Below are 115343 nucleotides of genomic sequence, written 5' to 3'. Positions count from 1 at the left end.
GAACTCGCCCAGATGAACTACCTCGTTGAGGAATGGGGTGGAAAATACCAGTCACAGGACGTTTCCGCAAAAAAAGGTCTCGGTGTAAACGAACTCATGGAGAAAGTGCTCCTTGAGGCCGAAATGCTCGACCTTAAGGCCAACCCCTCTCGTCCGGCCACAGGCTCCATCATCGAGTCATCGCTTGACAAAGGCCGTGGATACGTCGCAACCGTACTTGTTCAGAACGGAACACTCCGTGTAGGCGACATTGTACTCGCCGGCTCCAACTATGGCAAGGTAAAGGCAATGTTCAACGAGCGCAACCAGCGTGTGAAAGAAGCCGGTCCCGCCACACCGGTGCTCATCCTCGGACTGAACGGCGCACCTCAGGCAGGCGACACATTCAATGTCATGCCCACCGAACAGGAAGCACGCGAGATTGCCAACAAGCGCGAACAGCTACAGCGTGAACTCGGACTGCGCACCAACAAGCGTATCGGACTCGAAGAAATCGGACGCCGTCGCGCTATCGGCAACTTCCACGAACTCAACATCATCGTCAAAGGCGACGTCGACGGCTCAATCGAGGCGCTATCCGACTCCCTCATCAAACTGTCGACCGAGGAGGTCAAAGTCAACGTGCTCCACAAGGCCGTAGGCGCAATATCCGAAAGCGACGTAGCACTGGCTGCCGCATCCGACGCCCTAATCATCGGATTCCAGGTACGTCCGAGCCAGGCAGCACGCCGTGCCGCCGAGCGCGACGGAGTGGAAATACGCCTCTACTCGGTAATCTATCAGGCTATCGAAGAGGTGAAGGATGCCATGGAAGGCATGCTCGCCCCCGAAATCAAGGAAGAGGTTATCGGCACGGCAGAAGTGCTTCAGGTATACAAGATTTCCAAAGTCGGCACTATAGCCGGCGCTATTGTACGCGAAGGAAAAATCAAACGCTCCTGCAAAGTGCGCCTGATTCGCGACGGTATCGTGCGATACACCGGAGAACTCGGCTCGCTCAAGCGCTTCAAAGACGATGTCAAGGAGGTGCTCAGCGGCTACGACTGCGGCCTCTCAATTGCCGGATACAACGACATCCAGGAAGGCGACTTCATTGAGGCATTCGAGGAAGTCGAAGTCAAGAAAACCCTCTGACAAAAGTAACTAAAGGAAAATATTTCCAATAATGCCCACAGCCTACATCAACATAGGCAGCAATCAGGGCGACCGACGGGCCAATATCGCTCGTGCGGTCGCCCTGATTGCTGATACACTCAACGTCAAGCCTCAGCTCAGCTCTGCCATAGAGTCAGAGCCATGGGGATACAACTCCGACTCACCCTACCTCAATATCGGTCTTGTGTTCGACACGCGCCTCTCTCCGGAAGCTCTCCTCGACGTTCTGCTCTCAATCGAGCGCTATATATCTCCTGCATCTCACCGAAAGCCCGACGGAAGCTATGCCGACAGACTCATCGACATAGACCTCATAGCCTATGGCGATACAGCAATCGATATGACCCTTACACCCGCCGGCAATAGCCTGACACTCCCCCACCCGCGCATGCACCTGCGCGAATTCGTACTGCTCCCGATGCTACGGCTCGCACCGGAATGGACCCACCCTGTCACCGGTCTGACCCCGGCCGACATGTTACATCAACTATAGATTGTCTAAACAAATCCTATAATATACTGTCACCATCCACCGTTATAAAATCATGGCCAATATCTACGACATGCGCCGCTACGGCACTGTGGTATTCCTGCTCATCGCAGTGGGGCTCGCCGTACTATTTCTGTGCATATCCGACAATATTGTCAAGAAACTCGCCGAACAGGAGCGCCAGCGGATGGAGATATGGGCCGATGCTACCCGAGAGATTGCAAACCCAGATGCGGCATCCGACAACATCGACTTTCTTCTGAGCATAATCCAGAGCAACCGCAATATACCCGTGCTGCTCACCGACGACGAAGGCAACATACTCGACCAGCGCAACTTTGACCTGCCTGAGCCCCCCGACACACTCGACCCGCTATACATATCCCCGGTCAACCAGGCATTCCTCAACAATCGCCTCAACGCCCTGCGCAACACATCCAAAAAGATTGTGATCGACATACCCGGCGGAGAGTCGCAGTATCTCTACTACGAGGACAGCCGGCTGCTCCGCATGCTCGGCTACTACCCTTACATCCAGGTAGTGGTGATGCTTGTGTTTGTAGTGCTCGTATATTTTGCCGTAATCTCTACCAAAAAGGCTGAGCAAAACAAGGTGTGGGTAGGCCTGACCAAAGAGACAGCCCATCAGCTCGGCACACCCATCTCGTCGCTCATGGCATGGATGGAACTCCTCGAATCGCTTGGAGTAGACGCCGACATGGTAAAGGAGATGAACAAGGACGTGACACGCCTCTCCACCATAGCCTCACGATTCGGGAAGGTCGGTTCAAAGCCCACACTCGAGCCTGCCAACCTCAACACTGTAGTGAGCGATGCCGCATCATATATGTCGACACGCATCTCGTCGCGCATACACCTCACTGTTGACTGCTGCCACGGCCCGCTAATGGTCGATCTATCCGACTCACTCTTCCAGTGGGTAATGGAAAATCTCATTAAAAACGCCGTCGACGCCATGGAGGCCGAAGGCTCCATCACCGTCACTACCGGACGCTCCGACCGCAACGCATGGATTGAAGTCGCCGACACCGGAAAGGGTCTCCCGCGCAATCGGTTCAAGACCATATTCAACCCCGGCTACACAACAAAGAAACGCGGCTGGGGCCTCGGTCTCGCCCTCGCCCGCCGCATCATAGAGCAATACCACCACGGCCGCATCTACGTCGCCGCCTCCGAGCTCGGTCGCGGCACCACTTTCCGCATCGAACTACCCCTTATGTCACTTCCCATAAAAGTATGACTTGACTGCGTACAATGATTCGGTAAAAATTACCGAAGTAGTTGAAACTTAAGTTAATATAACGAATTATCAAATACAAATGAATCGCCAAATCGTTCATTATAAAAAACTTAGCGTATGAACGTATTGGCGATTCTCAAAGACTTCACCTTTCGGTGTAAGTCGGTATTTGAAAATACTACAACCAAGATGAGCAAAAGGTTCCTCAACTGGCTGATTTTAACAATACGCACTGTAGCGTTGATTCCGGGCAAAGTCAATTTTACCCGGCTGTCGCGCTATGGCGGTCGTACAGCCAAGACCTTTGCCTCCAATTTCAAGACATCCGTAGACTGGATGAAAGTCAACATAGGTATGGCGCAGGATTGTTTTGGACCGACCGATGACATGGCAGTGGCAATCGATCCGTCGTTCATTTCAAAAGCAGGCAGACTGACGTATGGCATAGGCCGTTTCTGGTCAGGGGTGGCACAACGTGTGAAACGCGGTCTGGAGATAATGGCAATTGGAGCAATAAGTCTGAGTAAACATACATGCGTGATGCTCGGTGCTGTCCAGTCACCGGACTTCAGGACTCTTGAATCCGAGAAACAAATGTCAATGCTTGACTGGTATGTGGCACTTGTCAGGTCAAAGGCTACTGAGCTGCTTTCACTGACGGATATTCTGGTCGCAGATGCATTTTTCTCCAAATATGAGTTTGTAAATGAAGTGATTGGCATGGGATTCCGATTTGTCGGGAGATTACGTGCCAATTCATATCTGAGGTATCTGGCCATACCGGATTCCTCCGCCCCGCGAAGACGCGGCAGAAAGAAAAAGTATGGAGAGAAAGTGGATTTCTCCAACCTTGATATGTCCGTGTTCACTTCATTCATATATGAGGATTCCAAAGGAAACAAAACCCGATGTCACACGGCGGTCGTACATTCGAGGGCATTGAAACGCGACATCCGTATCGTGGTCTGTCCGGTTGAAAACGGAGAGTCTCTTCTTTACTTCTCTACCGACACCGACATGAGGCCTGAAAAGATCATCGGTTTCTACCGCACCCGCTTTCAGATTGAGTTCGGCATACGCGATGCCAAGCAGTTCACCGGACTTCAGTCACAGCAGACCCGCGACAAAGCCCGGCTTGACTTTGCGTTCAATCTTTCCTTCACAGCCCTCAATGTCTGCAAAGAGGTCATAAGGAAGGATTATCCGGATCTTTCGGTAGCGCAGTTCAAGCGGCTTATGTTTGAATCTTATCTCGCCTCAACAATTATTTCGACTTGCGGAAAATCTCCGCATCTCAAAATAATTCAGAAAATAAATCATCGATTGGCTCAGTTAGCGGCTTAGCCAAGGCTGAACAACCTCAAATTTTACCGAATCATTGTGCGTAGAGGTATTGACAATAATCCTCCATTTGCCATATACTGTCCGCATATTTTCCCGAACAGGACAATGGACAGCCGCCAGAATGCAGCCTCATCATGACCGTCACTTATCACTAATGCGTCGCCGACGCACCATGGCATCTACCGCTAACACCACCGACAGCATGGCAAAACCGATTATCCTCGGAACCTCGCCAAATCTGACAGCCATCCACGCAAGATACCCCATATACACGGCAGCTACACTCTCCACGATAACCGCACGCATAGAATAAGGCACCCGGAACACACGTATATCAAATACACTCGGCTTGCCGTTTCCAACAGAAAAAACTTCTCCAAGCCCCGCTATCACGCATATCAGCAGAAAGCCGGCTGAACGCAGCACCTCCTCCTCAAGCGAGTCCCCTATGTAAGCCACATACTTCAACATGTCATAGCCAATAAGGGTAGCCCCACACAACATCATCCAATTTCTGATTAATTCAAACATTTTATAACGGTAATTATATTTCTATAATGTTATCTGTCGTATTAGTAACTACTCAGGTATTCAAATCGTATGAATATTAGATTATTGAGAATGGCAATGTTTGTAAAAGTACCCCGACAATTTGTAAATTCTATGAACTTACAAATTGTCGCACCTGATAATCATACACTTATACATGATCAGATACCTGAGTAGTTACCATTGAAAATTATACATTATTCTATAACCTCTATCCAATAGTCTGCACTGTTCATTCCAAACATAACATCAAACAAAACATCATCCTTTAATTCAACAGGAAGAGTACTATTTTGAACAAGTTCAACGATATCTGTCGCATAAGATGACTTCATTGCCTCAGGCAACATACCATATTGAGCATGAACCTGAGAATTAAAATCTTTAATAATTTTAATTCTTTCTGAACTAACATTACATTCTTTTTGAAGCATAGAGCAAGTACTATCAACAAACTGAGTATATGACATTTCGCCAGAAAGAGCAGTCATCGACATATGAGCCAATTTAGTTGCATAGGAAATACCAGTATTTTGTAATTCAGATGATATACTAATTTTTAAGGAATCAGGAGCAGATGTATTATACTTATCAACACACATCTGAAGAATAATTATTAAGTCATCTACAGTCGGATCTTCCTTTACCTCTATTTCACTTCGAATTTCATTCAAAACCTTATTATGATCAAACTGTACTGCATTATAATATTCTTTAAATCTATCTCCACAACAATCACTTCCTAAAACAGGAAGATTCAACTTCGGGAAATAAATATAACCCGGATTTGTTACCATTGCTAATCCAGAGCAATCATATAGATATTGAGCAATCGAAGATGTAACTGTTCCAAAAACACACCCATATGCAGTTCCGAGTAACCAAGAAAGAAGTGTTCCTGTTGCTGGGCCTCCTACCACAGTACCAAGAATCTCCCCAGTAATACCGCCACCTAAAGAGGCCCAACATGTTCCGGCTTCATCAACCCATGATGGAATTAAATGTAATGAATCGAGAGGAGGTTGCTCTTGCTGTTGTAGGTTATCACCGCTTCTTGATATAGTACAAGCGTACATTTGATAATGACTGTTAAGACTATCTAACGAATTAATCAAATTATCAATGGCCACTGATTCATTATCAACACATGTTACATTTGCGTCCATCGCAAATGGTTCGTGACTATCCTGGCAAGCACACATGGCAAACAGGATTCCAAAGAACATTAAAATGAAAATTACTTTTTTCATTGCTAAAGATTTAATATGGTTAAGATTAAATGCGATGGCCATCGACGGTAGCAAAGATATGACATCAAAATGATGAAACCCAAATTTGTAACGTTACATTTTTCTTTATCACACAAAATCATATTGATAATCAATATAATAATTCACAAACGACTTTGAATATTCAACCAATATGTAACGCAATAATTCATCAATAAAATCTCCACGTACCATAAAATTTCGTATATTCGCATTGGAATTACCCTTGATGCCTACAATACATGAATGCCATACTATCGCTTGCGGCTATTGAATGCGCCAGCATGTTCAATCTGATTTTTGAGCAAAGCGGCCCTACAGGAGACATCCTTAGAGGAGTATCGATGCTAACGATATTCCTGATTGTCGTAATAGCCATTCTGATGTTTCTACTTATTATCCATTCACATCGGGAACTGGAGCTAAAGCGCAAGAACCGGGAGCTTGCACATATGCGTTCGCCGGTCTACACCGATATCATCCGACAGGGCAATGACCGGATAGATACCCTTTGCAACGATATTACCAACAAAGAAGAAACTATCGAGCAACTTAAAAGCACGATTGACCGACTCACATCAGCACTATATCATGACTGCAAGGCGTGGCCTAAGATAAACGCGCTGCAATGCATGCAAACCCCTAAGAGCGCCATCGGAGCAGACAATAAAAACTCATGTAAAACAACCGAAAAAGTACATCCCCTCAATCAGGATGAACGCGATAGCCTGCTACACTTCATACTACTGTGTCGTAATGACATCACTGTCTACCGCACAATGCTCACAGATGATGATATGATTCTTTACCATCTGCTTACATCAGGCCTTACAAATGCGGCAATAGCAACGCTTATCGGTATAACACCCGGGACACTGCGTCAACGCAAGCTCCGTCTCATGCGCAAGCTCAGAGATTGCACCTATGACGACTACACGCCTGACGAAGCCACCGCATCCGACAACATATAGCGCCACGTAAACCTATGCTGCTCAACAGGTGATGATGTTGCCCGAAAGAGGATACCACAGGTAGCCGCGCACGGTCGTGCCTTTGTAGGCGCGGCGCAAAAGATTCATGTAGCCGCGCACCTGTCGCACATAACGCGACGACTCCTCGTCACCAAACTTGTAGTCAACCACCTCGATCGCACCGTCGGCAGTCCATACCACACGGTCGGGACGGTAATGGCGGATTACTTCCTCGCCGGTCTTTTCACCGGTAGTGCGGTCGCGCTCCTCATACCGAATGGCGAGCGTACGCTCACGCAACAGTTTGCGATAGCCTTCAAACCATCGCCTCACCCTACTGTCGGCCAATGCCTCACGCAGTATAGCGGCAATCTCATCCATCTCTACATGAGGAAGAATGCCACGCATATTGGCACGCAACACTGCCCGGTCAATATCGGAGGCATGGCGCACATATCCCATTACCGAATGGAGCACTATGCCGCGCTGACGCGGACGCTCCATGTCGGCCATATCCTCGATGCGGTTCATCGACCATATCTCCTCATTGTCAAGACTATAATATGACGGCATTTCCAACATTTCACCGCGGTTGTCATTCCTGTCTCCCGAAAACACCTGTGAGCCTATCTTCAGCACCTCGCGTTCCTCTTCCACACCATCGTGCTCCTCAACAACTCGCACAGTCTTATCGCTAAGAGGCACAAGCGTACCATCCGGCAACGACCGCTGCTCCGCGACCGACGCACACATCTCAGTAGTCATTTCAGCGAATGCGGCCTCCAGCCTGTCGGAAATCTCCGACGCCCCCTCCTGATATCCTACAATCAGCTCGCGGGATGCGCGTGTAAAGGCCACATACACCTGATTGAGACGGTCGATAACCTCGTCATACACCGCCTCATCATACTGGCTGGAGAAGAGGGATATCTTTCCTACGGTGTTAGCCTTCAACGGAATCATAGGAGGCACATCGTCCTTATCAAATTCCGGGCCACAGAACAAAGGCAACAACTTTTCAGAGTCGGGACAGTGTGTCGACACCCACATCATATTGTCAGGCGAACTCAACGAACCGGATAGCAACGGCACATGCACACAGGCAAACTCCAAGCCTTTGGACTTGTGTATGGTCATTACCCTTATACCGTCGACACCCTCAGGTACGGCAAGACTGCGGGCGCACCCTTTTTCGTCCCACCATTTCATGAACGAATGCAGGTCGGCATCTCCATGCGAACAGAAGTCGATGACCATATCCTGAAATGCCGTGATATAAAGATTCTCGTCTCGGCATGTCTCCGGACTAAGGCATCGCGCCACCACACGCTCTACAATCGACGGCACATTGGTACACTCCATTTCCGCAGCCTCAAGCGCAGCACGGTCGGCCTCGGCGCCTTCATCGGAGAAAGCCATGCGCATCGCCTCGGTTCCGGAATGCCCCATAGCCCTGAAGAACTCAAAGCGATTGATAATCTCGGCGGCGGTAGTGTCAGCGCCCTTCTTATGCGACAGCACGACATGGGCATCGACGTAGCGCAACACTCCTACAATCTGTCTTATAGAAGGTGCATTGCCTACAACCAGAGCTTCGTCGGTTATAATCTGCAGGTCGGCGAGCGGCCCATCGCCATTCTCCGCCTTGGCACGAAGCAAGCGCGCCACCACCTCGGCACATTCACTGCGCCTGGCACATAGCACCGCGATGTCTCTCTGCCTATATCCATCCTCAAGCTGTCGGAGTATATGCTCTATCATCCGGTCGAGACTCTCGTCGGCGTCGCTGTATGAGGCGAATTCGACATAACCCGCCACATCGGTATGCTGCACATTCTGTACGACATTGGCATATATGGCGCCCAACCCGAGCTGGCGTGCAAGAGATATGAATACCGTGTTGTTGAACTGCACTATCTCGCGGGCACTACGCCAGTTGGTATTCTCGGATATCACATGGCCATGCATCTCACATTGCTGTGCAAACTCCTCCGGCACATCCTTGATTATGAGCGAGGGGTCGGAGTTGCGGAAACGGTAGATGGCCTGCTTTTCGTCGCCTATTATCAGATTGTCGTTGCCCGTGGCAAGCGACTCCCTTACAAGCGGACTGAGATTAAGCCATTGTATCCTCGACGTATCCTGGAACTCGTCGATAAGGAAATTGCGCAGCCTTATGCCGAGACGCTCATATATAAAAGGTGCTTCTTCCTGGTTTATTATAGTATTCAGTATGGTGCCAGTGTCTCCCAGCAGAATGGCATTATTCTCACGCTGCACCTCTGCAGTGTGTCGCTCCACCTCACCGATAATCCCCATATGGAATATGTTGGATCTCAGAACCTGGAACGCTCGCATTTCATCCCACACCTCTACCGCATAGGAAGCAAGTTGTCCCACAGCGCCTACAAGGTCGGAAGGGGTATTTTTATAGTCTTTAGTGAAATATGCCAACGGATCGACAGCAGCCTTTTTAACAGTGGCCGTAAGGTCTTTCCTGACATCGATCTCACCCTTGGCCCAATTGGAGAATGGTGTGCTTACATTCTTATGCACGCCTTTCAGCACATCGTTGTCACTAAGCAGCCTGACAGTTGCATCGGCCTCATCCGCCAACCGCTTGCGCCGACGCTCGTACGCACGGTTTATAGCCGCGCTGAACCGCATGATTCGTTCCGGCTCTTCCAGATATCCGACTATTGTCGCCCGGTTGAGCTTATATGTCTCATTCAGCGACTTTTTGATGTATTCTACAAGGTCGCCGGTTATCTTGCTGTTGCGTACGAATATATTGAACGAATTGCCCTCATCAAGTTTCTGCAGCATATACTGCCTGAGCCATACCATGAGCTGACGGCGACGGGAAGCCTCAATCTTACTGCCGTCGGAGGAATTGAGCGATGATAACATCGCGTTAACGCCCATATACACCGCCTGAGTCTCGTCGAGCTCTACCTCATAGTTGCCTGATAAGTTAGCTTCACGTGCAAATGTGCGCAACACCATCTGGAAAAAAGCGTCGATGGTGCTTATATTGAAGTTGCCGAAGTCGATAAGTAAAGCGTTTAGCGCCTTACACGCATGCTCGCTAAGGTCGGAAGGGGAACACTTAAGCTCCGCACACAAATCACTGCGATAGGGACTCTTTCCATTGGGGTTGGCCAACAGAGCGAGTTGCCCGACGATACGGGCCTTCATCTCCTCGGTAGCCTTATTGGTAAATGTAATGGCAAGAATCGAACGATGACGGTTAATCCCGTCCGACAGTCGGTATGAACCGTCTTGACGCTTTTCGCCAAGAAGCAGCTTGATATAGCTTTTTGTCAGTGTAAATGTCTTTCCGGAGCCGGCCGAGGCTTTATGTATCTTCAGCATACTCTCACTTTCCAGCCTAATTCTTCAAGAGCCTTTTTCAGGTCAGCACGGAGATCACCCTGTATAAGTATCTCGCCACCTCTGGCCGAGCCTCCTGCTCCGAGTTTCTGCTTGAGGCCGGAAGCAAGCGCAGCGATATCGTCATCATCCATCCCGTCGGGGAAACCGGCTATAATTGTAGCTTTCTTTCCACCACGCCCTTTCTTCTCAAAAAAGATATCCAGACGAGCCTTCGACATATATTCTTTCCCGGAAGCCTGTGAAACAGCATCGGGTTCGCACCCGACAGCCTCCTCAACAGGCATGCCGCCATTATCAAGCAACGCGCGCAAAGTATCGCGGAAATCTACTTCCATCGGTCTATATTGTGTTTATTCCTTTATTTAATGGCTACAGAGTCGGACTCTTCCATATCCGGAATTCTTATTGTATTACGCACAATTCCGGCAAGAAGCATCCCTTGTGGCATCTCGTCTATGCTCAACGAGCTGTAATATTCATTCGCTGCAATGCTGTCGGCAGAGTAGGCTTCAAGAAAACACTGGTAGGCATACTCGATATTTTCCTCATGTCCGCCGGCATCCGACAGTTTCACATAAAGTATCGACAACCGCCCGAGCACCTTGGCATCGCGTGCGTCGCCTTTGGTCTGGTATTGCCTTATCTCGTCGCATATACTCTGTGCGCTACGGTAATCCAAGCGCTCAATAAGGGCCTGAGCCTGTTCAAGATCATCTTTCTGCTCTGAGACAGAAGGCGACGAACATGATGCGGCTGTCATTCCGGCAGCGACCGCGCATGCAAGCACACAAGCCCTGACACGGATAATGGAAATGTGTTTATTCAGGTGTATTCTCATAACTCATATCAATTACTCGCCGGCAACGGCATTTCTCTTTATGAACTCATATTCAATGCCATCGCGGTCAAGTGTCATAGTGTAGTCGGTATGGTCAGTCACAATTGCCTTAAAAACGGGAGCGACAGTACCGATAATAGCTGTATCGCCCTCGGCAGTGACGGTAGCGAGGTTATGTTGTATGACCAATGTGTCGCCGACGATATGCCATGTGCCTTTCACCGACAGAGTCAGCACATCGGGACGTATGGCTCTCATTACACTGGACCCGTCGCTGTTTAGCTCAAATACCGGTTCCCGGTCAGATACAGCCGGATTATAATACAGTCCGACTATCTGTTTTTCTTTGCTTGACAGACCTCCGCAAGCCGACAACAGCATCGCTGCAATAAGCATAGTCAGAATTCGCTTCATCTTATTGTTGTTTGGATAACTACAAAGTTACTGTTTTTCGCCTAATTTGCAAGAGTGGTAAATTAGCCAAGCAGTTCTGTTAGATTAGAAGTTATCGAAAATAACCATATAAGAGACAGAGAATGTTTCGCCCGGTGCAATTTTGTTGACATAATCGCGCTCAGAAAAATCACCGGAGAAGCCCACACGGTCACATCTGCCCCACCATGGCTCAATACACGCGAAAGGAGCCTGCGCGGATGGAGACCAAAGCCCGACAAGGGGAGCCTGGAAAAGTACCGACAGATATGGCGCGCGGTTCTTGTCAAGCATCGACACTCTATGCACCTGATGGTCGGCCAGCACTATGGCGTCGTTGCGGAATGTATCGCTCATGACCGGGAGCATTCCGTCCTCGTCAAGCGCTACAGGCTCGGTAGCATTTCCGATGCACCCTTTCTCTTCAATCACCTGCTTCTCAAGACTACGGCTGTCAAAGCAAAAATATCCGTGCACATCGTCCGCGACATTGAAGCCGGGATAGTTGAAGGCCGGATGTGCGCCTATTTGGAAACTCATCTCCCTGTCATCAAGATTTATGACACGCCACATCACTGTCAGCCTTGCTTCCTGCAGTCGGTAGCCAATCTCCAGACGAAAACGACGGGGATACAACGCCAGGGTGCTGTCATCGGATTCGAGTGAAAACCAAGCCTCATCGTCGGGAGTATCGGTTATGATTTCGAACTCTCTGTCGCGCGCGAAGCCATGCTGCCCAAGCCTGAATTCTTTGCCGTCCATGCGATAGCATCCGTCCCATACCGACCCTACTATCGGGAAAAGCACGGGTGAGCGCCGGCCCCAGAATGTCTTGTCGCCGTGCCAAAGATACTGCCAGCCGGTACGTTTGTTGACTATTTCCTGTAACTCGGCGCCAAATGCATCGATTGTCACTGTAAGCAAGTCGTTGGATAAAGTCTGTTTCATTTATGTATTGAATATTACATTTCCGCAAATATACGAAAAAACTACACTTCCTGCCAACGGTAAAGCCTGTCGGAAGGACGCACCTTTGACGGAACCGGAATTGAGAAGCTATCACCTTTGACGGCCTTCTCCACCGGCTTGAGATTGACTCGTATCTCCTCTACCTTGATAATCATGGCCCCGGTAGTAGGACCGGTAATCACAATCTCGTCGCCGACATGCAGCTCGCCCGCCTCCATCAGGAACTCTGCCACCCCAAGTTTAGAGAAATAACGTATGCCCTTTGCCGCATATACCTTTGTGCGTGTAGCCGACGAACCATACTTCGATGACCACTCGCCGAGACGTTGTCCCAGATAATATCCGTTCCAGAATCCACGGTTGAAGATACGGCTAAGACGCTCGTCCCATCCGGCGACAAGCTCGTCGGAGTATGTGCCGTCGGCAATAGCTTTCAATGCCTCATCGTAGCATTCGACCGCAATCTTCACATACTCAGGACCACGTGCGCGTCCCTCTATCTTGAACACACTCACTCCGGCATCAATCATCTTGTTGAGAAAGTGGATTGTCTTCAAATCCTTGGGCGACATGATATACTTATTGTCTACCTCAAGTTCATCGCCGGTCTCCCGGTCGCGCACCGTATAGCCACGACGGCATATCTGGGTGCATGCGCCGCGGTTTGCACTTGAGTTCATCTCATGAAGGCTCAGATAGCACTTGCCACTGACGGCCATGCAAAGAGCACCATGACAGAACATCTCGATTTTAACCAATTCGCCCTTTGGACCACGTATGTCATCTGAAACAATAGCCTTGTGGATGGCAGCCACCTGCTCCATATTGAGCTCTCGAGCGAGCACCACCACATCGGCCCACTGCGAATAGAAGCGCACAGCCTCAATGTTTGAGATATTGCACTGTGTGGATATATGCACCTCGACTCCGACTGAGCGCGCATAGACTATCGCCGCAATATCACTTGCGATAATCGCTGTAATACCGGCTTCGCGCGCGGCATCAATTACTTCATGACATCTATCGATATCAGAGTCATATATAATTGTATTGACTGTAAGATAGGTCTTTACGCCATGTTCGGCACAGAGCGCGGCAATAGAGCGCAGGTCGTCAAGAGTAAAGTTGATTGAAGAGCGCGAGCGCATATTGAGCCCGGCTATGCCGAAATACACGGCATCAGCACCGGCGTCAATGGCGGCATGCAGCGACTCGTAGCTCCCTACAGGAGCCATTATTTCAAAATCCTTGCGGTTCATCTTAATGATTATTTCTTCATTGATACCAGTTGTTTGACTACCATATTGTAGCCTTCTGAAAAATATGGCCGCTGAAACTCCGTCTCACGACATACCTCACCCCTCCATACCACAATATCAAGGTCGACGGGTACTATTCCGGTTGTCTTATCGGAAGGAACACGCCCGCAACGGCGCTCATAAAGTTTCAGCGAGGCGTTGACTTCATCAAATCCGACATAAGGAGCGACACCTACGGCGGCTACAGCATTGAGATACTCCGGAAACCTTCCGCTCCACTCAGGGGTGGAGTAAACAGGCGAGAAGAGAGCAGGATAAAACGTGCGGCCAAGCCAGCCGATTGCCTCGGCTACCCTTACAGCACGGTCGGGACTGTTGGATCCAACGCCCACTATACACATCGTATCGGGGAGGTCAACTCTCATGCCTGCGGCAGTTGCGAAACATCCTTCATCGTAAGGGCAATGCGTCCGCGCATATAATCGACATCCATGACGCGCACCCTTACTTTCTGATTCATCTGCACTACTTCAAGAGGCGACGACACAAACCTGTCGGCAAGCTGTGAAATATGGATTAGTCCATTCTCATGAATACCTAAATTGACAAAACAGCCGAAAGCGGTTATGTTGTTGACCACACCCTGCAGCTCCATACCTGCATGAAGGTCGCGGATATCATGTATACCGGTATCAAACTCTACCGGCTCCTCATCTACAGCACGAGGGTCACGGCCAGGCTTCTCCAGTTCGAGCACGATGTCGGTAAGAGTCGGAAGTCCGACTTCCTTGGTAACATATGGCGACAAGTCGAGGTTCTGGAGGGTCTTGGGGTCCTTTACAAGAGCATCAACCGTAGTGCCACGGTCGGAAGCTATTGCCTCGACCAGGTCGTAACGCTCAGGATGCACTCCGGTATTGTCAAGAATATTGTGAGCGCCAGGAATACGGAGAAATCCGGCACACTGCTGAAATGCCTTCTCTCCCATACGCGACACATTGAGCAACTCGCGGCGTGATGTAAAATCGCCATTCTCGGCGCGATAGCTTACAATATTGGCGGCCAGAGTCGGACCGATGCCGCTGACATAGCTCAGTAGCTCGCGGGATGCCGTGTTGACATTAACCCCGACGGCATTTACACAACTTCCTACAGTAAAGTCGAGCGCATCGCGCAATTTAGTCTGGTCTACATCATGCTGGTACTGCCCGACCCCAATATGCTTCGGCTCAATCTTCACGAGTTCGGCCATAGGGTCAATCAGGCGACGTCCAAGGGATATGGCGCCACGGTCGAGGTCCTTAAGATCGGGGAATTCGCGCACACCGACCTCCGACGTAGAGTAAATCGACGCACCACTCTCGTTTACGATATATATACGTACCGGCCGCGGATAACGCAACTGGTTAAGGAAATTTTCAGTCTCTCGTGAGGCAGTGCCGTTTCCAAGAGCTATGGCATCGATTTCAAAGCGGTCGACAATAGAGCAAACCTTGAATGCAGCTCCATGAAAATCGTTGACCGGAGCATTGGGGAATATCTGGTCGGTACACAGAACATTACCCTGAGAATCGAGAGCGGCAATCTTGCACCCATTCTTAAAGCCGGGATCCACGGCAAGCACTCGTTTTCCGACAAGCGGAGAGCCCATCAGCACCTGACGAACATTGTCGGCGAATATCGCAATCGCGCTATCGTCGGCCTTGCCCTTGGCGGCATTCATAATCTCAGTCTCAATCGAAGGCTTTATCAGCCTGCGGTATGAGTCACGGACAGTAGAACGAATCACAGCAGCCACTTCGTCAGAGGCTGTCGAACGAAGAAACATACGAGTAAGACGCTCAATCATCTCATCGTCGTCAATCGACACATTCACCTTCAATATCCCCTCTTTCTGTCCACGAAGCACTGCAAGCAGACGATGTGAGGTGCACAAACGCAGTGGAGAGGTGTAGTCGAAGTAATTCTCATATGTGCGGCCTTCCTCTTCCTTACCGGACATCACCTTTGAGGTAATCACGGCATTGCGCATATAGCGGGCACGTACTATCGAACGCGCTTTCTCGCTGTCGCTTATCCACTCGGCTATAATATCAGAAGCACCGCCGACAGCCGCCTCGGCATCGGCCACGTCGCCTTTGATGAATTTTTTGACAGCCTTGTCGAGCGAATCGAGATTCTGCGACATAATCATACGGGCCAACGGCTCCAGACCTTTCTCAGCTGCAATCATAGCCCTCGTGCGGCGTTTGGGACGGAAAGGCATGTATATATCCTCGAGAGTAGAGGCCTCACGGGTGTCCTCGATGCGTCTGCGTAAATCGTCAGTAAGTTTTCCCTGCTCCTCCATTGAGGCCAATATTGCTTCCTTACGTTTTTCAAGAGCTTCGAGAGAGCGGTAACGGCGCTCGATATTATGTATGGCATTTTCGTCAAGCGCGCCGGTAGCTTCTTTGCGGTAACGGCTGATAAATGGTATGGTGGCTCCGTCTTCGAGCAATTTTACGGTGGCATTTACCGATTTGCGCGGGATGCTCAGTTCCTCGGCAATGATAGATACAAACTCGCTGTTCATCGATTATGTAAGAGTCTGAGAATAAGATGCTATATGATTATTTTATAATTGTCTGCGATGAGGTGGCCGACTCTGCCTGGCAGCGCCGCAAAGTTATGAGGGTGATTTCAGGAGTGGCTCCGATACGCATCGGAAGAGCCACAGCGCCTACGCCGATGTTGACATAGAGCATATGGCTTCCGTCGGAATCGGAATACAAACCACCCCATGTCGGATAGCGATATTTGGCGGGCGACCATCCGCCAACCTCAATCTGCATGGCATGGGTATGACCGGATAACGACAAGGGAATCTCAACAGAATCGCATGAGGCGACTTCCTCGACCCAATGTGCCGGATTGTGTGTAAGCAATATCTTGAATACCGAATCGCCGAGAGCCGGATATGCTTTTCCTAGATCGCCGTATACACTGAATGGTGGGTCTCCCCAGTTTTCAACGCCTACTACAGCTATAGAGTCGCCGCCACGCTTGAGTATTTCAGAAGAGTTAAGCAACAGACTCCAGCCCATGTCGGCCTGCAAGGCATGCATACGGGTGAGATTATCGGCTTTGGCTTGCGCCGACGGCCATTCGCTATAATCGCCGTAATCATGATTGCCAAGTATAGATATAACTCCGTCGGGAGCTGAAAGCCGGCTCAATGTAGCGGTAAAAGGCGGAAGTTCATCGGTACGGCGGTTTACGATATCGCCTGTAAAGAATATCACATCCGGGTTCAGGCCGTTGATGGTATTGACTACTTCAGACACAAAGGTAGTGTCGGAGCCATAGGTGCCGACATGGAAATCAGAAAACTGTACCATACGGTATCCATCGAACGCCTCTGGAAGTCGGTCAAAACATAGAGTAATCTCTTTTACCTGGCACCTTGTACGATTGACCAGTGCCCCCCACCACATTACAACAAATGTTAGAACTGCCACAACAGTACCTGTCAGTAACAACGGTCGGGAGATATGCCTCTTCCACAGCATTGGCAGCATGGCCGACAGGCTGAAAAGCGCAAATACCAGTTTTGGCACGTAGATGGTAAAATAGCTGTAGAGCATCCACATGTCGGCCAACAGCAGAGAATCTCCTCCGCGCCTCCGCGGAAGAGCCACAATCACCACTGCATAAAGTATAAGCAACAGCGATGAGACCGCATATGCCTTTGAGACACGACGGTTGCATACCACTCGACGCAACACACTCCATATATATCCGTCGACCAGAAGGTTGAAAGCGATAAGGATTATCATCGGTAATATAGGGAGTCGCATCGGGAGATAACAATATTATAGTTAAACGGAGAGGATATTTTCAGTATAGCCGAATATAGGAGCCTTTATATATTATCGGATTCGGAATCAAGACATACATCGTTGGCGATAATACTGTTCTTCAACGGGTTGGCATACATAGTAAGCATCATCTCATAGAGGAACTGGGTATCAGCCTCTGACAGCTCGGGGATATCCACCTTTAATATCTGCGCATGCAGATAATTGTTGAAATCCACAACTTCCTGGCGGGTATATCGATCGGCCCATTTGTCGGTGTTGTAAAGCTGGTCGAACGCGATATAGTTAATCGGGAAGATTTTGTAGCCTGAATGAATGTCACAGTCTATTATACGGCATACATCCCGGGCCACGGCAGTCTTGTCGAGTGCGCGATCCATGTGCGACAATTCGTCATTCACAGGATTGCCTACTTCGAAATGTACTCGACCCTTAGGCTGGAGCAGGCCGGTCTCCATGGCGAAAAGGTCGTCGCGCTGAGTCTTCTTGAAGTCCGGATCATTGCGGCGAAGCAGAAACTCGCGCGCCTTCAGATAGTCGTTGGGATCATATTCATAAGAGATACTTACAGGCAAAAGGTTTACCTCCTCAAGATTGCCTATAAAATCCTTGTCGCCAGCCAGACCGAGCATCTTTATGAGACTGTCCTGAGCCATATCACTCGAATCCTTGCTGCGTCCCTGACGCTCTGCAATCCATACCGACTGGTTTTTGCCGGTAATCGCATAGTGTATATATGCCGACAGTTGCTGCGCGGCCTCGAGGGCTTTCACGCGCGGAAGATCACGCTTAACGATAAAACTCTTGTTAAGGCGTACAAGGTCGTTGATCCATGCATATATAAGCAGATTGTCGCCTATAGCCACCTCGGTAGTAGGATAGCCTGCACGCAGGAAACAGAGATTAAGGAAGGACGTATCCAGTACAATATCCCTGTGATTTGTTATAAAGGTATATGCTTTTGTCTTATCGATTTTGTCGAGACCGGATATTGTGATTCCGGATGTTGTCTTGGATGCAAGCATCTCAAGAAAGGGCCACATAATCTTGCGCTGGAAGGTGGTCTTGTCTTTGACTTCAAGCAATCCATTGCAGAAATCATTGAAATCAATCTCCGGGAGCACCCACTTCACAGCATGCTCAAATCCGGGTTCCTTTATCAACCCGGCCATTTTTTCATGGAATATATCATCGGAGTACGGTGCAATTTCGTCAAACTGCCTGGTATCCATTGTCAATTCATCTGCCATAATCTTAGTCTACTGAAAAGTTACGATTCTCAAAGATAGCAAATATCACTTATTGTTCTGATATAAGTTCTTATCTATTAACTACATTTAGCAATTTACACACTTAATCCGCCGGCATAATCGGCCCAGCGCTTTATCAACGCTTCCATGTCGGAAGGCAAAGGTGCGGAAAAAAACATCTCTTGGCCGGTGCGCGGATGCACAAATCCGAGAGTACGCGCATGGAGAGCCTGTCGGGGACATAACTCGCGGCAGTGTGCCACAAACTGACGGTAGCTGCCGCTTCCCACACCCCTAAGCACTGCATCGCCTCCATATCGGGCATCATTAAACAGAGGATGTCCGATATGCTTCATATGCACACGTATCTGATGAGTCCGGCCTGTCTCAAGGACGCATTTCACCACACTCACATAGGCCAGAGTCTGTTGGGTGTAATAATGCGTCACGGCATGCTTTCCCTGGTCGCCGTCGGGAAAAACAGCCATCTGCAGACGGTCTTTCGGATTACGCCCTATATTTCCTTCTATACGTCCGTCGGCCGGATCGGGAGCGCCCCATACCACTGCCATGTACTCGCGTTTGGTAGTTTTCTCGAAAAACTGGCGTCCGAGCGCTGTCTTTGCATCGGGAGTCTTGGCCACGACAAGCAGGCCGGATGTGTCCTTATCGATACGGTGCACAAGCCCCATACGAGGATCGTCGACATCATAATCCGGAGTATTACGGAAATGCCATGCCAGCGCATTGACAAGAGTGCCGTGGTAATTCCCATGCCCGGGATGCACGACAAGTCCTGCCGGTTTGTTAACCACCAGCAAATCGTCATCCTCATATACAATATCAAGCGGAATGTCCTCGGCGATAATCTCAAACTCGTAGCGTGGACGGTCCATTACCACCTGCACCACATCCAACGGTTTTACCCTGTAGTTGCTCTTTACAGCCTTGCCATTGACAAGAATGCAACCCGCCTCTGCAGCCTGCTGCACGCGGTTGCGGGAAGATTTCTGCAGACGGGCTACCAAAAATTTGTCGACACGTAATAATTCCTGTCCCTTGTCGGCTACAAATCGGAAATGCTCGTAAAGTTCGCCACCGTCGTCATCCCCGTCTACAGCAGAATCTGCCCCGACCAACTCGTCAGGGACATAGTCGACAACGTTCTTCTCTATATCGTCAGTAGAAATCATAGGGATAATTTACAGATACACTTACAGATGGCAGGCAATATCATAACACATCTTCGGGGAACACCTATTCGAGATTCAGCACAGACGCTTCACGGTCACTCTCTATAGCCTCAAGTGTGTCAACACTGTCTACATCAAGACTGAGTCCCTCTCCGACTTCGATAGTAATTGTGGCAGAGGTCGGGACTCTCGCGCCAGGCTGTACAGACACACCGTTGAATTTCACGCCAAGCACCAGATCCTTGTACTCGCTCGGCACCAATACCTCGCGTATATTGCGGATTCCGGCACCCTCAAGAGTGGAACGCGCCTGACGTAGCGACATATCTGTCACAGCCGGCAATGATATCATCTTGGGCGAGAAAGCGGTAACGGTGAGATAAACCGTGCGATGAGGCTTCACTTTCGTACGCGCTCTTGGCGACTGCTCAAGCACAGTGCCCGGTGCGGTAGTCATATCATATATCGAGTCGGAAAGTTCAGGCTTAAGCCCGACACTCTCAAGAGCCTTTACGGCCTGGTCGTACGACAGGCCCTTCATATCCGGCACTACCTCATACGAGCCATGATCGGTCCATATATCAAGACTAATCAGCGCCATCCATATGACACCGAAGCCGACAAGCATTATCAGCAGGAAATTAAACAATATCGGGTGGCGCTTCATGAAGCTCATGCTCCGGCGCAGGGTATTTGGTTTCTGTGTTTCTTCCACTTGGAGGGGATTTTCGTCCTGGAGAGTATGTGCGCAGAGAAATTTCCTGCGCAGGGATGAGAATTTGGATGCAAATTTACGCAAAAACTCCCTTTAATCCTTATTTTAAAGTTAAAATTCCGTAATTCACGCCTTCAAAGGCGATTCCCGATAGCCGGATTCAGCAAAAAGGCGCTTATCGTCTTCCACAGTGTTGCCTACCGTAGTGAGCATGTCGCCCATCAGCACTCCGTTTACACCACCAAGCAGCATACGCCGCATAGTGTCATGGCTGAGGCGCATTCGCCCACCGGCAAAACGCAGTATGCACCGCGGAGCAATCATGCGGAACAACGCAGCCGTGCGCACTATCTCTTCTTCGGAAATCAGAGGTGTCGACTCCAGCGGAGTGCCGGGAATCGGATTCAATATATTAATAGGTATAGATACGGCTCCGGCATCACGGGCCTCGGCGGCAAGTTCGAGACGCTGACGCATGGTCTCTCCCATGCCTATTATCCCGCCACAGCACACCTCCATACCCACACTGCGGGCCAATGCGATTGTGCGCAGTTTGTCAGCATGTGTGTGGGTGGTGCATAGCGAGGGGAAATATGACGCTGATGTCTCAAGATTACAGTGGTAGCGCTTTACACCCGCCTCTTTCAGGCGGCGAAGCTCGTAAAGCCCCAGCAATCCCATCGAGGCGCAAAGATACAGCGGTGTCTCCTTTCCTATTTTACGATATATATGGCAGAAGCTGTCAATATCCGCCGGCGCCACCTTCCTGCCTGATGTCACAAGCGAAAATCGCCGTATGCCATGGCGCGTATTCATCCGCGCGGCTTCAAGAGCCTGCTCCTCCCGGATAATATCATACTCAGACACTCCCGTGTGATGATGGCGCGACTGGGCACACCATTTACAATCTTCGGAACAACGTCCGGAGCGGGCATTGACTATAGAGCATGTATCTATTTCATCATTATGCCAGCGGCGGCGCACCTTGTCGGCGGCATCCGCCAGTTCATCGACTGAGTATCTGTCGTTTAGTTCAACAGCCTCATCTACAGTAATTCCATTGCCGTTGTCAAGCACTTCCGATAGTCGGGCAGCTAAAAAATCTGACATATTATGCTGTATAATAATTTCATTAGGCAAATTTACAAATTTCCGATAAAACATGTTGCATAACACATTTAGAATACAGTAAATCCAACATTCAACCGGTGTAATAATTTAAGCACAATGCACCTGCTGCCTGCTTTATCACATAATCACGAAATAAAATCACTATAAAATCATATTCCAACCATGAAGTGCAACATTCTATTCGCCATGATGCTCATATCGGGCGGCTTATACGCATGCTCGTCCGACGACATACGGGATGCAAATGCCATCGGTGAAATCACAGCCGATATTACCGACATATCAGTACCGTCCGACGGTGGCACATACATAATAAATTTAGGAGTAAAAGGCAAAGGAAACACCTGGAAATCCATAGTACCATCCGACCCGTGGATGACTATGACGCCAACCGGCGGATACCACAAGAGCGGACATTACCGCCTGTCGGTGGAGGTCTCACCCAATTCCGGCAAAGACAATCGACAAGGTGAGATATGCATATATACCACATCCTCCCATCTTAAGATAAACGTACAACAGTCGGCAACTACGCGCGACGGATGCTGCGGGCTATCGGATAAAGAAGTCTTCTTCTCCGCTACTGAATGTCGCTACCATGACATAACCGTATCACCTTATGAAGATATCGACATGACAACCTCAGACGCCGAATGGCTACAGATAGCCGGAGTGCCTGAGGGAGGCATGACGGCCAGCAAGGAATTCACAATATCGATAACTCCCGACGGACCATACCCAACCGGCCGCTCGGCATTAATCTCGTTTGTCGGCAAAGAGTCGGGACAGACATCCATAATCGAAGTAAAACACGCCGGTCATGACTGTCAACCGGCATTCCCTTCGCGATGGTATTACACCAACAGTGAAGCCGCATCCTGCGGATGGTTAATCTCCGGTGCAGCCGAAGCCAATTACGACACCGGCTCACAACGGTCTTTTGTATCGGCGGTAGGTGTCAACAATCTAAAGTTAAACCGTTCAATCTCCACCGCATACAAAAACTCCATTGCAGTGTCGGGACTTTATACCGGCGATTACCTGCTGTTCTCCATACCATCAGGCAAACTTGAGGCAGGCACATCGGTCGATTTCATGCTTACAATATCGTCAGCCAACAACAGTGCCCCCAAATATTGGATCTGCGAGATTTATGATGGAGGCCAATGGAGATGCCCGGATCAAAGCACATTGTCGACAAATGACGACGGCGTAAAATATTCATTTTACACAAAACATTTCAGTTCATATCAACACACATCATTCACACAGAGTTTCACACTCGACAATACGTTAATCGACGGCATGGTAAGAGTACGTTGCCGAGTAGTAGGCGAACGCAACGGACTCGACGCAAAATTGTCACCAACCAACAGCGGTGAAATCTATCTGCCCTCCCATGAGTTCCATTTCTGCACAGCAACAGCCTATCCGGGTATTGCCCGAAAGGATATAAAAAAAGTGGCTATACTCGGCAACTCATTCACCCATTACTTTGCCTCGGCATTCCTGCTCAAAGAGATTGCCCGTTCGCAGGGACACCAGCTCGACATCAGGATTAACGCGAAAGGATCACAATACCTAAGCAACCATATGGAATTAGAACTCTCGCGCGACATAACTGACCGCAGCGGCTACGACTACATAATCCTTCAGGAACAGTCGACTCGCTATTCCGACTATGCCAATAATCCGCAGGAAACTACACTGTCCGACTGCAAGGCTCTCACAGCCAGATTCCGCAACGGCTCGCCGACATCGAAAATCATCCTTGAAAACACATGGGCTTTCCCTAAAAGCAACTGGAATAACTTCGGTTCATCGTCGGAATTTGAAAAGCACCTGCTCAACGGCACTCTGGCTATAGCGAAAGCCGATAATAATGTCGACTGGGTATCTCCCATAGGTGTCGCATTCGACAAGGCCGTCGCCGCAGGTATGTCCGATCTGTTCTATACCGACTCAAAACACCCCAACCGCAACGGCGCATATCTCAAATCATGTGTCAACTACCTTGTGATTTTCGGAGAAAAATTTGACAAAAATGTTTCCGACGGTGGCTGCGACCCGACAGTGGCAGCACGCCTGCGTGCATTTGCCGAAGAAACTGTACTCGGGAACGAGTCCGACTACATGATTACCCGTTAATACCTTTAATGATGAAAAGAAAACATTTCCTTATCGCAGCATTGTCTGTAATGGCGGGCTTGTTGGGAACTTCTTGCAGCGACAATATCGATGACAATACACTCCCGGCAACCATGGAAGCAATCGCCTCAGGCGGCAACCGATTTACCGGAGAGGGTGGAACGCTCGAAATACTGATATACTCCGACGTGGAGTACGACGTGAAGTGCGATGCCGACTGGATAAGCCGAATCATATCACGATCCACGCCTGTAAACAACCTCGAGCGCTTTGATATCAGGCCATATCCCATCGCAGCCGACATGACTCCACGCACAGCCGACATAACAATATCATACCCCGGCACCGAGCAAATAGTCTACACCATCGAACAGACGCCGATCGACATTTTCCGATTCAATATCGAAAATGTGTCAGCGACCTACATCCCTTCAGCAGGCGGTACACTTACCATAACCATTAACACAAATCTCGACTACAGCGTAAACACCTCGGATCAGTCATGGATATCACTTATGCCCAACGGTCCATATCATATGCCGGCATTCACGATTGCAGAGAACAAGGATACTGAGGCCCGAAGCGGAAAAATCATATTCTCCACAGCCGAACTGGGAGAAACAACCGTGGAATTCACTCAAGCCCCTTTCATAATAGATAAAGGAATATCAACCCCCGACCAACTCATGGACTTCGCGGCAGCCGTCAATTCAGGAAGCACACTCGAACCATGGCTCAACGATGACCAAGAGGTTGTACTGCTTGCCGATATCGACATGACCGGCAGACAATGGACGCCGGCAGGCAATCTGCGCGGATCGACAATCACCAACGGCGCCACTACACTCGGCAACGACGGTCATGCATTCTGCGGGATATTCAACGGAAACGGCCACACGATACGCAACCTCACCATGTCGACTGATTCTGAGCAATGCTACGGACTGTTCGGCGTACTGTCATCAGCTACCGTGAAGAACCTTGTGATTGACACAAGCTGCACCATGCAGATTGTCAACGAAGGCATGGGTACAAGATCAGCCTACGGGTTTATCGCCGGACTGGCATTCCAATCGACAATCTACAACGTCACCGTTGAGGGTACAGTGCTTGAGTCAGTCATCAATAAAGGAGCCCGGAAAGCAATGGGTACAATTGCGGGGATTGCAGGGTACGCATACTCTTCGACAATCAGCGACTGCCGCTTCTCCGGTATCATACGACAAGTTAAGTCTGATATGTATGACAACTCTCTCGGCTCCGGAGTAGCCGGAATAATCGGATTTTCCAGAGCTACATCATCACAACCGCTCGTAATAGAAAACTGTGTGAACTCGGGCTATATATATGCAGAGGCCAACCGTGTGGCCGGAATTCTCGGCTCTACATCGGGCAACTTCACACTTCGCAACTGTGAGAATTCAGGCATCGTACATGCCGGAGCAGCAGAAGCCGCCAAAGCAGGATGGAGCGCGGGATTGCGCGTCGGCGGCATTCTCGGCTTTTCCTCTAACACCAAGGCTTCCAACAAGTGTCTTATCGAGAGTTGCACTAACTCTGGCACTGTAGTCTGCGACGCCGATGCAAAGACTCAGACAGGAGGCATACTCGGTCTTGTCAGAAATCTCACTCTGAATGATGTAAGCAACACCGGATGTGTCATTGCCAACTCAGGAAGTATCGCCGGACTCATATGCGGACAGTTGCAATGTGCCGACAAGCCTACTGTCATTTCTGCCAACGTATCAGGACGCTTCGCACACTCTTACACCGGCAGCGAAAATGGTATCAATCCGCAAAATCCAGTGGAAATCACGGCCGACAACTATTTCATTTATGCTGCCGGCAATATCACAGGCTCCAATTCTGGAATATGGGACACCTCCAATGTCAAGTTCAGATAAAAGCCGTCTTATGTTTCATCACAACAATTTATAAGACGATTGTAAAAGCATGATAAAAAAGAGTTTCTTAGAGAATGTTTAATAACAAAAGTTAAAGCCAAGCCATAAAAATGCCTCTGTCAAATTGAACTGCACCCCAAAAGTTAGACACAAAACTTTTGGGGTGCAGTTCAATACTCTAATACTTGACAACTCTCCAAATCGACATTAATGTCTGGATTGAAACTATATCCTTCGATTATATATTCTATAAATTCAATTCACACATAGTTTACCATATCAACAACTTTTGTTGAGAAAGATTCGAATGTAAAGACGCCACCTTGTCATAGGTAATAAATACAACCCGAGATTTTATCGGAGAAAATATAGATGCATTGATTTTATCATTAAATTCATTTTCCCTATAACTGTTAGCCACTATGTGAAATGATGAAAAGAAATCTTGAAGTTCGTAGAATTTTGACAAGGAATTCTTTATATCTGTCGTATGCTCAATCTCATAGAAATGAGTAGGCATATTTCTTTCATTAAACCATATTACATCCACAGTCCTAGCCTTACGTAATAAAGTCTCAAATGTGAATTGCGGAATAGTCTTATAATCGATTAAATCACCTAACTTCTTATCTAAAAACAATCGGTGTTGATCTTGTGGAGGTACATATGTTGAAGAATTTCTACAACGCCCAATTTCCACTAAAAGACCTTGATAATAAGCATGATTAAACATCTCAACACTTTTAGGGCTACCATTCTTAATCTTGAATTTACCAAGAACCTCCTCTCTCGATTCCTCAAGCGCCCATAATCCCGGTTGAATTCGAAAAATGGCATCACTATTCTGGACAATCCTTCTTACGCTGGCTTCGGGAGTTTTAGTTTTCCATGTTGAAAAATCGATAACTTCGTTTAGCCGACGCAAAGTAGCGAACCCTCCCTGAGCGCGCAAAACATCTATAACTTGCTGTTCCTGAGTCATATTTCAATTATTCTCATTGGAAGTTTTCTGAAGACTGGTCGAGCCCGTAACGACTACGATGGAGCTTGATGCATACTTGACTTGATGACATCTGTGTCATTCCATATCGACCATATCAGATATTTCATGTTACCTATTACAAAAATACACAGAATTTCCGACATAACAATCAAAATACAAAATAAACGTGTAAGCTATCATACCCAGCCAGTAGTGAATACCACGAGGAGAAAGTTTAATACAGCAAGAGCCGAGCGCTTAAAATGCACCTAATTAAAAATTTACCAAAAGTTTTAGATGGGAAGTTTTGTCACATCCGGAAATTTCCATACCTTTGCAGTCGTTTTTCCGACACATTATTTAATAATTCACAATCATGAATCATTACGAAACCGTTTTCATTTTAACTCCCGTTTTGTCTGATGCTCAGATGAAGGAAGCGGTAGACAAGGTAAAGGACGTGATCACAAGCGCCAACGGTACCATTGTCAACGAAGAGAACTGGGGCCTGCGCAAACTCGCCTACCCCATCCAGAAGAAGTCGACCGGCTTCTACACCCTCATCGAGTTCGACGCCGAACCCACTACCATCAAGAAGCTCGAGACTCAGTTCCGCCGCGACGAGCGCATGCTCCGCTGGCTCACATTCCGCCTCGACAAGTACGCAGCTGAGTACGCAGCAAAGCGCCGCTCGCTCCGCAGCGCCAAGACCAACGCAACAGAAACCGTAGAAGCAAAGGAGGACTAAACAATGGCACAAGCACAATCAGAAATCCGCTACCTCACTCCCCTGTCGGTAGACGTAAAGAAGAAAAAATATTGCCGTTTCAAACGCAGCGGCATCAAGTATATTGACTACAAGGATCCCGAATTCCTCAAGAAGTTCCTCAACGAGCAGGGCAAACTTCTCCCCCGCCGCATCACAGGTACTTCACTCAAGTTCCAGCGCCGCGTAGCCCAGGCCGTAAAGCGTGCCCGTCATCTGGCTCTGCTTCCCTACGTTACCGACCTGATGAAATAATCCTCACCCAAGTAGCAATATCACATATGAAAATCATATTAAAAGAAGACATCGCTAACCTTGGATACAAGGATGATGTCGTAGAAGTAAAGAACGGCTACGGCCGCAATTACCTCATCCCTCAGGGAAAGGCTGTCATCGCCACTGAGAGCGCCCTCAAGGTTCTCGCCGAGAACCAGCGCCAGCGCGCTCACAAGATCGCCCAGATCAAGGCCGACGCCGAAGCTGCAGCCGCTGCTCTTCAGGGCGTAGAACTCCTCACCATCGCAGCCAAGACCGGTGCCAACGACACCATCTACGGCTCTGTAGGCGCTCTTCAGATTGCCGAAGCCCTCGCTAAGCTCGGCCACAACGTTGACCGCAAGATTATCGTTGTAAAAGACGCCGTGAAGACCCTCGGAAAGTACACCTGCACCGTAAAACTCCACAAGGAAGTAAGTGTAGAGATTCCTTTCGAAGTTGTTGCCGAAACAGCAGAAGCATAACGGAATCATACGCAATATAATATAAAGGCCATAGCACCGATGCTATGGCCTTTATGCATTTTTTAACACTTTCGAGCAATTACCTCTCCATAAAATTCGCTATCTTGGGGCCGTCAAACAAAAAAAACACCGCAATACCGATTCCAAGGATGGCCTGGTACTACATCGTCCTCATTGCAGCATATGCCGGTACAATTGTCAGCCTTGTAGCTGTTGTACTATCCGAGAACCGCAATCCAGTAAAATCTCTCGCATGGATTACGGTGCTGCTAATGGTGCCCGTATTCGGAGTGGTGCTATACATTTTCTTCGGACGCTCGCTGAAGAACACACGCATGATTACACGCCGCAACCGACGGCGTCTGCGCCGACAGGAGTCATACCCTCCCGTCGACATACAGTCGCTCCCTCTCACACCCGAAAGCCATCAGCAGATACGCATGGCCCAGACACTCCAGGGAGCGATATACTACCCCGGCAACAAGATAGATATCTTCACCGACGGACGCACCAAATTCGATGCTCTGCTTGCTGACATCGATGCCGCACACAGCTATGTGCTGATGGAGTACTATATAATCAAAGACGACACCATCGGCACAGCCGTTGCCGACGCATTGATGCGCAAAGCCCGGGAGGGAGTGAAAGTACGACTTATATACGACCATATCGGCTCGCTCCACACACCCAACCGCTTCTTCCGACAGATGCAGGAAGCCGGCATAGAGGTACACCCTTTCTTCAGAGTCACATTCCCACATTTCGCGACACGCGTCAACTGGCGCAACCACCGGAAACTCGCCGTAATCGACGGTCGCATCGGATATGTAGGTGGAATGAATATCGCCGACCGATATATCGACGGGACCGGATCCGGCATATGGCGCGACACACACCTGCGTGTCGAAGGCCCCGCCGTCGGAGCCCTTCAATATGCCGTGGCGGTCGACTGGTCGTTCATGGGCCAGCCGCTCATACTTGACACACCCTCTACCCGACAGGAACACCATCCTGGAGCCGGCATACAGCTGATTACTTCCGGGCCGACAAGCCACTGGAGCAACATCGCCATGTTGTTTCACAAAGCCATAGCCAACGCACGACGCAGGGTGTATATCCAGACCCCCTATTTTCTGCCGACCGACTCACTGTTGCGCGCACTTCAGGCCGCAGCCCTCGCCAAAGTCGATGTGCGCATCATGATACCCGCCCGAAGCGATTCGACGATACTGACCTACGCGTCATTCTCATACGTGCAGGAGTGCCTGCGCTCGGGAGTGAAAGTATATCTCTATAATGCCGGCATGCTGCATGCCAAGACTGTAATCGTCGACGACGAATTCATATCTGTCGGCTCGGCCAACTTCGACTTCCGCAGCTTCGAACACAACTTCGAAAGCAATGTTATGATATATTCCAGGGAAATCAATGCGGAAATGACACACATATTCTTCGAAGACATTGCCATGTCAGAACGCGTACATCCGGGCACCTGGCAGAAACGTCCAAGAGCCCAGAAAGCCAAAGAATCCATGGTAAGGCTTCTGAGTCCCATACTGTGACCGTCAAACGACACACATTTTTCCATTTTTCCATTTTTTCATATCCACAAGCGCGCTTTTTCCCGACAGAATGTTGCATATCGGAATTTTTATTGTAAATTTGTGGAAATTTGGATTAAATGGCAACCGATTTGCAAGAGAGGCTTGAACGCGTATCACGTAAGACACTGGGGCTTACCGACCGTTACAACGCACTGCTCGGCGAAAAGAGGGCTGCCGACGCTCGTATCGCGGAACTACAGTCGACTGTCACAGATTTGCGCCAACAGGTCGAGACTCTCACACGACAGATTGACTACCTCACGGTAGTGACAACGGCTATACCTTCGCGATCCGATGTCGAACGTAGCCGCGCTGTAATTTCCAGATTGGTGCGGGAAATCGATAAGTGCATCTCCGACTTATCCGACTGATGCAATGAAAGATAAACTGAATATTACCATAAAAGTGGCCAACCAGCGCCCCCTGCGTATGGCTGTGTCGCTCGGCGAAGAAGAAGAAGAGGTAAGACAAGCCGAATACTTTGTCAACCACGTATGGGCAAAATGGATGGACGAAAAAGCCGCCGACCAGTCTGACTCCGACGTGCTGGCAATGACAGCAATCTACTTTGCCCGACTTTACATACAGGAGTATCGCAAAAACGAGGAGGTGGAGCGCCACCTCGCCTCATTTGAGGAAACCCTCGACAAAATACTCCTCGACATCAAATAATCAGCCTATCGGCCATAGAATCATATCTCCGATATGCACCGCCAGATAAAGGCCCGGGGACAACGACTCATACGCAATCCGGCAAACCGTCCAACCCGAGCCTCATCATGGAAAGGCTCATCACATTTCCCGGCCAACCCACGAGAGAGTTGACCACATGCCAGCACCACGCTATACACTACCCTGCGGAGACAGTCCGATTATGGAAAAGTCCGCACGGCATTGTCTGCGATGGTGCTTGCTGTATTTTTATAATTAATTATTTATCTAACACTTAACCATATCATGACCCCACTCGTATTAGGGCTCGTATGCGGAATAGGCGCATTCATAATCGGAATTGCAGTAATGACCGCAATACAGCGTTCCTCAGCTAAAAGCAAAGCGAAAACCATTATAGAGGAAGCCCAAAAAGAAGCCGACATGCTGATGCAGGAAAAACTGCTCAAAGCTCGCGAAGAAGAACTCCACATAAAAGCCGAAGCCGACAAGGCCGCCAACCAGCGCATGGCAAAAGTGCAGCAGAATGAGGCGCGACTGAAACAGCGCGAGATACAGCTCAACCAGCAGCAGGGCGACATCGCACGCAAGCGCAACGAAAACGAGACATTCAAAGCCAACCTCGACGCCCAGGCCGCAGTGCTCGAAAGCCAGCGCGTAGAACTCGACAAACTCACACGTACCGCTCAGGACACTCTCGAACACATATCAGGTCTATCGGCCGAAGAAGCAAAGGAAAAACTGATTGACTCCTTGCGCGACGAAGCCAAGACAGCAGCCCAAAGCTATATCAACGATATAATGGACGAGGCCAAGCTCACCGCCAACAAAGAGGCCAAGCGTATAGTAGTACAGTCAATACAACGTGTAGCCACAGAGACGGCCATCGAGAACTCTGTCACAGTATTCCATATTGATTCCGACGAAATAAAAGGACGCATCATCGGTCGCGAAGGACGCAACATCCGGGCTCTTGAAGCCGCCACCGGCATAGAAATCATCGTCGACGACACTCCTGAGGCCATAGTACTCTCCGGATTCGATCCAGTGCGCCGCGAAATAGCCCGTCTGGCACTCCACCAGCTTGTAGCTGACGGACGTATACACCCCGCACGCATCGAAGAAGTCGTGTCAAAAGTGCGCCACCAGATTGAAGAAGAGATAATCGAGACCGGAAAACGCACCGCCATCGACCTCGGTATCCATGGTCTCCATCCCGACCTTATCCGTCTTGTCGGAAAGATGAAATACCGTTCAAGCTACGGACAGAACCTCCTGCAGCATTCGCGCGAGACAGCCAATCTTTGTGCCATCATGGCCTCGGAACTCGGACTCAACCCGAAGAAAGCACGTCGCGCCGGTCTGCTACACGATATAGGCAAAGTACCCGACGAAGAGCCAGAACTGCCCCATGCACTCCTTGGCATGAAACTTGCCGAAAAATATAAGGAAAAGCCCGAGATATGCAACGCCATCGGAGCTCACCACGATGAAATCGAGCAACAGTCTCTGCTCGCTCCTATCGTACAGGTATGCGACGCTATATCCGGAGCACGTCCGGGAGCACGCCGCGAGATTGTAGAGGCATACATCAAACGCCTCAACGACCTCGAACAGCTCGCTCTTTCATATCCCGGAGTAATAAAGACCTACGCCATTCAGGCCGGCCGCGAACTCCGCGTGATTGTCGGCGCCGACAAGATTGACGATGCCGAGACCGAAAAACTCTCCGCCGAAATCGCCAAGCGCATCCAGACCGGAATGACATATCCCGGACAGGTCAAGATTACCGTAATCCGTGAAACCCGTTCGGTAAGTTTTGCAAAGTAATGAACACCGATAACGAAAACATACCCGCAACACCGCAGGAAGATTCCATCAAGACTCCTGTCGCAAATAGCGACAGAGAGTCTGCGGCTGCGACAAAGGAGCAATCTGAGGTTACAGCCGAAGAGATGCATCCGGTGTCTGCACATACACCGGCACCGCGCCGATGCGACTCTTGCAGGAAAGCGCCGCGAGGAAAACTTCACTGCCACAACTGGCTTGATGATATCCCCGGAGGATATGCTGACTTCGACATCGTTGAGGTACAGTTCAAAAATACCCGCAAAGGATATTACCGCAATACCACTGGACTTGACATCGCAAAGGGCGACCTTGTGGCCGTAGAGGCCTCTCCGGGACATGACATCGGCGAAATCACTCTCACCGGACGCCTTGTAGCCTTACAGATGAAAAAAGCCGGACTGAAGCGTGACGCAGAGATAAAGCGCATATTCCGAAAGGCAAAGCCGTCCGATATTGAAAAATACGAAGAGGCAAAAGCCCGCGAAAACGACACGATGATAAAAGCCCGAAAGATAGCCGAAGATCTCAATCTCAACATGAAAATCGGCGATGTCGAATATCAGGGCGACGGAAACAAGGCCATATTCTACTATATTGCCGACGAACGTGTCGATTTCCGCAAACTCATCAAGGTTCTCGCCGAGACATTCAGAGTACGCATCGAGATGAAACAGATAGGAGCTCGTCAGGAAGCCGGCCGCATCGGTGGAATCGGCCCATGCGGACGTCCCCTGTGCTGTTCCACCTGGATGACCAACTTCGTAAGCGTAGCTACAAGCGCCGCCCGATTCCAGGACATCTCGCTCAACCCCCAGAAGCTGGCGGGCCAGTGTGCAAAGCTGAAATGCTGTCTCAACTTCGAGGTCGATGCCTATGTAGAAAGCGTAAGACAGATGCCATCCAAAGACATCCGTCTGGAAACAGCCGATAACACATACTTCCACTTCAAGACCGACATATTCAAGCGCGAGATTACATACTCTACCGACAGACAGATGGCAGCCAACCTCGTTACAATCCCGGCAAAACGGGCATTCGAGGTGATTGCGCTCAACAAAGCCGGCGAAAAGCCGTTGTCTCTGATTCCGGAAGGCTCTGAAAAGCCACAGCCTAAGAAGGATTTCATTGACCTCGTAGGGCAGGACAGTCTCACCCGATTTGACAAGACCAAAAAGAAGAAAAAGAAGAAACCGCAACAGCCAAAAGACGGAAATCAGCAGCCCAGACCAAAGGATGGGCAACAGCGTCCGCCTAAAGCCAATGACCGCAAAGGCGGAAATTCTCAACCCAAGGATAAAGGCCAGCAGCCTAAGCCACAACAGCCTCAGGATGCAACTCAAAAGCCCTCACGTGGCGACAAAGGCAACGACCGACGCCAACAACCCAACAAACAGCGCCAGCAGCCTCGTCAGCCAAAACAGCCAAAACAGCAGCCCCAGCAGAAGCCTGAGTGATGAATCGGTCACACAGATACTGCCGGCAATCGTCAAAAAGCTATAATTAATCATGCGACGACACACATGTAACCTCATTGCCATTGCCGCCACAATGCTCATTATGTGGGCTTGTGGCGGCAATGATGTGACATACTGCGAATTCAGACAACTGTCGGCCGACGGATGGGCATATGGCGACACCATCGGCTTCCCGACAACAAACATGACCGACTCTATAGCCGACGGACACCTTGTAGTATCGCTGAGACACAACAACGGATACCCATATTCCAATATCTGGCTCGAACTGACCCGCACCGGCAACGACGGTACTACGGTACGCGACACCGTAAACTGCGTGCTTGCCGACCTATACGGCCGTTGGAAAGGCCAGGGATTCGGAGCATCATATCAGTTCTCCGACACTCTTCCCAACGCTGTGCGCCTGCTGCGGGGCGACTCTATAACCGTGCGGCACATAATGCGCACCGACACCATTACCGACATCGAACATTTAGGCATAATGCTCGTTCCTTAAATAGAATAACCCACCTCATCCCCAATTTCCTATGGAACTATATGCACTCACGCCGGTTGAAGAAATCAGCCGCCGAATATCGAAGATACAGTCGATGATTGTCGCCCATGGCATCGATGCTATACTTATTACCGACAACACCAACATATATTATACCCTCGGACGTGTCATCAGCGGATGGGTCTATATTCCGGCCAAGGGCAATCCCATATATTTTGTGCGCCGACCCGAAGGGCTTAAAGGCGACAACGTATGCTATATACACAAACCGGAGCTGATTCCTGCGGAACTGTCCTCACGCGGATACACTTTGCCAGGCACTCTCGGGCTTGAACTCGCCGTAACATCATACCTCACAATCGAACGTCTCAAAGCTGTTTTCCCGGAATGCGCCATCGCCGATGCCTCGAAGATTATGCGCGAGGCTCGTGCTGTAAAGACCGACCTTGAGCTAAAAATGCTAAGGCAATCCGGAATCAAACACGCCAGAGTGTACAGCCGCATACCTCACATTTTCCGTCCGGGCATGACCGATATTGAGCTTCAGATTGAGATTGAGCGCATATCACGCCTGGAAGGATGCCTCGGCCAGTTCCGTATATCGGGCGACTCTATGGAACTGTTCATGGCCAATGTGCTTGCCGGCGACAATGCCGACAACCCTACCCCCTATGATTTCGCCATGGGCGGAGCCGGACTCGACCCGTCTCTCCCTGTCGGCGCCGACGGCTCTATAATAAAACCGGGAATGTCGGTGATGGTAGATGCAAATGGCAACTTTACAGGATATATGACCGACATGACACGAGTATTCTCCTACGGAAATATATCGGAGGAAGCCACCCGAGCCCACCGGTGTTCAATAGACATATGCCGAGAGCTGGAGAAGATGGGCCGTCCTGGCACAAAGGCTTCCGACATGTATGAGAAAGCAATCGAAACAGTAAAAGCAGCCGGCCTTGAAAGGCATTTCATGGGATACACCCAGAAAGCCGGATTCATAGGTCATGGAGTTGGCATTGAGATTAATGAATTGCCGGTAATCGCACCAAGGAGTCGCGACATATTGCAAGAGAATAATGTGCTCGCCCTCGAACCGAAGTTCGTTGTGCCCGGAGTTGGAGCGGTAGGTATCGAGAATACATACATTGTGACATCCGGCGGACTTGAACGCATCACCGACTCCCCTGAAGATATCATCAGCCTCGAATAATCATATTTGCAAACCAAGCATTAACAACAAGCAATTAGTGAATGAATCTCGCCGATAAGATTAATCAGCCTGTATTTCACCACGTCGGCAATGTAGCCGACTCCTTGTCCCGGCCATGTTATGTGGTTGGTGGATATGTACGCGACATATTCCTGCACCGACATTCCAAGGATATCGACTTCGTTACGGTAGGCAGCGGCATCGAAGTGGCCGAGGCTGTAGCCGCAACTCTCGGCAAAGGGTGTCAGGCCCATGTGTTCCGCAACTTCGGCACAGCACAGGTAAAGCGCCACGACCTCGAACTTGAATTCGTCGGAGCCCGTCGGGAATCCTACTCCCGCGACAGCCGGAAACCGATTGTCGAGGACGGGACACTCGACGATGACCTGTCGCGCAGGGATTTTACCATAAACGCAATGGCCATATGTGTGAATGCCGCTGAGTTCGGCGAGTTGATTGATCCGTTCGACGGACTTGCTGATCTCGACGACCAGCTCATACGCACCCCTTTGGATCCTGACGTTACATTCTCCGACGACCCATTGCGCATGATGCGTGCTATACGCTTTGCCACCCAGCTGGGATTCTCTATTGTGCCTGAGACATTCGATGCCATCGCACGCAATGCCGACCGCATCGGTATCATATCCCGAGAGCGTATTGCAGATGAACTGATGAAGATTATGGCATCACCAATGCCTTCAATCGGATGGGAACTCCTGGCAAAATGCGGGCTGCTCATACATATCCTTCCCGAGCTCGACGCCATGAGGGGTGTTGAGACTGTAAATGGACGAGGACACAAAGACAATTTCTATCATACACTTCAGGTTGTCGATAATGTAGCACGCAAATCAAAGAATGTGTGGCTGCGATGGGCGGCTTTGTTCCACGACATAGCCAAACCGGTGACTAAACGCTGGGATGCAAAACTCGGATGGACATTTCACAACCACAATTTCATAGGTGCAAGAATGATACCGCGTATATTCCGCGATATGCGCCTCCCTATGAATGAGAAAATGAAATATGTGCAGAAAATGGTCGAACTCCACATGCGTCCGATAGCTCTGGTCGAAGATGTGGTTACTGATTCTGCCGTACGCCGTATGATTTTTGATGCAGCCGATGATATCGATGATCTGATGACACTCTGCGAGGCTGATATAACGTCGAAAAATGAAGCGAAAGTAAAGCGCTTCCTCGACAATTTCGCTCTTGTGCGCCGTAAAATGACCGAACTCGAGGAGCGTGACCGTATACGGTGCTTTCAGCCTCCTGTTTCCGGCGAGGAAATCATGGAAATTTTCGGCCTGCGCCCATGCCGCGAAGTCGGCACCATCAAAGAGGCCATTAAAAATGCCATACTTGACGGAGTGATTCCAAACGAACGTGCAGCAGCACTGGAGCTTATGCATGACGAAGCACGGCGGCTCGGGCTCTCTCCGGTCAGTGACACCCTCTAAGCAGTAGCCGGCTCCTGCAAACCTCAATATCCGCCATCATTATATTTTTTTGAGAAATTTTAAACGCTATTTTTCGTAAATTTGTTTTTTCAAAAGAATACTGCGGAAATGAAGCACAAGCTACAATACATACTGCTGATACTCACATCATTTATCGTATTTTCCTCATGTGAGGACTCTGACGATATTGATGCTCGTGAACCCGCCATGGTATCGCGCACAGTCCTTGTATACATGGCTGCCAACAACAGCCCGTCACTTCCTCATACACAAAATTTCAACGCAATGGTAAGTGCGGCCAATAACGGAGCTCTTGCCAACGGAGGTCGACTTATTGTATTCCGCAAGATATCTTATCCCAAGGTAGAGGCACAATTGGTGGAAATAACGAAAAACACTGTCAATGTCCTCAAAACATATCCGTCAGATATCAATAGTGTCGCCCCCGACGTTATGAAAATGGTGATTGCCGATATCCATCACATCGCACCGGCGGAAGAATACGGCCTGCTCCTATGGAGTCATGCTTCGGGTTGGATAGCACCCTCTCGCTCTTGGGGACAGGATATCGGATTCAGCGGACAGGATCGCGAGATGTCAATTCCCGACCTTGCCGATGCTCTTGGTAACCATCAGTTCCGGTTCATCTACATGGACTGCTGCTTCATGGGCAATATAGAGACTCTGTATGAACTCCGCGACGTAGCCGACTACATCATTGCCAGTCCGACAGAGACTCCATACGCCGGAATGGACTACGAGCGCAATATCCCGGAATTCTTTGCCGAAGATATCGACTTCCACAAAATTGTAGCCAATACCCACGAAGTAGTGGCCGCCCAGCAGCGCGATGGCGACCACTGCGGCATAGCGATTTCACTCTATGATATGTCGCGGATTGAGGCTGTGAGCGAAGCAGTAAAATCCATATATGCCGACAATACACACGTCCCGAACGATACATATTCAATACAGCAGTATGGATTCATGAGCTGGGACAGCTACTTCTATGATCTCGACGCCTATATGTCATCAATCAGCGATGACGAGCCTGCTATTGGCCGCCTTCGCATGGAACTGCAACAGTTCATACCAATATGCCGTGCAACAGAAAAAATCTGGCAGCGTTATCCTCTTGATGATATCTGTGGAGTTTCGGCATTCATACCGGGCAGCTCCAACCTACAGACCAAATATCATTATGACGACCTGAAGTGGTATCACGACGTCGTAGAACCATATTTTCAATAACGCTTCATAAACCCATAATCTATGATTCAGATTGATGAAATATTAAAAGGCGCAGAGTCGGCAGTGGCTCCTAAAGCAGCCGAAGCAGCCGCCTCTGACTCGATACCGTCTATCGAAAAAGAGTTTAAAATGCTCGAAGGTATGTCATTTGATGAAATTATCAACCGATGTGTCAACAGCATTCTTGAATTTGCATTCCATCTTGCAATAGCTGTACTTGTATTCTACATCGGCAGGTTCATCATACGCAAGATTTATCACATAATAGCCTCGATATTTATTCGCCGCAAACTTGACCAGAGCCTGGCGACATTTGTATTGAGCCTTGTAAACATCGCACTGTACTTCATACTTGTAATCACCGTAGTCGGAATTCTCGGCCTGGAGACAAGTTCGTTTCTCGCGCTGTTTGCCTCAGCCGGTGTCGCTGTCGGCCTTGCATTAAGCGGCACTTTGCAGAATTTCGCAGGCGGCGTGCTGATATTGCTGCTTAAGCCATACAAAATCGGTGACTATATTGAAGCGCAAGGATATGCCGGTACAGTAAAGGAGATTCAGATATTCTCCACAATAATAAACACCACCGACAACAAGCAAATAATAATACCTAACGGAGGACTGTCGACAAGCTCGGTCAACAACTATTCAAAGGAACCATACCGTCGTGTCGACTGGACAGTATCAATCGCATATGGCGACGATTATGATGTTGCCAAAAAGGGGATTCTTGATATTCTCTTGAGCGACCCGCGTGTGATAAAAAAATATCTTGACGAAATTGACGACCAGGCTCCTGATGAATCGCTTATGGAGCAGGATCTTGAAAACTCGGATTTTGACAGCAAGACCGAGCAGGAAGTAGAAAAATCAGAGGAGAAAGCACAAGCAAAATCATGGCTGGGCCATCTGAAAGACAAAAAGAATGTCGGGAATGCAATAAAGCGGCCTATCGAAAATCTTCATAAAGACGCTCTAGCCATGCTTCCGAAAATAGACCGGGCGCCATTTGTCGCGCTCGGAAATCTAAACACCTCCAGCGTTGACCTGACTGTAAGAGCCTGGACACGCTCCGAGCACTACTGGGGAGTATTCTTCACCATGAATGAACGATTCTATAAGGAACTCCCCCCTCTGGGTATAAACTTCCCGTTCCCGCAGCTTGATGTGCACATGAATCGTACCGATCAGCCATCTTAATTAGTCACGGTTGAGGCAATCCTGTTAAAATTGCATCAGACACGATTTACGCACTCAATTGTACAAAAATCTAAATTAACTTAAATACCTCTACCCATAGCAGCCATTACAAAATAAATGGCTATATTTGCGTTATATACCCGAAATAGGTATATGGCGCTTTTTTCCTATATATTGGCGCTTATTACATCATGGATGCTTTCGCGGCTCTCCTCCAACCTCTTGCGCGATGATACGGCATCTCATTCTCCGCAGCCTCTCTCACGGCCACATATCAATATATGGCGGCCACTTGCAATGCAAAAAATAAAAAAAACATAAATGATAAGTAAATGGATTTACTTACCCCTTACAGCCGACAAACAAAAATCAGAGACGGAATTGGCGTCAAAATACGCCGATTGCCCGCCTGTTAGCGAGCTACTGGCACAGCGTGGCATATCCACAGTCGAGGAGGCGGAAAAATTTTTCCACCCCTCGCTTCGCGATATGCATTCGCCGTTCCTGATGCCCGACATGGATAAGGCTGTAAACAGGCTGAACAAAGCCATGGGGTTGAAGGAGAAGATAATGGTGTATGGCGACTACGACGTAGACGGCACAACTGCCGTGGCTCTCGTCTACAAGTACCTGCAAAATTACTACTCCAATATTGAATACTATATCCCTACTCGCTATGACGAGGGATATGGCATATCGTATCGTACTATTGACGAAGCTGCCGCATCAGGCGTGCGCCTGATAATCATTCTCGACTGTGGCATAAAGGCCATCGATGAAATAAAATATGCCAAGACTCTTGGCATCGATTTTATAATCTGTGACCATCACGTACCGGATGACGAGCTCCCGCCGGCAGCCGCTATTATTAATCCAAAACTCGAAGGGAGCACATATCCGTGTCCCCATCTTTCGGGATGCGGCGTAGGCTTCAAGTTTATGCAGGCATTTGCACAGAGCAACGGACTGCAGGCAACCGAACTTGAAAACATGCTTGACCTTGTTGCGGTAAGCATCGCTGCGGATATAGTGCCAATGGTCGACGAGAACCGAATCATGACATACTGGGGGTTGCGCCGTCTGAACTCGAACCCGAACGTAGGACTACGCGCCATAATAAAGATATGCCAGCTCGGCAACCGGGAAATCACCATATCAGATGTAATATTCAAAATCGGTCCGCGCATCAATGCCTCAGGCCGCATGCAGAGCGGACGAGAAGCTGTGGAATTACTTGTAGCCCGCGACTTCGGAGAGGCATACCACATAGCAAAAAACATCGACCAGTACAACAAGGACCGTAAGGAACTCGATAAGCGTATAACAGAAGAAGCCAACTCCATTCTGGAGAAACATACCGACAAGTTCCAAGACAAGAAGTCAATTGTAATATACAATTCCGACTGGCACAAGGGTATAATCGGTATTGTTGCTTCGCGCATCACAGAGCTATATTACAAGCCTTCGGTTGTGCTCACGCTCTCAAATGGACTTGCTACAGGCTCGTCACGTTCGGTTCAGGGATTTGACATATACAGCGCCATCGATTCATGTCGCGATTTGCTGGAAAACTTCGGAGGTCACACCTACGCGGTAGGGCTGTCCATGAAAGAAGAGAATATCCCGGAATTTACTCGCAGATTTGAGAAATTCGTGGCCGACAACATACTCCCCACTCAGCTCAAGCCACAGCAGGAAATCGATGCGATGCTGACATTTGCCGAGATAACCCCGCAGTTCATCAGCCTGCTTCGAAAATTCAATCCATTCGGCCCCGGAAACCAGAAGCCGGTATTCTGTACCCGGCGTGTAATGGACTTCGGCACAAGCAAACTCGTTGGGCGCCATTTGGAGCATGTCAAACTTGAACTTGTCGACAACACATCCGGAAAAGTGTTTAACGGCATAGCCTTCAACAAAGGTGAGTATTTCGACTACATCCACTCGCGCAAACCGTTCGATATCTGCTACACCATTGAGGAAAACAAGCATCCCAACTCAACGACCTCAATTCAGCTCCATGTCAAGGATATAAATATCTGCGATGACTGATTGTACCGACAACTCTCCTCTTATCCACGATATACTCAAGAAATATTGGGGATACGATGCTTTCCGTCCGGCTCAGGAAGAAATTATCCTCTCTGTATTACAAGGCAACGACACTCTCGGGCTGCTCCCTACCGGGGGTGGCAAGTCGCTTACATTCCAGATTCCGGCAATGGCTCTCGATGGAATTACCGTCGTGGTGACACCGCTCATATCGCTCATGAAGGATCAGGTCGACAACCTTCTTGCCAGAGGCATAAGGGCTGTGTGTCTGCACTCAGGCCTATCGCGGTCAGAGCATAAACTGGGAGTGGACCGATGTCGACTTGGTAAAGCGAAACTGCTATATCTATCTCCGGAGAAACTTCAATCGGAGCGCTTCCTTGAGACACTGCATGATATGAAAATAAGCCTTATCGTTGTAGATGAGGCCCACTGTATATCACAATGGGGATATGACTTCCGTCCGTCATACCTGAAAATAGCGTCGCTGCGGGCACGCTTTCCCAAAGTCCCGGTGCTTGCACTTACAGCATCGGCCACTCCGGAAGTTGTCGATGATATAATGCGACGTCTGGAATTCCGTAGCCGCAACGTATTCTCACGCAGTTTCTCCCGACCAAATATATCTTACATCGTTCGCAACGACTATGATAAAGAACGCCAGCTTGTAAACATACTCTCCCGCACATTCGGAAGCGCCATTGTGTATGTGCGTTCGCGAAAGCGCACACGCGAGATTGCCGATATGCTGGCTTCAAAAGGAATATCGGCAGATTACTACCACGCCGGACTGCAAGCCCAGGAGAAAGCCGAGAAACAGGAAAAATGGAAGCATGAGGAAACTCGCGTAATAGTTGCGACCAATGCATTCGGTATGGGAATCGACAAACCTGATGTACGTGTTGTAGTACACCTCGACTGCCCGCTTTCTCTTGAAGAATATTATCAGGAAGCAGGACGTGCCGGACGCGATGGCAAACCTGCGTTCGCCGTATTGGTTGTCTCACCTCACGATAAAGCCCGTCTTACAAAGGCAGTCGATGATTCATTCCCCCCAAAAGATTACATACGGCGAGTATACGAACTTGCCGGCAACTTTCTGAGCCTCCCCGTCGGTGAAGGATTCGACCGAATCTTCGAGTTTAATCTCGGAAAATTCGCCCAAACATACTCACTTCAGACACGCCCGGCCCATAGCGCGCTTCATATTCTCACACAAGCCGGACATATCGAGTTTATGGATGAAGTCTCGACACAGTCGAGAGTAATGATTGTATCTACCAAGGAGGATTTATACCATATACAGCTGTCTCCAGTCCACGAAAATGTATTCAATCTGCTCATGCGCTCATATACGGGACTGTTTGCCGATTTCACACCTATAAACGAAGCAATAATCGCACAGCGAGCAGAAATCACCGAACAACAGGTATGCGAGACTCTCGTGATGCTATCGCGCATGCATGTGTTGCAGTACATACCTCGCAAGACCACTCCATATATACTTTATACAGCATCAAGGCAACTCCCTGCACATATAACAATCCCGGTAAGCGTATATGAAGACCAGCGCCGACGCATGCAGGTACGTGTTGACGCTATGAAAGAATTTGCATTCTCCTCTGTAGAATGCCGGGTAAATGTAATGCTCCGTTATTTTGGCGAGACACCATCTGAAGTATGTTGCAAATGCGATGAATGCAGGCGTAGGAAAATGCGCAGGCTTAGCGCAGCCGAAAATCAGCAACTTGAAGAGTCGCTAAAGTATATGATTGCTCAGAAACCACGCTCTCTCAAATATCTCTTCCACGAATCAGCATTCCGCCAGGAAGAAATTGTCACGAAATTACGCGAACTAATGCGCAAGGGCATAGTTGTCATGGATAATGAGGACATATTCTCTCTTTCCCGACGCTAAGCTGCTATACCACCGAATTTCCAAATATAAGATGCCGATATGAATAAAAATCTGTCATATATAGCATTAGCCGTTACAGCACTACTTTCACCATCGCCGGCAATAGCCGATGCACCTAATACACCAGACCTGCCCCAAGAGTATATCGAACTTATGGGAAAGGCAGATATAGCTATAGCTGACAAAAATTGGGACGAAGCCGAGCAATACCTTCTTCAGGCGCTTTCATCAAATCCGGATAATCCTCTTAATGTGCTTATTCTCTCCAATCTCGGAGTCGTGCAGTACAACCTCGGACGCGACAGCCTTGCGCTCAATTCCCTGAACAAAGCCCACTATCTGGCTCCCCGGAGTGTCACCGTTCTTTCCAATAGGGCAGACATACTGCTGGCTATGGGACGTGACAGCATCGCAAATATAGACTATGCGGCCATATCGAGCCTTGACTCCTCAAATATAGAGGCACGATACATGAATGCAATGCTGTCGCTCCGACAAGGAGATACATTAACGTCACGTCAACAGTGCCAGGCAATGATTGATATCGCTGCTGACAGTATTCAGACCAATATCGCCAACGCATCATATCTATCAGCAACCGAACAGTGGGAGAAAGCGATTCCTTTTTACACAAAAATACTCGCCAAAGATCCGTCATCCCACTTCTATGGAGCAAGAGCGGTATGCTATCTTATGCTTGGTCGACTTAACGATGCCTCCGCCGATATTACAACCGGACTTGAACACAACCCGACCGACAATGAATTATATCTCTACCGAGCATATCTAAATAAAATGCGATATATGCATGATGATGCATTAGATGATTTACGACGTGCCTTGAACCAAAAACATCAATAACTCCCACAAGATTTATAATGCGCAGTAGCCAGATTCCGTATTGGCTGCTGCGCATTATTCTTAGAGACTGTTTAATAATAAACAAACTCTTATTGCCAGAGGACGCCGAGTACGTGCAACACCCGACAGTTAGTCATTCCGAAGGCAACAAGGACAACTTATGCCACATCATGTGAAACAACAGAGCAGTAGGATGAGAGCGGGGTATACAAAAAAAGACAGAGCCCGATGATTATGTATCATCAGGCTCTGTCGTGAAGGGGGCGGTTACCTACTCTCCCACTTTCGCAGTACCATCGGCGTGGCGGGGTTTAACTTCTCTGTTCGGAATGGGAAGAGGTGGAGCCCCCGCGCTATGGCCACCTTAGTTTTATCTTCTCCTGTCACCGGTACTTATCGTCCGGCCGGTATGGGTCAGGTCGGTAGCACTCTGGAAGCAATGACAAATCATTTACTCACGACTCCTGCTGTCGTATACTATCACTTGTTATTTGGGGGGATTATACTCCCCGGAAAGGGTTCGGGCTATTAGTATTGCTCGGCTGTGGACATTGCTGCCCCTGCACCTGCAACCTATCTACGTCGTAGTCTGCAACGACCCTATGTGGAGATCTTATCTTGAGGAGGGCTTCGTGCTTAGATGCTTTCAGCACTTATCCTGTCCAGACGCGGATACCCGGCGGTGCACCTGGCGGTACAACCGGTAAACCGGTGGTCTGTCCAGCACGGTCCTCTCGTACTAGTGCCGGACCCTCGCAAATCTCCTACGCCCACAACAGATAGAGACCGAACTGTCTCACGACGTTCTGAACCCAGCTCGCGTGCCACTTTAATAGGCGAACAGCCTAACCCTTGGGACCTTCTCCAGCCCCGGGATGTGACGAGCCGACATCGAGGTGCCAAACCACTCCGTCGATATGAGCTCTTGGGAGGGATCAGCCTGTTATCCCCGGAGTACCTTTTATCCTTTGAGCGATGGCCCTTCCATGCGGAACCACCGGATCACTATGCTCTAGTTTCCTACCTGTGCGACTTGTTTGTCTCCCAGTCAAGCGCGCTTGTGCCATTACACTCTGCGGCCGGTTACCAATCGGCCTGAGCGCACCTTTAGAAGCCTCCGTTACTCTTTTGGAGGCGACCACCCCAGTCAAACTACCCACCAAGCAGTGTCCTCTCAAACGAGAGTTAGAGACCAAATGTGCGAAGGTCAGTATTTCAACGTCGACTCCTCAGGAACTGGCGTCCCTGATTCGCTGTCTCCTGACTATCCTACACATCGCACACCCGGTCACAGTGCTAAGCTGCAGTAAAGGTTCACGGGGTCTTTTCGTCCCGTTGCGGGTAATCGGCATCTTCACCGATACTACAATTTCACCGAGTTCATGGTTGAGACAGTGTCCAGATCATTACACCATTCGTGCAGGTCGGAACTTACCCGACAAGGAATTTCGCTACCTTAGGACCGTTATAGTTACGGCCGCCGTTTACCGGGGCTTCAATTCAATGCTTCTCTTGCGATGACATCTCCTCTTAACCTTCCGGCACCGGGCAGGTGTCAGGCTATATTCTTCGTCTTTAAACTTTGCATAGCCCTGTGTTTTTGTTAAACAGTTGCCTGGACCTATTCTCTGCGCCCCGCCTTGCAGCGGGGACCCCTTATCCCGAAGTTACGGGGTCAATTTGCCTAGTTCCTTAACCATGATTCTCTCGAGCGCCTTAGTATATTCTACCCGACCACCTGTGTCGGTTTACGGTACGGGCCAACGCAAGATTTGTTTAGCGGGTTTTCTTGGGAGCCGGATTACCATCTCTGTCCGATCCGCCGGGGCTTCTCGGTACTGTCCCGTTTCATCATACAGCGTGTACTTGACTGCGCCGTATATAACTACGCGGTTTAACGTGCTATTCCGTCAGCACGCGGATGTGTCACTTCTCCGTCGCCGCATCACTCTTGCGCCGGGTGCCGGAATATTGACCGGCTGTCCATCGGATACGCCTTGCGGCTTCTCCTTAGGTCCCGACTTAACCTGATCCGATTAGCGTTGATCAGGAACCCTTGGTCTTTCGGCGTTGGGGTTTCTCGCCCCAATTATCGTTACTTATACCTACATTTGCTTTTCCGGTACCTCCAGCAAGGCTCGCGCCTCACCTTCTGCGGCGTGCGGAATGCTCCCCTACCAATCTCAAAGCTATTTGAGATTCCACGGCTGCGGCAGCGGACTTATGCCCGATTATTATCCATGCGGGATCACTCGACTAGTGAGCTGTTACGCACTCTTTAAATGAATGGCTGCTTCCAAGCCAACATCCTAGCTGTCAAGGCAATCCCACCTCGTTATGGTCTTCAACTTAGCCCGCATTTGGGGGCCTTGGCCGGTGGTCTGAGTTGTTCCTCTCTCGGACGCGGACCTTAGCACCCGCGCCCTCACTCCCGGGGATCGTGCCGCGGCATTCGGAGTTCGTCAGGACTTGATAGGCGGTGAAGCCCTCGCATCCTATCGGTCGCTCTACCTCCGCGGTACTGACCCCGAGGCTGCACCTAAATGCATTTCGGGGAGTACGAGCTATCTCCAAGTTTGATTGGCCTTTCACTCCTACCCTCAGGTCATCCGAAAGCTTTTCAACGCTTACCGGTTCGGTCCTCCAGTGGGTGTTACCCCACCTTCAACCTGCCCAAGGGTAGATCACTTGGTTTCGCGTCCACCTCCGCCGACTCTGACGCCCTGTTCAGACTCGCTTTCGCTCCGGCTCCGTGCCTGATGACACTTAGCCTCGCCGGCGACGGTGACTCGTAGGTTCATTATGCAAAAGGCACGCTCTCACCCCACTCAAGGGCTCGAACCGCTTGTAGGCACATGATTTCAGGGTCTGTTTCACTCCTCTGTTCGAGGTTCTTTTCACCTTTCCCTCACGGTACTGGTTCGCTATCGGTCTCTCGGTAGTGTTTAGCCTTGCCGGATGGTCCCGGCTGATTCTCGCAGGATTTCTCGTGTCCCGCGATACTCAGGTGCCTGTCTCTTCAATATCCTCCGGATTTCGCCTAAGGGGCTTTCACCCGCTACGGCCCGGCTTTCCAGCCGGTTCGGCTATCCTGGATACCAAATTTGTCGTCAGGTCCTACAACCCCGGATGATGCGTTGCCACATCTCCGGTTTGGGCTCCTCCGCGTTCGCTCGCCACTACTTGCGGAATCATTGTTATTTTCTTTTCCTCCGGGTACTGAGATGTTTCAGTTCCCCGGGTTCGCCTCTGCGCATACCGCAGATACCGGAATCGCTTCCGGTGGGTTGCCCCATTCGGAAATCCGCGGCTCAATGGGTATTTGCCCCTCCCCGCGGCTTATCGCAGCTTGTCACGTCCTTCTTCGCCTCCGAGAGCCAAGGCATCCTTCATGTGCCCTTGTCTCCTTTCCTTGGTGTCTTTTGACTTGACTCATCATAAGATGAGCCCGCCGTATATTGTAGTATACTTTGCCAATTTGGTCACTCGTATTTAGATTTGTCTGTCATGACTTTTATCATGACTGCTTCCAGTATGTCAATGTGCTCCTTCCTGTTATCGTAGTCCCTGGCAGAGTTGAACTGCCGACCTCCACATTATCAGTGTGGCGCTCTAACCAACTGAGCTAAGAGACTCTGCATTTCAACCACCGACTTCGGGAGTGGATGATGCGTATTAGGTAAAAACAATATCCAAGCAGTAAAGAGTCCGGGATATGACCCGAAACATCTCTCTGTCATTCCGGCCAAACCTTGCGGTCCGGCTGACGTTTTGCCTTCGTTGAGGTCGTCGTTTCCTTACTGAGTTCACCGCTTGCGCGGTCGCTCCAGAAAGGAGGTGTTCCAGCCGCACCTTCCGGTACGGCTACCTTGTTACGACTTAGCCCCAGTCACCGGTCTTACCCTAGGACGCTCCTTGCGGTCACGTACTTCAGGCACTCCCGGCTCCCATGGCTTGACGGGCGGTGTGTACAAGGCCCGGGAACGTATTCACCGCGCCGTGGCTGATGCGCGATTACTAGCGAATCCAGCTTCATGGAGTCGGGTTGCAGACTCCAATCCGAACTGAGACGGCTTTTCGGGTTCCGCTCGGCGTCGCCGCCTGGCTTCCCGCTGTGGCCGCCATTGTAACACGTGTGTCGCCCCGGACGTAAGGGCCGTGCTGATTTGACGTCATCCCCGCCTTCCTCTCAGCTTGCGCCGGCAGTCTCGACAGAGTTCCCAGCTTAACCTGTTGGCAACTGTCGATAGGGGTTGCGCTCGTTATGGCACTTAAGCCGACACCTCACGGCACGAGCTGACGACAACCATGCAGCACCTCGCAGAAGACTCCGTAGAGCTACACCCTTTCAAATGTATTCCTCCTGCGTTTGAGCCCGGGTAAGGTTCCTCGCGTATCATCGAATTAAACCACATGTTCCTCCGCTTGTGCGGGCCCCCGTCAATTCCTTTGAGTTTCACCGTTGCCGGCGTACTCCCCAGGTGGAATGCTTAACGCTTTCGCTGTATCACCCAGAGGTCAATCCCTCCGGACAATTAGCATTCATCGTTTACTGCGTGGACTACCAGGGTATCTAATCCTGTTCGATACCCACGCTTTCGTGCTTCAGCGTCAGTTGGGCGCCGGTATGCTGCCTTCGCAATCGGAGTTCTGCGTGATATCTATGCATTTCACCGCTACACCACGCATTCCGCATACTTCTCGCCCACTCAAGAACATCAGTTTCAACGGCACGACGGGGTTGAGCCCCGAATTTTTACCGCTGACTTGATATTCCGCCTACGCACCCTTTAAACCCAATAAATCCGGATAACGCTCGCATCCTCCGTATTACCGCGGCTGCTGGCACGGAGTTAGCCGATGCTTTTTCTTCAGGTACTCTCGCTAAGCCCACACGTGGACCCAATTGCTCCCTGACAAAAGAAGTTTACAACCCGTAGGGCCGTCATCCTTCACGCGACTTGGCTGGTTCAGGCTCTCGCCCATTGACCAATATTCCTCACTGCTGCCTCCCGTAGGAGTCTGGTCCGTGTCTCAGTACCAGTGTGGGGGACCTTCCTCTCAGAACCCCTAGACATCGTCGCCTTGGTGGGCCGTTACCCCGCCAACAAGCTAATGTCACGCATGCCCATCCGTCTCCGGAGTCGCCTCCTTTGGCCGAAAGAAGATGCCTTCCCTCGGCCACATGCGGTATTAGGCCGGATTTCTCCGGGTTATCCCGCTGAAACGGGCAGGTTGCATACGCGTTACTCACCCGTGCGCCGGTCGCCGGCGGAGCAAAGCAAGCTTCGCTCCCCGATGCCCCTCGACTTGCATGTGTTAGGCCTGTCGCTAGCGTTCATCCTGAGCCAGGATCAAACTCTTCGTTGTATGTATTTTGTCTTTGTTTTTTCTATTGCTTTCACGACCGCTGCGCGGTTTGTGAACCAAAGAATCGCCGACCCGAAGTGTCATGTCCCGACCGCTTATTGCGCTTGGCTCAGAAATTGACTAAGAGACTTTCATGTCATGCCGCCGTCGTTGCGGCAGCAGACCCTTTCTCTTGTACTACTTGTCTATTGTAAATGCTTTCAATGTTCTTGTCAGACGCTCCCTTGCGGCCCGGAAGGCCGGAAGCGAAAAGCGTTGCAAAGTTAATAACTTTCTTTCTTAACTTCCAAACTTTTTCGAAGAAATTTTTGTTTTTATTTCTTGGCGTCTGCCTCGCCTCGGCCTCTGCCGGACGGCCTTGAGTCGTTCACCCGTGGGGTGTTTCTCAAAAGCGAGTGCAAAGTTAGACACTTTCTACATTACCTCCAAATTTTTCGATGAGAAAATTATGTCGTAAAACATGCTTTTAAAACTATACTATTATCCCTCAAATAAATAACAAAATCATTTTAACTTTTGTTTACACAAGGCTTGATTTATATAATATATGTGTATCTAATTTGATGCAGAAACGACTCTCGACTTGCCCACAAACAACAGTACACATTTTTGCGCGGTGCATAAATTTTAACTATCCACGCTAACGAAACTGTCAACACAATCTGATAAAATAATCGTAACTTTGGGGAACACTTTCCATAGAAATAAATGTCACCATTCATACATCTCCACGTACACACTCAGTATTCCGTTCTCGACGGACAGGCATCAGTCACAGCATTAGTTGACAAGGCTATCTCCGATGGAATGCCCGGAATAGCAATAACCGATCATGGCAACATGTTCGGAATAAAGGAATTTTACAACTATGTAAAAAAGAAGAACAGTAAGGTAAACGACCAGATTAAAGAGGTTAAAAAATCGCTTGAGCAGGCTCGGGAACAAAACAATCAAGATGCAACCGAAGACCTTCAAAAAGAGCTAAACGCCCTTAACTCAAAGATATTCAAGCCGATATTTGGATGCGAGATGTATGTAGCCAAAGAATCTCTGCATACCCATGTCGACAAAAAAGACACCGGCCGACATCTTGTAGTCCTTGCAAAAAACGAGACCGGCTACCACAATCTGGTAAAAATAGTATCACAGGCATGGACCGAAGGCTTCTATTCCCACCCGCGTACCGACAAGAAAGCTCTTGCCGAGCACCACGAGGGGCTTATCGTATGCTCTGCATGCCTTGGAGGTGAAATACCCCGCCTGATACAAGCAGGAGATATCGAAGAGGCCGAAAAACAGGTAAAATGGTTTAAAGACACATTCGGGGACGATTACTATATAGAAATCCAGCGCCATAAAACTAATCTACCCGGTGCAAACACAGAAGTATTCGAACGACAGCAGGAAGTAAACCCCGAACTTATACGTATTGCTCGCAAATTTGACATCAAAATTGTCGCAACCAACGATGTCCATTTCGTAAACGAAGATGATGCCGACGCACATGACCGCCTGATATGCGTAAGCACAAACAAGGCTGTCGACGACCCTATGCGCATGCGTTATACTAAGCAAGAATGGCTGAAATCTCAGTCGGAGATGAACGATATATTCTCCGACATCCCCGAAGCCATCGAGAATACAATGGAAATTCTCGATAAAGTGACTACATATTCCATTGACCATAAGCCAATCTTGCCAAACTTCCCACTACCCGACGGTTTTACCGACAATGACGACTATCTGCGTTATCTGACATATGAAGGAGCAAAACGCCGATGGGGAACTCCCACAAAAGAACAGTGCGAACGTCTCGACTTCGAACTGGACACAATAAAAAACATGGGCTTCCCCGGTTACTTCCTCATCGTACAAGATTTCATACAAGCCGGCCGCGACAGAGGCGTGTCAATCGGCCCGGGTCGTGGTTCTGCCGCCGGCTCAGCGGTTGCCTACTGCCTCGGCATCACACAGCTCGACCCATTGAAATACGACCTCCTTTTCGAACGCTTCCTCAACCCCGACCGAATCTCACTCCCTGATATCGATATCGACTTTGATGATGACGGAAGAGCCGACGTGTTGAAATACGTTACCGATAAATATGGCGCCGACAAGGTTGCTCATATCATAACCTATGGAACAATGGCTGCAAAAATGGCACTTAAGGATGTGGCTCGTGTGCAGCAGCTTCCTGTGGCCGAAGGCAACCGTCTCACCAAACTGATTCCAAAGCACATGCCGGAAGTCAACGGTAAGGAACTAAAACCAACCCTTAAAAACTGCTATGAATATGTAGATGAATTCAAGGCCGAGCTAAACAGCCCGAGCGCACAGATACGTGAGACACTGAAATTCGCGCGACAGCTCGAAGGCAATGTACGAGGCACCGGTGTGCATGCATGTGGAGTAATCATCGGACGCGACCCAATCACCGACTGGGTACCCGTAAGCACCGCTACCGACAAAGATGGCTCAAAACTACTCGTCACACAATACGAAGGGTGCGTCATCGAGGAAACCGGACTTATCAAAATGGACTTCCTGGGCCTTAAGACCCTGTCGATAATAAAAGAAGCTGTAAACAACATACGCCTCACCAACGGCATAGAGATTGATATCGACACTATTCCTATCGACGATTCCAAGACCTATCAACTCTACTGCGAAGGACGAACAACCGGAACATTCCAGTTTGAATCACCCGGCATGCAGAAATATCTCCGCGAACTACAGCCATCAGTATTTGAGGACCTTATCGCCATGAACGCCCTCTACCGTCCCGGACCAATGGCTTATATCCCCGACTTCATCGACCGAAAACATGGCAAACAGCCCATTGTCTACGATATACCGGTGATGGAGAAATACCTCAAAGATACATATGGCGTGACCGTATATCAGGAGCAAGTCATGCTCCTCTCCCGACTGCTTGCCAACTTCACCCGAGGCGAAAGCGACACCCTGCGAAAAGCGATGGGAAAGAAACTCATCGACAAGATGAATCATCTCAAAGGCAAATTCCTCGAAGGCGGTCAGGCAAACGGCCACAAGCCTGATGTTCTTGAAAAAATATGGGCCGACTGGGAGAAATTTGCTTCATACGCCTTCAACAAGAGCCACGCCACATGCTATTCCTGGGTAGCCTACCAGACCGCATACCTCAAGGCCAATTATCCGGCAGAGTACATGGCTGCCGTGCTCAGCCGTAACCTTACTGACATCACAAAGCTCACCAACTTTATGGATGAGTGCAAATCGATGCACATCAACGTAAAAGGCCCCGATGTCAACGAATCATTCAGTGCATTCGGTGTAAACAAAAAAGGCAACATCCGATTCGGTCTTGCCGCAATCAAGGGCATCGGCGCCAATGTGGTAAACGCAATAATCGGAGCACGAAATAAAGACGGGCAGTTCCAGTCGATATACGATTTTGTAGAACGAGTAGACAAGGCCGCCCTCAACCGACGCACGCTCGAAGGACTCGCGCTTTCCGGATCGTTCGACTGCTTCCCTGAAGTAAACAGAGAGGATTTCTTCCTTGCAAACAACAAAGGGGAGACTCTCGCCGAACTTCTCGCAAGATATGGGCAGAATTACCAGAATGCCAAAGGTAGTCAGGAAAATTCCCTGTTCGGTGATTTCGACGAATCGCTGAACACTGCCGGACGGCCACCGATAAAATCGGCACCGCGCTGGAATGACATAGAACGTCTCGACCGAGAACGCGACCTCGTGGGCATGTACCTCTCGGGCCATCCGCTTGACCCCTACTTTGTCGAATTAAGATACGGATGCTCCCAGACACTCAAAGAATTCAACGAAGAAGGCCCCGTAGAAGACCGCGAACTGACTCTTGCCGGCCTCGTCTGCGACTACCAGATAAAACAGGGTCGCAAGGGTCCTTTCGGAATCCTTAAAATCGAAGACTACTCAGCAAGCGCCGAGTTTGCACTATTCGGACAGGATTACATTGATTATGGCAAATTCGGCATAAAGGGTACACCTATTATAATACGCGGACGCTATGGCCGTCGCTTTGCCAATTCCGATATCCGATTCCAGATTGCGTCAATCACACTGCTCGAACAGCAAAAAGGAAAACTCGTGTCTGGAATCACACTGAATCTCGACACCGAGCAAATCAATGAAAATCTACATGGAGTGCTGAACGACATAATGAAGTCATCCACCGACAACCGCACGCCGTTATACCTGCGCATTCATGACCATGATCTGAACAGATCTATCCGCCTGTCGACCGCATTAAAGATGCCGGTAACGCGCCACTCCCTCACTACACTTGAAGAAATGGCTATAGACTTCGACATCGTACAGTCATAGACAATATCCAATATAAACCCAAACATTAACCAACAATAAAAAGTCATGGCAATACAATTTACCGACGAAAACGTCAACGACTACATCGCCTCATCCCGTCCTACACTTATCGATTGCTGGGCCACATGGTGTGGTCCATGCGTGCGCATGTCTCCCATCATCGATGAAGTTGCCGCTGAATTTGGCGACAAAGCCAACATCGGAAAATACAACGTCGACGAAGAATCGGACCTCTCCCAGCAGTTCCGCATCATGTCAATACCTACAATACTCTTTTTCAAAGATGGCAAACTCGTCGACCGACTGGCCGGCTCCCAGTCTAAAGCGACACTTGTCGACAAGCTGAACTCAATGCTTTAAAATCATAAATAACAAGCCGGATGCATGCCACAACAAATTTATGCATGCATCCGGCTTTATTATATTCTCAAGACTGCCGCGACAATCACTTCAAATCATAATTCAGTTTTTTGCTTGCATTACGCATACGTTCCTTTCGACTCCATACCGACTTAAGCAACTTTATTGCAGTAGCATTTCGTCTATGATAGCTCTCATATGTATCATTATCGGGATTGAAATCACTCTTATAACATTCCTCCGGACTCACATAACAGTACGTAATGTCCTCAATCACCGATGACACACCATCCTGCAATGTAGCCACCTCATCAAGCTGTTCTCTGCCAGGAGCTATACATGTAATCCCACGCTCCTTGCATCCTCTGATTATATTGCCGATAGTGCTGTCATAGTTCTCTTTCAGAGATACCATATCAAAATCATTCCAATCCGTGCGCCCCATATCCTGCACAGGACGTAGCTGCACTATATCAAGTTCAAGCCCTTTCCATAGCGTCCAGAAACAATCACCCTGCAAATCATACATATTCATTGAATTCACAGTGTAGTTAATCCGTATTTTAAAGCCCGGGAATTCACTCTTAACGTCAATCAAGCAATCAATCAGCCCTGACAGACGATCAAATGTGGCCCCCAGCATCATTTCTTCATAAATTTTCCGACTCGTACCATGTACCGAGACGGTTATTTCATTCAGACCGGCCCTCACCAGATCTATAAGCGACACATAGCCGGAGGCAATCAACTGACCGTTGGTAGTTAGCGATATGTAGGGGATACCGTAAGCATGTCCCTGCCTTACAATCCCGGCAAGATTTCGATATAATGTAGGTTCGGCGCCACATCCTATCTGTAGTTTCAACGCACGTGGATACAGCGCACGTGCTACTGCATCAAGGCGGCTTCCTGTTATCATGCCATGCATCGACTTCCGTTTTTCAGCATCACTGAAATAACACATTCTACAACGTAGATTACACGAAAGAACAGGATCCATGAATATTCCGATAGTGCGCCGTCCGACAAGATGCATCATACATAAACCAAGAAGTTTCACAGATGCCGGAATTCTCCTTGACGCTACCAAATGCAATATCCGGTATATGTTCATGGCTCATACCTGAATTCGGTTCCCAAACCCAAACCTGCGACATCCAGGTGAAACATTGCCAACAACGATAATCTCATATGCAGTAATCATGCCTATGAGCTCCACCCGGTTCAGCGGTTAAGATAATATACAAAAGGCGCGGAGCCCGATTTTGCCCGAATCCTCTTATTCTACGTATCGCCAAACACGCTAATCGAAAGGATTGGAGAAAATACACGTACCCCACGCCGTTCTCGTGTATGGCGTTAGAGCATCCGTTACCGGGTGCTCACAAACATATACGAACACAGCAAAGGGGCATTCCTCACTTCCTGTTCTTCGATTAATTCTTAAATTGGCGATTTCAGAATAAAGAACCAAGCTAAATGCCTCTTGCAGTCAACAGATTTCTCCCTGCCGACTACACAAAGATAGCAAAAATTTGTGAGAGAATGCCCCGAAATAGATTTATTACAAGCAAAAAAGGCAATAATATATCTGATACAGGCAACACCCATATCAAGCCGTGCATAATTACACATCCATGTCACCAGATTTACATATGTGTCTATCTGTTAATGCACATATGGATATCGATGCAAAATAACTAACTCTCATAAAAATATTCCGATCAAAAATATCTGCCGTCGGAGCACATATATGATGCCATAAAATAACGCATCATCAAATCAGACATAAAGGTATAAAAAAAATTGATTGTCATCCCGACAATCAATCTTAGTTAACCTTAAATCTAATACCATGAAAAACACGATGCAAATTTAAGCATTTAATGATATCCCACAAAATATTCTCATACAAATTGCTATACTTTTAACAATATTTTATAGTACAAAACAAAAATATGCAGTTCAATCCAGCAATTTGCCAGCAAACCGACTTCCAACGGCAACTTATGCCATATCGCCCGATTATATCCTCAAGAATATTGCCATAAAGACAAATCCTCCCCTCTACAATAGCTGTAAATGGGAGGATTTATCTTTATAACAATTTTATAATCAGCCAATCAAAGCATGGCCGGTCATTTCCGAAGGCTGAGCTATACCCATAATCTTTAGGATAGTGGGCGCCACATCCGCCAGACGACCATCCTCCACATGTGCATCCTTGCGCTCTGTCACATAGATACAGGGCACAGGGTTGAGCGAATGTGCAGTATTAGGAGTGCCGTCAGCATTGATTGCATTGTCTGCATTACCATGATCAGCAATAATGATGACCTCATAATCGGCAGCCTTTGCAGCTTCAACGGTGTCCTTGACACACTCGTCGACCGCCTTTACGGCTTTCTCTATAGCCTCATACACACCGGTATGGCCCACCATGTCGCCGTTAGCATAGTTGACAACTATAAAGTCATATTCACGGCTCTTGATTGCATCCACAAGTTTGTCCTTCACCTCATAGGCGCTCATTTCAGGCTTGAGGTCGTAAGTGGCTACCTTGGGCGATGCCACAAGTATGCGCTCCTCACCCTCGTAGGGGGCCTCACGACCTCCATTGAAGAAGAATGTCACATGGGCATACTTCTCTGTCTCAGCGATATGGAGCTGCTTCTTGTCAAGCGATGAAAGATACTCGCCCAGAGTGTTGGTCACATTCTCTTTGTCGAAAAGAATATGCACACCTGTAAACGATGCATCATATGGAGTCATGCAATAATATTGCAGATTGGGAATTGTGTGCATTCCGGCCTCAGGCATATCATGCTGAGTAAGTACGGTTGTCAGCTCCTTGGCACGGTCATTGCGATAGTTGAAGAAGATTACAGCATCGCCATCTTTGATTGTCCCGTCGACAGTCTCGTTTACAATCGGCTTAACAAACTCGTCGGTGACATCGGCTTCATACGACTCCTGCATGGCTTTTACCATATCAGAGCTCTTTTTGCCCACACCGTTTACAAGCAGGTCATAAGCCTCCTTGACACGCTCCCAGCGCTTGTCGCGGTCCATGGCATAATAGCGACCGATAATCGAGGCAATCTTTCCGGTCGATTTGGCGCAATGGGCTTCAAGTTCCTCGATAAATCCCTTTCCGCTACGGGGGTCTGTGTCACGGCCATCCATAAAGCAGTGGATATATACTTTCTCCAAGCCATACTCCTTGGCTATGTCGCACAAAGCAAAAAGATGGTCAAGCGAAGAGTGTACACCGCCATTTGAAGTCAGGCCCATGAAGTGTATGGCCTTTCTGTTGTCGCGTGCATAGCCGAATGCGTTTACTATTTCTGGATTCTTAAGTATCGAGCCGTCCTTGCATGCCTTGTTGATTTTCACAAGGTCCTGATATACCACGCGTCCTGCACCGATATTAAGATGGCCGACCTCCGAGTTGCCCATCTGCCCGTCGGGCAGACCTACATTCTCTCCCGATGCCTGAAGCTGTGAATGAGGATATGTGCTTACAAGATAGTCCCAATAGGGCGTAGGTGTGTTGAATATCACGTCACCCTTCGAATGGTTGCCGATGCCCCATCCGTCGAGTATCATAAGAAGTGCTTTCTTTGCCATTTCTGATTTATTTTATGATTGTACTTTTCTGAATGCAAAGTTAATAAATTTCCACGCTCATCCATCTTCTTTAAACAAAATTGGCACGGACAATTCAATGCTGCCCGTGCCTGTTGTCAATAAGCTCTTACTTCGAAGTCGTAATCGGAATCGCGATTGTACCATCCGGCTTCCAGTTCGGTGTCTGACGCGACCTCAGCCGAATTATTCAACACCCCGCTGCCGACTATGCCCCAACGCACGATATAGCGTTCAGCATGCGGAACAGCATCCCATCTGACCGTAATGCGGCGCCTGTCGTCAGGATTTCTCAACACGGTATGCTTCACTTTACGGTCAAGTACTTTCTTGCCGTCACTGCCGAACAACCGCAAATCAAACAGTGAGAACCGGCCCTCTATGTCACGGTCATTTACAATGCGCACATACCTGGCCTTCACAGGCTTGTCAAGCATGATAAGTTCGTGAGGCATATCATCCTCAGTATTCCCGCTGCGGTCAACAAATGTAGTCCAGGTTATCCCGTCATCCGACCCCTCGATATGGTACGCATATACCATAGGCGATGCAGCAGGCCGCATCAGAGGGACGCCGTCGTCGGCAAAATTAGGCTGGACAGCCTCAATACGGCACTGACGTCCAAGATCAAGTTCAAGCCATTCCCCTTTCCGGCCCGACTCGGCAGCCCACCATGTTTCTACAATATCATCGGCTCCATATGAGGCGTCATGACCGGAAGTTGACGACGAAGCCTTAGCCACAGCCTTTGAGGCAAGTTGCCGATAACCACACAAAAACGATTTTCTTGACGGACTGAACCTCTGCTGAGGAATGACAAACGGATAGTCGATCCATTCCGTATAGGCACGCATTGTCTGCGATTTCCCGTCAAACTCCACGGGGAAAAGCGCAAGACGCCGCTCAAACATATGCCGTTCGGAAATCTTCATCGTTGCCACATGCCATAAATTGCCGTAGCGGTCGCGGAACGTATGCCCATGACCGGCACCACCGATAAATCCACCAGGCTTAAACGAGAACGGATTACCTTCCATTGCCTGAAATGGCCCGAGGGGTGAGTCGCCTACATATATTCCATCTCCGTATGTACGGAATTGAGTGCCTGGCGCCGCATACTGGAGATAATACTTCCCGTCATGCTTTATCATAGCCGGGCCTTCGTTCCACCCGTTATGAAATGTTTCATCATTGTTTTCTCCCGGCACCTCCCATCCGTAACTGTCAATATTATGATCAATCAGCACCACAGGTGTGCCGACTGGAGAAAAACCGTTTGCAACATCAACCTCCACTCCACAGATAGGATCCTTGTCATGACATCCCCAATAGAGGTATACTCTCTTGTCATCATCCTGCCACAGACACGGGTCATGCTGTCCGATTTTAAACCGACATTCAACTTCGCTCCATGAAGTCCCGTCAGCGGGAGTCGCTGTGCGGAATATCCGGTTTACATCCGAAGCCATATAATAAAGATAACCATCAATCGCACACACAGTCGGAGCATACTCATTGATAGTCTCTATTGACGGAGCTGCTATATACTCCCAGTCGGCAAGATTGTGAGAGCGCCAATATCCGCTCGACTTCGACGCAAACAGATAATAATCGTCACCCCACATTTCTATGACCGGGTCAGCTGCTTCACGCCATGGCTTACCATCTCCCTCTGTCAGACCGAATTTATAATTCAGATTAATAGGGTTGGCCACTATCGGACCGCGCGATGCACTCCACAGATGCGATACGGCAAAAAACAGCATACCGACGGCAATAATAATTCGTTTCATCATTAAATAAAAATAAAATCGTTTCAATAAAAAAACAGGGGAAGATACTGCTTACGCTAAAAATATCTTCCCCCTGTATATTTATAAGAATTCTATCGCCCAGTAGCGATAAGCTCCTGAATATTAGAGCTTCAAGCGCTGTCCTATCGACAGATTATCGCTTTTGAGCCCGTTGGCTCTCTTAATAGCGGCTACTGTAGTCCCGTGAGCACGTGCTATTTTGCCGAGATTGTCACCCTTTCTCACAGTATAAGTTCCGCCTTTCGACTTTGTGCTCTTGCCGGAGGCAAGCGATTTCGTAGAGCGACTCTTCGGTGAATAGTCGCGGGCATTCTTGAAAGTCGACTTATTGAACGTATAAGTATCGGTATGCGTGGTCTTGTTCTCAAAGTCGAATATAGCCGCGGGATTGATTGCATATCCCATAAAGCGCGTTTCAAAGTGCAAATGCGGACCGGTCGAACGTCCGGTATTGCCGCCAAGCGCAATAGGAGTTCCGGCCTTTACATACTGTCCGGATTTCACAAGGAATTTCGACAGGTGACCATATATCGTTTCAAATCCGTCATTATGACTCAGAATCACATAGTTGCCATAACCACGACGTTCGAAGTTTGTAAGACGTACATAGCCGGAGAACGCGGCACGAATTGTATCACCAATCTGCACCTTAAGGTCAATCCCCTTATGCATGCGGCGGAAACGCGGACGATAGCCATATGGCGACGTAACATATCCCATAGTAGGCATACAGAACTCGCTGACATCGATAGTGGCGGTTTCCGGCACTTCGCTGTTGCGGAACGGATTGACCGTACGGTCGTTCTTGTAGGTCTCATAAAGGTCGTTTTCCGGAGCTTCTTCCTCCTTGAAAATGCCATCCATATAATCGAGAGTCTCCTGAAGTTTTATTTCAGAAGATATTGTCTTCTGCATTGCAAGGAGATCCTCGTGGTTGGCGTTATGCTGGGCCGGGCGACGCAAGTCCTGCGCCGTAGCCGGAAATATTGCTGCTAATCCTAAAAGTAATGAGGCTGAGATTTTTACTATATTGAACTGCATTTTATTTTATTCGTTTTTGTCGTTACATCGATTCGTCCGGAGCATAATAGAATCTCAGATCCGACGGCACGTAAGAGAGTATTTCTTCTTTTTTGAAGAATCGCGCCAGTTCAATCTGCGCGTTCTCGATACTGTCGGAAGCATGAACTATATTTTCCTGACCGCTCATGGAGAAATCGCCACGGATAGTTCCGGGTAGAGCCTTACGTCCGTTGGTAGCTCCGACCATCAGTCGCACCACCTCAACGGCATCCTTGCCTTCCACACACATCACGACTACCGGAGCCGCCATCATTGATTCCAGTATCCATGGAAAGAAAGGACGGTCTACCAAGTGGGCATAATGCTCACGCAAGATAGTCTCGTCAAGCTGCATCATCTTCATTCCGGTGATGTATAGACCCTTCTTTTCAAAGCGAGATATAACTTCGCCCATTATATGGCGGTGAACTGCCGCAGGTTTCAGTATTACTAAGGTCTGCTCCATGAGTGTTAGTTTTTTAACATTTCTATTGTCCGTTTCCCAAATATAACACTTTCTCCCCGTTTAGTGATAAAATGACAGGCTAAAAAGTGTGAAAAAGCACAATCACATCCAAAAACACACCGCAAAGCCCAACAGACCAACGACTTATAAAAATATGTTTTACAGCATGTTTTAAGAGATTGTCTAAAAATTAGTGCGAAATAATGTTATTAGGCATAACAAACCCTCAATCAGAGTGTTGAAAGAGAAAAGGCTAATATTATGCACGAAATCAATCTCTATCAGACACATCTGACCGAGGGTCAGTGGTCTTATATAAACAAAGAATTCCTTGAAAATGATAGACGCAAGAGAAAATATTCACTACAATCAGTTTTTGAAGCTATCCTCTACCTATTGGCCAGCGGTTGTCAATGGCGAAGGTTGCCTCACGACTATCCCGCGTGGAAAAGTGTCTATTATTACTACCATAAATGGAGACAAGAGGGTCGTGTCGAGCATTTCCTTGAGAAACTCGTCAGAAAGATACGTCGCAAACGCGGCCAGGCATCAAGTCCGAGTGTTGGCGCGATGGATGCCCAAAGTGTCAGATGGGGTAGCAGACAGGGAGATAACGGATATGACGGCAACAAAAAAGTCAAGGGTGTCAAAAGGAATATCATCACCGACCGCAATGGCTTCATCCTTGCGAGGAAAGTCTGTAACGCTGGTATTCACGATTCAAAAATGGCTCATGATCTATGCGGACTGGCGGATGATGTATGGGAAGACCTGCGCAAGGTATTGTCCGACCGAGGGTATCGGGGAGACGTGGACAAAGACATTGAAAAAGACTTCGGCATCGAGCTTGAGGTATCCAATACCCCCAATGGAGTTAAGGGATTCCTGCCAAAGCCGCTCAGATGGGTGGTTGAGAGGACTTTCGCATGGCTTGACTCTTGCCGCAGACTCGCCCGGAACTATGAGATACTGAATGAATCAGCGGAAGAAATAATTGATTTCGCTGCCATAAAATTTTTAATCAATAAAATTTAGACAATCTCTAAACCAAGACTTCAACGGAAGTGTTACCCCAATTTAAACAATAGTTAAAAAACATTTCACAATCACCGCCTGCCATATCAACTTATTCGCGACCAGTCCACCGCACGCGATGTCTGTATCGACAGCTCGCGCGCAGCAACCACATGCTCCGGCATCGACAACGACGGATCCTCGTCAAGCATCGCTTCCGCTTCGCGCCTGGCAAGTTCTACAATCTGCCCGTCACGGGCAAGGTCGGCAATCTTAAGGTCAAATGCAATACCACTCTGCATGGTGCCCTCGATATCTCCGGGGCCGCGCATCTTCATATCTGCTTCGGCAATAACAAATCCATCGGTTGTCGAGGTCATTACCTCAAGACGTCTTCTTGTGTCGGCTGCAATCTTACGCTTCGACATCAGGATACAGAAGCTCTGGGCCGCACCACGCCCTACGCGCCCTCTAAGCTGGTGGAGCTGAGAAAGCCCGAAGCGTTCGGCATTCTCTATAATCATTACTGATGCATTAGGCACATTGACTCCTACCTCGATAACAGTAGTAGCCACAAGGATGCGCGCCTCTCCCGACGCAAACTGCTGCATCTGATAATCCTTGGTTGCAGGTTTCATCCGGCCATGCACAAAACTCACTTTATAGTTCGGAAATGTCTCGCAGATACTGTCATACCCCTCTTCAAGACACTGCAGGTCGAGTTTTTCATTCTCCTGTATAAGGGGATACACCACATACACCTGACGTCCGGCCGCAAGCTCGCGGCCAACCGACCTGAACACCTGCTCCCTATTGTCGTCATAGCGCAGAAGTGTTGTCACCGGTTTACGTCCGGGGGGCAGTTCGTCGATAACCGACACACTGAGGTCGCCGTACACCGTCATGGCGAGCGTACGAGGAATAGGCGTTGCTGTCATCACAAGGACATGAGGCGGAACACTGTTTTTTTTCCACAGACGCGCACGCTGCGCCACTCCGAAACGGTGCTGCTCGTCGATAACTACAAACCCCAGATTGCGAAACTGCACGTTATCCTCAATCACCGCATGCGTACCTATAAGAATATGCAGACTGCCGTCAAGAAGCTGGGCATGAGTGATATCACGCTCTTTTTTTCGGGTCGAACCGGTAAGCAGGCGCACATTTATCCCGAGGGGAGCCACAAGGCGGCTTACAGTATCGTAATGCTGCGTCGCCAATATCTCGGTCGGAGCCATGAGGCATGCCTGATACCCATTGTCAAGCGCAATAAGCATCGTCAGTAGCGCTACAAGCGTCTTCCCGCTCCCTACGTCGCCCTGGAGCAGACGATTCATCTGCCGCCCGCTGCCCATATCGCTCCGTATCTCTTTTATCACTCGCTTCTGTGCTCCCGTAAGGGGAAATGGAAGCTGCTCGAAGTAGAAACGATTGAAATAATCACCTACCCTGCTGAACCGGAATCCCCCAACCGACACACTGCGCCTACGGCTGTAGCGCAGAATGTCGAGCTGCAGATAGAACAATTCCTCAAACTTCAGTCTCAGACGTGCTGCCTGCAGCCGCTCGTTCGACGAAGGATTGTGAATGTCATGCAGAGCCTGGCGCAAATCAGGCAGTCCGAGACGCGCCACAAGTGGCTGAGGTAAAGTCTCCCGTATTGAAGGAGTAGCCGCCAACACCGCTTGCACCCATCCGAATATCTGCCGTGAGCCTATCCCCTGGGCCGACAGTTTCTCGGTAAGCGGATATACTCCCCGCAATCCCTGGGCCGCCGTTAGAGACTGTGGCGTGTCAATCTCCGGATGCACCATCGACCAGCGGCCATTGAACGACTCCGGTTTTCCGAACAGTATATACTCAGTATTGACATGATATGCCTCCTTAATCTGTTTTATACGGCGAAACCACACCACCTCCATCATCTGCGACCCGTCGGAAAAGAGCCCGACAAGTCGTCGCTTGGCGCCCTCGCCCTGCTCGGTCATCGTAACAAACCGCCCCCTGACCTGCACCATGGGCATATCGCCCTCGAAGTCGGCAACCCGATATACCGATGAGCGGTCGAGATAACGCGTAGGAAAATGGTACAACAGATCACGATAACTGCGTATGCCGAGTTGCTTGTCGAGCAACTCGGCACGTTTAGGGCCAATGCCCCGGAGATACATCACATTGCTGTTGCGCAGTCTGTCCATCCGTAAATAGTAAGGGTGAGTCAGCCTCTATTCGGAGAATCCGTTTGTCCGATTGTCAACGCCGACCATCAAGTATGAATTCCGCAAGAGCGAGATCACCACGATGCGTAATCTTGATATTCTCGGCCGAGCCTTCGGTAAGAATGATATTCTCATGTCCGTACGCAGCCATCACCGAAGCATCATCGGTAAAATCCGGAGAGAACGGTAATCCATATGCTTCTTTCAGCAGTCCGGCAGGAAAAGCCTGCGGAGTCTGTACGGCACGCAGCCGTTGACGGGCAAGAGGCATCGACGAACCGTCATCATCAAGCATCCTCACAGAGTCGGTAATCGCTATCGCCGGCACCGCGCCATCGACTCCAGGCATGCAGGCAGCCATCACCGCATCATGTATCACCGAGGAGCTTACAAGAGGGCGGGCGCCGTCGTGTACGGTAATCACGCTCTCCGGATTCTCTACATGTAAAGTCATCACCGCGTTTCTTACCGACTCCCATCGACTCGAACCTCCACACACTATATCCGGCGACACAAAGTCAAACCGGTAGCACAAATCGCGCCACATGTCCACATGGCTTTCGCTCAGCACAAGGAGTATCTCACCGTCGGGCAAAGCCTTGCGGAATGCCTCTATCGTATGGAACAGCACCGGTCGACCGTCCAGCATACAGAACTGCTTGGGCAGGTCGGCACCGAAACGCAAGCCACTGCCGGCCGCCACTATTATATTAAATGTATAAGGCAATGATGACATGTCATTATCATAATTAGAGAATGGAGCAAATATACAAAACTTATGCGACAAGAGCAATCGCCCTGCTATGTCGCATCATAAATCGGCATAGTCGCAACGCAACAGAGGCGAAGCCTGCGGCCTCGCCTCTGCGTAAGTTATATCGTCATGAAAGGCGGCACCGTGGCGCCGCGCGTCATGCATTACTCAGCGTACTTCTTCACAATCAGAGAAGCGTTGTGACCGCCGAAGCCGAATGTATTCGACAGAGCAGCGTTGACTGTGCGCTTCTGAGCCTTGTTGAAAGTAAAGTTGAGATTATAATCAATCTCCTCGTCGAGGTCATCGTCGGCATGGTTAATGGTAGGAGGAACGATGTCATCCTGTACCGCCTTGATGCAGAACAGAGCCTCAAGCGCACCGGTTGCACCGAGAAGGTGGCCGGTCATAGACTTGGTGGAGCTTATATTGAGTTTGTAGGCATGATCGCCAAACACCTCTTTGATTGCTTTCACCTCCGACTTGTCGCCTACGGGAGTCGACGTGCCGTGCACGTTGATATAGTCAATATCCTCGGGCTTCATCTCTGCGTCCTCGAGCGCATTCTCCATCACGAGCTTTGCACCCAGGCCTTCGGGATGGGTAGCTGTGAGGTGGTATGCGTCGGCCGACATTCCCCCGCCTACTATTTCGGCGTAAATCTTGGCGCCACGAGCCTTTGCATGCTCAAGCTCTTCGAGAATGAGCACTGCCGAGCCTTCGCCCATCACGAATCCGTCGCGCGATGCGCTGAACGGACGAGATGCGGTAGCAGGGCTGTCGTTGCGTGTAGAAAGGGCGTGCATCGAGTTGAAACCACCTACCCCGGCAGGATAGATGGCAGCCTCGGCACCGCCGGTGACAATCGCGTCAGCCTTTCCAAGACGGATAAGGTTGAACGCGTCGATGATTGCGTTGGTCGATGTGGCGCAAGCCGATACCACGCCATAGTTGGGACCGTGGTAGCCATACTCCATGGAGATATGGCCGCTCGCGATGTCGGCAATCATCTTGGGGATGAAGAAAGGATTGTATTTTGGCCCCTGCTCTTCACCGTGGAGGGCAAAGTAGCCTGCTTCCTCTTCAAAGGTATGCAGACCGCCGATGCCGGCTGCCACGATTACACCGACGCGGTTCTTGTCGAGCCCCTCGCTGTTGAGGGCCGCGTCATCGATTGCCTGCTTGGCCGCTACTATCGCATACTGTGCGTAGAGGTCGAGCTGACGGGCTTTCTTACGATCGAAGTGATCGTTGGTATTGAAGTCCTTAACCTCGCAGGCAAACTGTGTCTTGAACTTAGAGGCGTCAAAATGTGTAATAGGGCCGGCTCCACTCACTCCGTCAACGGCATTCTTCCACGTGGTGTCCACGTCATTGCCAAGCGGATTGAGGGTTCCGAGTCCTGTTACGACAACTCTCTTTAATTCCATTTAGTGAGGTTAGATTTGAGTCTGTTTTGTTGGGAGCGGAAGGCTGAATTACTTCTTAGCCTCTTCGATAAAGTCGATAGCGTCCTTTACAGTGGTGATGCCTTCGGCCTTGTCATCGGGAATAGAAATACCAAACTCCTTCTCAAACTCCATGATGAGCTCTACGGTGTCGAGGCTGTCTGCGCCGAGGTCCTTGGTGAACTCTGCGTTTTCGGTTACTTCGGTTTCATCAACATTGAGCTTGTCGGCGATGATAGCCTTTACTCGAGATGCAATTTCAGACATAGTTATAAATTTTAATTATTAATGATTTGCGATTTTGCAGTGCAAAGTAAGTAATTTTAATCGAATTACTAAAACTTTTTTATGCACAAACAGCCGATTTGTGCGCAAAACATTGATTTTGTCGGAATAATTGGTCAGTTTTACCCCTCTTTCACACTATTTAAGCCATTCTGTTAATACTTAGTTAATTACAATTTTGTTACAGTATATATCCTGACATCCATTGTCTCAGGGGTGACACAAAAAAATTGATAGAAAGAGATGTGCTTATTAACTTTGCACGCCGTTTCGACAACTCCACCTTCACACATTAATTAATATAAAGACCTATGACCACAGGCATACGCACTGACAACGACGCGGACACCCAGCTATGGAACGCCAACTACATGCGGGCCATGGCGGGAAACTTCCTGCTTTTCTTCTCATTCTATCTGCTGACGCCACTGCTGCCCATATACCTCGACGCGCAGTTCAACGCCGACAAAGACCTCATCGGCATAGTACTGTCGGGATACGTCATCGCTGCACTCCTTATACGTCCGTTCAGCGGATTCATCGTCGACACTTTCAACCGCAAGAAGGTGCTGGTGATATGTTTCTTCTTCTTTTTTATACTCTTTTGGGGATATATCGGCGCGGGCACGATGCTGATGTTCGCAATAGTGCGTACCCTCCACGGACTGCCATTCGGAGCCGTCACCGTGGCCAACAGCACCGTTGCCATGGATGTACTCCCCTCGGAGAGACGCAACGAGGGGATAGGATACTACGGACTCAGCAACAATCTGGCCATGGCGTTTGCCCCTACTGTCGGAATCTACATTTACTCCGCCACCGACAATTTCGAAATGCTCTTCTGGATAGCCTTTGTGCTGGCCTTGATTGGATTTTACTCCGTGTCACGCATAAAGCTACCCTATCGCCATGTAATGCGCAACAAGCCGAAGATGAGCCTTGACAGATTCTTTCTCACACGTGCATGGCTCATGGCCGTCAACATCGCCATGTTCGGCATGTGCTGGGGGGTGATGAGCAACTACGTGGCCATATACGGCAAGGAGCAGCTGGAGATGACCAATGGCACCGGCATATTCTTCATGCTACTTTCATTCGGACTGTTTGCATCACGCCTGCAGGGGGCAAAAGCTCTCCGCCTGGGCAAACTTACAGCCAATTGCGCCGAAGGGGTGACATTATCGCTTGCCGGATACATCCTATTTGCAGCTGTCGAGCAACCATGGGCCTACTTTCTGTCGGCCATCCTGATAGGCCTTGGCAACGGACACATGTATCCGGCCATGCTGACCATGTTTGTGAAAGTGGCGCGACACGACCAACGCGGCACAGCCAACTCCTCGATACTCACTGCGTGGGACTGCGGCATGGGCATAGGCATCCTTGCCGGCGGAATGCTGGTAGAGTACGCGGGCTACAGCGCCGCATTCTGGTCTACAGCTATAATGCAGGGAGCGGGTACGGCTCTGTTCTTCCTGTTTACAAAACGCTTCTTCCTTGAGCGCCAGATATACGACGAGGAGGACGATTGACACTGCCGACATGCCGTCCCGCTGTCAGAGACACCATATTTAATAATCGCGCCCGGTCTGGAAGCAATCCAGGCCGGGCGCGGCTTATATATTCCCATCAGTGAGTCGGCTACATATTGGCCGGAGTCTCGCGAAGCACTCCACTGAAGTGATATGTGGTAGTCACCGGCACCTGCTCGTCTCCTTCAGCAGCCTTCGGTGTATATTCGAAGTCGAAGGACAGGCGTCCGACGTTATTAGCAAAATCATTTACAGTAAGCACGACATTACTTATCTTGTACTCGGTCATCTCGGTTGTAAGAGTCGACGAGCCCCACTCCACGCGCTTGGGTACAATAGGAGCATCAGCTCCTCCTGAGATGGTGAGAGTACCTGCCGAGGGGTCGATGGCAGGAACCAGTTTGTCGATGCCGAGAGTTGTGTTCTCGTCAATCTTCACGCTGTTGTCAAACTCAGGGTTCATCCAGTAGATTGTGGCCTTGTACTGGCTGTCGGCATCTCCGTTCTGGATGAGCACCTGTATCACATTCTTCTTCGCATCCACGGTAGTGACGGGGGTAGTGCCACCGGTTATTGCAGCCGAAGTAAACAGATACATGCTGTGGCTGTATCCGAGCACGGTCACATCGTCTTCGACTATGTCAAGGCGGGAATTTATAAGATTCACGCCACCCATATAGAACTGGAATGTCGACGGATCGCTCACACCGGTGAAGGTAGTGGTGGCCTGCGGCACAAATGTGTAGCTTATGGAGTTGGCTGTATATTTCATCGGACCGGCACCTATCCCCTTCATCACGTCGTTGGGCATACGCACGTTGGAAATAGAGAATGTGGCCGTAGTGTTGTTATACAGGTCGAGCCCTACATTGGCCGATGTGAGTGTGGTATGCATCTGTGAGGTCGAATTGTTGACCGTGGTCACAAGCATTGTTCGGGGTATAGTCTGCACATAACTTGGTTCTTCACTGCTGTTGCATGATGAAAGAGCGACTATGGCAAGAGCCCCGATAAATAGAGTTTTTGTCAAATTCATAATAATGTTCGGTTTCAGAATTTCATTCGCAATGTAGCCCCGAGGCTGCACGGTTTTCCTCGCTGTACAAAGGAGTTTCCTATAGAAACGAAATAAAACGTGTCATATTGTGTACAAGTAAGATTCTCCCCCCATAACGAGAGCGAGTACCGCGGTCCCTCAAATGTGACAGACGCTCCCAACAGTGCATAAAACGGCTGTTCTACAGCATTCTGGTCATCCCACATTATACGCCCGATTCCTCGGCAGTTTACATCAAATATAACATTATTTAACACCTTGCCGCCTGTTCCGATACGATAATCGGCGCCGACAAAGAGTGTGTTGCGAGGAGCATACGGTATCTGCTTCCCCCGGAAATCCTCGTTGCCGGAGCGATAGCTGCGGAAGCAGGCATTGGTATATCCGTACGAGCCGCTGAGGCTAAGCCCATCGACAGGTGTGCGCCAGCGCAGCGACAGCTCGCCGCCGTAGCTGCGGGTACGTCCGGCGTTGGTCATCCGTCGGCCGGTATCGCTCCCTTCCGGAAAGACGGTAAGCTGCTGGTCGCGACACTGTATGAAGAAGAGCGCCCCCTCGGCCGTAAGGTTTCCGCCGAGAAGCGACAGATGGGCTCCCGCCTCATAGTTCCAGCTCTGCTCAGGGCGATACGAAGCCACCTCCTCCACCGTGTAGCTCTCGGCCGTCATGCCGAGCATCTCCTGCATCTGCGCAGGGATAATCTCTCCGTAGAGACGGTCCTTGAGTATGTCGCTGAACATCTGCGTATTGTATCCGCCCGATTTATATCCGCGCGATATTGAGGCATATACATTGCTCTCGCCGCGGGAACCAAACGAATATGTGGCGGCAATCTTCGGAAGAAACTCTACGTAGGTCTTCGACAGATGGCCGTGGTCATCGATAGATACATCGCGGCTCACCGGACGTGTCCCCAGCGGCCCCATCGGCACATTGACAGTCACGCCGGTGGCACAGCGGCTGTTGTAGGTGAGTGCCGTATGCTCCACATCAAGACGCAACCCGAGCGTGAAAGTCCATCGCCCCTGCTGCCACGACCCCTGGTGATATATGGCGCCACCGTCGACCGGATTGGAGAAGTCGCTGTGGAGCACAAAGCTGTCGCCATGCCACTCCGACTGTAGCGGTATATTCGATGTGATTAGCCCTCGGATGCCGTCGGCCTTGAATGTCACCGGAGCCCACATCGAGGTGTGTCGGTGAAATCCGAACAGACCGGCCAGCCAGCTGTAGTGGCTCCCGACGGTGCCCTTGGCTACAAAATCCTGGGTTACGGCCCACTCATGCCGGCGCTGTGTCAGCGTGAAAAAGTCGAGCGGCAGAAAGTCCTGGTCGAGGGTCATATTGTCGGCGAGATACTGCACAGAAGTGATGCTCGACAGCGTCACCCTACCCGGACGCCATTCCACGGTAAGGCCGTCGGCAATCGCCGTGCGCCGGTAGAAACAGGTGTCATTGTAGTTCACGCTACCCGTCAGGTACGGAGCCACCCCGTCCTGCTCAAATATCTTACCGGTAGTCTCGCCTATGGCATAGGAAGCATAGGGGTATCCTCCCTGCCTCAATATCTGAAACGAAGCCGTATTCTCTACCCTCAGTTCGGGCGACAGGTGCCACACGGTCTTCCACCTCAGCGAGCCCTGGTTCTCACCGTCGCATTTCTGACCGTTGTACTGATTGCGGTAAAATCCGTCGGTATGGCTGTAGTTGCCGCTCACTGCCATGCCAAGACCGGAATTGATGCGCCCGTAGTACGACACCCCTGCACGCAGGCTGTTGCGGCTCCCATACTCCAGCACAGTCCGAAGCCCCTGCACCTTCAGTGGCGACAGCGTGTAGATATTAATCAGGCCACCCATGGTATTGCGTCCGTAGAGCGTCGACTGAGGGCCTCGCAGCAGCTCGATACGCTCCACATCGCTTAGGTCGAAATCAAAATTGTCCTTGTTGAGATACGGCACATTGTCGACATTGAGCCCTACCACAGGCTGGTCGATGCGCGCCCCGATGCCTCGTATATATACCGATGAGGTCATCCTCGACCCATAGTCGGGGATATAGAAGTTTGGGGCCACCTCGCTCATATCCTTGATAGTAGTGATATTGAGACGTTCCACCTCACGTTCGCCCACTACCGTGGCCACCAGCGGCAGACGGTTGAGCCCGGTAGTCGACTTGATTGCTGTCACCCCGACCTCGCCGAGAGTCACAGTGCTGTCGGCCCACTCGGCCGACGAGGCCAACGGTTCTGCCGAGGCTACAGGATGGGCCGAGGGCACTCCGGCGCCCATAACTGTGGCGGAGCGTGCCGCCACACAAATCAGCGCGGCAGCCCCGAAGCCCCGCGACATGGATTTCCAACTCTTCATGCCGCAAAGTTACACACAGCGGTGCGCTCCGGCAATCCCCATTTATTGTGATACCACACGCCATATGTTGTGTCCGCTATTCGCAATAAAGCGGAGGAAATTCAGCCATCTCCGTCTCAACCTCGCCGGTGCGCTTGTTTTCCTCCCACTTCTGCCACACTTCATCCCAGCCCTTAGCTTTGAGCGGCCCGTACTTCTCCACAAACGCATCAAGATCGCAAATCTTCCACAAGTCAGGATTCACAGTACAGTCATCCGGAAAAATTATTGTCCAGTTATGGTCATTCATCCACTGCTTATTTAACCTAAAATACGCCATAGATTTCTTTACAGTTGAAATGTCAATCGAATTGATCTCCGATCTATCTTCCAACAAGAAATGAAACTCAATATTGCTATGCAACTTCAGTTCTGTATCTAGGTCATGCGCATTGTTTCTATACGCTTGATGACGGGTCATAGGAGGCATGGTAATTATTGCTTGCGATACAAAGTCAGATGGAACAAAGTAATCTTCACCTCCATAACCGGTTATCATAGTTATCCTAATCTCTGATCTATTTTCAATTTTCCAAGGGATAACAGGGCCATCAAGCACATGAAACCGACATGCCGTCATACATAACAAACATATTGCTATCAGCAATGACAACTTAACAATTCTCATATATCTTATTATTTAATATGAATGAGGAAAGGAATACTGCATTTCATGGCAGGAAATGTATTGGTTATTAACTTTCACAAATATAATATATAAATTTGCCATATCCAAATATTTTCCAAATAATCTTTAATAAATTTAACTCGAATATGAAAATTTGAAATCACAATCCCCAAAACACGGCCCAACCGACGCGAGAACTTCTAAACAAACTCTACCTATCACTCACCTACCCACATCGCCATAGATGTCCGTTGGGTAGCCCATGTCAGAACAGTAGCAGCCCGAAAGCCATTATCGCCATGCCGGCTATAACTCCGCCTATGGCCCAGTGGTGGTGGCCGTAGGCCTCGGAGTTGGGAAGCAGCTCGTCAAAAGCTATATACACCATGATGCCGGCCACAGCCGCAAGGCATACCGAATTGACTGCAGGAGTCCATATAGGCATAAGGAAAAGCAATGCGAACAGTGCGCCGACCGGCTCGGCGAGTCCCGACAACGCGCTATACCAGAAGGCCTTGCGACGGTTGCCTGTGGCCTGAAGTATCGGCACACTCACAGCTATACCCTCGGGGATATTGTGGATAGCCACAGCGACTACGATAGGCAGAGCAATGTCGGCACCCTCGAGTCCGGACACGAATGTAGCCACACCTTCGGGAAAATTGTGTATCCCGATAGTCAGAGCGAGCATCATGCCCGTACGCTTCAGTCGGCTTCCATCGAGTGGGGTACCCGGGGAGTGGTGTACCTCATGAGGATTCTCATCCTCCGGCACAAGCCAGTCGATAAGAGCTATAAGAGCCATGCCTCCGAAGAAACTCAACAGCACATACAGCATAGCCAGCTTGGGGTCGGCCACTATACCCTCCATGCTCTCGACCGCATCGGGCACAAGTTCCATAAACGACACATAGACCATAACACCCGCCGACAATCCCAGAGCACCGGACAGATGATGGTTGTTGCCTTTCTTTGTAAAGAATGCCATAAGAGCGCCTATAGCCGTAGCCATGCCTGCAATAAGCGTAAGCAGCAGCGCAATAAATATATTGTCGAAAGTCATCATCGCTTATTCAATTATAAATATATTAACACCCGGAACGGGATTCCGTTTTTTAACACTTTAACAATTTTGCATCCGCAATTTACGAAAAGAATACGTATTTTCGCAGAAAATTATACTTATGGCTGACGATACCCGAATGGACGACCCTACCCTTATAGCCCGATTGCGCGACCCGGCACAATGCCGTGCCGCATTCGGCGAGGTGATTGCCCTCTACCAGCAGCCCCTGTACTGGCAGATACGACGCATGGTCGAAAACCATGAGGACGCCAACGACCTGCTCCAAAATACTTTCCTGAAAGCCTGGGACAATATCGAGAACTTCCGAGGCGATGCCAAGCTCTCGACTTGGCTTCATAAAATAGCAATCAACGAGAGCATTACGTTTCTTGCCAGGGAGCGTAAACGCCTGCACATATCGCTTGACGACGAGGAGTCGCATCTGGTCAACCTCATCGAGGCCGACACAAATATCGACGGCGACGAGCTGGCTCTGCGTCTGCGCAAAGCCATAGCATCTCTGCCCGAGAAGCAACGCCTCGTATTCAACATGCGCTACTTCGACGAGATGAAATACGAGCAGATGTCGGAAATTCTCGGCACATCGGTAGGCGCCCTTAAAGCATCATACCACCACGCCGCAAAAAAAATCGAGCAATATTTTGCCGATGGCGATTAAACCACCATCGACCAAATCTGTCAAACCTTCAGAATAAAATCCGTGGATTATGAATCGCGAACGTAACGACATATTAGACCGCCTGCCGCGCACCGACGGCATGACCGTGCCGGAAGGATATTTCGACACCTTCGCGGCATCGATGATGGATCGTCTGCCGGCGAAACATGCCGAAAAATCCCCGCAAAAGCGCACACTGTGGATGAAAATACGCCCGTATGCCTACATGGCGGCTATGTTCGGAGGCATCTGGCTGATGATGTGGATGTTCGGAGACATCGCCGGAACTACATCCTACAAGCGGATGGCCGACAACCCCACCATTGCCAGAGTACTCGCTTCCGACCAGGTATACCAGTACTACGATACCGACATCGACCAGTACGACCTCCTCGAAGAACTCTACGAAGACGGATACACTCCGGCATCGTTCCATATCGACGACCAATACAATTAAGTATATATATGTATATTTCACGACTCATATCCATCCTGCTACTGCTTGTAGCAACGGCATCTACGACAAGCATATCAGCTCAGGACAAAGCCGACAGCCGCATGAACCGTCAGGAATGGTTCAAGCAGATGCGCGTATACAAACATGACTTTCTGATAAAAGACCTCGGGCTGTCGCAGGAACAGCAGGAAAAGTTTTTCCCGCTCTACGACGCCATGAGCGAGAGCATCATGAAGGCTCAGCGCGACTCGCGGCAGCTCGAACATAAAATAAACCACAGCAAGACACAGGTCAACGACCTCGAATACGAAAAAGCCACAGAAGCCGTAATCGAGACCCGTGCCAAAGAGGTGCAGATTGCCAAAGAGTATTATGCGAAATTCAAAGGAATACTCACCCCAGCACAGATATACCGGCTTACACAGTCAGAGCGCCGCTTTACTCGCGAAGTGATGAAGCAGCATTCGCGGATGAAACAGAAACACAGCAATGACTGACACTGTATAGCCATACCGACTACATACATATCGACACAGCAAGCGGCAGGTGCCAGGGGGATGACTGAACAATGAACCCTTAAGCACATGCCGCTTGTTCTACTATCTGACATCAAATCAATATTCTTATATATGCTACGCCGTATATCAATACTCCTGACCGTAATGGCCTCCGTTTTCGCTGCTTTGGCCGCGAAGCCATCCGATCCGTATGCAAAACCCGACTTCGCATTTCCCGCCAAAGTATCGGCCAATGCCAAGGAAATGTTCGACAAGGCTCTTGCCACCGACAACGGGCCTCTGGCTCTACGAGCACTTATGAACCTGTCGGTATCCCTTACCGACATCGACGCCGACAGCGCATCGGTAGTGCTCGGCAACTGCCGCAAAGCGGAGAAATTGCTGTCGTCACCATCCGACAAAGCTCTTGTCGACCTACTCACAGCAAAAATATACTATTCATTATACCGGCATGACCGTTGGACCTACGATCGGCGCGAACAGCCGGCCGAGCCGTCGACCGACTACAAGCTCTGGAATGGCACCCAGTGGCGCGACACCATAACGGCCCTCATCGACAGCGCCGTCGCCCGACCTGACGCTCTTGCAGCCACTCCTGCGGCCCGATACTCCAAAGTGATATCTGTCGACAGCCGTATAGCCGGAATGTACCCTACAGTGCTCGACTTCGTGGCAATGCAGGCTACAGATTTGCTACCCAACCTGGGAGAGACCGACATGCTCCCCATGCGTCTGCTATGCCCCTGGGGAGATTTCTTGACGATGCGCATAACCGTGCCAAAACCTATGGCACAGCGCATTCTCGACATATACTCAACATGGATCGGACATGCCCGCCACACACCCGGTGCTCTGATTGCAGCCGACCTCAGCCGACTGGAGTTTGTCAACAGACATTTATTCTCCCGTGGAGAAGATATGGAGAGTGTGCGCTCACGTATGTTCGACGCACTCTACTCGCTATGGAGTTCCCACAAGGCATCACCCTACGCCGCCGAGATACTAATCAAAGCCTATGACATGGTCAGCGGCCAGGAAGCTCCGATTACCACAATCAACCGATATATCGCCGCATGCAAAGAGCAGACCGCCGCTCATCCCGGATATTTCCGCAGCAACTGGCTCACTCGCAATGTCGAGCGCCTCAAGCAACCGGTTGTCACCGTACGGTACCCGTCCACCGTGACTCCTGGCGACTCGCTGCAGCTCAATCTAAGCGTAAGAAACGCACGTGATTTTACGGTCAATGTATATGAAGCGCCATACAAATGGGGCGAATGGAGCTGGGGCTACGAGGTGACAAAGAAAAACATCGCTCAACTGCGCCTGGCAAAGAGTATCCGTGTCACCGTCGACTCGGTAGCGCCCTTCCGCTCGTCAATAGTGCGCAAGGTGGTTATTGACCGTCCAGGCACCTATATAGTAGCCGCAGTGTTCCCCGGCCAGACCATCGAGACTGGCAACTATACCTATGTACACTGCTCCGGTCTGCGACTCGGCTCGCTTTCGTTCAAAGATGAGGCGTGGCCTTTTGTAGTAAATCCCTCCACAGGGCGCCCGGTTGAGGGCGTCACCCTGCAAGGATATGAGAACCGCCGTACCTTCACCCTTGTTGACACACGTACTACCGACGCCGACGGCATGGCCCGAATGAATCCGAAGGCCCGAATTGTCTTTGCACGCAAAGGCGACGACAGGTTTGCCGAGTCAGTCGGTATGAACAACTATTACCGTGAGCCATCGCGCGCCTACTCCGTACAGCCTTTTACCTCGCTCGCACTCTATCATCCGGGCGACACCGTAGAGTGGGCGGCTGTGGCTCAATCGTGGCTGCACCAGTCGTGCGCCCCGCTTGCCGGAAAGGAACTGCGCGCGGTAATGTATGACGCCAACATGCAGCCGGTCGACACCGCTGTAGTGACCACCGATCCGTTCGGACGTGTATCCGGCCGCTTTGCAATCCCCATGGACGGGCTTACCGGCGACTTCGCCATACGCTTTACCCTTACCGACAAGGAGCTGAACAAGAATCTGCGATGGAGCAACATCTATTTCAAAGTTGCCGATTATAAGTTGCCGACATATTTCGTGGAAGTGACCGATGTCGAACGTGATATCCCTGTCCGAGGCGATGTGACGATAAAAGGACGTGCTGTCACATACTCCGGATTCCCGGTGGCAGATGCATCGGTTGCAGTCAACCTCTCTGCAGGAGGCCGTGCGTGGTGGAACACCCCCGTATCGTTTGCCTCACTCGCCGACACTACTGATGCCGTAGGGCGCTTCTCAATCATATGTACCGACGCGCTGCTGGCCGGCTCGCCTGTCGACAAAGGTATATTCACAGCCGATATCACCGTGACCTCCGCATCCGGCGAAAACCGCACTGCCGCCACAGCATTCTCTCTTGGCAAGCAGCTTATACTCCGCGCTACTCTCCCCGACAACAATGTGGATGCAGCCAAGCCCATGAAGCTCAACCTCGAGCTTACCACAGTCAACGGGGTGAAGCACAACGCGACCATCTCTTATAAGTTCCTGCGCAAGGATTCGACAGTGGCCGCCGGCGGCAAATTCGAGTCGGCAAGCCCGGTAATCGACCTATCTGTAATAAAAAGTGGAGTATACACTCTGAAAGTGGCAACCGCCGACACCACACTGGCCGATGACGTGACAATCAATGATGTCGTGATATATCGTCCTACCGACAGTGCATCACCTGACCCCGACGCTCTGCTGTGGATACCCTCGTCGACTGCTACGGTACCCGTCGGAGCCGGTATCGACCAGCTGTATGCAACCACCGCTCCCGAGACATGGATTGTATACGTGCTGTCATCGGGTGAACGCATCATCGACAAAGGATGGCTCAACGTCGGCCCGGGAATGCACCGCTTCACCCGCAATCTACCCGCCGACTGCCCGACAGCAACACTCAGCATGGCCTGTGCGCTCGGCTACCGATACGAAAATCTACAGGTCGACTATACACGCGATAATGTAGTTAAAGCGCTCGATATAGCTGTCGAGAGTTTCCGCGACCGTATAGCACCGGGCGAAACCGAACGATGGACATTCCGCGTCACCGGAGACAAGAACTCTGCATCTGGACAAGCTGCCCTCATGCTCGATATCTACAACAATGCGCTTGATGCCATCACTCCTCAGCGCTTTGCATTCTATCCTCAGCGCTCACCCTATCCGATAGCCTCGCTCAACATCAACAATGGCCTCGGATGGTATGACAACTCGCGCACAGTACCTATAAAACAGTTCACCTGCCCGTCGATGCCGTCGCTTGACTACATCACATGGGGACGTCCACTCGTAGGTTACGGCTCAGTGAGGATGCTCAGAAAAGCGATGTATGGCGCACGGACCGTCAACTCGGTATCCTGTACCGACGAAGTCCTTGAAGAGGTAATGCCTACAATGGCACTGTCAGCAGCCAAGGGTACATCTGAAGACCATGTAGAGCGTGAGGCAAATTTCAGCGCCTCTGACACCGGAGGTGCAGTAATGCTACACTCCGAAGAGATGGCAGCAGACAAGGATGGTGCCGATATAGAAAATGCAGGCGCCCCACGTAATGACAACGAAGAGTTTGCTTACCGAGACGCAGAGACTCCGCTCGCCTTGTTCGCTCCCATGCTCACCACCGGTGCCGACGGTTCACTGCAAGTGGAATTTACCGCACCCGACGCCAATGCCACCTGGGCGCTCAAGGCCATCGCATACAATACCGACATGATTGCCGGAAGCACCACGCGCGAGATAATTGCCTCGCGCCCGATAATGGTACAGCCCAATCTGCCAAGGTTCCTGCGCAACGGCGACAAAGCCGAAGTGCGCGCTACTGTGATGAACAATGCCGACAGCACGGCCACCGTGGTTGTGCATGTCGAGATATTTGATCCGGCATCCGGCACAGTGCTCCACTCCGGCGATTACACCACCGATGTAGCTCCAAGAGGCTCGTCTACCATATCCACTACTGTCGATGCACCTGCCGACGCCATTATGCTCGGATACCGTGTGAAGGCATCCACAGGACGCTATGCCGACGGTGAGCAGACAATACTGCCTGTGCTTGCAGCCTCGCAGCCGGTAGTCGAGTCGACACCGTTCTATATTCCGGCCGATACACTCAGCTATGCCGTAAAACTCCCGAAGATGGGCAAGGACGCACGCGTGACCCTACAGTTCTGCGAGAATCCCGCCTGGTATGTGGCCACGGCTCTGCCCGGCATCCGCTCATCTGAGTCGCGCGACGCTCTGTCGGCCTCCGCCGCCATATTCTCTGCGGCCGTGGCCGAAGGTATACTGCGCGAACAGCCGGCAATCGCCGAGGTGCTGCGCGAATGGAGTCGTTCCGACCGCTCTGACTCTACGCTTACATCAATGCTTGAGCGCAATTCAGATCTTAAGATTGTGCTGCTCAACGCCACCCCGTGGGTAATGGACGCACGCTCACAGACCGAGCGCATGGAGCGCCTTGCCCTGCTATTCGACCCGCAGGAAATACGCGCCACTTATGCTTCGTCGATTGCTCTGCTAAAAAAACTACAATGTGACGACGGAGGTCTGGCATGGACTCCCCTTTTCAGGCAGTCATCTCTATGGGCTACTGAAAACGCACTGCTCGTATTCGGTCGCCTCAAACAGCTCGGATGGCTTCCGGCCGATAAAAATCTCGATGCGATAATTGCAAAAAGCCTCGCTTATATGGACAAGAGTGTTGCCGAATACGCACGCAAGCATCGCGATTCCACCGACGAAACATATGTATACATACGCTCGATGTACCCCGACACAGAGCGTCCGGGAGAATGCGTGGCACTTACATCACGTACTGTGGCGTCGCTTCTGAAATCGTGGCGTGACATGAATGCCGGTGCCAAGGCAATCGCCGCCCTGATATTCAAAGCACAGGGACAGACAGATGCCGCACGTCTGGCCGTGGCGTCGCTACGCGAGTTTGCTGTCACATCTCCTGAAAGAGGCATGTGGTGGCCGTCGCTCGACTCGCAGTCATGGTGGTCGATGGGACGCATAGGCTCTACAGCAATTATCCTTGACGCTTTTGCCGCAGTCGACCCCTTATCGCCCGACATAGACCGCATACGCCAGTGGCTGATTATACAGAAAGAAGCTACCGACTGGGGTACTTCGGTAGTAACGTCACAGACGATTGCATCGATACTGCGCACCGGCACCACATGGACACGCCCGGCATCGCCCGTAACCATCACTATAGGCAAAAATACCGTGACACCCGACAATATCGAGAGTATGCTCGGTGAGATACGCACCGACATATCCGCCCTGAAGCCATCCGGAAAAACTCTCTCTATCGGCAAGTCTCAGCCCGGCCCATCGTGGGGAGCCGTCATAAGCCGGTATACAGGCGATATGGCCGACGTCAAAGCTGCATCGTGCTCCGACCTCTCGATTGAGAAAGCGATATACAAACGCGTGGCTACACCCGACGGAGAGAAATGGGTCAACGCCGACTCGTTACGCACCGGCGATGTAGTACAGGTCAATCTGATTATTACCGCTGCACGCGACATCGACTATGTGGCTATAGTCGACAATCGTGCCGCCTGTCTTGAGCCTATTGACCAAATGCCAGCTCCGATATGGGCCGAAGGGCTCTGCTTCTACCGCGAGAACCGCGACGCCGCTACCAACATATTCATAAGCCACATGCCCAAAGGTACCTACCGCTTAAGCTACCTGCTCAATGTCAACAACGCCGGCACTTTCGCCTCAGGCTTCGCTACAATACAGAGCCAGTACGCTCCAGCCATTACCGCCCACTCCTCCGGAACTCTCCTCCGCATCAATCCCTAATATAAACCAATATTAATAATAATCCGAGGCTGCGCCGTTAAACCTACGGCGCAGCCTCGGATTATTATTAAGAGCTTGTTTAATGATAGATAACAATATGCGCCACACCACGTTGAAGCGATGCAGCGCATGATTATTCAGTTATATGTAAAGCGATAAAATTTCCCGAATAGTAAAAATCAGAGGCCAATCTTGAAGCCTAACTGTATAAGGCCCTGGGCGCCGAAGCCGAGCTCGCCGAACATTGCCACCGAACGGCTCAGCCCTACCTGAGCGCAGAGAGGATTGATCTGGAATGCGCAGTATGCTTTATTCTTGCTGTCATCGGGCCATGTCTCATGCATGATTACCGAACCGAGGGCACCCTTTGCATACAATGTCACAATCGAGTTGCGGTAATAATTATACCGCAGATTGAGCATAATGGCATGATAGTAGAACTTATTCTCATCATAATGCTTGCGCGATGTGCTTGAGAATGTATAGCTCGGACCGAGCCAGAATCCGGGAGCCACATGGAAGTTAAGTCCGGCATTGAGAGCACCCCATGCATTATTGACCGACGGTCCTCCGTCATGACAGTCCATTGCATCCATCTGGGTATATGCACCATAACTTACGGTAAGTTCGGTCTGGGCTTGTGCACCGGATACAATACCGACAATCATCATTAGAGCAATAATAATCTTTTTCATAACTTTTATTATATTTTTAAAAATTTCTGTCATCGTATTAACAAACGTAAAATGACATGGTTCATCACCACATGGAAAAGATTCAAATTTTCATATCGGGAAAACTGACCACATTTTACTCCATTCGTCGCAAATTATCAACTTTTGGGATTATACATTTGTTACCTTATTGCATTAACTTTGCGCCGAGTATTCGGACACAGACAAGCAACTATTATTTATGAGACCGACACTTCCTCACATCCACTTCTACCGCGGACTAAAAGCGGCTGTATCACTGGCTCTAATCGCGTCGTCCGCCACAATGCAGGCTCAGATGCCTGAAATCGGCGGCGAAACCGTGTCGCTCGATTCCTGCCGCGCCATGGCCATGGCCAACAACAAGCAGCTGCGCATCCAGGCAGAGCAGATACGCGCTGCAGGCTACCAGAAAAAAGAGGCATTTGCCGCATATCTCCCCCAGATTGATTTCGCAGGAGGATATGTCTACAACTCTAATGACATAAACATACTCGGAGCCGACCAGCATCTGCCGATAATGAACTTCGACGGACAGGGATACACATTCGACCTGGTGACAAATCCGGCCACAGGTCTGCCGCTTGTAGTCGACGGAAAGCCGGTGCCCAAACAAGTGGCATATCTGCCTAAGTCGGCGATGAGCTTCGACATGCATAATGTATTTTTTGGAGCCGTAACCCTTACGCAGCCGATATTCATGGGTGGCAAGATTGTAGCCATGAACAAGATTACCGGATATGCCGAGGAACTGGCCAAATCGATGCATGAAAACGGCGCACAAGACATTATATATGCCGTCGACGCCGCCTATTGGCAGGTAGTGTCGCTCAATGCGAAGAAGAAACTCGCCGTGAGCTACGTAGCCCTACTTGATACTCTGCACCGCAATGTGCAGGCCATGATTGACCAGGGGGTAGCTACACGTTCCGACCTCCTGACTGTCGACGTCAAACTCAATGCAGCCAACGTAGATCTCGTAAAGGTCGAAAACGGTCTGTCGCTCTCCAGAATGGCGCTCGCCCAGATATGCGGACTCCCGGTCAACACCCAAATGGCGCTGAAAGACGAATATGCGCCTCACACCGACGACGCCCCTGTAGCCACTACATACAATATGCCGGATGTGTATTCACGCCGACAAGACCTGCACGCATTGGAACTCGGAATAAAAATAGCCGACCAGCAAAGCAAGATAGCCATGTCGTCGATGCTACCTACGGCAGCCCTCATCGGCTCATATACGGTAAGCAATCCCAACATGAACGACGGCTTCGAGAAAAAATTCGGAGGCTCATGGCACATCGGAGGCGTGATACGCATACCGCTGTGGCACTGGGGCGGGAACTACAACAAATACCGCGCCGCGCGCACTCAGGCCAACATCATGCGCCTGCGACTCGAAGACGCCAAAGAGATGGTCGACCTCCAGGTAAGCCAGGCGGCCTACAAGGCTCGCGAAGCCATGAAGACCTACGACATGACACGCGCCAACCTGCGTCAGGCCGATGAAAACCTGCGCCAGGCACAACTCGGATTCAAGGCCGGCGTACAGACCACCGACAACGTCATGGAGGCCCAGACAGCATGGCTGAAAGCCAACTCCGAGAATATCGATGCAGAAATCGACGTATGCCTCTGCCGTGTATACTTGTCAAAGGTGCTCGGAACTCTCGAATATACCCACGAATAATAATCACTTCATCGCATATACTCATATGGCAACCAACGATTCAACACCGACACCGGTCAAACAGGAGCGCGACAACAAGCTCGTAGGATCACTCGTCATAGTGGTCATCGTCACCGCACTGGTGGCCCTAATCGGATTCCTGTTTCTGAAGCCCTCGTCCGATGTACTTGAAGGACAGGCCGAGGCCACATCAATCCGCATATCAGGCAAACTGCCCGGACGCGTAATGGAAATATACGTGGAAGAGGGACAGAAAGTAAAAGCCGGCGACACACTCGTGCATATCCACAGCTCACTCGCCGATGCAAAGATGTATCAGGCCGAGGCTGTAAAAAATGCCGCAGCAGCCCAGAACCGCAAGATTGACGCCGGCACACGCTCACAAATCATACAGAGCGCCTACGACCTATGGCAACAGGCTCTCGCCGCACGAAATATATCAGAAAAGACCTACAACCGCATGGAGAATCTCTACAAGCAGGATGTAGTAAGCGAGCAGCGCCGCGACGAAGCCAAAGCTGCATTTGAGGCGGCAAAAGCCGGCGAAAGCGCAGCCCGAAGCCAGTACCAGATGGCCAAGGAGGGTGCACAGAAGCAGGACAAGGAGAGCTCACAGGCTATGGTCGATGCTGCAGCCGGAGGAGTGATGGAAGTACAGGCCCTTTTGCAGGACCAGTACCTGACGGCTCCCTACGACGGTGAAATCGACGTAATCTATCCCCACGAAAGCGAGCTGGTGTCGCTCGGCACACCCATCATGAGCCTGCTTAAGATTCAGGACAAATGGGTCACTTTCAACGTGCGCGAACAATTGCTCGGCAAGCTGACCATGGGCACTGAAATCGAGCTTGAGATACCATCTCTTGAAAAGAAAGTAAAGGGCACGGTATACTATGTGCGCGACATGGGCGACTACGCGGCATGGCGTGCGACAAAAGCCACCGGCGAGTGGGACTCCCGCACATTTCAGGTGAAAGTACGTCCTAACGAACCGGTCGACGACCTCCGCCCCGGAATGACCGTCATCTGGCACAAACCCAATTGATAACTGCCGGGAATGCTCACCGGCATCATCAACCATTTCGCCTCTAATCAATCTCCGACAAATAAACAATAAGCTATGCGCAAAGCCATTATCGACGGATTCCGCCAACTGGTAAGCAGGCCTATCTACCTGATTGTAATGGTAGTGGTGCCGATGGTTACGGCGTGGTTTCTGATCGACCTGATGAGAGAAGGACTGCCGTTGCAGCTCCCTACCGCCATCGTCGACCTCGACCATACCACAACCTCACGTCGCACCGCACGCAATCTCGCCGCCAACGAACTTGTCGACGTGGTCTACTCTCCGGAGACATACCACGACGCCATGGAACTGCTGCGCAAAGGCAAGATATACGGGTTCTTCATGATTCCGTCCAACTTTGAGCGCGATGCCGTAAGCGGAAAAGAGACCACCATCACCTACTATGTCAATCTTGCATATTATGTGCCCGGCTCCCTGTCGTTCAAATCGTTCAAACAGACTGCCGTAACTACTACAGGCGGCATAATGGTGACATCGCTGGTAAGTGCCGGAGTCGACGAAGGCATGATACGCAACATGATACAGCCGGTGGTAACTCAGGTACATCCCTATGGCAACCCCTGGACCAACTACTCGATATATCTCAGCAACTCGTTTATCCCCTGTGCCCTGCAACTCATAATCTTTCAGATTACAGCCTTCTCATTCCTTCAGGAAATCAAACGCGGAAGCTCGATACGCTGGATACAGGATGCCGGCGGCTCTATAGTAAAAGCCTGCTTCGGCAAACTTATTCCGCAATATCTGATATTCGCCACCGTAGGCATGGCCATGCTCGGCATGCTCTACGGATTCAGCCATTTCCCCCTCAACGGGAGCACACTCGGAATGGTAACAGCCATGCTGCTGTTTATCGCGGCAAGCCAGGCCTTCGCGCTTACCATATGCTCGATAATTCCCAATCTGAGGTTCGCGCTGTCGATACTCTCACTTATCGGCATACTGTCGTTCTCGATAGCCGGCTTCTCATTTCCCGTCGAGCAGATGTATGGAGGCGTAGGCATATTCTCCTATATACTGCCTATCCGCTACTATTTTCTTATATATATCAACACCGCGCTCAACGGCTATGAGCTATACTACTGCCGCTGGGAGTTTGTGGGCCTCATTGTATTCCTCGCGCTGCCGTTTACAATGCTGTGGAAGCTGAAACGCTACGCATATCATCCAGTATACATACCCTGATACATACATGCCACGCATATTTTCACATATCAGACAATGGTGGACGACACTTTACCGCTCGCTCCTCAACGGCTACAGGCTCATATGGAGCGACAAAGGGGTAATGCTGTTTTTCATAGCTCTGCCACTGCTCTATCCGGTCACCTACACGCTTATCTACAATCCGGAAGTCGTCACCGACCTGCCTATGGCCGTTGTCGACAACAGCCGCACTGCCGAGTCACGCGAACTCGTACGCATGATTGACGCCACGCAGTATATAGGTGTGGCCGGCTATGCGTCGTCGCTTCAAGAAGCCAGGGACTGGGCCAAAGAGCGTAAGGTTTACTCAATACTGGTTATCCCGGAGGACTATGCCCGCAAAATCGGACGCAGCGAGCAGACGGTATTACCCCTTTACACCGACATGAGCCTGCTGCTGAGATACCGCAGCATACTCTTTGCGATGACCGACCTGCAACTGCAGCTCGGTGCCGACATACGCACAGAGGCCCTTGACCGTACTCCGGCAGCATTTGTCACCGCACCACAGGAATCCGTGAAAGGAGTCGACACACAATCGTTCTTCCTCGGCGACCCCACACAGGGATTTGCATCATTCATTATGGTCGGACTCGTAGTGCTCATCCTGCAGCAGAGTGCCGTGCTCGGCGTAATGATGCTTGCAGGAGGGTCGCGTGAGCGACGCCGAATAAACGGTGGCATTGACCCGCAGGAAATCGAAGGGCCCTTGTCGGCCTCAATCCTCGGTAGGGCACTTGCGGTATTTACCATCTACATGCCTCTTACCGTATATATCCTGCACTACATACCTGTGATGTTCAGCCTGCCCCACATCGGCGCCACTGCCGACTACCTGCTTTTCATGGCCCCGATGCTGCTGGCATCGATATTCCTCGGGCAGGTTCTCTCAGTGATGATATCAGAGCGTGAAAGCTGCTTCCCGGTATTTGTGTTTACCTCCGTATTATTCCTGTTCCTGTCGGGACTCACATGGCCGCGCACTGCCATGAACCCGCTGTGGAGCATAATTTCCGGATTCATCCCTGCTACATGGGGTGTCGAGGGATTTGTCGGCATAAATGCCAATGGAGCCACTCTTGCAGACATGTCGACCCAGTATGGCATGCTTTGGGTACTGACAGCCTCCTACTTCATCATCGCATGCTTTACCGAGCGCTGGGCCCGCAGCTACGACCGCCGTCATTTCCGGCTCCCCTCAGTGCCATGATTTCAACGTCCACATACCCACATGATAATTGAAACACAAGCGCCGTATCGTCATGAAAACGATACGGCGCTTGTTTATGTTACGGTTGATATTACTTATCCACAGGGACGGTTTAGTCGATGATGCCGTTGGCGCGGAATACCTTCTGAATCTTCTCGAGAGCGGTAGTCACCTGCTCCATTGTGTGTGTGGCCATCAGCGAGAAGCGGATGAGAGTGTCGTGGGGAGCCACGGCGGGAGAAACCACAGGGTTTACAAAGATGCCCTCTTCAAGAAGGTCGCGGGTGATTGTGAATGTCTTATAGTTGTCGCGTACGAACAGAGGGATAATCGGAGTAGAAGTATTACCAATCTCAATGCCCATATTGCGGAAACCGTCGAGAGCATAGTGGGTAAGTTTCCAGAGGTTTTCCTGACGTTCGGGTTCCTGCTCCATAAGGTCGATGGCAGCCAATGCGGCAGCTGTCGATGCGGGAGTGATGCTCGCGGTGAAGATATATGAACGCGAGTGGTGGCGCAGGAAGTTGGTTATCTCCTTGTCGGTAGCGATAAATCCGCCAAGCGACGCAAACGACTTGGAGAATGTGCCCATGATGAGATCGACATCGTCGGTAAGACCGTAGTGGTCTACCACACCGCGTCCACCCTTGCCGAACACTCCGATACCGTGGGCCTCGTCAATCATCACGCTTGCGTTGTACTGCTTAGCCAGCTTCACCATTTCGGGGATGTTGGCCACATCGCCCTCCATAGAGAACACACTGTCGCTGACAATCAGTTTCACCTTGTCGGGGTCACACTTCTTGAGCTGCTGCTCGAGCGACTGCATGTCGTTGTGCTTGTACTTCAAAGCATGGGAGTACGACAGGCGCCGTCCGTCGATAATCGACGCATGATCCTGCTCGTCAAAAATCACATAGTCCTCACGACCTGTAAGAGTTGACACGACACCCAGATTTACCTCAAATCCGGTAGAGTATATCATTACATCCTCCTTGCCTATATATTCGGCGATACGCTGTTCGAGTTTCTTGTGGAGATCAAGCGTACCGTTGAGGAAGGGCGAACCGGCACATCCGGTACCATATTTTCTGATGGCCTCTATCGCAGCCTCCTTTACCTTGGGATGATTTACAAGACCGCTGTAGCAATTGCTGCCGAACATCAGTACCTTCTTGCCATCCATGATGACTTCAGGATCCTGCTCTGATTCGATGGCACGGAAATAAGGGTATACCCCGAGGGCTTTTGCTTTCTGCGGCTCTGTATATTTGGCCAGCTTGGATTGTAGGAGCTTCATATTTCGTTACGGTGAATTATATCTGTTCTGCTACGTCAGAATATTCATTAGGTTTAAAATCAGGCACACAGGCGGATACAGCACTGCTCAGCCGCTCTGAATTTTGCAGGCTGCAAAGATAACTAAAATTTGGAATTGAGTGTCCCCTCTTCACTTTTTTTCACACTTGCCGAAGTTATATCTCCCTGTCTCTCAACTTCAGCGACAGTGCCGGGCTCTGGAGTAGGCGGCAATATTTCCTTTGCCATGCCGGAGCGAGTACTCTTTATACGCATCTTCACAGCATCAAATCCCTCGCCATAGACACCGTTGACATTGGCCTGGGTGATGAAAGCGTTGTGGTCGATAGAGCGCGCGATACGAAATATATTTCCCGACTCATACTTACGACACATCACGAGGAGCACCTTCACGGCCTCCTTGCTGTACCAGCCCATGCCGTCGAGCACAGTACAGCCGCGGTGGGCATTATTGTTGATAGCGTCGGCAATCTCGCGCCAATGTTTCGATATGATGATAAACTGCACGGTCTGGCGATTGGAGTTAATGACAAGATCGGCCATGTACGACGCGAGAAATGTCACGATAAGGCCATACACCACCTTGTCAATCTGATGGAACACCAGAAACGATGACGATATGATAAGGAAATCGCAATATATCATCATACGCCCTATCGACACGTCATTGTGTTTCGACACCATGGCGGCCACGATATCCGTGCCGCCGGTACTTCCGTTATGGGAGAACACCAGACCGACTCCGACTCCGCAAAGAGCACCGCCTATGATAATGTTCATGAATGTCTGCTGGGCTATCAGCGGCTCGGGAAACAGTGGCTGCAATATACCTATCAGACCATTGAGCACCGTAGCGCTGAACACCGTACGCAATACAAACTGCTTGCCTACTACCCTGTATGCCATGGCAAGAAGCAGAAGGTTGAGCACATACGAGGTAATGGCCACAGGTATTCCGCCAAGGAAATATACCAAAGAGCCTACTCCTACCAGACCGCCGATTACAATCTTTTCAGGCAACACAAATGCCGAGAAGCCGAAAGCATAACAGGCCAGACCTAATACGATTATCACGTAGTCTTTATAAGACATCCATAATTTCTCACGCGATAACATGACTTTTTTATTGATTGATTTCTTGAATAAATTTGACCTGCAAAATTACGTCAATCCCGTATCTTGGCAAACTGTTTTCATAAAATTATTTTGCCTGGAAACGCAGCAACAGCACTTCCTGGCGCACGTCGCAACTGCGCTGCCTGAAATGCTTCAGCAACTGAAACTCATATCTGTCGGCATGCTCAGGCAGCCATTTGCGGCCATCCTCCACCCCGATAAGCATCACCCCCGCCTCGGGATTGTCAAGCTCAAACGGCCTCACACGGTCAGCTGTATAGAAGTCGGCGGTGAAGAATCGGAGCATGTCGGTCGAAACATGTGCATATATCGGCCCCTCAGGCTGCACTTTGGCTGCGGCTTCAGCAATCGCCCTGTCGCTTTTGGCATTTATGATTCCGGGCTGATATGTGCCGCCGAAAGCTATATAGAGGAGCCATATAGTGGTCAGAGTAGCCGGGAACGAGAGTTTCTTAGGTCCGCGCCACAGAAGCAAGGTCACGGCTGCCATTACGGTCGACAGCGACACGCACACCCATTGTGCCACTCCGCCGCTGTTGTATAGCGATGTCACCATCATGGCCTGCTCAAGAGCGTGGCGACCGTGGAGCAGACTGTAGGGAAACCATCCGCACTGCACCACCACATAGGCTACATAAGCGGTAATCGCCGTCAGACAGATAGTCCACATAAAAGCCGAGATGGCCCGGCTGCCGGCCTTTACAAGATGCCACCCGTAGCCAGCCACCCACCATGCCAGAAAAGGATATACGGGCAGGAGATACACACTGCGCTTGCTCTTGGGTATGCAGTAGAACACAAATATAACCACAAAACATACTATCGTAAAGCACTCGGCAGGCTCCAGCGCACGGAAACGTCTCCACCAGCCCTGCACATATACATGTATGCGGGTCCACACCTTGATGCGGTGCAGAGAAAGCATACTGAACAGAACGAGCAGAGTGTAAGGAAGCATTCCCAGCAGTACGGTCTGGAAATTATACCACACCGGATTCTCATGGGAGGCATAGCTCATTGTTCCCGTAAGGCGTCCGAAATTCTCCTCAAGCGCAAGACGGAGGAATTCCTCTCCGCCACGTGCATAGGCTCCGACATACCATATCATCGGAATAACACACGATGCAATGGCAATACCGAGAAGTTTTGAAAAGACTCTCCAGAAATATACTCCCCTGACCAGCATGAACAGTCCGGCCACGGCACACGGGAGCAACACCCCGACAGGCCCTTTCGAAAGCATGGCTCCCGACATCATCAGCACAGGTGCCACAGGAAATCCGTGCATACCTCGCTTCCAGTAATTATATAAAGTGAACAGCGCACCCACCATGAAGAACGTAAGGAGCATGTCCACACGGCAGGCCATACCTGCACGGTACACCTCAAACGATGTGAGCAGTATCGTGGCGCAAGCCATGGCACGCCCGCGTTGCGCTCCATTGTCGACATAAAAGCGGAATGTCCACACTGTGAGAGCTATAAGCGCGAGAGCCGACGGCATACGCGATATATACTCTGTGACCTCGCCGCCCAACAGCTTTGCGAGAAGCGCTATGCACCACGCCAGCAGCGGCGGCTTGTAGGGGATTACATCACCGTTGCTCACAGGGAGTATCCAGTCGCCGGTCTGAAGCATGGAGACTGCTACTATCGCCTCGCGTGGCTCGCCTTTCGAATGGAAAAGGGCCATTCCCAGAAATGGCAGAAGCAGAATGGCGGCTTCAAGGATGACTATGAGTGTTGAATGGCGCAGCCATAGTGACTCGGCATATGGCGGCAGGAGTGTCTCGCGCTTCATGTGTGAGTGAATTTTCAGTTGCTATTACAATAGCTTAACAATATTTACATGATTTACATGGCTTGGGAAATGCAAATTTAGACATTTTTTGCTAATTTCGCAGACAAACAACCATAACCGTATAATTATGCCCGTAAAACCTTTTGTATATCAGGCGCCATTCCCTATGTCGCCCGACAAAACCGAGTACTATCACCTCACATCCGACTATGTGAAGGTTGAGAAATGGGGCGACCGCGAGATGCTCGTGGTAGACCCCGAGGCGCTCCGCGTGCTTGCCCGTCAGGCAACACACGACAATTCGTTCATGCTCCGTCGCGAGCACAACCAGATGGTAGCCAAAATCCTTACCGACCCAGAAGCCAGCGAGAACGATAAGTTTGTGGCTCTCACAATGCTGCGCAACGCTGAAATCGCGGCTAAAGGACAGCTCCCCTTCTGCCAGGACACCGGTACGGCAATATGCATCGGCAAGAAAGGCCAGAACGTATACACCGGCGGAGGCGACGAAGAGCAGATATCCCACGGTGTATATGACACATACACAGGATGCAACCTGCGCTACTCGCAGAACGCTCCGCTTAACATGTACGACGAGGTAAACACCGGATGCAACCTTCCCGCACAGATCGACCTCTACGCTGTCGACGGCAACGAATACAATTTCCTCTTCGTGGCCAAGGGCGGAGGCTCTGCCAACAAGACCTACCTCTACCAGGAGACAAAAGCGCTGCTCAATCCCCAGAAGCTCGTGCCATTCCTCGTAGAGAAGATGAAGTCGCTCGGCACAGCCGCATGTCCCCCCTACCATATCGCGTTCGTCATCGGCGGCACATCGGCTGAAATGAATCTTGCCACCGTAAAGAAGGCATCGGTAAAATACTACGACAACCTCCCCACTACAGGCAACGAATACGGCCGCGCTTTCCGCGACGTGGAACTCGAAAAGACTCTGCTCGACGAAGCCCACAAAATAGGCCTCGGCGCTCAGTTCGGAGGCAAATATTTCGCCCATGACATCCGTGTCATCCGTCTCCCCCGCCATGGAGCATCATGCCCCGTAGGTCTGGGTGTAAGCTGCTCGGCCGACCGCAACGTAAAGGCTAAAATCAACAAGGACGGCCTTTGGATTGAGAAACTCGACACCAACCCCGGTGAACTTATTCCGGAAGAAATGCGCAATCAGGGCGAAGGCAACGCTGTGAAAATCGACCTCAACCGTCCCATGCCTGAAATTCTGGCCGAACTCACAAAGTATCCCGTATCGACACGTCTGTCGCTCAACGGCACCATCATCGTAGGCCGCGACATAGCCCACGCTAAAATCAAAGAGCGCCTCGACGCCGGCGAGCCTATGCCCGACTATCTGAAAAATCACCCCATCTACTATGCAGGCCCCGCCAAGACTCCGGAGGGCATGGCATCCGGCTCGTTCGGCCCCACTACCGCCGGACGTATGGACAGCTATGTCGACCAGTTCCAGGCTGCCGGTGGTTCGATGGTAATGATTGCCAAAGGCAACCGCTCAAAGCAGGTGACCGACGCATGCCACAAGCATGGCGGATTCTACCTCGGCTCTATCGGCGGTCCAGCTGCAATTCTGGCCTACAACAGCATCAAGAAAGTAGAATGCCTCGAATATCCCGAACTCGGCATGGAGGCAATCTGGAAAATCGAGGTAGAGGACTTCCCCGCATTTATCCTCGTTGACGACAAGGGCAACGACTTCTTCACCGAAATTGCCAACCGCTGTTCAGGCTGCCCCATCGCAAAATAACCGATTTCTTCCTATATATATTAATGTGTATCCATATCCGGACACACATTGGTAATATCCTATACCATATCGACAGGGTTCAAGGCTTGCGCGCCTTGAACCCTGTCTTTTCATCATAAGCCTCATTTTAGCAATATCATACAATAAATTTAACCTTATTACCAACCCAAAGTGTTAAAATCCCACCTTCATACTTATTTTTTGGTTAAATAATTTGCAAGAAAGAAATTAAGAACTAACTTTGCGACAGATTTATTTGTCAGACAAATCAGATAAATCCTACTAAATCGATTTAGCTCAACCCTAAAAAACACTCAACAATATGGCACTGTCACTCCAGCCATCAGGCGCATCGCTTGTCGACCAGGTCGAGGAATGCCTGCTCTCCCACTTCAAGTGCAGCAACTTGTCGATTGGCGATCCTATTCCCAACGAAAACACTTTGGCCGAGGAGCTCGGAGTAGCCCGAAGTGTGCTACGCGAATGTCTCAGCCGGCTGAAAATGTTCGGGATGATACACTCTCGTCCTCGAAAAGGGATGATTCTCGCAGAGCCCACAATACTCGGAGGCATGAAGCGTGTGATTGACCCGCGCTTTCTCAGCGAGGATACAGTGCTCGATCTGCTCGAATTCCGTATCGCTCTGGAAATAGGCATATCGGCCGATATATTCGACAAGATAAAGCCTGAAGATATAAAGGAACTGGAAGAGATAGTGCGCATAGGCAAGGTCATCGAAAACAATGAGTATGCCGTGTCGAGCGAATCGTCATTCCATGCGAAACTCTATGAGATTACCGGCAACAAGACCATAGCCGAGTTCCAGGATATCATCCACCCTGTACTCACATATATAAAGAAACAATTCCGTCAGGAACTGTCGCAAATCAACCAGCGTCTCCAGGCCGAGGGTGCTACCGCATCCCATGCCGACCTGCTTTCATATCTCAAATCAGGCGACAAAGAAGGATATCGCAACGCAATAGAGCGCCACTTCGAGCTCTACCGCATATTTATGCGCGAACACTCCTTCAACTCTAAAGAATAAACACCGTAGCGGAGTTTTCTCCCGCAACGTCCCGTCCACTACATCCGACTGATATTCAGCCGATAAACGATATATAACGACGGGCGACAGGGGACACTATATGCCGTCCGGACCCATAATACGCTCTATAATAACCCTAATCAATATCATCACATGCCAAATTTCCCACGTCTGCGCGGCATGATAGCCGCCACATTCACCCCAATGACTGAAACCGGGGATATAAATTATGCCGAGATAAAGCCCTACGCCGATTATATAGCATCAACAGCTATCGATGGTGTATTTGTCAACGGCACTACCGGAGAATTCTCATCCCTCACCGTCGAAGAACGCAAGAAGATACTCGAATGCTGGATTACCGCCGCTGCCGGACGGTTCAAGGTAATATGCCATGCCGGAAGCAACTGCCAGCGCGACTCGATTGAGATTGCCGCACATGCAGCATCAATCGGAGCATACGGGATAGGATGCATCGCACCGTCTTTTTTCAAGCCGGCCACTGTAAACGACCTGATTGGCTTCTTCGCACCAATCGCCGACGCTGCGCCCGAACTGCCGTTCTACTATTACAACATGCCATCAATCACCGGAGTAAACCTACCCGTCGACAGAATTCTTGCCGAAGGGCGAAAGATTATTCCAAATCTGGCGGGAACAAAGTTTACCCACAACAATCTTATGGAAATGGAAATGTGTATCGACCTCGACGGAGGCGCTTTCGAAGTGCTGCATGGATACGACGAGATACTGATTGCCGGTCTGTCCATGGGTGCGAAAGCCGGTGTGGGCAGCACATACAACTACATCCCTGAAATATACGACGGCATATTCCGGGCAATGGAGGACGGCGACCTGACAACAGCCCGCGAACTTCAGAAGAAATCAATAAAGACAGTCGAGGTTATCATACGCTACGGCGGTGGAGTACGCGGCGGCAAAGCAATCATGAACCTCATAGGCATAAAATGCGGAGAATGCCGACCGCCACTCTCGCCTCTTGCTCAGGAGGAATATGCAGCTCTTGAAGCCGATCTTGATGCACTCGGATTCGTGAAAAAATAAAAAGAGAGGCTATCGGAGTTTCCTCGTTAGGGAACAGTCGGGAAAGCTGTCAATATCCTCTCTTCAATCTATGTATGAATCAACAAAGATATATAGAATCCGAAACAGCAGCTAATTGCTTTTTGTATTTTTAACATAAAAGTACAAAAAGCCACACGACATTATCACACCGACCATCAACTCTCCCGTCATAACCACCATGAATGCATCCTTAAAATTCGCCATAGCCTCGCTATATGCCGCAGCATGTCTGTCAGCCATGGCAGGAAGTCCTCGAATAGAATTCCGGCATCCGGCAGTACCGGTACTCTCGCGACTAACCCACTCGCCGGCCTTACGGATGACAGCTATCGCCGACGGAAATGCCACTATTCTGAAAGGGATGACGCTGGATTTCGGCGAAAGTACCGACCCTACCGATATACGGTCCATAGGACTGTATGTCTCGGCCGATTCCACCTCCTTCGACCGAGTACATTGTATCGGCAGCGCCACGACCGACGGACAGGCAAAAGTGAAGCTCGTGCTCAATGCACCTCTCTCTGCCGACACCACTTACATGTGGCTCGGAGTGACGCTGCGCGATTCCATCGACCTTACCCACCGCATATCTTTGAAATGCGCCCGCATCGACACTGACAGAGGCACCCTGCGTTTCCGCAGTCACACATCTCCTCTACTGCGCACAGGAGTAGCCCTGCATACTGCCGGACGCGATGGAGTCGCGTCATGCCGCATACCCGGCATCGCAACAGCCCCCGACGGCACACTTCTCGCCATCTACGACGCTCGATATGATTCCGCGCGCGACCTCCAGGGAAACATCGACATCGCTCTGCAGAGAAGCCTCGACGGAGGGTCGACCTGGACTCCGATGCAGCCCGTACTTGATATGGGTACATGGGGCGGACTCGCGGAAAAGCACAACGGCGTAAGCGACGCATGCATACTGGTCGACCGCAATACGGGCCGCATATTTGTAGCCGGACTGTGGATGCACGGGATGCTCGACGCCGACGGCAAGTGGATTGAAGGGCTCGACAGCACATCCGACTATTGGATACACCAATGGAAAGGTCGCGGCTCTCAGCCCGGTACAGACATTCGCAGTACATGCCAGTTCCTGATTACCCACAGTGATGACGGAGGAGTAACCTGGAGTTTTCCCGACAACATAACAGCCCACACAAAGCGCCCCGAATGGTGGCTGTTTGCCCCTGCGCCCGGCCAGGGTATCACACTCTCCGACGGCACGCTCGTATTCCCCACCCAGGGACGGGACAGCAAGGGCATCCCATTCAGCAATATAACATACAGCACCGACCACGGACGCACATGGACCACCGGCAATCCGGCCTACGACGATGTGACTGAGTGCAATGCCGCAGAGCTGTCCGACGGCTCGATAATGCTCAACATGCGCGACAACCGCAACCGAGGGCACCTCAGCCCCAACGGACGCCGCGTGTGCACAACCACCGATTTTGGCCGCACATGGACCGAGCATCCTACCTCGCGCAAGGTGCTGACCGAGCCGACATGCATGGCAAGCCTATACCGCCACGAATACATCGCTCCCGACAGCTCCAAGGCATCAGTGCTGCTGTTTGCCAACCCTGTCCACCACAAACTGCGTCGCAATCTCACTCTCAGGGCAAGCCTCGACGACGGCGCCACCTGGCCCGAAGCCAACAGCATCATGTTTGACGAGACACAGGGCATGGGATACTCAAGCATCACAGCCATAAATCCGGATGCAATCGGAATACTCTACGAAAGCGGTCTGGCCGACATGGTGTTCGTAAGAATCGAATTAAATGAAATCCTCAAACAGAAATAAACCACAATGGCATCATTAATCAACAGAAACACCCGCACATATGCCTGGATAGTTGTAGCATTGCTATGGATTGTAGGGATGCTCAACTACATGGACCGCCAGATGCTATCCACTATGCGCGAGTCAATCATGATTGATATCTCCGAACTCGAGTCTGCGGCCAACTTCGGACGTCTGATGGCCGTGTTCCTTTGGGTGTACGGCATAATGAGCCCATTCTCCGGAATCATCGGCGACCGCATCAGCCGCAAGTGGGTAATTGTGTCGGCACTGTTCGTATGGTCGTTTGTCACATTCATGATGGGATATGCCACATCGTTCAGCCAGCTGTACATATTGCGTGGCATCATGGGAGTGAGCGAGGCTCTGTATATGCCGGCTGCATTGTCACTCATAGCCGACTACCACCGTGAGCGCACTCGCTCGCTGGCCATAGGCATCAATATGACCGGCATCTACTTCGGTCAGGCCATGGGCGGCTTCGGCGCCACTCTGGCTGTTATGTACGGATGGCACGGCACATTCCACAGCTTCGGCCTCATCGGTATCGCCTACAGTGTGGTGCTTATGTTCCTGCTCTACGACACACCGCGCCATATCGGCGCCGTGAAGACCGAGGAAAAGAAACGACTCCCCGTATTCAAGGGTATGGCAATGCTGCTTGCCAACGTATCCTTCTGGGTGATTCTCTTCTATTTCTGCGTGCCGTCGGTACCCGGATGGGCCACTAAAAACTGGCTCCCCTCGCTCTTCGCCTCAAGCCTCGGCATCGATATGGAGGTCGCCGGACCAATCGCCACGATTTCAATTGCCGTATCCTCGTTTGCCGGAGTATTGCTCGGTGGATTTATATCCGACCGCTGGGTGATGCGCAATGTGCGCGGTCGCATCTACACAGCCGCCATAGGCCTGTCGCTGATGATTCCCGCTCTTCTCTGTATCGGCTACGGCCACACTTTGCTCCCCGTTGTCGCCGGAGCAGTGCTGTTCGGAGTAGGATTCGGATTCTTCGACGCCAACAACATGCCTATCGTGTGCCAGTTTGTATCGTCGCGCAGCCGGGCCACGGCCTACGGTATAATGAACATGTGCAGCGTGTTTGCAGGCGCCGCCGTCACCGACCTGCTTGGCCGCTCTATGGACACCGGCAATCTCGGCCGCGATTTCGCCATGCTGTCAATACTCGTCACATTCACAATAATAGTAATACTTACCTGCCTGCGCCCGACTACAGTCGACATGAGCGACAGCGATGCCTCATCATCGACAGCAGACAGTAGCGGATGCAGACAGCATGCATGAACCTGAATTTATATCACCAATAACACCAATCTATGTTGAATCAATTTTGTAATTTTAGAAAAGTATACCGCTATGCGACGGTATTGCTGGCCTTAGGTATGGCCATGCAGCCCGCCGAGAGCTACGCGTCACCCGCCGACAAGACAGCGACGCAGGCCGTGATAACGGTAAAAGGGCAAGTGAGCGATTCATCAAACGAGCCGCTCATCGGAGCCACAGTACGTGTGAAAGGTCATTCCGACGGAGTTATGACCGACATCGATGGAAAATTTTCAATCTCAGCTCCCGCCAATGGCACAATCGTCGTGACCTATGTAGGCATGACTACACGGGAGATTCCTGTCAACGGCCGGCAGAAGATTGACATCACCCTCGACAACAATGCCGTAAATCTCGATGATGTGGTAGTAATCGGCTACGGCACTCAGTCGAGAGCCACAGTAACAAGCGCCATCACCAAAGTCAAGGCCGAGGATATGGCTGTAATGCCGAGCAACAATGTCATGTCGATGCTTCAGGGAAAAGTACCAGGCATGCAGGTCAATTTCTCATCGGGACGTCCCGGTGTCAGTCCGGCGGTCACCATACGTGGCGGCACTACAACCACTCCCGGTTCCGACGCTCCACTATACATAATCGACGGTGTGATACGCACAATCACCGACCTCAACTATGCCGATATCGAATCGGTCGAGGTGCTGAAAGACGCAGCCTCGACAGCTATATATGGTGCGAAAGCGGCCAACGGTATCGTGATGATTACCACAAAACAGGGCAAAAAGGGTGCAGGACGCATCTCTGTAAGCTATGGCCTGTCGATTGACCATCAGCCGAAACGCATACCTATCAGCGATGCACGCGAGTATCTTTCGATTACACGAGAAGCCGCCACGAGGGCCTACAATCCCGACAAGTATCTCAACGGATCATTCGGCATGAGCACCAACAATGTTATCGACAGCTATGTCAACTGCGCGTTTCTCGATGACTGGATTACCAGATATGGCCAGGGATATGTAGAGAACCTGCTGACCAACCGCGGCTGGGAGACCATGGAAGACCCGGCAACCCCGGGCAAGATGCTCCTCTTTAAAAACGAGGACTTTCAGGACAATCTCATGCGCAACCCCATCAACCACGACTTCAACATCAACTTCTCGGGAGGCAACGACCGCGGCACATATTATATGAGCCTCGGATATCTGAAGCAGGACGGCATAGTCATAGGGAACGACTACGACCGCTGGAGCTTCACCGCCAACGGATCGTACAAGGTGATGAACAACGTTACCGTGCGCTCGTCGGTCAACTACATCTCGCGTAAGTTTGTCGGCCTCAACGAAAACAACGTTATGGCCCGCGCCTCGCTCATGCCTCCCACCACACGCCAGTACTACGAGGACGGACGCCCGGCTCCGGGCGAAAACACAGCATCGTTCCGCACCCGACTCCATGAGGTGTATTACCAGTCGAAATACAACGCCGTCGACCGCACAAACCTCATGGCCCAGCTCGACTGGGAGCCTATAGCCGACCTTCACATTCGCCCGCAGTTCTCCTTTCGCCTCGACAACACAAAAAACCATCAGTTCGAACGCGCCAACGAGGTGCAGAAATCACGCATTGCCAAGAGTGAGCGCGACATGAACAAAAACTACCAGTATGAAATCGTAGCCAACTACAAGAAGATCCTCTGGAACAAGAACAACTTCGACTTCATGGTAGGCTACACACATACCTACACCGACGCCTTCGACTCCACCCTTCAGGGTATGAACGGAACATCCGACAAAATCGAGACCATCAACGGCGTAGGCGAGCTCAATCTCTCCAATACCTCGACCGTACAGTCCTACAAGAAGATGTCGTCGTACTTCGGACGTATCAACTACAACTACGACATGAAGTACCTCCTCTCGCTCAGCATCCGCTACGACGGTTCGTCGCACTTCGCCGAAAACCACAAATACGGTACCTTCCCCGGCATCTCGGCCGGCTGGAACGTGCACCGCGAGGCTTTCTTCGAAAAGCTCACTCCGGTAGTCAACAACTTCAAGATTCGCGGCAGCTGGGGTAAGGCCGGCAACGACAACCTCTCGCTCGCCAACACCCAGGGCAAGTATGCCGCAGGCAACAACTACGGCGGCGAGGCCGGTCTGCTCAACACCGTGCTCGCCAACAGCGACCTCCTCTGGGAGGAGACCACATCGGCCGACCTCGGCTTCGACCTCGGTCTCTTCAACAACCGCATCTCTCTTACCTTCGACGTATACCGTAAGGAGACATCCAACCGTCTTATCGACGAAAAGCTCTGGTCGGAGACCGGTTTCTCCTCAATCAAGTCCAACTACGGCTCGCTCATCACCAAGGGCCTCGAGACATCCATCAGCGCCACCGCCATCCAGACCCGCGACTTCACCTGGGACATCGACGCCGGATTCGCATTCTTCCGCACCATTGTGGGCAAGCTCCCCAACAACGGCGTCCCGCGCAACCGTATCAACGGCGGTGTCATCTTCGATGAGAAGCTCGGCAAGTATATAGAGGTAGGCGGTCTCGCCGAGGGCGAACGCTTCGGCGCACAGTTCGCATTCAAGATGGACGGCGTATATGCCACCGACGAGGAAGCCGCAGGCGCTCCCTACGACAATATTGTGCATGCCACCCGCCTCGGCCAGGGCAAGGTTGGAGGCGACGCCATCTGGCACGACTTCGACAAGAACGGTATCATCGACCGGTACGACATGTATCTCTGCGGATACATAAACCCCGACCATATGGGCTCGTTCAACAACACTTTCCGCTACAAGAACTTCACTCTGCGCGTCATGACCGATTTCTCAGGCGGCAACGTGATTGACAACCGATTCCGTGCACAGGCCAACGGCAACCTGCGCCACAACTATGCCACGTTACACGAGACAGCCACATCGGCCACATGGCACAAGCAGGGCGACATCGCCACAATACCGCGCTACGACTGTAATGCCGACCTGGGCGACGGCAAGCGCAATCATGTGCGCGGAGCCAACGGCGCCAACTGTCCGCTCGGATTCACAAGCACATACGGCAGCAACGAGGGAACTTCCAACTCGCTCTACATCTCCAAGGGCGACTATCTGGCCTTCCGCGAGGTATCTCTCACCTATATGCTCCGCAACAAGTTCCTGCAGCGCAACCACCTCGACAATGTTACTCTGACAGCCGCGGTGTACAATCTCGGATACATCACCGCCTACGAAGGCCTGACTCCTGAAATCATCGGGGCCGACCTCGGGCAATATCCGCGTCCGCGCTCTTTCCTGTTCACTCTTAACTTCACCCTGAAATAAAAATACCACGAATATGAACTTAAAAAGATTTATATACCTCGGAGCACTCGCCCTGTCACTGAGCGCATGTGAGAGTCAGCTGGAAATAGATCCGATATCTGATATCTCCAATGCCAACTACTGGCAAAGTTCAAGCGACGTGGAGGGATACCTCACAGGCACGTACAGCAATTTCCGTTCATTAATCGACCGTGTCACCTATGGCGAGGACCGTGGCGACGCCCTGCAGCCCGGTTCGCGTGGCGGTGTGTCGAGAGCCCACACCCAGCGCCTCGATAACGAGAACGGCTACGACTGGAAGGTGATTTTCACCAATCTCCACCACGTCAACATGATTATCAAGAACACGGCCGCCATCAGCTTCAGCGACCAGAATGCCAAGAACCGCATTCTTGCCCAGGCCTACACCATGCGTGCCCACGACTATATGCTCCTGCTCCAGATGTGGGGCGACGCGCCTATCGTGCTCAATCCCACCGAGACTGCCGACAAGAGCACCAAGCCTTCGCGCCAGCCCAAGGAGGCGGTGATGGCTCAGGTTCTCTCCGACCTCGAGACCGCGCTCAGCCTCTTCCCCGAGAGCTCTATACCCAACAAGTACCGCATCTCGCGTCCGTCGGCGCTGATGCTCAAGGCCGAGGCCCTTGCGTGGAACTACACCGTGCTCAAGAGCGGCGACAAGCAGAATCTTACCGATGCCATCGCATGCCTCGATGAGGTAGAGCAGTGTGGCGTGAAGCTCGTCGACAACTATGCCGACATCTTCGACGTGAGCCATCGTCTCAACTCCGAGATTATCTTCGCCATATATGTGCGTTTCGGCGAGTACGACAGCATGTATGCCCTCAACTTCACCGAGTCGGCAGTGCAGGGCCAGGTGGGCAGCGCCGTCAACAAGGACCAGATACCTTACTCCAACGGTAACATCGCGGCTCCCTACTATGCCCCGTCGGCTAAAATCAAGGCTGCATTCACCTCGGCCGACAAGCGCAAGCCCGTATGTTTCATCGAGGGTATCAACAAAGACGGCAAGGTGCTCTTCACATGCCAGAACAAGTTCCGCGGCACCCCCTACGAGAAGGACCGCTACTACGACAACGACATCGTGGTATACCGTCTGGCCGACGCCCATCTGCTCAAGGCCGAGCTCCTCTGCTACCTTGGCGGCGGCAACGTGCCCACTGCAGTATCGCTGATGAACAAGACACGCAACCGTGCAGGCATCGGCGACTACTCAGGCCCGACCGACCAGACATCGGTGCAGCGAGCCATCCTCGACGAGCGTTTCCTCGAGCTCTGCTTCGAGCTCAAGCGCTGGCCCGACCTGATGCGTGCACACGGAGCGGGTACTATCAATGTCTACAATGAGGTGCCCAACCTCAACGGCAAGAGCACTCCGCTCTACTTCCCCATCACGCTCAACATGCGCGACTACAATGAGAATCTAACCCAGACCGAAGGCTATTAATTATGAAATCATATAAAGCATTTACCATACTCGGCATGCTCGGCGCCTCGCTTGCAGGATGTTCCGACATCGACCCTGTTATTTCCGACAAGGAGGTTGTCGTGCTCAACCAGTCGCAGCCTTTCACCACCGGTACCGACAACTATGCCATATACCGTATCCCCTCGATGGTAATCACCAAGCACGACGTTGTGCTGGCATTCTGCGAGGGACGTGTCGACGGACGTGAGGACACCGGCAACATCGACATCGTGCTCCGCCGCTCGGGCGACCGTGGCAACACATGGCAGGATCTCCTGGTGATTTACGACGACAAGGACGCCACATGCCACAACCCGTGTCCCATCTATCTCCCTGACAAGAACCGCGTGGTGATGGTGATGAACAAGAGCTACGGCAACAGCAAGATTCTTGTGACATACTCCGACAACGAGGGCCAGACATGGAGCACTCCGCGCGACATCACCAACACCGTGCGTCCGGCAGGCGTGGGCCGCTACACCCAGGGCCCCTGCCACGGCATCGTCAAGCAGCTTGAGCCCAACAAGGGCCGCCTTGTGGTGGCCGGCTACCACAAGGCCAACGACGAAGGCGCCGAGTTCTACGCCAATGCCATGTACTCCGACGACAACGGCGAGACATGGCACCACGGCGGCACCGTACCCACGCCCAAGACCAACGAGGCCAGTGTGTGCGAGCTCAGCGACGGCAGTCTGCTGATGAGCATCCGCATGGAGAGCGACGACGAGGCCGACAGATATCGCGGCCACTCCATCAGCTACGACGGAGGCATCACCTGGACTTCTGCACAGCTCATGAAGGACCTTCCCGACCCCGGATGCCAGGGCTCGATCTACACCTACTCCTACGGTGGCGGCGAAAACGGCAAGAACGTGCTCCTCACCTGCAACCCCGCATGGCAGGCACGCCGCCTGCACAACACCCTGCGTGCAAGTTTCGACGACGGCGCCACATGGTCGAAGGGCTTTGACTACACTGGCGAGGAAGTAGGCGGCTACTGCGATATCGCGGCTTTCTCCGACGGCGAAATCGCTGTGCTGTCGGAATACGGCTACCTCAACCAGGGCGGCATCATATTCCGCAAGTTCCAGCTCAACGACGTGAAATAATGATTAACCATTAAACTGACTACGATGAACTACAGATCATATATACTGGGCGCGGCCACACTGCTCTTTCTCGCAAGCTGCGAGGACGAAGTAAAGGTGGCTCCGCTGGAAGCTAACATGAAGAGCGACCGCACCGAGGTGGCTGCCGGCGACAAAGTGTGCTTCATGGACCAGTCGTCGGGCAATCCCGCCCGATGGGACTGGGAGTTTGAGGGTGGCGAGCCTGCCACATCACAGCTCTTCTCGCCTGAGATTGTCTACAATAAGCCGGGCACATATTCAGTGACCCTGCGCGTGGGCCGCGGCGACAACAGCTCCGAAAGGGTATACACCGAGTATATCACGGTGGCATACCCCGGCGAGATAACTGCCGACTTCGAGGCCGACAAGCTCAACGCTTACAATACCGACGAAGTTACTTTCACCGACCGCTCAATCGGATTCCCCAATTCGTGGGACTGGACATTCTCCACTGCCGACGGCAAGACCGTCAAGTCGACCGAGCAGAATCCCGTGCTGAAGTTCGAGCCGGGTCTATACACCGTGACCCTTACTGTCAGCAACCCCAATGCCAACTCAACAGTCACCAAGGCCGACTATCTCAACGTAATCGACCACGACGCCGTGGCCGCCGAGTTCGGCACAACCACTCCGCTGATGATTCTCGCCGGCCAGACCGTGACATTCGAGGACCGCACAATGGGACGTCCCGAGGGATGGAGCTGGACATTCGAGGGCGCCGACACCCCGACATCGACCGACCGCAACCCCACCGTGAAGTACTCCAACGCAGGCCGATACAAGGTGACCCTCCGCGCCTACAACGAAATCAACAGCTCTACCATAGAGAAGGATGCCTACGTGATGGTGCTCCCGACTGCCGGCCTGAGCATGTGGTTCCCCTTCGAAGGCTCGCTCTCCGACATGGGCCCCAATAATATCCGCATCGAGGAGTACTCTTCCGACCCCTCCAAGTGGAAACTCAATCTTGAGTCGGGCTCGCGCCACGAAGGATCCAAATCCGTAAAGTGCGACGGCAACACGAAGACCAACACCGATGACTACGCCGTACTGAAGATAAATGATGAGGATTGCTCCAAGCTTCCCGGCGGCTTGTCGTCGTGGACACTCATCATATGGGTAAAAATCGAGAATATGCAAGCCTCGCAGGCCGGTATGTTCAATATCGGTCGTCCGGCCAACACACTCCCCAACGGAGCGTCAGGCCAGAGCCAGACATGGTGCCGACTGAACAAAACCGCCTCATCTGCTGAAGGATATGTGCGCTGGTTTGCCACAAGCACCGAATGGAACGTATCTACACAGGACAAGACGGTATTTGACCAGCAATGGCATTGTGTGACATTTATAAGAAACGTGGTGGATAATAATTCCGTAGCAAGTGTTTATGTCGACGGCGAACTTTCGGGTTCGTTCAATGGCAAGGTTGCCACCGACCTGTTCAAGGACCCGTTCTTTATCGGTTGCACATGGCAGAAGTCAAAGACCAAGGACTGCCAGATCAACAATCCGTTCCCGGGCTCGCTTGACGACATTATTATGTACGACTACGCGCTTTCGGCCGACGAGGTAAAGACTCTGTATAATATAATGAAGTAAACAATGTTTCATCACAGTATCCGGGGCCGGAAGTCCCCCGGCTCCGGATACATTTTATGCAATAAATATAACGCCATGACATTCAAAAGAATCATATTCGCAATACTGTCAGCCGTCATTTGTGTAAACGCATGGGCATTCGGACGCATCGGCCACGATGCCGTAGCCGCCATTGCCGAGGCCAACCTTACCCCCGCCGCTAAAGCCACCATCGAGAAGTATCTCGACGGAAAGTCGATTGTGTACTATGCCTCATGGATGGACAATGTGCGTCTGCAGCCTGCCTACCACCACACCGACGGATGGCACAGTGCATCATTCGACGCCAACTGCAAGTCAAAAGTGTGGAAGGATCGCTACCGCTCCAATCTTGGCATCAACACCGAGATGGCAAAGGTGGAGAACGGAGGCTACAAAAACATGACCGACTCGGCTGTGGCAGTGTCGATCAAGATACTCGTCCATCTCATCGGCGACATGCATTGCCCCGGCCACAACTTCTTTGAGGACAAGTCGCAGAACGTCTATTTCTATCTCGACGGCGACCAGAAGTACAAGTTCCACAAGTTTTTTGACGGAGGCGTGTTTGAGAAAGGACACAAATGGTACTACTCCGACTATGTATACCATCTCGACCGCTGCTCCGACGAGGAGAAGGCCGAGATAGTAAAAGGCTCGTTGATTGAATGGGAAGAGGCCAACGCCAGAATCATGCGTCCGCTTTACGACATCATCACTCCCGAGCGCAAATTTAACAAAGCCGAGACTCTCGATTTCCTGCAGGATATGATCCAACTTACCGACAACCAGTTGCTCAAGGCCGGTTACAGGTTGGCCCATGTGCTCAACTCGGTATTCGACCCCTCATACTCCCCCAAATGGGAGAGATAACACCGGCTGTGTCCCCCAAATTTTACTCTGCTTCTACAATCATTTTTATAACAAGTATATGATATAAGGGTACATATACGTTACTTCTATAAAGATGGCATGGAAACCGACGGAGACTATTGCCGGTAGCTTATGCACGTATACTTTAACCTTAATCTGACCAAGATTTCCTCAAATGAACAAGATTGCAGATAAAATTTTCAAGTCGCTGATAGCAGGTTCGCTCTGTCTGTCGGCATGTATGGCAACATCCTGTCAGCCTTCCGCCCGCGAGACGGCTGTAACATGGAACGATACCCTGCAGCTCCCTCCCGCACCGGGCGATTCGGTCAACATCGGTGTAGCCGGAGCATTCGCCGGCATATGCGGTAAAACACTCATGGTTGCCGGCGGAGCCAATTTCCCCGACGGATTCCCCTGGACCGGAGCAAAGAAGGTGTGGCACCGCACTCTCTACAGCTATGATTTCTCTACTGAGAAATGGAGCGTATATCCTGATTTCCTCCCCGAGCCGCTGGCCTACGGCGTGTCAATACCACAACCCGAGGGGATAATGCTCATCGGCGGCAACAATGCCGACGGAGGCTCGCGTGCGGTATATATGCTGTCAGAAAAAGATGGACGTCCCGAATTAAGATCCGACATCTATCCCGAATTGCCGTTCCCCCTGGCCAACTCGGCAGGCGCGCTTGTAGGCACCAAGGTGTTTCTCGCAGGCGGAATATGCAGCGACAGCGTAGAGTGTGCGTCACACGCGTTTGTCATGCTCGACACTGAGCGGAAAGAGGCCGGCTGGCAGATTTTGCCACCATGGCCCGGTCCGGAACTCGGATTCAGCGTGGCTGCGGCGGCCGGCGGAAAGTTCTACATGTTTGGCGGAAGAAATTTCGGTCCCGGCAAGGAAATTGAAATCAGCACTGCCGGGTTTGTATATGACCCGGCATCCGGAGAGTGGAGCACTCTCCGTGGCGACTTCCCGGTAATGGCCGCCACGGCGCTGAATTTCGATGGTGATATATGGCTCTTCGGCGGCGTCGAAAAAATACTTTCCGCCGACCCTCAGCACCCCGGATTCTCACATATGCTACGCCGATACAATCCGTCGACCGGCGAGCTTACCGATGTGTGCGAGTCTCCGTATCCTCTGGCTGTAACCACTACAGCTGTAGCCGCTTCCGACAGCTCGGCAATTATCGCCAGCGGAGAAGTGCGGCCCGGAGTACGGACTCCGCTGGTGTTGCAGTGCACCATCAGAAATAATTGACTACTGTCTAATAAATAGGTACATAAAAAAGGTGAGCGGCTGTGTCGGATGTTTGCACGACACAGCCGCATTCTTATATCCTAAAGGATATGCTCTCTGTCCATCATACCACCGATGGTGGCACTGGCGGGATATGAGTGGAAAGTATGCGCCATTCGGCGGGATATAGGTTGTTGGCACGATTTCCGATATTCTTTACAAATCCCAAAGGATACCCGCCATAAGTGAGCAGAACGAATCCACGCGGAGTACCGTCGGGCATTGCCACAGCCTCACGGCGCAGATAGGCCACAGCAGCGGCATAGTCAACCGTCACTTCCGGAAATGCGCCCCTCCTCAACGCGGTCGACAGGGCCAGCGACTGCGACGGAATGACATCCCGCCCTTTTACAGTCGCGAGTTCGAGGCCGCATCCCACTACGTCAAGTTTACCCGACATCTCCTTTACCTGAGCGCTCCATAATGTCGGGACAGCCACTATACGACCGTTTTCATCACGGATATCATACTCCTCGCCGCTGTCAAGCCATCGGAAGCAATCGGGGGACACAGGAGCAGAAGTTTTTTTAGACTTGCGGTTTCTGTCAGCCGACGACGCACGTCGCGACGGCTGCTGTCGCATCCCTGAACCCGGCACCCCCTTTGATACCATAAATATAGTCAGTCCCTCGCCACGCACTCGGCCCGGCACAAAGTGTGTGCATCCGTCGGTTGTAACCGGGCCCCACCCGTCGGGGATATCAAGCGATATATGAATTCCGTCGGGATACTCGGCGAGAAGCCATGCGAGCATATCCTCGTTTTCAGTGCGGTTGAACGTACAGGTCGAGTATATGAATATGCCTCCCTCTCGGAGAGTCTCCCACAGGTTGGCCACAATCTCACGCTGGCGCGCGGCACACTCCTCGACCAAAGCCGGAGTCCATTGCCGTACAGCCTCAGGATCTTTTCGGAACATACCCTCGCCGGAGCAGGGCACATCGGCCATAACGATATCAAATGTGCCGGGCAGCCTTCTGAACCGTGCCGTATCGCCACGTGTGACCATCTTTGCAGGGCTTCCCCATTTGGCCAGATTCTCTGCGAGTATGGCGGCGCGTCCCGGCACATATTCATTGGCTACGGCCATCGACCCCGGAGGAAGCGCGTCAATGGCCGCTATTGTCTTTCCGCCGGGGGCTGCACACGCGTCAAGCAGCAGCACCCCCGACGTCAGCCCTAAAAGTGACACAGCCTGCTTTACCGCAAGCGTGGTAATCATCGAAGATGCGTCCTGCACATAGTAGAGACCCTGGTGCAAGGCCGGGTCCCACGTAAACTGCGGCCGGTCGCCGAGCCAGAATCCTGACGGGCACCATGGCACCGACTCTGCACCGTGCGGAACTGCGATACCTTTCGCTCTGTTGACACGCACGCTTACCGCAGGCTCTTCGGAAAGAGCCTCTTCAAGGCCCGGGAAGGGGCTTATAAAGTCTTTTGGTAGCATAAGACTGATGATATTTTCTGTCGACTGTCGTTAACCCCGACTGAAATCCGTAACTTTGGACATATGTTGACTACGATTCATGCCATATGCCTGCGCACAGTGCGCTACAATGACCGCAATAACATACTGTCGCTATACAGCCGCGAGCGCGGACGACTGTCAGTGATGATGCCCGCAGGCAACGGGCGCGAAGCCGCCCGCCGCAGGGCGCTGACAATGCCGCTGAGTATGATTGAGGGTATAGCCGACCTGCGTGGAGCCCGTCAGCTGGCCACAGTGCGCGACATGCGCTCCATGACTGCTCTGCCTGCCATTCATGCCGATCCGGTAAAGATGTCGATGGCCATGTTCCTGACCGAACTTCTCGGCGTTGTAGTGCCCGAGGGTGAGGCCGACGAGGCTCTCTTCGACTTCATGGCCGACTCTATTACGGCGCTTGACGCCGCCGTTGAGGGTGCAGCCAATTTCCACCTGGCATTCCTCTACCGCCTCGGACGCTTTATAGGCATAGAGCCTGACATGGGTACCTATCGTCCCGGAATGGTATTCGACATGCTTGAGGGGATATTCCGTCCCACTCCTCCGCTCCACCGCCATTTCCTCATGGGCGACGATGCGGAGGCCGTAAGGCTGCTGAGCCGCATGCGCTGGGACAATCTGAAGGCATTTCGTCTCAGCCGCAACGAGCGCCGCCGCATACTCTCCGTGATGCTTGACTACTACGGTCTACACTACGCACGTCTTACAGGCCTGCGCTCCATGGAGATACTTGGTGAGCTGTTTGACTGACGCAGTATTATACCGACAGCAACATGGATTACAATACAAGCTCGCGTCCTTCAGGCGGATTCTCGCCGTACCATTTTGAATAGGCGAGATAATTGCGGGCTATCTTCTGATTTATTTCGCGCGACTTCTCGGCATCAACCATCTTCATGAATTTAGCCGGCACACCTGCCCAAAGCTCGCCATCGCCGATTTTTGTATTCGACAGGACTACCGCTCCGGCGGCAACCTGAGCGCCACGACCTACCTCTACATTGTCCATCACCACCGAGCCCATGCCGATAAGAGCATAATCATGGATTTTCGCACCATGAATGGTCACGTTGTGGCCTATCGACACGTCGTTGCCTATCTCGATAGTCGATTTCTGATAGAGGGTATGGAGCACCGACCCGTCCTGTATGTTCACTCGGTCGCCGATACGGATTTCATTGACATCGCCACGGATTACAGCGTTGAACCATACACTGCAGTCGCGTCCCATCACTACATCGCCTACGATGGCGGCATTGTCGGCAAGGAATGTGCCCTCGCCTATCTGCGGAGTAAATCCGCATACTGATTTTATAAGTGCCATATTAATATATGAAGAGAAAGGGATATGTTACTTGGAATATATCTATTTAGAGCATCGTCCGTAAAAATTAACTCATTACTATCTGAAATTCATTTTTATATGCTCTTATTTTTAAAACATGCTCTTATCGCGAGATTGGCGCGCACGCCTGCTCAAGCCATCTGAGAGGAGCACCCTGCAGATAGTCGGCAAGCTCCGACCATACTTTGCGGTGGTAGTCGTTGAGCCACATTATTTCGTCATCGGTAAGAATCGAGAAGTCGAGCAAATTCCGGTCGAACGGAAATAGCGACAGAACCTCGAATTTCAGGAAACGGCCATGCTCGGTATCTCCGGCTCCCACAGTCAGCACAAGATTCTCGCATCGTATGCCATAGCGGTCCGACAGATAAAGGCCCGGCTCGTCGGATGTCACCATCCCGGGGCGCAATGCTACCGGATTTTCCTGAAGGCGGATGCTCTGCGGTCCCTCATGCACATTGAGGAAGAATCCCACCCCATGGCCTGTGCCGTGCAGATATGTCTTCCCCTCCTGCCACAGATACTGACGGGCCAGCACATCGAGCTGCGCGCCACGTGTACCCTCGGGAAATACTGCCCGGGCAAGCGCGATATGACCTTTGAGCACAAGGGTGAAGTCGTGGCGTTCGTCATCGGTAGGATTTCCAAGCGAGATTGTGCGTGTGATATCTGTGGTGCCGTGGAGATACTGGGCACCGGTGTCGACGAGCAACAATCCTTCTGGGCGCAGTGTGGCGTTGGACTCCGGAGTAGGCTCGTAATGCACGATAGCGCCATGGGCACCATATCCGGCTATCGTACCGAAGCTGTCGCCACGGTAGCTGGCATGTGCGGCGCGGCAATGGCTCAGAGTGTCCACGACATCAAGCTCGGTGACAGTCTCCCCGCGGTTGAGACGTTCGGTAACGTGGTAAATGGCATTGACCATCGACGCACCCTCTATCACCATGGCATGGCGCAGATTGCGCAGCTCCACATCATTCTTCTCCGCCTTCATGGCAGGAACAGGCGATGGAGCATAAATCCAGTCGATGCCGGGAGTACGCGCAAGAGTGGCCGGAAGAGTGGCCGGATTGGCAAGCACGGGCAGTGAAGACCCGGATAGGTACGCTGCGGCACTGTCATACGGCTTCACATCGATTTTATATCCGGCCAGATATGTGCGCACATCGTCGGGCACTTTCGCAGTATCGATAAACAATACACCCGAGTTAGGCCCTATATATAATGTAGAAGTAAATACCGGATTGAAGTCGACATCGCTGCCGCGCAGATTGAGAAGCCATGCTATCGAATCGAGCTCAGTAATATAGATAGCCTCCGCTCCGGAGCCATTGACAGCCTCGCGCAGACGCTGAATCTTGCAACCTGACATTTCTCCGGCGTATTGCTCGGGCAGTATATATATAGGATCGGATGGAAGCGGGGGACGATCGATCCATAATGTGTCGGCCGGACGGAAATCGGGGTTTACCGATATTGAAGCTCCTGAAAATTCTCCTTCGAGTGAATCAAGCGAGCGCTTGGTAAACAACATGCCGTCCACTCCTACCGTATCGCCCGCGTGCAGCACATTAATAATATACGACGAGATAGTGGGTGTGGAGGGTAGGCCATCCTTCATCAGCTCTATAGTAGTATTCTCAAGCTGGGAGGCCGCCTGGAGAAAATATCTGGAATCGGTCCAGAGGGCCGCACCATCGAGAGTGACCACAAGAGTGCCCGCCGAACCGTTGAATCCGGAGAAAAACTCACGCACATGCCAGTGCGACGACATGTATTCGCTCTGATGTGGGTCGACATGTGGAATGACTGCGGCAGAAATTCCGCTCTTGCGCATTAGAGTCCTCAATGACTCCAAACGGCTCTTTATTATCTGATAATCCATTATTTAAGGAGTGTGGAGAGTAGGGGTTACGATGTGAATATTTGCAAACTTACAAAAAATATTGCTTGGATTGATGGGAAATTCAAAAATAAGTAGTAAATTTGCGCTGCAATACCGGAAAGGAAAGCCTTGAAGGATGCAACAACCGACTGCCCGACAGTCGCTTGAAAAAGAAAAACGACAGTGCATTGAAATTTTTCCTCAAAAAAATTTGCATATATCAAAAAGGGTGCTTAACTTTGCACCCGCTTGACCGACATAGCGCAGTCAAACAGATATGATAAGAAAGAGATGCCTCTTTAGCTCAGTTGGCCAGAGCACGTGATTTGTAATCTCGGGGTCGTTGGTTCGAATCCGACAAGAGGCTCAAGAATTCAAGACGCCATCTCGAAATCTTATCCTATCGGGCGAATACCAGAGTGGCCAAATGGGGCAGACTGTAAATCTGCTGGTTTATACCTTCGGTGGTTCGAATCCATCTTCGCCCACAATTACTTGCGGAAGTAGCTCAGTTGATAGAGCATCAGCCTTCCAAGCTGAGGGTCGCGAGTTTGAGCCTCGTCTTCCGCTCAATCCAACCACATGCAAATGTTGCCAATGTAGCTCAGGGGTAGAGCACTTCCTTGGTAAGGAAGAGGTCGCGGGTTCAAATCCCGCCATCGGCTCACTACTGTAGCCTCGGATATGCAACGCATGTTCGTGGTTGCTTTGTTAAAAGGAAAATATTCTCATCAAAATAACAATAGTTATGGCTAAAGAAAAATTCGAAAGAACCAAACCGCATGTCAACATCGGTACTATCGGCCACGTTGACCACGGCAAAACTACTCTGACCGCTGCCATCACTACCGTGCTGGCCAAGAAGGGTCTCTCTGAAGTTAAGTCGTTCGACCAGATCGACAATGCTCCCGAGGAAAAGGAGCGCGGTATTACTATCAACACCGCTCACGTAGAGTATGAGACTGCCAACCGTCACTACGCTCACGTAGACTGCCCGGGACACGCCGACTATGTAAAGAACATGGTTACCGGTGCTGCTCAGATGGACGGTGCTATCATCGTGGTTGCTGCAACCGACGGTCCTATGCCCCAGACCCGCGAGCACATCCTTCTCGCCCGTCAGGTGAACGTTCCCCGTATCGTTGTATTCCTGAACAAGTGCGACATGGTCGACGACGAAGAAATGTTCGACCTCGTTGAGATGGAAATGCGCGACCTTCTTTCGTCTTACGACTACGACGGCGACAACACTCCTATCATCCGTGGCTCTGCCCTCGGCGCTCTCAACGGTGAGCCCCAGTGGGAAGAGAAGGTTATGGAACTCATGGCCGCTGTTGACGAATGGATTCCCCTGCCTCCCCGCGATATCGACAAACCCTTCCTTATGCCTGTTGAGGACGTATTCTCAATCACCGGTCGTGGTACTGTTGCCACCGGTCGTATCGAGACAGGTATCGTTAAGGTTGGTGATGAAGTTCAGATTATGGGTCTTGGCGCTGACCTCAAGTCGGTTGTTACCGGTGTTGAGATGTTCCGCAAGCTCCTCGATCAGGGCGAAGCCGGCGACAACGTTGGTCTCCTCCTCCGCGGTATCGACAAGAAAGATATCAAGCGTGGTATGGTTATCTGCCACCCGGGCGTAGTTAAGCCTCACGACGAATTCAAGGCTTCTGTCTACATCCTGAAGAAAGAAGAGGGCGGTCGTCACACTCCGTTCCACAACCACTACCGTCCCCAGTTCTACATCCGCACACTTGACGTGACCGGTGAGATCACCCTCCCCGAAGGTGTTGAGATGGTAATGCCTGGTGACCACGTAGAAATCATCGTGAAGCTCATCAACCCCGTTGCTTGCGACAAGGGTCTCCGCTTCGCAATCCGTGAAGGTGGCCGCACCGTAGGTTCCGGTCAGATCACAGAGATTATTGAATAATCATTCCCCATTACTATAACGGCGTATCCGCGTCGATGATGACGCGGATACGCAACCTACGGGACTAGCTCAGTTGGTAG

At 50.8% G+C, this 115343-nt stretch carries 84 protein-coding genes, 6 tRNA genes and 3 rRNA genes (2 of these 93 running past the window's edge); 53 read left to right on the top strand and 40 right to left on the bottom strand.

Annotated elements, in window-relative coordinates; translation table 11 throughout:
* From infB to ADH68_RS07695, 4 genes are all read left to right on the top strand, one after another.
* Nucleotides 1-1134: the end of a translation initiation factor IF-2 gene (gene infB, locus ADH68_RS07710; RefSeq protein WP_068961304.1), read on the top strand. Its footprint begins 1923 nt before the window's first position; 1134 of the gene's 3057 nt are visible here — the last part of the coding sequence; its start codon lies beyond the left edge, outside the window; it ends in the stop codon at nucleotides 1132-1134.
* A 31-nt stretch (nucleotides 1135-1165) separates the two neighbouring features.
* On the top strand, nucleotides 1166-1648 hold the full coding sequence (folK, locus tag ADH68_RS07705) for a 2-amino-4-hydroxy-6-hydroxymethyldihydropteridine diphosphokinase (protein ID WP_068961305.1): 483 nt from the start codon (nucleotides 1166-1168) through the stop codon (nucleotides 1646-1648).
* 52 nt (nucleotides 1649-1700) lie between these two features.
* Nucleotides 1701-2906, top strand: coding sequence for a sensor histidine kinase (locus tag ADH68_RS07700; RefSeq protein ID WP_068961306.1), 1206 nt, complete (start codon nucleotides 1701-1703; stop codon nucleotides 2904-2906).
* 117 nt (nucleotides 2907-3023) lie between these two features.
* Nucleotides 3024-4250 carry a transposase gene (locus tag ADH68_RS07695; RefSeq protein ID WP_068960215.1) on the top strand — a complete coding sequence of 409 codons (1227 nt, stop codon included), beginning with the start codon at nucleotides 3024-3026 and terminating at the stop codon, nucleotides 4248-4250.
* Between the two features lie 141 nt (nucleotides 4251-4391).
* Here ADH68_RS07695 and ADH68_RS07690 read toward each other — a convergent pair whose 3' ends face one another.
* Nucleotides 4392-4781 carry a hypothetical protein gene (locus ADH68_RS07690; RefSeq protein WP_068961307.1) on the bottom strand — a complete coding sequence of 130 codons (390 nt, stop codon included), beginning with the start codon at nucleotides 4779-4781 and terminating at the stop codon, nucleotides 4392-4394.
* A gap of 215 nt (nucleotides 4782-4996) precedes the next feature.
* Nucleotides 4997-6049: a hypothetical protein gene (locus ADH68_RS07685; RefSeq protein WP_128712349.1), complete on the bottom strand. Its 1053-nt coding sequence runs from the start codon at nucleotides 6047-6049 to the stop codon at nucleotides 4997-4999.
* A gap of 260 nt (nucleotides 6050-6309) precedes the next feature.
* On the opposite strand from ADH68_RS07685, the gene ADH68_RS07680 reads away from it, so the two are divergent.
* Nucleotides 6310-7038, top strand: a complete 729-nt coding sequence (locus ADH68_RS07680) for a helix-turn-helix domain-containing protein (RefSeq protein WP_068961309.1) — start codon at nucleotides 6310-6312, stop codon at nucleotides 7036-7038.
* 21 nt (nucleotides 7039-7059) lie between these two features.
* On the opposite strand, the gene ADH68_RS07675 is transcribed toward ADH68_RS07680, so the two are convergent.
* The 13 genes from ADH68_RS07675 to bioB all read right to left on the bottom strand — a co-directional run bounded on the left by ADH68_RS07675 (nucleotide 7060) and on the right by bioB (nucleotide 22060).
* A complete protein-coding gene (locus tag ADH68_RS07675; RefSeq protein WP_068961310.1) occupies nucleotides 7060-10413 on the bottom strand; it encodes a UvrD-helicase domain-containing protein in 3354 nt (1117 codons plus the stop codon).
* The gene (locus ADH68_RS07670) at nucleotides 10407-10769 is read right to left on the bottom strand and encodes a translation initiation factor (protein WP_084274087.1); all 363 of its coding nucleotides are present in this window, start codon (nucleotides 10767-10769) and stop codon (nucleotides 10407-10409) included. The genes ADH68_RS07675 and ADH68_RS07670 overlap by 7 nt, the downstream gene beginning before the upstream one ends.
* 23 nt (nucleotides 10770-10792) lie before the next feature.
* Nucleotides 10793-11272: a hypothetical protein gene (locus tag ADH68_RS07665; RefSeq protein ID WP_128712348.1), complete on the bottom strand. Its 480-nt coding sequence runs from the start codon at nucleotides 11270-11272 to the stop codon at nucleotides 10793-10795.
* A 12-nt stretch (nucleotides 11273-11284) separates the two neighbouring features.
* Nucleotides 11285-11686 (bottom strand): putative periplasmic lipoprotein, encoded by a 402-nt coding sequence (locus ADH68_RS07660; RefSeq protein WP_068961312.1) that lies wholly within the window; start codon nucleotides 11684-11686, stop codon nucleotides 11285-11287.
* Between the two features lie 84 nt (nucleotides 11687-11770).
* Entirely contained in the window at nucleotides 11771-12652 is an 882-nt protein-coding gene (locus ADH68_RS07655) for an aldose 1-epimerase family protein (RefSeq protein WP_068961313.1), read from the bottom strand.
* 41 nt (nucleotides 12653-12693) lie between these two features.
* Nucleotides 12694-13932 (bottom strand): peptidase U32 family protein, encoded by a 1239-nt coding sequence (locus ADH68_RS07650; protein WP_068961314.1) that lies wholly within the window; start codon nucleotides 13930-13932, stop codon nucleotides 12694-12696.
* 8 nt (nucleotides 13933-13940) lie between these two features.
* Complete coding sequence (locus ADH68_RS07645) at nucleotides 13941-14357, bottom strand: 2-amino-4-hydroxy-6-hydroxymethyldihydropteridine diphosphokinase (protein ID WP_068961315.1); 417 nt, start codon at nucleotides 14355-14357, stop codon at nucleotides 13941-13943.
* Complete coding sequence (locus tag ADH68_RS07640) at nucleotides 14354-16507, bottom strand: Tex family protein (RefSeq protein ID WP_068961316.1); 2154 nt, start codon at nucleotides 16505-16507, stop codon at nucleotides 14354-14356. The genes ADH68_RS07645 and ADH68_RS07640 overlap by 4 nt, the downstream gene beginning before the upstream one ends.
* A 37-nt stretch (nucleotides 16508-16544) precedes the next feature.
* Entirely contained in the window at nucleotides 16545-17771 is a 1227-nt protein-coding gene (locus ADH68_RS07635) for a metallophosphoesterase (protein ID WP_084274088.1), read from the bottom strand.
* Between the two features lie 65 nt (nucleotides 17772-17836).
* Nucleotides 17837-19042, bottom strand: a complete 1206-nt coding sequence (locus ADH68_RS07630; RefSeq protein WP_232321373.1) for an acyltransferase — start codon at nucleotides 19040-19042, stop codon at nucleotides 17837-17839.
* Nucleotides 19043-19137: 95 nt separating this feature from the next.
* Nucleotides 19138-20235, bottom strand: a complete 1098-nt coding sequence (locus ADH68_RS07625) for an RluA family pseudouridine synthase (protein WP_068961318.1) — start codon at nucleotides 20233-20235, stop codon at nucleotides 19138-19140.
* Between the two features lie 64 nt (nucleotides 20236-20299).
* Nucleotides 20300-21034 carry a PASTA domain-containing protein gene (locus ADH68_RS07620; protein ID WP_068961319.1) on the bottom strand — a complete coding sequence of 245 codons (735 nt, stop codon included), beginning with the start codon at nucleotides 21032-21034 and terminating at the stop codon, nucleotides 20300-20302.
* A gap of 42 nt (nucleotides 21035-21076) precedes the next feature.
* On the bottom strand, nucleotides 21077-22060 hold the full coding sequence (gene bioB, locus ADH68_RS07615; RefSeq protein ID WP_084274089.1) for a biotin synthase BioB: 984 nt from the start codon (nucleotides 22058-22060) through the stop codon (nucleotides 21077-21079).
* Between the two features lie 183 nt (nucleotides 22061-22243).
* On the opposite strand from bioB, the gene ADH68_RS07610 reads away from it, so the two are divergent.
* Together ADH68_RS07610 and ADH68_RS07605 are read left to right on the top strand one after the other, a co-directional pair.
* Entirely contained in the window at nucleotides 22244-24229 is a 1986-nt protein-coding gene (locus ADH68_RS07610) for a BACON domain-containing protein (protein WP_068961320.1), read from the top strand.
* A gap of 8 nt (nucleotides 24230-24237) precedes the next feature.
* Nucleotides 24238-26133, top strand: a complete 1896-nt coding sequence (locus tag ADH68_RS07605) for a BACON domain-containing protein (protein ID WP_068961321.1) — start codon at nucleotides 24238-24240, stop codon at nucleotides 26131-26133.
* A gap of 271 nt (nucleotides 26134-26404) precedes the next feature.
* On the opposite strand, the gene ADH68_RS07600 is transcribed toward ADH68_RS07605, so the two are convergent.
* Nucleotides 26405-27115, bottom strand: a complete 711-nt coding sequence (locus ADH68_RS07600; protein ID WP_068961322.1) for a hypothetical protein — start codon at nucleotides 27113-27115, stop codon at nucleotides 26405-26407.
* A gap of 376 nt (nucleotides 27116-27491) precedes the next feature.
* Here ADH68_RS07600 and rpsF point away from each other — a divergent pair, with 376 nt between their 5' ends.
* From rpsF to ADH68_RS07520, 16 genes are all read left to right on the top strand, one after another.
* Nucleotides 27492-27863 (top strand): 30S ribosomal protein S6, encoded by a 372-nt coding sequence (gene rpsF / locus ADH68_RS07595; protein ID WP_068961323.1) that lies wholly within the window; start codon nucleotides 27492-27494, stop codon nucleotides 27861-27863.
* A 3-nt stretch (nucleotides 27864-27866) separates the two neighbouring features.
* Nucleotides 27867-28136: a 30S ribosomal protein S18 gene (gene rpsR / locus ADH68_RS07590; protein WP_068961324.1), complete on the top strand. Its 270-nt coding sequence runs from the start codon at nucleotides 27867-27869 to the stop codon at nucleotides 28134-28136.
* 26 nt (nucleotides 28137-28162) lie between these two features.
* A complete protein-coding gene (gene rplI / locus ADH68_RS07585; RefSeq protein ID WP_068961325.1) occupies nucleotides 28163-28621 on the top strand; it encodes a 50S ribosomal protein L9 in 459 nt (152 codons plus the stop codon).
* Between the two features lie 149 nt (nucleotides 28622-28770).
* Nucleotides 28771-30183: a cardiolipin synthase gene (gene cls / locus ADH68_RS07580; RefSeq protein WP_068961326.1), complete on the top strand. Its 1413-nt coding sequence runs from the start codon at nucleotides 28771-28773 to the stop codon at nucleotides 30181-30183.
* A 119-nt stretch (nucleotides 30184-30302) separates the two neighbouring features.
* Nucleotides 30303-30596 carry a DUF3450 domain-containing protein gene (locus ADH68_RS07575; protein ID WP_068961327.1) on the top strand — a complete coding sequence of 98 codons (294 nt, stop codon included), beginning with the start codon at nucleotides 30303-30305 and terminating at the stop codon, nucleotides 30594-30596.
* A 4-nt stretch (nucleotides 30597-30600) separates the two neighbouring features.
* The gene (zapA, locus tag ADH68_RS07570; protein WP_068961328.1) at nucleotides 30601-30897 is read left to right on the top strand and encodes a cell division protein ZapA; all 297 of its coding nucleotides are present in this window, start codon (nucleotides 30601-30603) and stop codon (nucleotides 30895-30897) included.
* 285 nt (nucleotides 30898-31182) lie between these two features.
* Nucleotides 31183-32727 (top strand): ribonuclease Y, encoded by a 1545-nt coding sequence (gene rny / locus ADH68_RS07565; RefSeq protein ID WP_088294797.1) that lies wholly within the window; start codon nucleotides 31183-31185, stop codon nucleotides 32725-32727.
* 125 nt (nucleotides 32728-32852) lie between these two features.
* Complete coding sequence (locus ADH68_RS07560; RefSeq protein WP_084274231.1) at nucleotides 32853-34202, top strand: PSP1 domain-containing protein; 1350 nt, start codon at nucleotides 32853-32855, stop codon at nucleotides 34200-34202.
* Between the two features lie 52 nt (nucleotides 34203-34254).
* Nucleotides 34255-34722, top strand: coding sequence for a gliding motility lipoprotein GldH (locus ADH68_RS07555; protein ID WP_068961330.1), 468 nt, complete (start codon nucleotides 34255-34257; stop codon nucleotides 34720-34722).
* A gap of 31 nt (nucleotides 34723-34753) precedes the next feature.
* Nucleotides 34754-35935: a M24 family metallopeptidase gene (locus ADH68_RS07550; RefSeq protein ID WP_068961331.1), complete on the top strand. Its 1182-nt coding sequence runs from the start codon at nucleotides 34754-34756 to the stop codon at nucleotides 35933-35935.
* Between the two features lie 41 nt (nucleotides 35936-35976).
* On the top strand, nucleotides 35977-37401 hold the full coding sequence (locus tag ADH68_RS07545; RefSeq protein ID WP_068961332.1) for a CCA tRNA nucleotidyltransferase: 1425 nt from the start codon (nucleotides 35977-35979) through the stop codon (nucleotides 37399-37401).
* 108 nt (nucleotides 37402-37509) lie between these two features.
* Nucleotides 37510-38652 carry a clostripain-related cysteine peptidase gene (locus ADH68_RS07540; protein ID WP_068961333.1) on the top strand — a complete coding sequence of 381 codons (1143 nt, stop codon included), beginning with the start codon at nucleotides 37510-37512 and terminating at the stop codon, nucleotides 38650-38652.
* Between the two features lie 21 nt (nucleotides 38653-38673).
* The gene (locus ADH68_RS07535) at nucleotides 38674-39849 is read left to right on the top strand and encodes a mechanosensitive ion channel family protein (protein WP_068961334.1); all 1176 of its coding nucleotides are present in this window, start codon (nucleotides 38674-38676) and stop codon (nucleotides 39847-39849) included.
* Nucleotides 39850-40170: 321 nt separating this feature from the next.
* Nucleotides 40171-41901 (top strand): single-stranded-DNA-specific exonuclease RecJ, encoded by a 1731-nt coding sequence (gene recJ, locus ADH68_RS07530; protein ID WP_068961335.1) that lies wholly within the window; start codon nucleotides 40171-40173, stop codon nucleotides 41899-41901.
* Nucleotides 41894-43819, top strand: a complete 1926-nt coding sequence (locus tag ADH68_RS07525) for a RecQ family ATP-dependent DNA helicase (protein ID WP_068961336.1) — start codon at nucleotides 41894-41896, stop codon at nucleotides 43817-43819. Before recJ ends, ADH68_RS07525 begins: the two co-directional genes overlap by 8 nt.
* A 39-nt stretch (nucleotides 43820-43858) precedes the next feature.
* Nucleotides 43859-44680 carry a tetratricopeptide repeat protein gene (locus ADH68_RS07520; protein WP_068961337.1) on the top strand — a complete coding sequence of 274 codons (822 nt, stop codon included), beginning with the start codon at nucleotides 43859-43861 and terminating at the stop codon, nucleotides 44678-44680.
* 258 nt (nucleotides 44681-44938) lie between these two features.
* Here the strand turns inward: ADH68_RS07520 and rrf are convergent.
* The 4 genes from rrf to ADH68_RS07500 form a co-directional block, all read right to left on the bottom strand.
* Nucleotides 44939-45047: ribosomal RNA gene (rrf, locus tag ADH68_RS07515) — 5S ribosomal RNA — on the bottom strand.
* A 141-nt stretch (nucleotides 45048-45188) separates the two neighbouring features.
* A 23S ribosomal RNA gene (locus ADH68_RS07510) occupies nucleotides 45189-48093 on the bottom strand.
* A gap of 148 nt (nucleotides 48094-48241) precedes the next feature.
* Nucleotides 48242-48315 (bottom strand) — tRNA-Ile (locus tag ADH68_RS07505).
* 195 nt (nucleotides 48316-48510) lie between these two features.
* A 16S ribosomal RNA gene (locus ADH68_RS07500) occupies nucleotides 48511-50050 on the bottom strand.
* The 16S, 23S and 5S rRNA genes sit together here with 1 tRNA gene alongside, the layout of an rRNA operon.
* A gap of 708 nt (nucleotides 50051-50758) precedes the next feature.
* On the opposite strand from ADH68_RS07500, the gene dnaE reads away from it, so the two are divergent.
* Complete coding sequence (gene dnaE / locus ADH68_RS07495) at nucleotides 50759-54397, top strand: DNA polymerase III subunit alpha (protein ID WP_068961338.1); 3639 nt, start codon at nucleotides 50759-50761, stop codon at nucleotides 54395-54397.
* 45 nt (nucleotides 54398-54442) lie between these two features.
* Nucleotides 54443-54757, top strand: a complete 315-nt coding sequence (gene trxA / locus ADH68_RS07490) for a thioredoxin (RefSeq protein ID WP_068961339.1) — start codon at nucleotides 54443-54445, stop codon at nucleotides 54755-54757.
* A gap of 85 nt (nucleotides 54758-54842) precedes the next feature.
* Here trxA and ADH68_RS07485 read toward each other — a convergent pair whose 3' ends face one another.
* The 5 genes from ADH68_RS07485 to ndk form a co-directional block, all read right to left on the bottom strand.
* A complete protein-coding gene (locus tag ADH68_RS07485) occupies nucleotides 54843-55757 on the bottom strand; it encodes a radical SAM protein (protein WP_255201378.1) in 915 nt (304 codons plus the stop codon).
* A gap of 1115 nt (nucleotides 55758-56872) precedes the next feature.
* Nucleotides 56873-58387: a 2,3-bisphosphoglycerate-independent phosphoglycerate mutase gene (gene gpmI, locus ADH68_RS07480; RefSeq protein WP_068961342.1), complete on the bottom strand. Its 1515-nt coding sequence runs from the start codon at nucleotides 58385-58387 to the stop codon at nucleotides 56873-56875.
* 116 nt (nucleotides 58388-58503) lie between these two features.
* On the bottom strand, nucleotides 58504-60201 hold the full coding sequence (locus ADH68_RS07475; RefSeq protein WP_232321375.1) for a family 43 glycosylhydrolase: 1698 nt from the start codon (nucleotides 60199-60201) through the stop codon (nucleotides 58504-58506).
* A gap of 120 nt (nucleotides 60202-60321) precedes the next feature.
* Nucleotides 60322-61260, bottom strand: coding sequence for a peptidoglycan DD-metalloendopeptidase family protein (locus ADH68_RS14220; RefSeq protein WP_084274091.1), 939 nt, complete (start codon nucleotides 61258-61260; stop codon nucleotides 60322-60324).
* Between the two features lie 22 nt (nucleotides 61261-61282).
* On the bottom strand, nucleotides 61283-61747 hold the full coding sequence (gene ndk / locus ADH68_RS07465) for a nucleoside-diphosphate kinase (protein ID WP_068961343.1): 465 nt from the start codon (nucleotides 61745-61747) through the stop codon (nucleotides 61283-61285).
* Between the two features lie 261 nt (nucleotides 61748-62008).
* On the opposite strand from ndk, the gene ADH68_RS07460 reads away from it, so the two are divergent.
* Nucleotides 62009-62782 (top strand): IS5 family transposase, encoded by a 774-nt coding sequence (locus ADH68_RS07460; RefSeq protein WP_068961344.1) that lies wholly within the window; start codon nucleotides 62009-62011, stop codon nucleotides 62780-62782.
* Between the two features lie 86 nt (nucleotides 62783-62868).
* On the opposite strand, the gene recG is transcribed toward ADH68_RS07460, so the two are convergent.
* The 4 genes from recG to ADH68_RS07440 all read right to left on the bottom strand — a co-directional run bounded on the left by recG (nucleotide 62869) and on the right by ADH68_RS07440 (nucleotide 67449).
* A complete protein-coding gene (recG, locus tag ADH68_RS07455; protein ID WP_068961345.1) occupies nucleotides 62869-64959 on the bottom strand; it encodes an ATP-dependent DNA helicase RecG in 2091 nt (696 codons plus the stop codon).
* A 55-nt stretch (nucleotides 64960-65014) separates the two neighbouring features.
* Nucleotides 65015-65716, bottom strand: a complete 702-nt coding sequence (locus tag ADH68_RS07450) for an IspD/TarI family cytidylyltransferase (protein ID WP_068961346.1) — start codon at nucleotides 65714-65716, stop codon at nucleotides 65015-65017.
* Nucleotides 65717-65898: 182 nt separating this feature from the next.
* Nucleotides 65899-67164, bottom strand: coding sequence for a beta-ketoacyl-ACP synthase II (fabF, locus tag ADH68_RS07445; RefSeq protein ID WP_068961347.1), 1266 nt, complete (start codon nucleotides 67162-67164; stop codon nucleotides 65899-65901).
* 48 nt (nucleotides 67165-67212) lie between these two features.
* Nucleotides 67213-67449, bottom strand: a complete 237-nt coding sequence (locus ADH68_RS07440; RefSeq protein ID WP_068961348.1) for an acyl carrier protein — start codon at nucleotides 67447-67449, stop codon at nucleotides 67213-67215.
* Nucleotides 67450-67778: 329 nt separating this feature from the next.
* On the opposite strand from ADH68_RS07440, the gene ADH68_RS07435 reads away from it, so the two are divergent.
* Nucleotides 67779-68999 carry an MFS transporter gene (locus ADH68_RS07435; RefSeq protein ID WP_068961349.1) on the top strand — a complete coding sequence of 407 codons (1221 nt, stop codon included), beginning with the start codon at nucleotides 67779-67781 and terminating at the stop codon, nucleotides 68997-68999.
* 109 nt (nucleotides 69000-69108) lie between these two features.
* On the opposite strand, the gene ADH68_RS07430 is transcribed toward ADH68_RS07435, so the two are convergent.
* From ADH68_RS07430 to zupT, 4 genes are all read right to left on the bottom strand, one after another.
* Complete coding sequence (locus ADH68_RS07430) at nucleotides 69109-70035, bottom strand: hypothetical protein (protein ID WP_068961350.1); 927 nt, start codon at nucleotides 70033-70035, stop codon at nucleotides 69109-69111.
* A 14-nt stretch (nucleotides 70036-70049) separates the two neighbouring features.
* Nucleotides 70050-72425, bottom strand: coding sequence for a TonB-dependent receptor (locus tag ADH68_RS07425; protein ID WP_084274092.1), 2376 nt, complete (start codon nucleotides 72423-72425; stop codon nucleotides 70050-70052).
* 76 nt (nucleotides 72426-72501) lie between these two features.
* Nucleotides 72502-73092, bottom strand: coding sequence for a hypothetical protein (locus ADH68_RS07420; protein ID WP_153061640.1), 591 nt, complete (start codon nucleotides 73090-73092; stop codon nucleotides 72502-72504).
* 265 nt (nucleotides 73093-73357) lie between these two features.
* Complete coding sequence (gene zupT, locus ADH68_RS07415; protein WP_317044359.1) at nucleotides 73358-74158, bottom strand: zinc transporter ZupT; 801 nt, start codon at nucleotides 74156-74158, stop codon at nucleotides 73358-73360.
* A gap of 118 nt (nucleotides 74159-74276) precedes the next feature.
* On the opposite strand from zupT, the gene ADH68_RS07410 reads away from it, so the two are divergent.
* From ADH68_RS07410 to ADH68_RS07395, 4 genes are all read left to right on the top strand, one after another.
* Nucleotides 74277-74837, top strand: coding sequence for an RNA polymerase sigma factor (locus tag ADH68_RS07410; RefSeq protein WP_232321377.1), 561 nt, complete (start codon nucleotides 74277-74279; stop codon nucleotides 74835-74837).
* 49 nt (nucleotides 74838-74886) lie between these two features.
* Nucleotides 74887-75294, top strand: coding sequence for a hypothetical protein (locus ADH68_RS07405; protein WP_068961353.1), 408 nt, complete (start codon nucleotides 74887-74889; stop codon nucleotides 75292-75294).
* 8 nt (nucleotides 75295-75302) lie between these two features.
* Nucleotides 75303-75791, top strand: a complete 489-nt coding sequence (locus ADH68_RS07400; protein ID WP_068961354.1) for a Spy/CpxP family protein refolding chaperone — start codon at nucleotides 75303-75305, stop codon at nucleotides 75789-75791.
* A gap of 132 nt (nucleotides 75792-75923) precedes the next feature.
* Complete coding sequence (locus ADH68_RS07395; protein WP_068961355.1) at nucleotides 75924-81668, top strand: alpha-2-macroglobulin family protein; 5745 nt, start codon at nucleotides 75924-75926, stop codon at nucleotides 81666-81668.
* Between the two features lie 179 nt (nucleotides 81669-81847).
* Here the strand turns inward: ADH68_RS07395 and ADH68_RS07390 are convergent, their stop codons facing one another.
* Entirely contained in the window at nucleotides 81848-82363 is a 516-nt protein-coding gene (locus ADH68_RS07390) for an outer membrane beta-barrel protein (RefSeq protein ID WP_133165665.1), read from the bottom strand.
* 220 nt (nucleotides 82364-82583) lie between these two features.
* On the opposite strand from ADH68_RS07390, the gene ADH68_RS07385 reads away from it, so the two are divergent.
* The 4 genes from ADH68_RS07385 to ADH68_RS07370 all read left to right on the top strand — a co-directional run bounded on the left by ADH68_RS07385 (nucleotide 82584) and on the right by ADH68_RS07370 (nucleotide 87577).
* Complete coding sequence (locus ADH68_RS07385; protein WP_084274094.1) at nucleotides 82584-84074, top strand: TolC family protein; 1491 nt, start codon at nucleotides 82584-82586, stop codon at nucleotides 84072-84074.
* A 25-nt stretch (nucleotides 84075-84099) separates the two neighbouring features.
* Nucleotides 84100-85119, top strand: a complete 1020-nt coding sequence (locus tag ADH68_RS07380; RefSeq protein ID WP_068961357.1) for an HlyD family secretion protein — start codon at nucleotides 84100-84102, stop codon at nucleotides 85117-85119.
* A 75-nt stretch (nucleotides 85120-85194) separates the two neighbouring features.
* A complete protein-coding gene (locus ADH68_RS07375; protein WP_068961358.1) occupies nucleotides 85195-86346 on the top strand; it encodes an ABC transporter permease in 1152 nt (383 codons plus the stop codon).
* A 7-nt stretch (nucleotides 86347-86353) separates the two neighbouring features.
* On the top strand, nucleotides 86354-87577 hold the full coding sequence (locus ADH68_RS07370; protein ID WP_068961359.1) for an ABC transporter permease: 1224 nt from the start codon (nucleotides 86354-86356) through the stop codon (nucleotides 87575-87577).
* 112 nt (nucleotides 87578-87689) lie between these two features.
* Here ADH68_RS07370 and spt read toward each other — a convergent pair whose 3' ends face one another.
* The 3 genes from spt to ADH68_RS07355 all read right to left on the bottom strand — a co-directional run bounded on the left by spt (nucleotide 87690) and on the right by ADH68_RS07355 (nucleotide 91835).
* On the bottom strand, nucleotides 87690-88877 hold the full coding sequence (gene spt / locus ADH68_RS07365; RefSeq protein ID WP_068961360.1) for a serine palmitoyltransferase: 1188 nt from the start codon (nucleotides 88875-88877) through the stop codon (nucleotides 87690-87692).
* A 122-nt stretch (nucleotides 88878-88999) separates the two neighbouring features.
* A complete protein-coding gene (locus ADH68_RS07360; protein ID WP_068961361.1) occupies nucleotides 89000-89989 on the bottom strand; it encodes a YitT family protein in 990 nt (329 codons plus the stop codon).
* A 109-nt stretch (nucleotides 89990-90098) separates the two neighbouring features.
* On the bottom strand, nucleotides 90099-91835 hold the full coding sequence (locus ADH68_RS07355) for an ArnT family glycosyltransferase (RefSeq protein ID WP_068961362.1): 1737 nt from the start codon (nucleotides 91833-91835) through the stop codon (nucleotides 90099-90101).
* Between the two features lie 127 nt (nucleotides 91836-91962).
* On the opposite strand from ADH68_RS07355, the gene ADH68_RS07350 reads away from it, so the two are divergent.
* The 11 genes from ADH68_RS07350 to ADH68_RS07300 all read left to right on the top strand — a co-directional run bounded on the left by ADH68_RS07350 (nucleotide 91963) and on the right by ADH68_RS07300 (nucleotide 108572).
* Nucleotides 91963-93612 carry a fumarate hydratase gene (locus tag ADH68_RS07350; RefSeq protein ID WP_068961363.1) on the top strand — a complete coding sequence of 550 codons (1650 nt, stop codon included), beginning with the start codon at nucleotides 91963-91965 and terminating at the stop codon, nucleotides 93610-93612.
* A 322-nt stretch (nucleotides 93613-93934) separates the two neighbouring features.
* Entirely contained in the window at nucleotides 93935-94660 is a 726-nt protein-coding gene (locus ADH68_RS07345; RefSeq protein ID WP_068961364.1) for a FadR/GntR family transcriptional regulator, read from the top strand.
* Between the two features lie 153 nt (nucleotides 94661-94813).
* A complete protein-coding gene (locus tag ADH68_RS07340) occupies nucleotides 94814-95725 on the top strand; it encodes a dihydrodipicolinate synthase family protein (protein WP_068961365.1) in 912 nt (303 codons plus the stop codon).
* A gap of 199 nt (nucleotides 95726-95924) precedes the next feature.
* A complete protein-coding gene (locus ADH68_RS07335; RefSeq protein ID WP_068961366.1) occupies nucleotides 95925-97565 on the top strand; it encodes a sialidase family protein in 1641 nt (546 codons plus the stop codon).
* A 6-nt stretch (nucleotides 97566-97571) separates the two neighbouring features.
* Complete coding sequence (locus tag ADH68_RS07330; protein WP_068961367.1) at nucleotides 97572-98867, top strand: MFS transporter; 1296 nt, start codon at nucleotides 97572-97574, stop codon at nucleotides 98865-98867.
* Nucleotides 98868-98899: 32 nt separating this feature from the next.
* Nucleotides 98900-102199 carry a SusC/RagA family TonB-linked outer membrane protein gene (locus ADH68_RS07325; protein ID WP_068961368.1) on the top strand — a complete coding sequence of 1100 codons (3300 nt, stop codon included), beginning with the start codon at nucleotides 98900-98902 and terminating at the stop codon, nucleotides 102197-102199.
* A gap of 13 nt (nucleotides 102200-102212) precedes the next feature.
* Nucleotides 102213-103667: a RagB/SusD family nutrient uptake outer membrane protein gene (locus ADH68_RS07320; RefSeq protein ID WP_068961369.1), complete on the top strand. Its 1455-nt coding sequence runs from the start codon at nucleotides 102213-102215 to the stop codon at nucleotides 103665-103667.
* Between the two features lie 2 nt (nucleotides 103668-103669).
* Nucleotides 103670-104797: a sialidase family protein gene (locus ADH68_RS07315; protein WP_232321379.1), complete on the top strand. Its 1128-nt coding sequence runs from the start codon at nucleotides 103670-103672 to the stop codon at nucleotides 104795-104797.
* Between the two features lie 24 nt (nucleotides 104798-104821).
* Nucleotides 104822-106417: a PKD domain-containing protein gene (locus ADH68_RS07310; RefSeq protein WP_068961370.1), complete on the top strand. Its 1596-nt coding sequence runs from the start codon at nucleotides 104822-104824 to the stop codon at nucleotides 106415-106417.
* 75 nt (nucleotides 106418-106492) lie between these two features.
* Nucleotides 106493-107308, top strand: a complete 816-nt coding sequence (locus ADH68_RS07305; protein WP_068961371.1) for a S1/P1 nuclease — start codon at nucleotides 106493-106495, stop codon at nucleotides 107306-107308.
* Between the two features lie 175 nt (nucleotides 107309-107483).
* The gene (locus ADH68_RS07300; RefSeq protein ID WP_084274097.1) at nucleotides 107484-108572 is read left to right on the top strand and encodes a hypothetical protein; all 1089 of its coding nucleotides are present in this window, start codon (nucleotides 107484-107486) and stop codon (nucleotides 108570-108572) included.
* Nucleotides 108573-108675: 103 nt separating this feature from the next.
* Here ADH68_RS07300 and ADH68_RS07295 read toward each other — a convergent pair whose 3' ends face one another.
* Nucleotides 108676-110058 carry a methyltransferase RsmF C-terminal domain-like protein gene (locus ADH68_RS07295; protein WP_068961372.1) on the bottom strand — a complete coding sequence of 461 codons (1383 nt, stop codon included), beginning with the start codon at nucleotides 110056-110058 and terminating at the stop codon, nucleotides 108676-108678.
* Between the two features lie 63 nt (nucleotides 110059-110121).
* Here ADH68_RS07295 and recO point away from each other — a divergent pair, with 63 nt between their 5' ends.
* The gene (gene recO / locus ADH68_RS07290) at nucleotides 110122-110847 is read left to right on the top strand and encodes a DNA repair protein RecO (protein WP_068961373.1); all 726 of its coding nucleotides are present in this window, start codon (nucleotides 110122-110124) and stop codon (nucleotides 110845-110847) included.
* Nucleotides 110848-110875: 28 nt separating this feature from the next.
* On the opposite strand, the gene ADH68_RS07285 is transcribed toward recO, so the two are convergent.
* On the bottom strand, nucleotides 110876-111421 hold the full coding sequence (locus ADH68_RS07285; RefSeq protein WP_068961374.1) for a gamma carbonic anhydrase family protein: 546 nt from the start codon (nucleotides 111419-111421) through the stop codon (nucleotides 110876-110878).
* 124 nt (nucleotides 111422-111545) lie between these two features.
* Complete coding sequence (locus tag ADH68_RS07280; protein ID WP_068961375.1) at nucleotides 111546-113330, bottom strand: aminopeptidase P family protein; 1785 nt, start codon at nucleotides 113328-113330, stop codon at nucleotides 111546-111548.
* Nucleotides 113331-113623: 293 nt separating this feature from the next.
* Between ADH68_RS07280 and ADH68_RS07275 the strand changes: the two genes are divergently transcribed.
* The 6 genes from ADH68_RS07275 to ADH68_RS07250 all read left to right on the top strand — a co-directional run.
* A tRNA-Thr gene (locus ADH68_RS07275) sits at nucleotides 113624-113697 on the top strand.
* Nucleotides 113698-113735: 38 nt separating this feature from the next.
* Nucleotides 113736-113818: transfer RNA gene (locus ADH68_RS07270), tRNA-Tyr, on the top strand.
* A gap of 9 nt (nucleotides 113819-113827) precedes the next feature.
* A tRNA-Gly gene (locus ADH68_RS07265) sits at nucleotides 113828-113900 on the top strand.
* Nucleotides 113901-113923: 23 nt separating this feature from the next.
* A tRNA-Thr gene (locus tag ADH68_RS07260) sits at nucleotides 113924-113995 on the top strand.
* 83 nt (nucleotides 113996-114078) lie between these two features.
* Nucleotides 114079-115263, top strand: coding sequence for an elongation factor Tu (gene tuf / locus ADH68_RS07255; RefSeq protein ID WP_068961376.1), 1185 nt, complete (start codon nucleotides 114079-114081; stop codon nucleotides 115261-115263).
* A gap of 58 nt (nucleotides 115264-115321) precedes the next feature.
* A tRNA-Trp gene (locus ADH68_RS07250) sits at nucleotides 115322-115343 on the top strand (it continues 54 nt past the right edge of the window).

The organism is Muribaculum intestinale (assembly GCF_002201515.1).
GTDB lineage: Bacteria > Bacteroidota > Bacteroidia > Bacteroidales > Muribaculaceae > Muribaculum > Muribaculum intestinale.
The sequence above is the reverse complement of the archived record's forward strand: the minus strand, read 5'-3'. Positions and strand labels throughout refer to the sequence as shown.

Coding starts and splice junctions, on each gene's coding strand:
- folK (WP_068961305.1), top strand. CDS start 1,166: ATGCCCACAGCCTACATCAACATAGGCAGCAATCAGGGCGACCGACGG.
- ADH68_RS07700 (WP_068961306.1), top strand. CDS start 1,701: ATGGCCAATATCTACGACATGCGCCGCTACGGCACTGTGGTATTCCTG.
- ADH68_RS07695 (WP_068960215.1), top strand. CDS start 3,024: ATGAACGTATTGGCGATTCTCAAAGACTTCACCTTTCGGTGTAAGTCG.
- ADH68_RS07690 (WP_068961307.1), bottom strand. CDS start 4,781: ATGTTTGAATTAATCAGAAATTGGATGATGTTGTGTGGGGCTACCCTT.
- ADH68_RS07685 (WP_128712349.1), bottom strand. CDS start 6,049: ATGAAAAAAGTAATTTTCATTTTAATGTTCTTTGGAATCCTGTTTGCC.
- ADH68_RS07680 (WP_068961309.1), top strand. CDS start 6,310: ATGAATGCCATACTATCGCTTGCGGCTATTGAATGCGCCAGCATGTTC.
- ADH68_RS07675 (WP_068961310.1), bottom strand. CDS start 10,413: ATGCTGAAGATACATAAAGCCTCGGCCGGCTCCGGAAAGACATTTACA.
- ADH68_RS07670 (WP_084274087.1), bottom strand. CDS start 10,769: ATGGAAGTAGATTTCCGCGATACTTTGCGCGCGTTGCTTGATAATGGC.
- ADH68_RS07665 (WP_128712348.1), bottom strand. CDS start 11,272: ATGAGAATACACCTGAATAAACACATTTCCATTATCCGTGTCAGGGCT.
- ADH68_RS07660 (WP_068961312.1), bottom strand. CDS start 11,686: ATGAAGCGAATTCTGACTATGCTTATTGCAGCGATGCTGTTGTCGGCT.
- ADH68_RS07655 (WP_068961313.1), bottom strand. CDS start 12,652: ATGAAACAGACTTTATCCAACGACTTGCTTACAGTGACAATCGATGCA.
- ADH68_RS07650 (WP_068961314.1), bottom strand. CDS start 13,932: ATGAACCGCAAGGATTTTGAAATAATGGCTCCTGTAGGGAGCTACGAG.
- ADH68_RS07645 (WP_068961315.1), bottom strand. CDS start 14,357: ATGAGAGTTGACCTCCCCGATACGATGTGTATAGTGGGCGTTGGATCC.
- ADH68_RS07640 (WP_068961316.1), bottom strand. CDS start 16,507: ATGAACAGCGAGTTTGTATCTATCATTGCCGAGGAACTGAGCATCCCG.
- ADH68_RS07635 (WP_084274088.1), bottom strand. CDS start 17,771: ATGCGACTCCCTATATTACCGATGATAATCCTTATCGCTTTCAACCTT.
- ADH68_RS07630 (WP_232321373.1), bottom strand. CDS start 19,042: ATGGCAGATGAATTGACAATGGATACCAGGCAGTTTGACGAAATTGCA.
- ADH68_RS07625 (WP_068961318.1), bottom strand. CDS start 20,235: ATGATTTCTACTGACGATATAGAGAAGAACGTTGTCGACTATGTCCCT.
- bioB (WP_084274089.1), bottom strand. CDS start 22,060: ATGTCAGATTTTTTAGCTGCCCGACTATCGGAAGTGCTTGACAACGGC.
- ADH68_RS07610 (WP_068961320.1), top strand. CDS start 22,244: ATGAAGTGCAACATTCTATTCGCCATGATGCTCATATCGGGCGGCTTA.
- ADH68_RS07605 (WP_068961321.1), top strand. CDS start 24,238: ATGATGAAAAGAAAACATTTCCTTATCGCAGCATTGTCTGTAATGGCG.
- ADH68_RS07600 (WP_068961322.1), bottom strand. CDS start 27,115: ATGACTCAGGAACAGCAAGTTATAGATGTTTTGCGCGCTCAGGGAGGG.
- rpsF (WP_068961323.1), top strand. CDS start 27,492: ATGAATCATTACGAAACCGTTTTCATTTTAACTCCCGTTTTGTCTGAT.
- rpsR (WP_068961324.1), top strand. CDS start 27,867: ATGGCACAAGCACAATCAGAAATCCGCTACCTCACTCCCCTGTCGGTA.
- rplI (WP_068961325.1), top strand. CDS start 28,163: ATGAAAATCATATTAAAAGAAGACATCGCTAACCTTGGATACAAGGAT.
- cls (WP_068961326.1), top strand. CDS start 28,771: ATGGCCTGGTACTACATCGTCCTCATTGCAGCATATGCCGGTACAATT.
- ADH68_RS07575 (WP_068961327.1), top strand. CDS start 30,303: ATGGCAACCGATTTGCAAGAGAGGCTTGAACGCGTATCACGTAAGACA.
- zapA (WP_068961328.1), top strand. CDS start 30,601: ATGAAAGATAAACTGAATATTACCATAAAAGTGGCCAACCAGCGCCCC.
- rny (WP_088294797.1), top strand. CDS start 31,183: ATGACCCCACTCGTATTAGGGCTCGTATGCGGAATAGGCGCATTCATA.
- ADH68_RS07560 (WP_084274231.1), top strand. CDS start 32,853: ATGCATCCGGTGTCTGCACATACACCGGCACCGCGCCGATGCGACTCT.
- ADH68_RS07555 (WP_068961330.1), top strand. CDS start 34,255: ATGCGACGACACACATGTAACCTCATTGCCATTGCCGCCACAATGCTC.
- ADH68_RS07550 (WP_068961331.1), top strand. CDS start 34,754: ATGGAACTATATGCACTCACGCCGGTTGAAGAAATCAGCCGCCGAATA.
- ADH68_RS07545 (WP_068961332.1), top strand. CDS start 35,977: ATGAATCTCGCCGATAAGATTAATCAGCCTGTATTTCACCACGTCGGC.
- ADH68_RS07540 (WP_068961333.1), top strand. CDS start 37,510: ATGAAGCACAAGCTACAATACATACTGCTGATACTCACATCATTTATC.
- ADH68_RS07535 (WP_068961334.1), top strand. CDS start 38,674: ATGATTCAGATTGATGAAATATTAAAAGGCGCAGAGTCGGCAGTGGCT.
- recJ (WP_068961335.1), top strand. CDS start 40,171: ATGATAAGTAAATGGATTTACTTACCCCTTACAGCCGACAAACAAAAA.
- ADH68_RS07525 (WP_068961336.1), top strand. CDS start 41,894: ATGACTGATTGTACCGACAACTCTCCTCTTATCCACGATATACTCAAG.
- ADH68_RS07520 (WP_068961337.1), top strand. CDS start 43,859: ATGAATAAAAATCTGTCATATATAGCATTAGCCGTTACAGCACTACTT.
- dnaE (WP_068961338.1), top strand. CDS start 50,759: ATGTCACCATTCATACATCTCCACGTACACACTCAGTATTCCGTTCTC.
- trxA (WP_068961339.1), top strand. CDS start 54,443: ATGGCAATACAATTTACCGACGAAAACGTCAACGACTACATCGCCTCA.
- ADH68_RS07485 (WP_255201378.1), bottom strand. CDS start 55,757: ATGGATCCTGTTCTTTCGTGTAATCTACGTTGTAGAATGTGTTATTTC.
- gpmI (WP_068961342.1), bottom strand. CDS start 58,387: ATGGCAAAGAAAGCACTTCTTATGATACTCGACGGATGGGGCATCGGC.
- ADH68_RS07475 (WP_232321375.1), bottom strand. CDS start 60,201: ATGATGAAACGAATTATTATTGCCGTCGGTATGCTGTTTTTTGCCGTA.
- ADH68_RS14220 (WP_084274091.1), bottom strand. CDS start 61,260: ATGCAGTTCAATATAGTAAAAATCTCAGCCTCATTACTTTTAGGATTA.
- ndk (WP_068961343.1), bottom strand. CDS start 61,747: ATGGAGCAGACCTTAGTAATACTGAAACCTGCGGCAGTTCACCGCCAT.
- ADH68_RS07460 (WP_068961344.1), top strand. CDS start 62,009: ATGCACGAAATCAATCTCTATCAGACACATCTGACCGAGGGTCAGTGG.
- recG (WP_068961345.1), bottom strand. CDS start 64,959: ATGGACAGACTGCGCAACAGCAATGTGATGTATCTCCGGGGCATTGGC.
- ADH68_RS07450 (WP_068961346.1), bottom strand. CDS start 65,716: ATGTCATCATTGCCTTATACATTTAATATAATAGTGGCGGCCGGCAGT.
- fabF (WP_068961347.1), bottom strand. CDS start 67,164: ATGGAATTAAAGAGAGTTGTCGTAACAGGACTCGGAACCCTCAATCCG.
- ADH68_RS07440 (WP_068961348.1), bottom strand. CDS start 67,449: ATGTCTGAAATTGCATCTCGAGTAAAGGCTATCATCGCCGACAAGCTC.
- ADH68_RS07435 (WP_068961349.1), top strand. CDS start 67,779: ATGACCACAGGCATACGCACTGACAACGACGCGGACACCCAGCTATGG.
- ADH68_RS07430 (WP_068961350.1), bottom strand. CDS start 70,035: ATGAATTTGACAAAAACTCTATTTATCGGGGCTCTTGCCATAGTCGCT.
- ADH68_RS07425 (WP_084274092.1), bottom strand. CDS start 72,425: ATGAAGAGTTGGAAATCCATGTCGCGGGGCTTCGGGGCTGCCGCGCTG.
- ADH68_RS07420 (WP_153061640.1), bottom strand. CDS start 73,092: ATGAGAATTGTTAAGTTGTCATTGCTGATAGCAATATGTTTGTTATGT.
- zupT (WP_317044359.1), bottom strand. CDS start 74,158: ATGATGACTTTCGACAATATATTTATTGCGCTGCTGCTTACGCTTATT.
- ADH68_RS07410 (WP_232321377.1), top strand. CDS start 74,277: ATGGCTGACGATACCCGAATGGACGACCCTACCCTTATAGCCCGATTG.
- ADH68_RS07405 (WP_068961353.1), top strand. CDS start 74,887: ATGAATCGCGAACGTAACGACATATTAGACCGCCTGCCGCGCACCGAC.
- ADH68_RS07400 (WP_068961354.1), top strand. CDS start 75,303: ATGTATATTTCACGACTCATATCCATCCTGCTACTGCTTGTAGCAACG.
- ADH68_RS07395 (WP_068961355.1), top strand. CDS start 75,924: ATGCTACGCCGTATATCAATACTCCTGACCGTAATGGCCTCCGTTTTC.
- ADH68_RS07390 (WP_133165665.1), bottom strand. CDS start 82,363: ATGAAAAAGATTATTATTGCTCTAATGATGATTGTCGGTATTGTATCC.
- ADH68_RS07385 (WP_084274094.1), top strand. CDS start 82,584: ATGAGACCGACACTTCCTCACATCCACTTCTACCGCGGACTAAAAGCG.
- ADH68_RS07380 (WP_068961357.1), top strand. CDS start 84,100: ATGGCAACCAACGATTCAACACCGACACCGGTCAAACAGGAGCGCGAC.
- ADH68_RS07375 (WP_068961358.1), top strand. CDS start 85,195: ATGCGCAAAGCCATTATCGACGGATTCCGCCAACTGGTAAGCAGGCCT.
- ADH68_RS07370 (WP_068961359.1), top strand. CDS start 86,354: ATGCCACGCATATTTTCACATATCAGACAATGGTGGACGACACTTTAC.
- spt (WP_068961360.1), bottom strand. CDS start 88,877: ATGAAGCTCCTACAATCCAAGCTGGCCAAATATACAGAGCCGCAGAAA.
- ADH68_RS07360 (WP_068961361.1), bottom strand. CDS start 89,989: ATGTCTTATAAAGACTACGTGATAATCGTATTAGGTCTGGCCTGTTAT.
- ADH68_RS07355 (WP_068961362.1), bottom strand. CDS start 91,835: ATGAAGCGCGAGACACTCCTGCCGCCATATGCCGAGTCACTATGGCTG.
- ADH68_RS07350 (WP_068961363.1), top strand. CDS start 91,963: ATGCCCGTAAAACCTTTTGTATATCAGGCGCCATTCCCTATGTCGCCC.
- ADH68_RS07345 (WP_068961364.1), top strand. CDS start 93,935: ATGGCACTGTCACTCCAGCCATCAGGCGCATCGCTTGTCGACCAGGTC.
- ADH68_RS07340 (WP_068961365.1), top strand. CDS start 94,814: ATGCCAAATTTCCCACGTCTGCGCGGCATGATAGCCGCCACATTCACC.
- ADH68_RS07335 (WP_068961366.1), top strand. CDS start 95,925: ATGAATGCATCCTTAAAATTCGCCATAGCCTCGCTATATGCCGCAGCA.
- ADH68_RS07330 (WP_068961367.1), top strand. CDS start 97,572: ATGGCATCATTAATCAACAGAAACACCCGCACATATGCCTGGATAGTT.
- ADH68_RS07325 (WP_068961368.1), top strand. CDS start 98,900: ATGTTGAATCAATTTTGTAATTTTAGAAAAGTATACCGCTATGCGACG.
- ADH68_RS07320 (WP_068961369.1), top strand. CDS start 102,213: ATGAACTTAAAAAGATTTATATACCTCGGAGCACTCGCCCTGTCACTG.
- ADH68_RS07315 (WP_232321379.1), top strand. CDS start 103,670: ATGAAATCATATAAAGCATTTACCATACTCGGCATGCTCGGCGCCTCG.
- ADH68_RS07310 (WP_068961370.1), top strand. CDS start 104,822: ATGAACTACAGATCATATATACTGGGCGCGGCCACACTGCTCTTTCTC.
- ADH68_RS07305 (WP_068961371.1), top strand. CDS start 106,493: ATGACATTCAAAAGAATCATATTCGCAATACTGTCAGCCGTCATTTGT.
- ADH68_RS07300 (WP_084274097.1), top strand. CDS start 107,484: ATGAACAAGATTGCAGATAAAATTTTCAAGTCGCTGATAGCAGGTTCG.
- ADH68_RS07295 (WP_068961372.1), bottom strand. CDS start 110,058: ATGCTACCAAAAGACTTTATAAGCCCCTTCCCGGGCCTTGAAGAGGCT.
- recO (WP_068961373.1), top strand. CDS start 110,122: ATGTTGACTACGATTCATGCCATATGCCTGCGCACAGTGCGCTACAAT.
- ADH68_RS07285 (WP_068961374.1), bottom strand. CDS start 111,421: ATGGCACTTATAAAATCAGTATGCGGATTTACTCCGCAGATAGGCGAG.
- ADH68_RS07280 (WP_068961375.1), bottom strand. CDS start 113,330: ATGGATTATCAGATAATAAAGAGCCGTTTGGAGTCATTGAGGACTCTA.
- tuf (WP_068961376.1), top strand. CDS start 114,079: ATGGCTAAAGAAAAATTCGAAAGAACCAAACCGCATGTCAACATCGGT.